Annotated in this window: 115 protein-coding genes, 2 tRNA genes, 4 pseudogenes and 2 riboswitches (1 of these 123 cut by a window edge); of the genes and pseudogenes, 76 read left to right on the top strand and 45 right to left on the bottom strand. The window is 62.9% G+C overall.

The features are described 5' to 3' along the window. On the top strand, positions 1-1,218 hold the 3' portion of the coding sequence (locus tag AC0L2P_RS21795) for a DegQ family serine endoprotease (protein WP_473503890.1). It extends 300 nt beyond the left edge of the window; the window shows 1,218 of its 1,518 coding nt (coding positions 301-1,518); the start codon falls outside the window, past its left edge; the stop codon is at positions 1,216-1,218. Positions 1,219-1,264: 46 nt separating this feature from the next. On the opposite strand, the gene AC0L2P_RS21790 is transcribed toward AC0L2P_RS21795, so the two are convergent. Together AC0L2P_RS21790 and serB are read right to left on the bottom strand one after the other, a co-directional pair. After that, the gene (locus AC0L2P_RS21790; protein WP_473503888.1) at positions 1,265-1,837 is read right to left on the bottom strand and encodes a GNAT family N-acetyltransferase; all 573 of its coding nucleotides are present in this window, start codon (positions 1,835-1,837) and stop codon (positions 1,265-1,267) included. After that, positions 1,834-2,721 (bottom strand): phosphoserine phosphatase SerB, encoded by an 888-nt coding sequence (serB, locus tag AC0L2P_RS21785; protein ID WP_473503886.1) that lies wholly within the window; start codon positions 2,719-2,721, stop codon positions 1,834-1,836. The genes AC0L2P_RS21790 and serB overlap by 4 nt, the downstream gene beginning before the upstream one ends. Between serB and miaA the strand changes: the two genes are divergently transcribed. The 3 genes from miaA (at position 2,711) to AC0L2P_RS21770 (ending at position 5,097) form a co-directional block, all read left to right on the top strand. Beyond that, positions 2,711-3,679, top strand: coding sequence for a tRNA (adenosine(37)-N6)-dimethylallyltransferase MiaA (gene miaA, locus AC0L2P_RS21780; RefSeq protein WP_473503939.1), 969 nt, complete (start codon positions 2,711-2,713; stop codon positions 3,677-3,679). The genes serB and miaA overlap by 11 nt on opposite strands. Before the next feature lie 104 nt (positions 3,680-3,783). Next, complete coding sequence (locus AC0L2P_RS21775) at positions 3,784-4,578, top strand: GGDEF domain-containing protein (RefSeq protein ID WP_473503884.1); 795 nt, start codon at positions 3,784-3,786, stop codon at positions 4,576-4,578. 132 nt (positions 4,579-4,710) lie between these two features. Continuing rightward, positions 4,711-5,097 carry an ester cyclase gene (locus AC0L2P_RS21770; protein WP_473503882.1) on the top strand — a complete coding sequence of 129 codons (387 nt, stop codon included), beginning with the start codon at positions 4,711-4,713 and terminating at the stop codon, positions 5,095-5,097. A gap of 36 nt (positions 5,098-5,133) precedes the next feature. Here the strand turns inward: AC0L2P_RS21770 and AC0L2P_RS21765 are convergent, their stop codons facing one another. After that, positions 5,134-6,960: an ATP-binding protein gene (locus tag AC0L2P_RS21765; RefSeq protein WP_473503880.1), complete on the bottom strand. Its 1,827-nt coding sequence runs from the start codon at positions 6,958-6,960 to the stop codon at positions 5,134-5,136. A gap of 150 nt (positions 6,961-7,110) precedes the next feature. On the opposite strand from AC0L2P_RS21765, the gene AC0L2P_RS21760 reads away from it, so the two are divergent. The 13 genes and pseudogenes from AC0L2P_RS21760 to AC0L2P_RS21700 all read left to right on the top strand — a co-directional run bounded on the left by AC0L2P_RS21760 (position 7,111) and on the right by AC0L2P_RS21700 (position 20,450). Beyond that, positions 7,111-7,677: a helix-turn-helix domain-containing protein gene (locus AC0L2P_RS21760; protein ID WP_473503878.1), complete on the top strand. Its 567-nt coding sequence runs from the start codon at positions 7,111-7,113 to the stop codon at positions 7,675-7,677. Between the two features lies 1 nt (position 7,678). Beyond that, positions 7,679-7,988: pseudogene (locus AC0L2P_RS21755) on the top strand (hypothetical protein). Between the two features lie 21 nt (positions 7,989-8,009). Further along, complete coding sequence (locus AC0L2P_RS21750) at positions 8,010-8,534, top strand: GNAT family N-acetyltransferase (RefSeq protein ID WP_473503876.1); 525 nt, start codon at positions 8,010-8,012, stop codon at positions 8,532-8,534. A gap of 231 nt (positions 8,535-8,765) precedes the next feature. Beyond that, the gene (locus AC0L2P_RS21745) at positions 8,766-10,562 is read left to right on the top strand and encodes an acetolactate synthase 3 large subunit (RefSeq protein WP_473503874.1); all 1,797 of its coding nucleotides are present in this window, start codon (positions 8,766-8,768) and stop codon (positions 10,560-10,562) included. Between the two features lie 29 nt (positions 10,563-10,591). Then, a complete protein-coding gene (locus tag AC0L2P_RS21740; protein ID WP_473503872.1) occupies positions 10,592-11,578 on the top strand; it encodes a hypothetical protein in 987 nt (328 codons plus the stop codon). A 123-nt stretch (positions 11,579-11,701) separates the two neighbouring features. Next, positions 11,702-12,274, top strand: coding sequence for an acetolactate synthase small subunit (gene ilvN / locus AC0L2P_RS21735; RefSeq protein WP_023676680.1), 573 nt, complete (start codon positions 11,702-11,704; stop codon positions 12,272-12,274). A gap of 63 nt (positions 12,275-12,337) precedes the next feature. Then, entirely contained in the window at positions 12,338-12,934 is a 597-nt protein-coding gene (locus AC0L2P_RS21730; protein ID WP_473503937.1) for a LysE family translocator, read from the top strand. Positions 12,935-13,102: 168 nt separating this feature from the next. Next, positions 13,103-14,350, top strand: a complete 1,248-nt coding sequence (locus AC0L2P_RS21725; protein ID WP_473503870.1) for an efflux RND transporter periplasmic adaptor subunit — start codon at positions 13,103-13,105, stop codon at positions 14,348-14,350. Beyond that, positions 14,347-17,505 (top strand): efflux RND transporter permease subunit, encoded by a 3,159-nt coding sequence (locus AC0L2P_RS21720; protein WP_473503868.1) that lies wholly within the window; start codon positions 14,347-14,349, stop codon positions 17,503-17,505. Before AC0L2P_RS21725 ends, AC0L2P_RS21720 begins: the two co-directional genes overlap by 4 nt. A 56-nt stretch (positions 17,506-17,561) precedes the next feature. Beyond that, positions 17,562-18,167 (top strand): nitrile hydratase subunit alpha, encoded by a 606-nt coding sequence (gene nthA / locus AC0L2P_RS21715; RefSeq protein WP_473503866.1) that lies wholly within the window; start codon positions 17,562-17,564, stop codon positions 18,165-18,167. Then, positions 18,164-18,823, top strand: coding sequence for a nitrile hydratase subunit beta (gene nthB / locus AC0L2P_RS21710; protein WP_473503864.1), 660 nt, complete (start codon positions 18,164-18,166; stop codon positions 18,821-18,823). Before nthA ends, nthB begins: the two co-directional genes overlap by 4 nt. Beyond that, complete coding sequence (locus AC0L2P_RS21705) at positions 18,792-19,175, top strand: nitrile hydratase accessory protein (RefSeq protein WP_473503862.1); 384 nt, start codon at positions 18,792-18,794, stop codon at positions 19,173-19,175. The genes nthB and AC0L2P_RS21705 overlap by 32 nt, the downstream gene beginning before the upstream one ends. A 147-nt stretch (positions 19,176-19,322) precedes the next feature. Beyond that, on the top strand, positions 19,323-20,450 hold the full coding sequence (locus tag AC0L2P_RS21700) for an ATP-dependent DNA helicase (protein ID WP_473503935.1): 1,128 nt from the start codon (positions 19,323-19,325) through the stop codon (positions 20,448-20,450). Positions 20,451-20,460: 10 nt separating this feature from the next. Here the strand turns inward: AC0L2P_RS21700 and AC0L2P_RS21695 are convergent, their stop codons facing one another. Next, positions 20,461-20,865: a SpoIIAA family protein gene (locus AC0L2P_RS21695; protein ID WP_473503860.1), complete on the bottom strand. Its 405-nt coding sequence runs from the start codon at positions 20,863-20,865 to the stop codon at positions 20,461-20,463. 114 nt (positions 20,866-20,979) lie between these two features. On the opposite strand from AC0L2P_RS21695, the gene AC0L2P_RS21690 reads away from it, so the two are divergent. The 3 genes from AC0L2P_RS21690 to AC0L2P_RS21680 all read left to right on the top strand — a co-directional run bounded on the left by AC0L2P_RS21690 (position 20,980) and on the right by AC0L2P_RS21680 (position 25,807). After that, on the top strand, positions 20,980-21,720 hold the full coding sequence (locus AC0L2P_RS21690) for a pyridoxine 5'-phosphate synthase (RefSeq protein ID WP_473503858.1): 741 nt from the start codon (positions 20,980-20,982) through the stop codon (positions 21,718-21,720). Between the two features lie 95 nt (positions 21,721-21,815). After that, on the top strand, positions 21,816-23,729 hold the full coding sequence (locus AC0L2P_RS21685) for a potassium transporter Kup (RefSeq protein ID WP_473503856.1): 1,914 nt from the start codon (positions 21,816-21,818) through the stop codon (positions 23,727-23,729). A gap of 158 nt (positions 23,730-23,887) precedes the next feature. Further along, the gene (locus AC0L2P_RS21680; protein ID WP_473503854.1) at positions 23,888-25,807 is read left to right on the top strand and encodes a potassium transporter Kup; all 1,920 of its coding nucleotides are present in this window, start codon (positions 23,888-23,890) and stop codon (positions 25,805-25,807) included. 41 nt (positions 25,808-25,848) lie between these two features. Here the strand turns inward: AC0L2P_RS21680 and AC0L2P_RS21675 are convergent, their stop codons facing one another. Then, on the bottom strand, positions 25,849-26,739 hold the full coding sequence (locus tag AC0L2P_RS21675; RefSeq protein WP_473503852.1) for an SDR family oxidoreductase: 891 nt from the start codon (positions 26,737-26,739) through the stop codon (positions 25,849-25,851). A gap of 136 nt (positions 26,740-26,875) precedes the next feature. Between AC0L2P_RS21675 and AC0L2P_RS21670 the strand changes: the two genes are divergently transcribed. Next, positions 26,876-27,286: a winged helix-turn-helix transcriptional regulator gene (locus AC0L2P_RS21670; RefSeq protein WP_352466906.1), complete on the top strand. Its 411-nt coding sequence runs from the start codon at positions 26,876-26,878 to the stop codon at positions 27,284-27,286. 111 nt (positions 27,287-27,397) lie between these two features. Here the strand turns inward: AC0L2P_RS21670 and AC0L2P_RS21665 are convergent, their stop codons facing one another. Together AC0L2P_RS21665 and AC0L2P_RS21660 are read right to left on the bottom strand one after the other, a co-directional pair. After that, a complete protein-coding gene (locus AC0L2P_RS21665) occupies positions 27,398-28,123 on the bottom strand; it encodes a glutathione S-transferase family protein (protein ID WP_473503850.1) in 726 nt (241 codons plus the stop codon). Between the two features lies 1 nt (position 28,124). Beyond that, entirely contained in the window at positions 28,125-28,430 is a 306-nt protein-coding gene (locus tag AC0L2P_RS21660; protein WP_473503848.1) for a Rieske (2Fe-2S) protein, read from the bottom strand. Positions 28,431-28,530: 100 nt separating this feature from the next. Here AC0L2P_RS21660 and AC0L2P_RS21655 point away from each other — a divergent pair, with 100 nt between their 5' ends. Next, the gene (locus tag AC0L2P_RS21655) at positions 28,531-28,983 is read left to right on the top strand and encodes a MarR family winged helix-turn-helix transcriptional regulator (protein ID WP_473503846.1); all 453 of its coding nucleotides are present in this window, start codon (positions 28,531-28,533) and stop codon (positions 28,981-28,983) included. 37 nt (positions 28,984-29,020) lie between these two features. Here AC0L2P_RS21655 and AC0L2P_RS21650 read toward each other — a convergent pair whose 3' ends face one another. Further along, positions 29,021-29,449 carry an anthrone oxygenase family protein gene (locus tag AC0L2P_RS21650; protein ID WP_473503845.1) on the bottom strand — a complete coding sequence of 143 codons (429 nt, stop codon included), beginning with the start codon at positions 29,447-29,449 and terminating at the stop codon, positions 29,021-29,023. A gap of 156 nt (positions 29,450-29,605) precedes the next feature. On the opposite strand from AC0L2P_RS21650, the gene AC0L2P_RS21645 reads away from it, so the two are divergent. The 3 genes from AC0L2P_RS21645 to AC0L2P_RS21635 all read left to right on the top strand — a co-directional run bounded on the left by AC0L2P_RS21645 (position 29,606) and on the right by AC0L2P_RS21635 (position 32,545). Next, complete coding sequence (locus tag AC0L2P_RS21645) at positions 29,606-30,280, top strand: TetR/AcrR family transcriptional regulator (protein ID WP_473503843.1); 675 nt, start codon at positions 29,606-29,608, stop codon at positions 30,278-30,280. Between the two features lie 16 nt (positions 30,281-30,296). Next, entirely contained in the window at positions 30,297-31,316 is a 1,020-nt protein-coding gene (gene ilvC / locus AC0L2P_RS21640; RefSeq protein WP_473503841.1) for a ketol-acid reductoisomerase, read from the top strand. Positions 31,317-31,567: 251 nt separating this feature from the next. Further along, positions 31,568-32,545, top strand: a complete 978-nt coding sequence (locus AC0L2P_RS21635; RefSeq protein ID WP_473503839.1) for a DUF3592 domain-containing protein — start codon at positions 31,568-31,570, stop codon at positions 32,543-32,545. Positions 32,546-32,597: 52 nt separating this feature from the next. Here the strand turns inward: AC0L2P_RS21635 and AC0L2P_RS21630 are convergent, their stop codons facing one another. After that, a complete protein-coding gene (locus AC0L2P_RS21630; RefSeq protein WP_473503837.1) occupies positions 32,598-32,993 on the bottom strand; it encodes a hypothetical protein in 396 nt (131 codons plus the stop codon). 52 nt (positions 32,994-33,045) lie between these two features. Between AC0L2P_RS21630 and AC0L2P_RS21625 the strand changes: the two genes are divergently transcribed. Continuing rightward, positions 33,046-33,567, top strand: a complete 522-nt coding sequence (locus AC0L2P_RS21625) for a hypothetical protein (protein WP_473503835.1) — start codon at positions 33,046-33,048, stop codon at positions 33,565-33,567. Then, entirely contained in the window at positions 33,560-34,183 is a 624-nt protein-coding gene (locus AC0L2P_RS21620; RefSeq protein WP_473503833.1) for a hypothetical protein, read from the top strand. The genes AC0L2P_RS21625 and AC0L2P_RS21620 overlap by 8 nt, the downstream gene beginning before the upstream one ends. Before the next feature lie 11 nt (positions 34,184-34,194). On the opposite strand, the gene AC0L2P_RS21615 is transcribed toward AC0L2P_RS21620, so the two are convergent. The 3 genes from AC0L2P_RS21615 to AC0L2P_RS21605 form a co-directional block, all read right to left on the bottom strand. After that, positions 34,195-34,479: a PilZ domain-containing protein gene (locus AC0L2P_RS21615; protein ID WP_473503831.1), complete on the bottom strand. Its 285-nt coding sequence runs from the start codon at positions 34,477-34,479 to the stop codon at positions 34,195-34,197. A 174-nt stretch (positions 34,480-34,653) separates the two neighbouring features. After that, a complete protein-coding gene (locus AC0L2P_RS21610) occupies positions 34,654-35,292 on the bottom strand; it encodes a BA14K family protein (RefSeq protein WP_473503829.1) in 639 nt (212 codons plus the stop codon). Between the two features lie 59 nt (positions 35,293-35,351). Continuing rightward, positions 35,352-35,474, bottom strand: coding sequence for a hypothetical protein (locus AC0L2P_RS21605; RefSeq protein ID WP_473503827.1), 123 nt, complete (start codon positions 35,472-35,474; stop codon positions 35,352-35,354). On the opposite strand from AC0L2P_RS21605, the gene AC0L2P_RS21600 reads away from it, so the two are divergent. Both AC0L2P_RS21600 and AC0L2P_RS21595 read left to right on the top strand, forming a co-directional pair. Then, positions 35,473-36,585, top strand: coding sequence for an endonuclease/exonuclease/phosphatase family protein (locus AC0L2P_RS21600; protein ID WP_473503825.1), 1,113 nt, complete (start codon positions 35,473-35,475; stop codon positions 36,583-36,585). The genes AC0L2P_RS21605 and AC0L2P_RS21600 overlap by 2 nt on opposite strands. 7 nt (positions 36,586-36,592) lie before the next feature. After that, positions 36,593-37,309, top strand: a complete 717-nt coding sequence (locus tag AC0L2P_RS21595; RefSeq protein WP_473503823.1) for a hypothetical protein — start codon at positions 36,593-36,595, stop codon at positions 37,307-37,309. Positions 37,310-37,319: 10 nt separating this feature from the next. On the opposite strand, the gene AC0L2P_RS21590 is transcribed toward AC0L2P_RS21595, so the two are convergent. From AC0L2P_RS21590 to AC0L2P_RS21575, 4 genes are all read right to left on the bottom strand, one after another. Then, positions 37,320-37,562 (bottom strand): hypothetical protein, encoded by a 243-nt coding sequence (locus tag AC0L2P_RS21590; RefSeq protein WP_473503821.1) that lies wholly within the window; start codon positions 37,560-37,562, stop codon positions 37,320-37,322. A gap of 116 nt (positions 37,563-37,678) precedes the next feature. Beyond that, entirely contained in the window at positions 37,679-38,896 is a 1,218-nt protein-coding gene (locus AC0L2P_RS21585; protein ID WP_473503819.1) for an ABC transporter permease, read from the bottom strand. Positions 38,897-38,899: 3 nt separating this feature from the next. Then, positions 38,900-39,610, bottom strand: a complete 711-nt coding sequence (locus AC0L2P_RS21580) for an ABC transporter ATP-binding protein (RefSeq protein ID WP_473503817.1) — start codon at positions 39,608-39,610, stop codon at positions 38,900-38,902. A gap of 2 nt (positions 39,611-39,612) precedes the next feature. Then, a complete protein-coding gene (locus AC0L2P_RS21575; RefSeq protein WP_473503815.1) occupies positions 39,613-40,902 on the bottom strand; it encodes an efflux RND transporter periplasmic adaptor subunit in 1,290 nt (429 codons plus the stop codon). A 111-nt stretch (positions 40,903-41,013) separates the two neighbouring features. Between AC0L2P_RS21575 and AC0L2P_RS21570 the strand changes: the two genes are divergently transcribed. Then, positions 41,014-41,919 (top strand): PhzF family phenazine biosynthesis protein, encoded by a 906-nt coding sequence (locus AC0L2P_RS21570; RefSeq protein WP_473503813.1) that lies wholly within the window; start codon positions 41,014-41,016, stop codon positions 41,917-41,919. 104 nt (positions 41,920-42,023) lie between these two features. Continuing rightward, a tRNA-Lys gene (locus AC0L2P_RS21565) sits at positions 42,024-42,099 on the top strand. A 636-nt stretch (positions 42,100-42,735) separates the two neighbouring features. Here the strand turns inward: AC0L2P_RS21565 and cobT are convergent. From cobT to cbiE, 7 genes are read right to left on the bottom strand one after another with little or no spacing between them, the layout of a single operon-like run. Further along, a complete protein-coding gene (gene cobT, locus AC0L2P_RS21560) occupies positions 42,736-43,746 on the bottom strand; it encodes a nicotinate-nucleotide--dimethylbenzimidazole phosphoribosyltransferase (RefSeq protein WP_473503811.1) in 1,011 nt (336 codons plus the stop codon). Positions 43,747-43,770: 24 nt separating this feature from the next. Then, positions 43,771-44,532 (bottom strand): adenosylcobinamide-GDP ribazoletransferase, encoded by a 762-nt coding sequence (locus tag AC0L2P_RS21555; RefSeq protein ID WP_473503809.1) that lies wholly within the window; start codon positions 44,530-44,532, stop codon positions 43,771-43,773. Next, positions 44,529-45,842, bottom strand: a complete 1,314-nt coding sequence (locus AC0L2P_RS21550; RefSeq protein ID WP_473503807.1) for a cobyrinate a,c-diamide synthase — start codon at positions 45,840-45,842, stop codon at positions 44,529-44,531. Before AC0L2P_RS21550 ends, AC0L2P_RS21555 begins: the two co-directional genes overlap by 4 nt. Further along, positions 45,839-46,645: a uroporphyrinogen-III C-methyltransferase gene (gene cobA / locus AC0L2P_RS21545; RefSeq protein WP_473503805.1), complete on the bottom strand. Its 807-nt coding sequence runs from the start codon at positions 46,643-46,645 to the stop codon at positions 45,839-45,841. Before cobA ends, AC0L2P_RS21550 begins: the two co-directional genes overlap by 4 nt. Then, positions 46,642-47,406 carry a precorrin-4 C(11)-methyltransferase gene (gene cobM / locus AC0L2P_RS21540; RefSeq protein ID WP_473503804.1) on the bottom strand — a complete coding sequence of 255 codons (765 nt, stop codon included), beginning with the start codon at positions 47,404-47,406 and terminating at the stop codon, positions 46,642-46,644. Before cobM ends, cobA begins: the two co-directional genes overlap by 4 nt. Continuing rightward, on the bottom strand, positions 47,403-47,783 hold the full coding sequence (locus AC0L2P_RS21535) for a cobalamin biosynthesis protein (RefSeq protein ID WP_473503802.1): 381 nt from the start codon (positions 47,781-47,783) through the stop codon (positions 47,403-47,405). Before AC0L2P_RS21535 ends, cobM begins: the two co-directional genes overlap by 4 nt. Beyond that, positions 47,780-49,021 (bottom strand): precorrin-6y C5,15-methyltransferase (decarboxylating) subunit CbiE, encoded by a 1,242-nt coding sequence (gene cbiE / locus AC0L2P_RS21530; protein ID WP_473503800.1) that lies wholly within the window; start codon positions 49,019-49,021, stop codon positions 47,780-47,782. Before cbiE ends, AC0L2P_RS21535 begins: the two co-directional genes overlap by 4 nt. 1 nt (position 49,022) lies before the next feature. Between cbiE and AC0L2P_RS21525 the strand changes: the two genes are divergently transcribed. Continuing rightward, positions 49,023-49,805 carry a cobalt-precorrin-6A reductase gene (locus AC0L2P_RS21525; protein WP_473503798.1) on the top strand — a complete coding sequence of 261 codons (783 nt, stop codon included), beginning with the start codon at positions 49,023-49,025 and terminating at the stop codon, positions 49,803-49,805. Here AC0L2P_RS21525 and AC0L2P_RS21520 read toward each other — a convergent pair. The 8 genes from AC0L2P_RS21520 to AC0L2P_RS21485 form a co-directional block, all read right to left on the bottom strand. Beyond that, positions 49,769-50,533 (bottom strand): precorrin-3B C(17)-methyltransferase, encoded by a 765-nt coding sequence (locus tag AC0L2P_RS21520; protein ID WP_473503797.1) that lies wholly within the window; start codon positions 50,531-50,533, stop codon positions 49,769-49,771. The genes AC0L2P_RS21525 and AC0L2P_RS21520 overlap by 37 nt on opposite strands. Next, positions 50,530-51,288 carry a precorrin-2 C(20)-methyltransferase gene (locus tag AC0L2P_RS21515; protein ID WP_473503795.1) on the bottom strand — a complete coding sequence of 253 codons (759 nt, stop codon included), beginning with the start codon at positions 51,286-51,288 and terminating at the stop codon, positions 50,530-50,532. Before AC0L2P_RS21515 ends, AC0L2P_RS21520 begins: the two co-directional genes overlap by 4 nt. Continuing rightward, positions 51,285-51,932, bottom strand: coding sequence for a precorrin-8X methylmutase (locus AC0L2P_RS21510; RefSeq protein WP_473503793.1), 648 nt, complete (start codon positions 51,930-51,932; stop codon positions 51,285-51,287). The genes AC0L2P_RS21515 and AC0L2P_RS21510 overlap by 4 nt, the downstream gene beginning before the upstream one ends. After that, entirely contained in the window at positions 51,929-53,398 is a 1,470-nt protein-coding gene (gene cobG / locus AC0L2P_RS21505) for a precorrin-3B synthase (RefSeq protein WP_473503791.1), read from the bottom strand. The genes AC0L2P_RS21510 and cobG overlap by 4 nt, the downstream gene beginning before the upstream one ends. Then, the gene (locus tag AC0L2P_RS21500; RefSeq protein ID WP_473503789.1) at positions 53,395-57,066 is read right to left on the bottom strand and encodes a cobaltochelatase subunit CobN; all 3,672 of its coding nucleotides are present in this window, start codon (positions 57,064-57,066) and stop codon (positions 53,395-53,397) included. The genes cobG and AC0L2P_RS21500 overlap by 4 nt, the downstream gene beginning before the upstream one ends. Before the next feature lie 17 nt (positions 57,067-57,083). Then, positions 57,084-58,124: a cobalamin biosynthesis protein CobW gene (gene cobW, locus AC0L2P_RS21495; protein ID WP_473503787.1), complete on the bottom strand. Its 1,041-nt coding sequence runs from the start codon at positions 58,122-58,124 to the stop codon at positions 57,084-57,086. Continuing rightward, a complete protein-coding gene (locus tag AC0L2P_RS21490) occupies positions 58,121-58,555 on the bottom strand; it encodes a DUF1636 family protein (RefSeq protein WP_473503785.1) in 435 nt (144 codons plus the stop codon). The genes cobW and AC0L2P_RS21490 overlap by 4 nt, the downstream gene beginning before the upstream one ends. A 38-nt stretch (positions 58,556-58,593) precedes the next feature. After that, positions 58,594-58,797, bottom strand: a riboswitch (cobalamin riboswitch). A gap of 28 nt (positions 58,798-58,825) precedes the next feature. After that, the gene (locus AC0L2P_RS21485) at positions 58,826-60,025 is read right to left on the bottom strand and encodes a winged helix-turn-helix domain-containing protein (protein WP_473503783.1); all 1,200 of its coding nucleotides are present in this window, start codon (positions 60,023-60,025) and stop codon (positions 58,826-58,828) included. A gap of 336 nt (positions 60,026-60,361) precedes the next feature. Between AC0L2P_RS21485 and AC0L2P_RS21480 the strand changes: the two genes are divergently transcribed. The 23 genes from AC0L2P_RS21480 to AC0L2P_RS21370 all read left to right on the top strand — a co-directional run bounded on the left by AC0L2P_RS21480 (position 60,362) and on the right by AC0L2P_RS21370 (position 84,834). Then, positions 60,362-60,727 (top strand): NADH-quinone oxidoreductase subunit A, encoded by a 366-nt coding sequence (locus AC0L2P_RS21480; RefSeq protein WP_023720750.1) that lies wholly within the window; start codon positions 60,362-60,364, stop codon positions 60,725-60,727. Continuing rightward, positions 60,718-61,299: a NuoB/complex I 20 kDa subunit family protein gene (locus AC0L2P_RS21475; RefSeq protein ID WP_473503781.1), complete on the top strand. Its 582-nt coding sequence runs from the start codon at positions 60,718-60,720 to the stop codon at positions 61,297-61,299. Before AC0L2P_RS21480 ends, AC0L2P_RS21475 begins: the two co-directional genes overlap by 10 nt. Positions 61,300-61,304: 5 nt before the next feature. Beyond that, a complete protein-coding gene (locus tag AC0L2P_RS21470) occupies positions 61,305-61,910 on the top strand; it encodes an NADH-quinone oxidoreductase subunit C (protein ID WP_473503779.1) in 606 nt (201 codons plus the stop codon). A gap of 9 nt (positions 61,911-61,919) precedes the next feature. Beyond that, positions 61,920-63,110, top strand: a complete 1,191-nt coding sequence (locus tag AC0L2P_RS21465) for an NADH-quinone oxidoreductase subunit D (RefSeq protein WP_473503777.1) — start codon at positions 61,920-61,922, stop codon at positions 63,108-63,110. Then, positions 63,111-64,157, top strand: coding sequence for an NADH-quinone oxidoreductase subunit NuoE (gene nuoE, locus AC0L2P_RS21460; RefSeq protein ID WP_473503775.1), 1,047 nt, complete (start codon positions 63,111-63,113; stop codon positions 64,155-64,157). Between the two features lie 10 nt (positions 64,158-64,167). Beyond that, entirely contained in the window at positions 64,168-65,472 is a 1,305-nt protein-coding gene (nuoF, locus tag AC0L2P_RS21455; RefSeq protein WP_473503773.1) for an NADH-quinone oxidoreductase subunit NuoF, read from the top strand. Between the two features lie 78 nt (positions 65,473-65,550). Then, positions 65,551-66,246, top strand: coding sequence for an NADH-ubiquinone dehydrogenase (locus tag AC0L2P_RS21450; protein WP_473503771.1), 696 nt, complete (start codon positions 65,551-65,553; stop codon positions 66,244-66,246). A gap of 73 nt (positions 66,247-66,319) precedes the next feature. Then, on the top strand, positions 66,320-68,401 hold the full coding sequence (nuoG, locus tag AC0L2P_RS21445) for an NADH-quinone oxidoreductase subunit NuoG (protein WP_473503769.1): 2,082 nt from the start codon (positions 66,320-66,322) through the stop codon (positions 68,399-68,401). A 2-nt stretch (positions 68,402-68,403) separates the two neighbouring features. Next, a complete protein-coding gene (gene nuoH / locus AC0L2P_RS21440; RefSeq protein WP_292663045.1) occupies positions 68,404-69,447 on the top strand; it encodes an NADH-quinone oxidoreductase subunit NuoH in 1,044 nt (347 codons plus the stop codon). Then, positions 69,447-69,938 carry an NADH-quinone oxidoreductase subunit NuoI gene (nuoI, locus tag AC0L2P_RS21435; protein WP_254818109.1) on the top strand — a complete coding sequence of 164 codons (492 nt, stop codon included), beginning with the start codon at positions 69,447-69,449 and terminating at the stop codon, positions 69,936-69,938. Before nuoH ends, nuoI begins: the two co-directional genes overlap by 1 nt. A 119-nt stretch (positions 69,939-70,057) precedes the next feature. Continuing rightward, the gene (locus tag AC0L2P_RS21430; RefSeq protein WP_473503767.1) at positions 70,058-70,678 is read left to right on the top strand and encodes an NADH-quinone oxidoreductase subunit J; all 621 of its coding nucleotides are present in this window, start codon (positions 70,058-70,060) and stop codon (positions 70,676-70,678) included. A 1-nt stretch (position 70,679) separates the two neighbouring features. Continuing rightward, on the top strand, positions 70,680-70,988 hold the full coding sequence (gene nuoK / locus AC0L2P_RS21425) for an NADH-quinone oxidoreductase subunit NuoK (RefSeq protein ID WP_473503765.1): 309 nt from the start codon (positions 70,680-70,682) through the stop codon (positions 70,986-70,988). Between the two features lie 11 nt (positions 70,989-70,999). Continuing rightward, on the top strand, positions 71,000-72,973 hold the full coding sequence (gene nuoL, locus AC0L2P_RS21420; RefSeq protein ID WP_473503763.1) for an NADH-quinone oxidoreductase subunit L: 1,974 nt from the start codon (positions 71,000-71,002) through the stop codon (positions 72,971-72,973). Further along, positions 72,973-74,478 (top strand): NADH-quinone oxidoreductase subunit M, encoded by a 1,506-nt coding sequence (locus AC0L2P_RS21415; RefSeq protein ID WP_473503761.1) that lies wholly within the window; start codon positions 72,973-72,975, stop codon positions 74,476-74,478. The genes nuoL and AC0L2P_RS21415 overlap by 1 nt, the downstream gene beginning before the upstream one ends. An 18-nt stretch (positions 74,479-74,496) precedes the next feature. Then, complete coding sequence (nuoN, locus tag AC0L2P_RS21410) at positions 74,497-75,933, top strand: NADH-quinone oxidoreductase subunit NuoN (protein ID WP_473503760.1); 1,437 nt, start codon at positions 74,497-74,499, stop codon at positions 75,931-75,933. 4 nt (positions 75,934-75,937) lie between these two features. Further along, complete coding sequence (locus AC0L2P_RS21405) at positions 75,938-76,759, top strand: biotin--[acetyl-CoA-carboxylase] ligase (protein ID WP_473503758.1); 822 nt, start codon at positions 75,938-75,940, stop codon at positions 76,757-76,759. An 85-nt stretch (positions 76,760-76,844) separates the two neighbouring features. Beyond that, the gene (locus tag AC0L2P_RS21400; protein ID WP_473503756.1) at positions 76,845-78,515 is read left to right on the top strand and encodes a ribonuclease J; all 1,671 of its coding nucleotides are present in this window, start codon (positions 76,845-76,847) and stop codon (positions 78,513-78,515) included. A gap of 97 nt (positions 78,516-78,612) precedes the next feature. Then, positions 78,613-79,017, top strand: a complete 405-nt coding sequence (gene mce / locus AC0L2P_RS21395) for a methylmalonyl-CoA epimerase (protein ID WP_473503754.1) — start codon at positions 78,613-78,615, stop codon at positions 79,015-79,017. Further along, positions 79,014-79,298, top strand: coding sequence for a DUF1467 family protein (locus AC0L2P_RS21390; protein WP_292663027.1), 285 nt, complete (start codon positions 79,014-79,016; stop codon positions 79,296-79,298). The genes mce and AC0L2P_RS21390 overlap by 4 nt, the downstream gene beginning before the upstream one ends. A gap of 567 nt (positions 79,299-79,865) precedes the next feature. Next, positions 79,866-81,194, top strand: coding sequence for a proline--tRNA ligase (gene proS, locus AC0L2P_RS21385; RefSeq protein WP_473503752.1), 1,329 nt, complete (start codon positions 79,866-79,868; stop codon positions 81,192-81,194). After that, entirely contained in the window at positions 81,191-82,477 is a 1,287-nt protein-coding gene (locus AC0L2P_RS21380; protein WP_473503750.1) for a lipoprotein-releasing ABC transporter permease subunit, read from the top strand. Before proS ends, AC0L2P_RS21380 begins: the two co-directional genes overlap by 4 nt. Further along, the gene (locus tag AC0L2P_RS21375; RefSeq protein ID WP_254818120.1) at positions 82,474-83,157 is read left to right on the top strand and encodes an ABC transporter ATP-binding protein; all 684 of its coding nucleotides are present in this window, start codon (positions 82,474-82,476) and stop codon (positions 83,155-83,157) included. The genes AC0L2P_RS21380 and AC0L2P_RS21375 overlap by 4 nt, the downstream gene beginning before the upstream one ends. A gap of 411 nt (positions 83,158-83,568) precedes the next feature. Beyond that, positions 83,569-84,834, top strand: a complete 1,266-nt coding sequence (locus AC0L2P_RS21370; protein ID WP_473503748.1) for a site-2 protease family protein — start codon at positions 83,569-83,571, stop codon at positions 84,832-84,834. A 19-nt stretch (positions 84,835-84,853) separates the two neighbouring features. On the opposite strand, the gene lipB is transcribed toward AC0L2P_RS21370, so the two are convergent. Beyond that, a complete protein-coding gene (lipB, locus tag AC0L2P_RS21365; protein WP_473503746.1) occupies positions 84,854-85,597 on the bottom strand; it encodes a lipoyl(octanoyl) transferase LipB in 744 nt (247 codons plus the stop codon). A 280-nt stretch (positions 85,598-85,877) separates the two neighbouring features. Between lipB and AC0L2P_RS21360 the strand changes: the two genes are divergently transcribed. Further along, positions 85,878-85,962 (top strand) — tRNA-Leu (locus tag AC0L2P_RS21360). Between the two features lie 157 nt (positions 85,963-86,119). Here AC0L2P_RS21360 and AC0L2P_RS21355 read toward each other — a convergent pair. From AC0L2P_RS21355 to AC0L2P_RS21345, 3 genes are all read right to left on the bottom strand, one after another. Beyond that, positions 86,120-86,326 (bottom strand): hypothetical protein, encoded by a 207-nt coding sequence (locus AC0L2P_RS21355; RefSeq protein ID WP_473503744.1) that lies wholly within the window; start codon positions 86,324-86,326, stop codon positions 86,120-86,122. A 156-nt stretch (positions 86,327-86,482) separates the two neighbouring features. After that, the gene (locus AC0L2P_RS21350) at positions 86,483-86,923 is read right to left on the bottom strand and encodes an alpha/beta hydrolase (protein ID WP_473503743.1); all 441 of its coding nucleotides are present in this window, start codon (positions 86,921-86,923) and stop codon (positions 86,483-86,485) included. Between the two features lie 154 nt (positions 86,924-87,077). Continuing rightward, positions 87,078-88,103, bottom strand: coding sequence for an alpha/beta fold hydrolase (locus tag AC0L2P_RS21345; RefSeq protein WP_473503741.1), 1,026 nt, complete (start codon positions 88,101-88,103; stop codon positions 87,078-87,080). Positions 88,104-88,705: 602 nt separating this feature from the next. On the opposite strand from AC0L2P_RS21345, the gene mgtE reads away from it, so the two are divergent. Together mgtE and AC0L2P_RS21335 are read left to right on the top strand one after the other, a co-directional pair. Continuing rightward, positions 88,706-90,124: a magnesium transporter gene (gene mgtE / locus AC0L2P_RS21340; protein WP_473503739.1), complete on the top strand. Its 1,419-nt coding sequence runs from the start codon at positions 88,706-88,708 to the stop codon at positions 90,122-90,124. Between the two features lie 139 nt (positions 90,125-90,263). Next, positions 90,264-90,650 carry a MerR family transcriptional regulator gene (locus AC0L2P_RS21335; protein WP_023676566.1) on the top strand — a complete coding sequence of 129 codons (387 nt, stop codon included), beginning with the start codon at positions 90,264-90,266 and terminating at the stop codon, positions 90,648-90,650. Between the two features lie 19 nt (positions 90,651-90,669). Here the strand turns inward: AC0L2P_RS21335 and AC0L2P_RS21330 are convergent, their stop codons facing one another. Next, positions 90,670-91,176 (bottom strand): methyltransferase family protein, encoded by a 507-nt coding sequence (locus tag AC0L2P_RS21330; protein ID WP_473503737.1) that lies wholly within the window; start codon positions 91,174-91,176, stop codon positions 90,670-90,672. 16 nt (positions 91,177-91,192) lie between these two features. After that, the gene (locus AC0L2P_RS21325; RefSeq protein ID WP_473503735.1) at positions 91,193-92,191 is read right to left on the bottom strand and encodes a heparan-alpha-glucosaminide N-acetyltransferase; all 999 of its coding nucleotides are present in this window, start codon (positions 92,189-92,191) and stop codon (positions 91,193-91,195) included. Between the two features lie 249 nt (positions 92,192-92,440). Next, positions 92,441-92,638, top strand: a riboswitch (cobalamin riboswitch). Positions 92,639-92,675: 37 nt separating this feature from the next. Here AC0L2P_RS21325 and AC0L2P_RS21320 point away from each other — a divergent pair. The 4 genes from AC0L2P_RS21320 to cobO are packed head-to-tail and all read left to right on the top strand — an operon-like array spanning position 92,676 to position 94,774. After that, entirely contained in the window at positions 92,676-92,855 is a 180-nt protein-coding gene (locus AC0L2P_RS21320) for a CbtB domain-containing protein (protein WP_473503733.1), read from the top strand. A 15-nt stretch (positions 92,856-92,870) separates the two neighbouring features. Further along, positions 92,871-93,641 carry a CbtA family protein gene (locus AC0L2P_RS21315; protein WP_473503731.1) on the top strand — a complete coding sequence of 257 codons (771 nt, stop codon included), beginning with the start codon at positions 92,871-92,873 and terminating at the stop codon, positions 93,639-93,641. Further along, entirely contained in the window at positions 93,634-94,155 is a 522-nt protein-coding gene (gene cobU, locus AC0L2P_RS21310; protein ID WP_473503729.1) for a bifunctional adenosylcobinamide kinase/adenosylcobinamide-phosphate guanylyltransferase, read from the top strand. Before AC0L2P_RS21315 ends, cobU begins: the two co-directional genes overlap by 8 nt. A 1-nt stretch (position 94,156) precedes the next feature. Further along, entirely contained in the window at positions 94,157-94,774 is a 618-nt protein-coding gene (gene cobO, locus AC0L2P_RS21305) for a cob(I)yrinic acid a,c-diamide adenosyltransferase (protein WP_473503727.1), read from the top strand. A gap of 51 nt (positions 94,775-94,825) precedes the next feature. Here the strand turns inward: cobO and AC0L2P_RS21300 are convergent, their stop codons facing one another. Together AC0L2P_RS21300 and AC0L2P_RS21295 are read right to left on the bottom strand one after the other, a co-directional pair. After that, complete coding sequence (locus AC0L2P_RS21300) at positions 94,826-95,584, bottom strand: SDR family NAD(P)-dependent oxidoreductase (RefSeq protein ID WP_473503725.1); 759 nt, start codon at positions 95,582-95,584, stop codon at positions 94,826-94,828. Between the two features lie 80 nt (positions 95,585-95,664). Then, on the bottom strand, positions 95,665-96,477 hold the full coding sequence (locus AC0L2P_RS21295) for an NIPSNAP family protein (protein WP_473503723.1): 813 nt from the start codon (positions 96,475-96,477) through the stop codon (positions 95,665-95,667). A 150-nt stretch (positions 96,478-96,627) separates the two neighbouring features. Here AC0L2P_RS21295 and AC0L2P_RS21290 point away from each other — a divergent pair, with 150 nt between their 5' ends. Beyond that, complete coding sequence (locus tag AC0L2P_RS21290) at positions 96,628-97,239, top strand: TetR/AcrR family transcriptional regulator (protein WP_473503721.1); 612 nt, start codon at positions 96,628-96,630, stop codon at positions 97,237-97,239. A 60-nt stretch (positions 97,240-97,299) separates the two neighbouring features. On the opposite strand, the gene AC0L2P_RS21285 is transcribed toward AC0L2P_RS21290, so the two are convergent. Continuing rightward, complete coding sequence (locus AC0L2P_RS21285) at positions 97,300-97,893, bottom strand: hypothetical protein (protein ID WP_473503719.1); 594 nt, start codon at positions 97,891-97,893, stop codon at positions 97,300-97,302. 119 nt (positions 97,894-98,012) lie between these two features. Between AC0L2P_RS21285 and AC0L2P_RS21280 the strand changes: the two genes are divergently transcribed. Continuing rightward, complete coding sequence (locus AC0L2P_RS21280; RefSeq protein ID WP_473503717.1) at positions 98,013-99,143, top strand: metallophosphoesterase; 1,131 nt, start codon at positions 98,013-98,015, stop codon at positions 99,141-99,143. Positions 99,144-99,208: 65 nt separating this feature from the next. Here the strand turns inward: AC0L2P_RS21280 and AC0L2P_RS21275 are convergent, their stop codons facing one another. Further along, positions 99,209-99,388, bottom strand: a complete 180-nt coding sequence (locus tag AC0L2P_RS21275; RefSeq protein WP_254820647.1) for a CsbD family protein — start codon at positions 99,386-99,388, stop codon at positions 99,209-99,211. A 147-nt stretch (positions 99,389-99,535) separates the two neighbouring features. On the opposite strand from AC0L2P_RS21275, the gene AC0L2P_RS21270 reads away from it, so the two are divergent. The 7 genes from AC0L2P_RS21270 to AC0L2P_RS21240 all read left to right on the top strand — a co-directional run bounded on the left by AC0L2P_RS21270 (position 99,536) and on the right by AC0L2P_RS21240 (position 103,640). Then, positions 99,536-100,204, top strand: coding sequence for a glutathione S-transferase family protein (locus AC0L2P_RS21270; RefSeq protein ID WP_473503715.1), 669 nt, complete (start codon positions 99,536-99,538; stop codon positions 100,202-100,204). 75 nt (positions 100,205-100,279) lie between these two features. After that, the gene (locus AC0L2P_RS21265) at positions 100,280-101,035 is read left to right on the top strand and encodes an SDR family NAD(P)-dependent oxidoreductase (RefSeq protein ID WP_473503713.1); all 756 of its coding nucleotides are present in this window, start codon (positions 100,280-100,282) and stop codon (positions 101,033-101,035) included. 864 nt (positions 101,036-101,899) lie between these two features. Further along, complete coding sequence (locus AC0L2P_RS21260) at positions 101,900-102,109, top strand: cold-shock protein (RefSeq protein WP_010915421.1); 210 nt, start codon at positions 101,900-101,902, stop codon at positions 102,107-102,109. Positions 102,110-102,450: 341 nt separating this feature from the next. Then, on the top strand, positions 102,451-102,678 hold the full coding sequence (locus tag AC0L2P_RS21255) for a hypothetical protein (RefSeq protein WP_473503933.1): 228 nt from the start codon (positions 102,451-102,453) through the stop codon (positions 102,676-102,678). Next, positions 102,678-103,085: a hypothetical protein gene (locus AC0L2P_RS21250; RefSeq protein WP_254820653.1), complete on the top strand. Its 408-nt coding sequence runs from the start codon at positions 102,678-102,680 to the stop codon at positions 103,083-103,085. Before AC0L2P_RS21255 ends, AC0L2P_RS21250 begins: the two co-directional genes overlap by 1 nt. A gap of 1 nt (position 103,086) precedes the next feature. Then, the gene (locus AC0L2P_RS21245; RefSeq protein WP_473503711.1) at positions 103,087-103,251 is read left to right on the top strand and encodes a hypothetical protein; all 165 of its coding nucleotides are present in this window, start codon (positions 103,087-103,089) and stop codon (positions 103,249-103,251) included. Between the two features lie 50 nt (positions 103,252-103,301). Beyond that, on the top strand, positions 103,302-103,640 hold the full coding sequence (locus tag AC0L2P_RS21240; RefSeq protein ID WP_473503709.1) for a YkgJ family cysteine cluster protein: 339 nt from the start codon (positions 103,302-103,304) through the stop codon (positions 103,638-103,640). 37 nt (positions 103,641-103,677) lie between these two features. Here the strand turns inward: AC0L2P_RS21240 and AC0L2P_RS21235 are convergent, their stop codons facing one another. Further along, a complete protein-coding gene (locus tag AC0L2P_RS21235; protein WP_473503707.1) occupies positions 103,678-104,607 on the bottom strand; it encodes an AraC family transcriptional regulator in 930 nt (309 codons plus the stop codon). 162 nt (positions 104,608-104,769) lie between these two features. Between AC0L2P_RS21235 and AC0L2P_RS21230 the strand changes: the two genes are divergently transcribed. Beyond that, positions 104,770-105,189, top strand: coding sequence for a nuclear transport factor 2 family protein (locus AC0L2P_RS21230; protein ID WP_473503705.1), 420 nt, complete (start codon positions 104,770-104,772; stop codon positions 105,187-105,189). A gap of 85 nt (positions 105,190-105,274) precedes the next feature. Continuing rightward, positions 105,275-105,886 (top strand): LysE family translocator, encoded by a 612-nt coding sequence (locus AC0L2P_RS21225; RefSeq protein WP_473503703.1) that lies wholly within the window; start codon positions 105,275-105,277, stop codon positions 105,884-105,886. 59 nt (positions 105,887-105,945) lie between these two features. Here the strand turns inward: AC0L2P_RS21225 and AC0L2P_RS21220 are convergent, their stop codons facing one another. Next, positions 105,946-106,980, bottom strand: a complete 1,035-nt coding sequence (locus AC0L2P_RS21220) for an AraC family transcriptional regulator (RefSeq protein ID WP_473503701.1) — start codon at positions 106,978-106,980, stop codon at positions 105,946-105,948. Between the two features lie 193 nt (positions 106,981-107,173). Between AC0L2P_RS21220 and AC0L2P_RS21215 the strand changes: the two are divergent. Next, a pseudogene (locus AC0L2P_RS21215) lies at positions 107,174-107,601 on the top strand (GFA family protein). Between the two features lie 54 nt (positions 107,602-107,655). After that, positions 107,656-108,116 (top strand): annotated as a pseudogene (locus AC0L2P_RS21210) (OsmC family protein). Positions 108,117-108,271: 155 nt separating this feature from the next. On the opposite strand, the gene AC0L2P_RS21205 reads toward AC0L2P_RS21210, so the two are convergent. After that, positions 108,272-108,658, bottom strand: coding sequence for a nuclear transport factor 2 family protein (locus AC0L2P_RS21205; protein WP_473503931.1), 387 nt, complete (start codon positions 108,656-108,658; stop codon positions 108,272-108,274). A gap of 63 nt (positions 108,659-108,721) precedes the next feature. Next, positions 108,722-109,117, bottom strand: a pseudogene (locus AC0L2P_RS21200) (OsmC family peroxiredoxin); the annotation flags it as partial. A 121-nt stretch (positions 109,118-109,238) separates the two neighbouring features. Here AC0L2P_RS21200 and AC0L2P_RS21195 point away from each other — a divergent pair. Next, positions 109,239-109,838, top strand: a complete 600-nt coding sequence (locus tag AC0L2P_RS21195; RefSeq protein ID WP_473503699.1) for a TetR/AcrR family transcriptional regulator — start codon at positions 109,239-109,241, stop codon at positions 109,836-109,838. Positions 109,839-110,140: the final 302 nt, after the last annotated feature.

The raw sequence follows: 110,140 nt of genomic DNA, 5'->3' as shown, positions 1-110,140 counted from the left end.
GGCGGCGGGCAAAAGGTGCAGTCGCTGGGCTCCGGCTTCGTGGTCGACGCCGAGCAGGGCATCGTAGTGACCAACAACCACGTCATTGCCGATGCCGATGACATCGAGGTGAATTTCTCCGACGGGGTGACGCTCAAGGCGACGCTGGTCGGCACCGATACCAAGACCGACGTCGCGGTGCTGAAGGTCGATCCGAAAGGGCACAAACTGACAGCCGTGAAGTTCGGCGATTCCAATAAGATGCGTGTCGGCGACTGGGTGATGGCGATCGGCAATCCATTCGGTCTCGGCGGCACGGTGACGGTCGGCATCGTCTCGGCGCGCAATCGCGACATCAATTCCGGCCCCTATGACGACTTCATCCAGACCGATGCCGCGATCAACCGCGGTAATTCCGGTGGACCGCTGTTCAACAGCAGCGGCGAGGTCATCGGCATCAACACGGCAATCATCTCGCCGTCCGGGGGCTCGATCGGCATCGGCTTCTCGATCCCATCGCAGCTTGCCTCGGGCGTAGTCGAGCAGCTTCGCCAGTTCGGCGAGACGCGGCGCGGCTGGCTCGGTGTGCGCATCCAGCCGGTGACCGACGACATTGCCGAAAGCCTGGGCATGGCGACCGCCAAGGGCGCGCTGGTTGCCGGCGTCATCAAGGGCGGGCCGGTCGACAACGGCACAATCCAGGCCGGCGACGTCATCATCAAGTTCGACGGCAAGGACATCCATGAAATGCGAGACCTGCCGCGCGTCGTGGCGGAAAGCCCGGTCGGCAAGGCCGTCGACGTGATCATCGTGCGCAAGGGCGTCGAGCAGACCGTCAAGGTGACGCTCGGCCGGCTCGAGGACGGGGAAAAGCTTGCCAGCGGTGGTGAAAACGGCAACACCGACCAGGACGACGCCGATAAGGCGCCTGCGGTCTCGACGGCTTCCGTGCTCGGCATGACGATCGGCGAGCTCAACGACGAGACGCGCACGAAGTTCGGCATCGCCGCGGATGTAGCCGGCGTCGTCGTGACCGACGTCTCCAAGGATTCGGCGGCGGCCGAACGTGGCATCCAGCCGGGGGAGGTGATCACCGAGATCGCGCAGGAATCGGTCGCAACGCCCAAGGACGTCATGGACCGGATCGGCGCGCTGAAGGAGCAAGGCCGCAAGAACGCGCTTTTGATGCTGGCGTCGAAGACCGGCGAGCTGCGTTTCGTGACGATCCGGATGGATTGAGTCCGGAAGAGCCTGCAACACTCGGATCTTGAAAGAAAAAGGGCGGCTAGCGGGCCGCCCTTTTTGTTGCCTGCCAGTCTGTCCGTGTCAGCCTGTAGAAGACATGCCGCCTGAGTGCGGTGTGCCTGTCCGGAACACCGGGATGATCGAAGTCGGAGGCTGGGTCGGCGATCATGCCCAGGCGCTCCATGACGGCGGTGGACCGGCTGTTATCCTTGACTGCGAAGGACACGATTTCGTCGAGGCCAAGTCTTTCAAAGCCATGGGCGAGCCAGGCTTCGGCTGCTTCGGTGACATAGAAGCGGCCCCAGAATTCGGGTGCCAGCCGCCAGCCGATCTCGATCGTGCCGGGCGGCAGGAAGGGCAAATGATCGGTTCGGGTTATGCCGACGAAGCCGATGCATTCACCTGTGGCTGCGATCTCAGCGGCCGCGAAGCCGAAGCCGTTGCGATCGATAGCCGCGCGCAACTCTTCCATCTTGGCGTCCGACTGGGCACGGTCGCGGCGAAACGGAAAGAATTCCATGACGCGCTCGTCGGAATTGATGCGATGGAAGAGCTCGCGGTCACGATCTTCCCAGTTGCGCAGGATCAGGCGCTCGGTGCGGATCGGCGTCATTCGACAAATTCCTCCCGACGATAACCCTGCAGATAAAGCAAGGCGGTGAGGTCGCCGTGGTCGATGCGGATCTTTGCCTCTGCTGCCACGGCCGGCTTGGCATGCAAGGCGACGCCGATGCCGGCAAGACGGATCATGTCGAGATCGTTGGCGCCATCGCCGACGGCAATGGCATCGGCAGGCGTCAGGCCGAGGCGGGCGGAAACCTCGATAAGGGCTTCGGCCTTGGCGGCGCGGCCTAGGATCGGCTCGGCGACCAAGCCGGTGAAGCGACGATCCTGCTCGATCAGCCGGTTGGCGCGATTTTCGTGGAAGCCGAGCAATGCTGCGATGCGGGTGGTGAAGATGTCGAAACCACCGGAGATCAGCGCCGTCCAGGCGCCGTTGGCCGCCATTGTCTGGACGAGCGTGCGGCCGCCGGAGGCAAGCGTCAGGCGATTGTCGACGATGCGGTCGATGATTGCGGCATCGAGACCCTTGAGCAGGGCCACGCGCTCGCGCAAGGCCGGCTCGAATGCGATCTCACCGTTCATCGATCGCGCCGTGATGGCGGCGACGCGATCCTTGACGCCGATCTCGTCGGCAAGCTCGTCGATGCATTCCTGGTCGATCATCGTCGAATCCATGTCGGCGATCAGGATCTTCTTGCGCCTGTTCCCAGCCGGCTGGACGGCTACGTCGATTGGTTCGGAAGCAAGCGCGGCATGCAGGCGGGCCGTTATTTCGGAAGCGTCGGCGGTCTCCGGCAAGTCGAGCTCGCAGGCGATGCCTTCGGCCAGCCAGCGAACAGCGCTTGCGCCGACCGACCGCGAGGCCATATTCGCTAGCGTCGGCGTCAATGCGCGGCCGGCGGGATGAGACAGAAGCGTGGCGATCAGCGGCATAGAAAATTCCAGCGGACAGGCGGGCGAAGGCCGCGTGAAGAACGCGATCCTGATAGCCGGGCCGACCGCCAGCGGCAAGTCGGCGCTCGCACTCGACCTCGCCGAGCGCAATGGCGGTGTCATCGTCAACACCGATTCAATGCAAGGCTATTCGGTGCTCGATGTGCTGACGGCGCGGCCTGGTCCTGCCGAACTCGCCCGCGTCCCCCACTTTCTTTATGGACATGTCGATCCGTCCACCGCCTATTCCACCGGCGCCTGGTTGCGTGATGTGACGACGCTGATCGACGACGGCACGTTTTCGGGGCGGCAAGTGATTTTCGTCGGCGGCACCGGGCTTTATTTCCGTGCGCTAACGGAAGGTATCTCGGAGATGCCCGACATTCCGAAGTCGATCCGCGATCGCTGGCGCTACGAGCTCCAGGAACAGGGCGCAGTGACATTGCACCGCATCCTGTTGCGCGAGGATTCTGCGGCCGGCATGATGCTGAAGCCGACGGATGGCCAGCGCATCGTGCGGGCGCTGGAGGTGCTCGACGCGTCGGGCCGTTCCATCCTGGACTGGCAGGCAGCGCGTGGCCGGCCGTTGATCGACAGGAGCAGCGCGCGGTTTTTCGTCATCGAGCCGGAGCGAGCGGCACTGGTGGAGCGGATCGATGCCCGCTTCGACCGCATGCTGGACAAGGGGGCGCTGGACGAGGTGCAACGGCTTTCAGCGCTCGGCCTCAATCCCGACCTGCCGGCGATGAAAGCAATAGGTGTTCGCGAGCTTCAGGCCGCGCTGGCCGGCGCCACCAGTTTTCCCGAGGCCATCGAGCGCGCGAAAATCGCGACGCGGCAATATGCCAAACGGCAGGCGACCTGGTTCCGGCACCAATTAGGCCCGGAATGGCAGAGATTGCGTCCTGGTGAGGGGATCGACTGGGTGATCTCACCCCCTCCTTCGAGCGCAACCTGAAAAGTCGACACCGAAGCGACATTTCGCGTTGAAGTTGTCCAGGTTAACTGTCCGTAAGCTCCCGCATGCCATAAGATTGATGGGAACTTTCCAACGGGGAGCAGATGCGTTTCCACAAGGCGGAATCAGCCTTTTTCGTCTTTATTTTTGTGATCCTGGCCGCCGGCCTGGTGATGCTTTACGCCTATGGGCTCCTGCAAACCCTGGCGGCCGACATTGGCAATACGCCTTCGGAACTCGATGAAATCGTCTATCTCAACAAGCTGCTGTTTGCGACCGGTGTGCTGCTTGCGACTGCGCTGTTCTTCGGCATTTTCTTCATCTATCCGCTGATCCGAAAGCAGGCGACGGAAGAAGGCAAGCTGCGCGCCATGACCGTTTCGCTCAGCGCGCGTTCGGAGACGCTTGAGCATGCGGCGCTCACCGATAGCCTCACCGGCATGCAGAACCGGCGTTATTTCGACGATGCGCTGAAGGAATATCTCGAAGAGTTCCGCCGCATCGAGAAACCAGTCGGGCTGATGATCCTCGACCTCGACCATTTCAAGCAGGTCAACGACAGCCACGGCCACGATGTCGGCGACGAGGTGTTGCGGGCCGTCGCCAACTGTCTCAAGGACATGACACGCTATCACGACGTGGTGGCGCGCCTGGGCGGCGAGGAGTTCGCGGTGGTCACGCCCAATATGGACGCCGAGTTGCTATCTAAATTCGCCGAGCGCATCCGCAAGGCGATCGCCAACATGTCGGTGCTGACAGGCAATGTCCGACTGAAAATCACCACCAGTGTCGGGCTTGCCGTCTGGGATCGCAAGGAAACCGCGGAGGAGTTCTATCGCCGCGCCGACCGCCAGCTCTATGAGGCAAAGAGGCAAGGACGCAACCGCGTCTGCGCCTGAAATTCCGTCATTGAATTCGTGATGCTGGCCGTCTGGTATCGTTTTCTGCGTTTCAGATGCACGCAGACCGACGTCACCCAGTCAAGCTGAGATGCTGCCTTTGCGGGGCTTGCCGGAAATAGAGGTGCTGCCGTGACTAAATCCGACCTCTCCGATCTTTATCGGGGCTATATTGCATGTCTAAATAAGCAGGATTGGCCAAATCTGGGGCGGTTTGTTCATAATGAAGTGAGCCACAACGGTCGCAAGCTCGGATTATCCGGCTATCTCGAAATGTTGGTGAGAGACTTCGACGAAATTCCCGACCTTTACTTCGACATTCAGCTATTGGTTGCCGATCCCCCTTATATAGCGAGCCGGCTAAGCTTCGACTGCGCGCCAAAGGGAACGTTCCTTGGGCTCGATGTAAGCGGGAAGAGAATCTCGTTTGCCGAGAACGTATTCTATGAGTTCCAGAGAGGGAAAATTCGCCAGGTGTGGTCAGTTATAGACAAGGCAGCCATCGAAGCTCAGCTGTGATATCTGCGAGCGCTGCCTGAAGGTTGCTCGGCTCAATCATTCTGGGGGACGCAGCCCGAAGGTCGCCGGCTTGAGGCCGTATCGCAAGTCGAAATCGTCGTTCCGCTGGGTGCGTGCGGCCGACGGCTTGCGATAGTCGGAATCGCCGGCCTGCCGGCCCGGATCGACGACTTCCGCGAAAGGCATTGCCTGCTGTGATTTAGGCACGTTGCGCAGTCGTTCGACGATCGCCACGAGGTCGACCTCGTCGCCGGTTTCGGACGGCAAGGCATTCTCGCGCTTGGCCGTGCGGGGGATCAAATCCTCGGAGAGCTTTTCGAACTTCACCCGCATCGTCGTCGCCACGCCTTCTCCGAAGGCGATGGCCTCGCGCTGGCCCATGGAAGACAGGAACGCCAGCGTCGAAGCCGACGAATCGGCAATCGCCGAGCGGATGATCGCCTGGTCCTGCTCGTTGGCGAGCCGCATGGCGAAGAACGTCGAGCATTGCGATAGGATGGTTGGGTCGAGTTCGCCCGGGCGCTGGGTGACGATGCCGAGATAGCAGCCATATTTACGGCCTTCCTTGGCGATGCGCGACAATGCGTGCCGCGTCGGCGCGAAACCGAGGCGCGGATCGGCCGGCATATAGCGATGTGCTTCCTCGCACAGGAAGAGCAGCCGCAAGCGGCCTTCGCTCCACAACGCCAGGTCGAAGGCCAGCCGCGCCAGCACCGAGCATACGGAATTGACGACCTCGGACGGCATGCCGGCCATTTCGAAGCAGGTCACCGGGCGGCCGTGATGCGGCACGCGGAAAATGTTGCCGATCGTCTCGTGGATGGTGTCCTCGATCAGGCGCGAGTTGAACATGAAACGGTACCGCGGATCGGACGCCGCCGATTCGATACGTGTCTTCAGTGACCTGAGGGTCGGGCGGTCGTTCTTGCTTTCCAGCAGTCCCATGCGCTCGTCGACCAGCTTGATAAGGTCGGCAATGCGATATGGCACCGGCGTATCGGCGGTCAGCGCGTCGGTGCTGCGCCGTAGGTAGTTGCCGGAGTTCGGATTGCGGTAGAGGTTCTTGGCCGCGGGAATGAGATCACGCAAGTGGTCGACCTCTTCCGCGACCGTCTCGCGGCCGCGAAACAGCACCTCGGCAAATTCCTCGAGCTTGAACATCCAGAAGGGCAGGTCGAGCGTCGTCGAATCGACCCTGACGCAATGTTCGGGCAACGACGCGGCGAACTCGTTGTGTGGGTCGAGGATGAGCACGCGCAGGTCGGGCCGGGCGGCGATCGACTTGCGCAAGAGCAGCGACACGGCAGTCGATTTACCGACCCCGGTGGTGCCGACGATGGCGAAATGTCGCGCCAGGGTGTCGTCGATGGCGATATTGGCGTCGATGGCCTCGTCCTGCGACAGCGTGCCGATGGTAATCGAATCACGACCGGCGAGATCGTAGACGGCCTGCAAGTCGCGGCTGCGGATACGATGGGCAATGGCGCCTATATGCGGATAGGTCATGATGCCACGGTCGAAGACCGGCTTCGCGCCGGGTTCGGCACCGTCGCGCACCTCGCCGATCAATTCGATGCTGACCTCGATCGGATTCTGGCCCTCGCTGCTCCAGGTACGGTCCGACTTGCCGATTTCGTAGACCAGGCCGACGGTTCGTGATGAACCGAGATTGATCGAGATCATCTTGCCGACGCTCCACAGGCCGGTGACCGTGCCTTCGATATCGTCGGCATAAGCGCTGATAGTGGCGCGCGCGCCATCGCATTGCACGACATTGCCCAGAATACGCTTGTCGTTCTGCTCCGCCCTGCGGCGCTCCAGCAAAGTCGATTCTCCAATGGAGGCTTCGCGTTCAACGAGCATGGACAGGCCGATCCCCTTTTCCCAAGCCATGAGCCTAGGCGAACGGGGTTAAGGTGGGATGAGGCCGGATGGTTTAACGGGCATTAAGGCGTTCGCTAAAACTGGACGAGACAGCCGTTGCGCCATGGGAAATTTCGATATATTGGATGAATGGATGGTATAATGAACGACATCTCATCGACCATCGGCAGAAGAATACATGCCGAAAGGGTGGCTCGCGGCTGGTCCCTGGCGGAATTGGCGGAGCGGTCCGATGTCTCGAAAGCCATGCTGAGCACGATAGAGCGCGGCATGACGAGCCCGACGGCGACACTCCTCGTGCGCATTGCGGCCGCCTTCGGCATGACGCTGTCCACTTTGATCGCAAGGGCGGAATTGCAAGGCGGTGGCCTGCTTCGCGCACGTGACCAGCCGGTCTGGCGCGATCCGGCTACGGGTTATGTGCGACGGCACCTTTCGCCGGTTTCGGACATGCCGTTCGAACTGATCCGGGTCCAGTTGCCGGCCGGCGCCAAGGTAAGTTTCCCGGCGGCGTCCTATGCCTTCATCAGGCAACAGATCTGGCTGATCTCCGGGCGGCTGGAATTCACCGAGGGCGAAATCGTTCACAGGCTCGAACCCGGCGACTGCCTGGCGCTCGGCGCGCCATCCGATTGCGTCTTTCACGCTCCGGGGCCGGACGCCGCCGACTATCTGGTCGCGTTGGCCAGGAGTTGAGGTGAAAGCGCGCCGTCCGAAACGCTCCGACAATGGCGGTCCGCCGCTCGACGACCATGACGGTCCGCCCTGGGGCAAGGGCGACCCCTATGTCTTTCTTGCCTGGCGGACCGCCCATGCCCAGGCATGGAAAGTGCCGAGCCGCGAGATCATGCTGATGCGGCTGGACAAGGCCGAGCGGCTGGGCCACCTACGAGGAATACACGCTCGAACTGCTGGAACGCGGGCGACATCTGCAAGAGAAAGACGCCGATCGCATCGCGGAAATCCGCCGTGCCAGGAAGCGGAAGCGGACCAGTCATTTCGACTGACGGACGGTGCAGGGGAACCACATGAGTTCGATCGAAATCAGGCCACTCACCAGCATTGGCGGAACGCAAAAAATGCTGGCGGATCTGCTGATCGGGACAGTCGCTGCCGGCGGCTCGGTCAGCTTCATGCATCCGCTGGCGCCGGAGATGGCCGCGGCCTTCTGGAACAAGTCGCTTCAGGCGGCTGCCAGAGGCGAAAGGGCGGTGCTTGGGGCCTGGAACGGCGAGTCTCTGGTCGGCACCGTCACCTTGCTGCTCGACTGCCCTCCCAACCAGCCGCACCGGGCCGAGATCGCCAAGCTGATGACCAGCCTCGAATATCGCGGCAGGGGCATCGCAACCCGCCTGATGGAGGCGGCGGAAGCCGTTGCCGTGGAGAAAGGCCGCACGCTGTTGGTCCTCGACACGGCAAAAGAGGACGGGGCTTCCGGCCTCTATGAAAAGCTCGGCTTCACGCTGGCCGGCGAAATACCGGATTATGCGCTGCAGCCGCATGGCGGGCTGACAGGCACCCTCATCTACTGGAAACGCATCGGTTCAGCCTGATCAGGCCCGTGCACATTCGCCGTTGACAGCGGCGTCAAACCAATTCTATTGTCCGCCACCATGAAAAAGGCACTCATTCTCGTAGGAAAGCGCGTGGGCAAGGCGGTGTAACCGCCGGGCGATGACCTCCCATGCGCAAGACACAGGCTCCCTCGGGGGCCTTTTTTATTGCCCGAAATACGACTAAACGACCAGCAATCGCCCGACGGCGAACAGTACGGGACCAGACCGATGAGCAGTGGACAGAATGAGCGGCGCGAAATGCCAAGAACTGAAATGACTGGCGCCGAAATGGTGGTGCAGGCGCTGAAGGACAATGGCGTCAAGCATGTTTTCGGCTATCCGGGCGGCGCGGTTCTGCCAATCTACGATGAAATCTTCCAGCAGGACGAGGTCGAGCACATCCTCGTCCGCCACGAGCAGGGCGCCGGCCACGCGGCGGAAGGCTATGCGCGCTCGACCGGCAAGGCCGGCGTCATGCTGGTGACCTCGGGGCCGGGCGCCACCAATGCGGTGACGCCGTTGCAGGACGCGCTGATGGACTCGATCCCGCTGGTCTGCCTGACCGGCCAGGTGCCGACTTCGCTGATCGGCTCGGATGCGTTCCAGGAGTGCGACACGGTCGGCATCACGCGGCCCTGCACCAAGCACAACTGGCTGGTGAAAGACGTCAACGAGCTCGCGGCAACGATCCACGAGGCCTTCCATGTGGCAACGACAGGCCGCCCCGGTCCGGTCGTCGTCGACATTCCGAAGGACGTTCAGTTTGCCAAGGGCATCTATGTCCCGCCGCAGACGGCGCCACGCACCAGCTACCAGCCGAAGGTTCAGGGCGATCTGGAAAAGATCAAGGCGGCGGTCGAGCTGATGGCCGGCGCCAGGAAGCCGATCATCTATTCGGGCGGCGGCGTCGTCAATTCCGGCCCGGAGGCGAGCCATTTGCTGCGCGAGCTGGTCGACCTCACCGGCTTTCCCATCACCTCGACGCTGATGGGCCTCGGTGCCTACCCCGCGTCGGGCAAGAACTGGATGGGCATGCTCGGCATGCACGGCACGTATGAAGCAAATATGGCGATGCACGATTGCGACGTCATGCTCTGCATCGGCGCGCGCTTCGACGACCGCATCACCGGGCGGCTGACGGCGTTTTCGCCGAATTCGAAGAAGATCCACATCGACATTGACCCGTCGTCGATCAACAAGAACGTCCACACCGACGTGCCGATCATCGGCGATGTCGGGCGTGTGCTGGAGGATCTGGTGCGGCTGTGGCGGGCAACCGCCAAGGCCGACAAGAAGGCGCTTCACCCGTGGTGGGAGCAGATCGCCAAATGGCGCGCCCGCGATTCGCTCGCCTACAAGATGAACCACGAGGTGATCATGCCGCAATATGCCGTCCAGCGGCTCTATGCGCTGACCAAGGACCTCGATACCTACATCACCACCGAGGTCGGCCAGCATCAGATGTGGGCGGCACAGCACTATCATTTCGAGAAGCCGAGCCGCTGGATGACCTCTGGCGGACTGGGCACGATGGGCTACGGCCTGCCGGCCGCGCTCGGTGTGCAGATCGCGCATCCGGATGCGCTGGTCATCGATATCGCGGGCGATGCTTCGGTGCAGATGACGATGCAGGAGATGAGCGCGGCGGTGCAGCACGAGGCGCCAATCAAGATCTTCATCCTCAACAACCAATATATGGGCATGGTGCGGCAGTGGCAGCAGCTGCTGCACGGCAACCGGTTGTCGCATTCCTACACCGAGGCGATGCCGGATTTCGTCAAGCTCGCCGAAGCCTACGGCGGCCACGGCATTCGCTGCGACAAGCCGGATGAACTCGACGACGCCATCACGGAGATGATCGCGGTCAAGAAGCCTGTCCTGTTCGACTGCCGCGTGGCGACGCTCGCCAACTGTTTCCCGATGATCCCGTCCGGAAAGGCGCATAACGAGATGCTGTTGCCTGACGAGGCGACCGACGAAGCCGTGGCCAACGCGATCGACGCCAAGGGCAGGGAACTGGTATAGCCCGCAACTGCTGAAAGCAGGTTAACAACATGACGAAGTCAGCAAGGGCATTTTGGTTGATGTTGCACAACATGGTTGGTGTGCTGTGCGCATTTTTAATCGTCCTTGCCGTCAATGACACGGCGATAGCCCAGGATGTCCTTAGGGTGCGAGGAACGACTGTATCGCTAGCTCCCCCGAAAGGTTTCGAGCCCGCGGGAGATTTTGCCGGTTTTGTGAACCATGACATAAAGGGAACGATCGCAGTTACCGAATTACCCAAAGAGGCGTTCGGTCAAATGTCATCGCTTTTTTCAGATATCGGCAAAATAAATGAAAAATTCTCCAGCGGGGGCATCAAAGCAAATACTCTCGAGTGGCTGAAGATAAATACAGGGGGATCTATCCCGCTTATACATGGCACGCAGAGCACTTTGGACGGCCGTTTTGACAAGTGGATGGCTCTGTATGGCGGAAACAAAACATCCTTAGTGACCCTGCAAGTCATGGAACCAAATTCCCTTGAACCTTCAATCGTCAAGGCTGTCTTTGCTTCGGTGAAGACCGGAATTGTGGCATCGGAAGAGGAGCAGCTTTCGCTCTTGCCATTTGAACTCAAGGTGGTCGAACCCTTTCGGTTCATAGGCACACCGGCAGGCGCGGGAGTGCTGCTCACTGTCGGTCCAAACGATTTGAACTCCGGCAATATGCAACCGATCTTGCTTGTGATTCATCAAGCAGGACCAGTGGCACCCGACAGCCTGGAGAAAATGGCTGAAACCCAGCTCAGGACTACGTCAAGCTTCAGGGCTGCGGAGATCCGGTCAATCAGGCCAATAAAGTTTGCCGGTGCAGAGGGTATTTTGCTTGAGGGCACAGTCACCTTGGATGGGAGCATCAAGCAGTTCTCCCAGCGCTTCAGCATTGGAAAAGCCGGCCTCTTTTTGCGTTTGGTTGTGATGGGCAATGAAGCGCAAATGCAAGAATTGCGGGATGTGGTCGAACATATTGCATCTTCAGTCGCCTTCAAAAGCTGACGGGAGCCTCTGCTAAGGAAGCTTGCTCTAGGAACAATTATGGAAAAGCCGCTATAGGCAAAGGCCGCAAAAGTATCTCGGCCGTGTTGGACAACCAAACATCGAGGATAGAAAAGTCACCCCATGAACGCACAGTTGCAACCGACCGGCTCCGCCTATTTCATAGCCAAGGAGACGGAAAAACCAGAGAACCACACGCTTTCGGTCCTCGTCGACAACGAGCCGGGCGTGCTTGCCCGGGTCATCGGCCTGTTCTCCGGACGTGGCTACAACATCGAGAGCCTGACGGTCTCGGAAACCGAGCACGAAAAGCACCTGTCGCGCATCACCATCGTGACGCGCGGCACGCCGCACGTGCTGGAGCAGATCAAGCACCAGCTCGAGCGCATCGTGCCGGTGCACCGTGTCGTCGATCTCACCGTGCGGTCGCAGGAATTCGGACAGGAGCGGCCACTGGAGCGGGAACTCGCGCTGGTCAAGGTCGCCGGCACCGGTGAAGCGCGCGTCGAGGCGCTTCGGCTCGCCGATGCATTCCGTGCCAGCGTCATCGATGCCAACACCGAGCATTTCATCTTCGAGATCACCGGCAAGGGCTCCAAGCTCGATCAGTTCATCGCCATCATGAAACCGCTCGGGCTGGTTGAAATCTGCCGTACCGGAGTGGCGGCGATGAACCGCGGCCCGCAAGGGATGTGATCGTCCGGCGCTGGGGCTCTATGTCGTCGCTTTGCCACCGATCGCATTGATTAGGGGAACAGCATAACATTCGACGCATTTTTCGCCTTGCTAGTCTATGCCTTCGTGACCTCGATCACGCCGGGCCCGAACAACTTCATGCTTTTGGCCTCGGGCGTGAATTTCGGCTTGGGCAAGACGGTGCCACACATGCTCGGCATCGGCTTCGGCTTCCTCGTGCTGTTGCTTGCCGTAGGCTTCGGGCTTGGCGCCGTGTTGACGGCCTTTCCGGTGCTGCATACCGGATTGAAGATCGCCGGCGGCCTCTACCTGCTTTATCTCGCCTGGAAGATCGCCACGTCGCGCTCGCTCGGCGGCGAAGGCGAGGCGAAGGGCCAGCCGATGCGCTTCATCGAGGCTGCGGCTTTCCAGTGGGTCAATCCCAAGGCTTGGGTGATGGCGATTACAGCCATGGCCTTCTATACCAATCCGGAACGTCCGTTTGTTTCGGTGGTGCTGATCGCGGCCGCTTTCGCCGTCGTCATGCTGCCGAGCATTTCGACCTGGGCCGGTTTTGGTATGGCGCTGCGCGGTTTTCTGGCAGATGCGGTGCGGCTCAAATGGTTCAACATCGCCATGGGCGTGATGCTGGCGGCGACGCTGTGGCCAATGCTGCGTTAGCTGCCGTTTTATTGTGCACTGCACATTAAATCTTCGTAATGACGGGTTTTGGCCCTTTTTCGCCTTCGGCATCCTCTATTATCTCGCAAAAGCGCGGCAAGAGGCTGCGAGTTGAGCTAGACTGCGGCCACCGGATAACGGCGTGTCGGATCGAGAGGCCTTCTGTCGATGCGCGGAAAGATCGTATTTGCGGTGATCGCTGCAGCCTGCGTTTCCGCGGCGTGGCTCTATCTTTCGCCCAGCGCGATGAGCGGTCTTCAGCAGATGCTGTCGGCGAAGCAGACGGCGGCGGCGGACAAGCCCGCTGCAGCGGCAAATGCCGCGCGTTCGACTTCGGTGGTTGCCGCCACCGCTTCGACGGCCGATTTCCCGGTCCGGCGTTATGCCATCGGTTTCGTGTCCTCTCCTGCCGTGGTCAGCATCAACGCGCGGATATCGAGTCAGATCGTCGCAATCGCGGTCAGGGACGGACAGATGGTGAAGGCTGGCGACCTTCTGTTCTCGCTGGATGACCGTTCGTTGAAGGCGCAACTGGCACGCGATCAGGCGACGCTCGCGAAAGACCAAGCGCTGCTTGCCAGCGCCACGGCCGATCTTCAGCGCGCCAAAAATCTCGTCGCCAGGCAGGCCGGGACACAGCAAACCTACGATCAGGCTGTCGCGGCGCAGAAATCCGCCGCGGCCACCGTCGACGCCGACAAGGCAATGATCGATGCGGACCAAATCCAGCTTGGCTTCGCCACAATCAGGGCACCGATCTCCGGCAGGCTTGGCGCGGTCAGCGTCGCCGTCGGCGATCTCGTCACCACCAGCAACGGCAGCAGCACGTCGACCCCGCTGGTGACGATCACGCAGGTCGACCCGCTGCAGGTGAATTTCAATCTCCCCGAAAGCGATCTTGCCTTGCTGCACAAGGCGCTGGCGGCGCCGCAGCAAGGTGCGGTGACGCTGACCAAGGATGGCGACCCCAAGCCGATCGGCAAGGGAACGCTGGACTTCGTCGATTCCAGCGTAGACACGGCGTCCGGCACGATCGCAACGCGGGCCAGCGTGCCCAACGCCGATCTTTCGCTGTGGCCGGGCCAATATGTCAACGTCGTGCTCGATGCCGGCATCATGCCACAAATGACGTCCGTTCCGACGGTCGCCGTTCAGCCCAGCCAGAAGGGCCCGTTTGTCTATGTGATCAAGCCGGACAACACCGTTGAAATGCGGCCGGTGCAGGTCGCGCTGACGGAAGGCACCAACACCGCGATCAGCCAAGGATTGAAAAGCGGCGAGCGTGTCGTCGTCGAAGGCCAGACCAAGCTGAAGAACGGCGCGGCGGTGCGCGAAGGCAAGGCTTCGACCGGCACCGGCGACCAGGCGGCTCCGAAGGTTGCCGAGGCTGACCGGACGGGCGGAACACAGCCATGATTTCCGAATTCTGCATCCGCAGGCCCGTCGCCACGCTGCTCATGTCGTTCGCCCTGGTTCTGGGCGGACTATTTGCTTACAAATTCCTACCGGTCGCGGCGCTGCCAAGCGCGGAATTTCCGGTGGTCAATGTCTCGGCCTCGCTGCCCGGGGCTTCGCCGGAAACCATGGCGACCTCGGTGGCAACGCCGCTGATCAAGCAGTTTGCCACTATCGCCGGCATCGATTCGATTTCGACGACCAACTCGCTCGGCTCGACCTCGATCGCCATTCAGTTCGTGCTCAACCGCGACATCGATGCGGCCGCCGCCGATGTGCAGGCGGCGATCGCACGCACGCAACGACAATTGCCGCCGGAGATGACCAGCCCGCCGAGCTATCGCAAGGTCAATCCAGCCGACGCGCCGATCCTGCTGATGTCGCTGGTCAGCGACACCATTCCGCTGACCGATCTCGACGCGTTTGCCGAGAATGTGATCTCGCCGTCGCTCTCGACGATCGACGGCGTTGCGCAGGTTTCGATCTACGGCCAGCAGAAATATGCCGTGCGCGTCCAGATCGATCCGACGGCGCTCGCCGCTCGCGGCATCTCGATCGACCAGCTGCAGACGGCCATTGCTTCGGCCAACAGCAACACGCCGCTCGGCGTGCTCAAGAACAACAAACAGCAGCTGACCATTGCCGCGAACACTCAACTGACCAATGCGGCGGGGTTCTCCAACATCATTATCGCCACCAAGAACGGCCATCCCGTACGGCTCGGCGAGGTGACACGCGTCATCGATTCGGTCGAGACCACGACTACGGCAAGCTGGTATGACGGCACCCGAGCCATCATCATGGCGGTGCAGCGCCAGCCGGATGCCAACACCGTCGATGTCGTCGACCGCGTTAAGGCGATGCTGCCTTCCTTCGAGGGTCAGATGCCGGCAGCGGCGAGCATCCAGTTGCTCAATGACCGCTCGACGTCGATCCGCGAGGCGGTCGATGACGTGCAGTTCACGCTGCTGCTCACCATCGCGCTGGTGGTGATGGTGATCTTCCTCTTCCTGCGCCGGGTGACGGCCACGGTCATCCCGGCAGTGGCGGTACCGATTTCGCTCATCGCCACGCTGGGCGTGATGTATGTGTTCGGGTTTTCCATCGACAACGTCTCATTGATGGGGCTGACGCTGGCGGTCGGCCTTGTCGTCGATGATGCCATCGTCATGCTGGAAAATATTTTCCGGCATATGGAGGAGGACGGGCTCTCGGCCCTCGAAGCGTCGCTCAAGGGCGCTCGCGAAATCGGCTTCACCATCATTTCGATCTCGATCTCGCTGGTCGCCGTGTTCATTCCGGTCCTGTTGATGGGCGGCGTGATCGGGCGCATCTTCAACGAATTCGCAGTGGTGGTGACGGTCGCCATCCTGGGGTCGATGTTCGTCTCGCTGACGTTGACGCCGATGCTGTGCTCGCGGCTGTTGTCATTGTCGAAAGCCGAGCGGGAAGCAGTGCACGGGGAAGGCCCTAGGCAAAACGTCTTCATACGGGGCTATGACTGGCTGCTGACATTCTGCCTGCGTCACAATTTCCTGGTTTTCCTTGTATTCCTCGTGACCGCCGGGCTGTCCGTGTGGCTGATCCAGATCTCGCCGAAGGGCTTCTTCCCGCAGGAGGATATCGGCCAGGTCTCGGTGACGACCATTGCGCGCCAGGACATTTCGTTTGACGCCATGGTGAAGCTTCAGGGGCAAGTGGCTGGTGTCTTCACCCATTCGCCCTATGTCGCGCATGTCGGCTGGTCGGCGGGCAGTGGAAACAATGCCCTCAACCAGGGCCGGCTGTTTGTGCAGCTGAAAGACAAGGATCAGCGCCCCAACATCGACAAGGTGCTTTCGGATCTGCGGCGCCAGCTTGCCAATGTGCCCGGCATCGAAACCTACATGCAGCCGGTGCAGAACCTGCGGCTCGGCGCGCGTTCTTCGGCGAGTGCCTACCAGCTTGCCGTGCAGGGCCTCGATACCGGCCTGACGAACGTCTGGGCGCAAAGGCTTACGGACGCGATGACCGCCGATCATGCCGCCTTCTCCGACGTCACCAATGACCTGCAGAACAACGCGCTGCAGGCGACGCTGGTGATCGACCGCGACAAGGCGGCGAACCTCGGTGTCGATACCGACACGTTGCGCTCCAGTCTCTATGGCGGTTTCGGCACCCAGCAGGTGTCGACCATGTTCGGTTCGGCCGACAGCTACGACGTGTTCATGGAACTCGATCCGAAGATCGAGTGGTCGCCCGAGCGGATGCTGGCGATCAAGGTGAGAACGGCGAGCGGCAACCTGGTGCCGCTCGGCGCGTTCGCCCGTGTCGATCGGACCGCCGGCGCTTTGACCGTCAATCAGCTCGGCCAGCTTCCGGCTGTGACCGTCTCCTACAATCTGCCGCAGGGCGTACCCCTCGGCGATAGCGTAAGCCACATCAATGCGCTGAAGGAAAAGATCGGCATGCCGCCGACGATCTCGACCACTTTCTCGGGCACGGCGAAGACCTTCCAGGATTCGCTTTCCAACCAGGGACTGCTGATCGGCGGCGCGATCCTGACCATCTATATCGTGCTCGGCATGCTCTATGAGAGCTTCATCCATCCGCTCACCATCCTGACCGGGCTTCCATCAGCGGTGCTGGGCGCGCTGGTGGCATTGCGGCTGGCGGGGATGGATCTGTCGGTGATTGCCGTGATCGGCATCCTGATGCTGATCGGCATCGTCAAGAAGAACGGCATCATGATGATCGACGTGGCGCTGGAACTCAGGCGCGAGGGAATGTCGCCCGTCGAATCCATCCACAAGGCCTGCCTGATGCGCTTCCGGCCGATAATGATGACCACGCTTGCCGCGCTGATGGGCACCATCCCGATCGCGCTCGGCACGGGCGCCAGCGCGGAATTGCGCCAGCCTCTCGGCGTGGCGGTGGTCGGCGGTCTTGTCGCCTCGCAGGCACTGACGCTGTTCGTCACACCCGTCATCTACGTCTACATGGAGCATTTTTCCGGCTGGCTGGTCAGGCTGTGGGCGCGGCGCCGGGGCGAGCCGAGCCCGCTCGAGATGGTTGACCAGCCGTCACTGTTCGACGATGAGGAAGAACCGGTGCCGCAGAAGGCGGCAGCTGAGTAGCGCTGTCCCAAGCCGTGGTGCTTGCGGCCGGGCGTCCGCGATCGTAATTTGACGCCATGCCGCACAATCACGACCACGACAACGAGCTTGATCCTTTTGCGGCGCGCGTGCGCGCGCTGGAGACGATTCTGACCCGCAAGGGGCTGATTGATCCGGCGGCGATCGACGTCATCGTCGATACCTATGGGACCAAGATCGGGCCGCGCAACGGCGCAAAAGTGGTGGCGAAGGCCTGGGTTGATCCCGGGTTTGCAGCATGGCTGAAGCGTGATGCAACTGCGGCCATCGAATCGCTCGGCTACACCGGCCGGCAAGGCGAGCACATGCAGGCGGTGTTCAACACGGCCGACACACACAACCTCGTCGTCTGCACCCTATGCTCCTGCTATCCGTGGTCGGTGCTCGGCCTGCCGCCGGTCTGGTACAAGGCGCCGCCCTACCGTTCGCGCGCAGTGATCGACCCGCGCGGCGTGCTCGAGGAATTCGGTCTGACCTTGCCGGCGACCACGACAATCCGGGTGTGGGACTCGACCGCCGAGGTGCGCTATCTCGTGGTGCCTATGCGCCCCAGGGGTACGGAGGACTGGGATGAGGTACGGCTCGCCGATCTGGTGACGCGCGATGCCATGATCGGCACCGCAATGGCGCGGGAGCCGGGATGAACGGGCCGCAGGATCTCGGCGGCCAGATGGGTTTCGGGCCGGTCGCGCCCGAGAAGGATGAACCATACTTTCATGCCGCCTGGGAAGCGCGGGCGCTTGGCGTGACGTTGTGCGCCGGCGCCATGGGCGCCTGGACTATCGACGAGAGTCGGCACGCGCGGGAATCGCTGCATCCAGGGGATTATTATGCCTCCAGCTACTACCAGATATGGATCAAGGCGCTGGAAGTGCTGCTCAAACGCCACGGTTTCGTCAGCGACCGCGATCTGGCTACGGGCCATGCGGTTGACCCGGCAGCGACACCCAAACGGGTGCTGAAGGCTAAAGATGTTCCGGCGGTGCTGGCCAAGGGCGGGCGCTGCGACCGGCCTGTCGCCGGCCCGCCGCGTTTCAAGGCGGGCGACCTCGTGCGAACCAGGAATTTTCATCCGACCGGCCACACCAGGCTGCCGCGCTATGCACGCGGCAAGCGAGGCGTCGTCGAGGCTGTGCGCGACGGCTTTGTCTTTCCCGACACCAATGCGCACGGCCAGGGCGAAAACCCGCAATGGGTCTATAGGGTGGCCTTCACCGGCGGCGAAATCTGGGGCGCGGGCGCCGACCCGACAGTTGTCGTGTCGATCGATGCCTGGGAGAGCTACCTTGAGCCGGCGTGAGACGGGCTCAATCGCCGCCGTGCTGCCCGCCGGTGTCGAGGCGCCGGTTTTCGCCGAGCCGTGGCAAGCAGAGGCCTTTGCTATGACGGTAGCACTGCACGACAACGGGCTGTTTTCGTGGAGCGAATGGGCGGATGCTTTGTCGGCAGAGGTGAAGCAGCCGGGCGCCGCGCGCAACGGCCGCGATTATTACGAGCACTGGCTGGCGGCGCTGGAAAAGCTGCTTGCCTCGAAAGGTCTTGCTGCGAAGACCGATGTCGATGCGATAGCCGCTGCCTGGGAACGCGCTGCGCATGCAACGCCGCATGGCATGCCGATCCTGCTGGAGAACGATCCACAACGGGCTGGGTAAGCCGCGGTCGGCCGGCGTTGTTCTCTTTACGTTCCGGTTCGTCGCTGATAGCCTGATCCTGTGGCAGGCGGCGTGATTGCAGGCGATGAAGTTGATGGTGACGGCAGTCACCTTGTCTTTCCCTCGCGAATCCGGTCTGTCGCGCTGATGGAATTCTCTCCTCAACAGGACGAGGCGCTCAAGGCGGTGGCCGGCTGGCTGAAAGCCGGCAAGCCGCAGCTATTCCGGCTGTTCGGCTATGCCGGCACCGGCAAGACGACGCTGGCGCGCTATTTCGCCGAGCATGTCGACGGCCAGGTGCAGTTTGCCGCCTTTACCGGCAAGGCGGCGCAGGTGCTGCGTTCCAAGGGCGCGGTCAATGCCCGCACCATCCATTCGCTGATCTACCGGCCGAAAGGCGAAGAATCGGTAGCGGACGAGGTGACCGGCAAGACCTCGATGTCGCCGACCTTTTCGCTCAACCGGCAAAGCCCGATCTCGCGGGCCAAGCTCGTCGTCATCGACGAATGCTCAATGGTCGACGAGCAGCTTGGCCGTGACCTGATGAGCTTCGGCACGCCGATTCTGGTGCTCGGCGATCCCGGCCAGTTGCCGCCGATCTCGGGCGGCGGCTTCTTCACAGACCATGAGCCGAACACTCTGCTCACCGAAATCCATCGCCAGGCGCGCGACAACCCGATCATCCGGCTTGCGCTCGATGTGCGCGAGGGCCGCGAGTTCATGCGCGGCGACTATGGCGCGGCGCAAGTGATCGGCAAGGAAGACGTCACCCAGGAATTGGTGCTGAAGGCGGACCAGGTACTGGTCGGCACCAACCGTACGCGCCGTCGCTATAACCAGCGGCTGCGCGAGCTGAAAGGGTTCAATGCCGACTATCCGCAAGCCGGCGACAAGCTGGTCTGCCTGCGCAACGATCCGGCCAAGGGACTGCTCAACGGTTCGCTGTGGAAGGTGATGACCTCTTCGCGCGAGACGGTCAAGCCCGGCATCAATCTGCTGGTTTCGCCGGAGGAAGATGACCCGGATCGCGGCGTCGCCAAGATCAAGCTGCTCAAGGCGGCATTCGAAGACCCGGACGCTGACATTCCCTGGCAGCAGAAGAAGCGTTTCGACGATTTCGACTATGGCTATGCGCTGACCGTGCACAAGGCGCAGGGCTCGCAATGGAACGAGATCGTGCTTTTCGACGAAAGCTGGGCATTCAAGGAAACCCGGCAGCGTTGGCTCTACACCGCGATCACGCGCGCGGCCGAACGGCTGACGATCGTCCGATAGGGCGGCCGTATCAGCGCTCGGCGATCGGTCTGGCGCCTAGCCATTCCCAGGCGGCCGCTTCGTCCTTGGCCTCGAAATGCCGGAGTTCGATAGGCAAGGAGGCGGGCAAAAACGCTCTTGCCTCCACTATCCAGTTCGGCTCACCGACCGCCGCGCAGCGGCTGATATGCTCTACCGCATGAGCTATGCCCTGTTCGATCGTCTCGTCCGATACGTCGGTCCAGTCGACACCCTCATGGTCGATCAGGCGCACCAGCGCGTCGATTCTCGGGTGCAGCGCGTAGGCCGCCTCCAGCAATCCGAACAGGTTTTCGGCGTCGGCCGCCGCGACATGGCCGACGACATCGATGGCGAAGAGATCTTCGCGATCGGTGTCGATGCGGCGCACCGCCGGAACGTCGTCGAGAAAATTCAACAGGGAACTCCTTGCGTTCGATTTCTTCGTTCCCCTTGGAACACCTGAAACCCTCTGTCTGTTCCCCCTAAAGACGGTATAGATGCGCGCCGAGATCAGCCTGGAGCCGTGCAAATGCCTGCAAAGCTTTCCGTCAACCTCAATGCCGTCGCCATGCTGCGCAACCGGCGCGATCTGCCGTGGCCAAGCGTGAAAGGGCTCGGACGCATCGCCCTTGCCGCTGGCGCGCATGGGCTGACGGTGCACCCGCGGCCCGACGAGCGGCACACCAGGCATTCCGATTTGCCTGAGATCAGGGCGCTGATCGACGACCAATTCCCGAATGCCGAATTCAACATCGAGGGCTATCCGACCGAGGAGTTCCTGGCGCTTGTCGAAAAGCATCAGCCGGAGCAGGTGACGCTGGTGCCCGACGACCCGGCGCAGGTGACTTCCGACCATGGCTGGAACTTCGCCGCCGAGGCTGCGTTCCTGACACCGGTCGTCAAGCGCCTGAAGAAGGGAGGCTTTCGCGTGTCGCTGTTTTCGGATCCGGATCCCGCTGGCGTGAACGCCGCTCGCGACACCGGCGCCGATCGGATCGAACTCTATACGGGTCCATACGGCAGCTATCATTCCGATTCGGCAAAAGCGGCGAAGGAATTGGAGAAATTGGGAAAGACGGCGGATGCCGCACTGGCAGCGGGGCTCCAGGTCAATGCCGGGCACGACCTTGTGGTGAGCAATTTGCCGGCACTGGCCAGGCGCATCCCGGCATTGGCCGAAGTGTCGATCGGACATGGGTTGACAGCCGATGCGTTGGAGTATGGCATGGCCGCAACGGTCAGGCGGTTTCTGAAGGCTTGTGGCTGGTAGAGAGAGGCGAGCCGATAGGCCATGCGTTCCGGCACGGCAGCGCGTCCTTTCCATCCCGCAGCATAGAGCACCGCACGTCTATGGGAGTGTCGTCCATGGCCCTTGCCCACGCTGGTAGCGAGGCAGAACCCATCGAACAATCCAGCCACTCCAAGGCCGAGCAGCACAGCACTAGAGTTTTGATGCTGGGCGCGCTGGGCGTGGTTTACGGCGATATCGGCACGAGCCCAATCTATGCGTTTCGGGAAGCGCTGCACGCATCGTCGGGACCGGTTGCGCGCAACGACGTCCTTGGCGTGCTGTCGCTTATCGTTTGGGCGCTGACGATCATCGTCACGATAAAATACGTCGCTTTCGTGCTCAGAGCCGACAACAAGGGCGAGGGCGGCACGTTGTCGCTGATGTCGCTTGCGCGCAGCGCTTATCCCAATGGAGCCAAGCTCATCCTGGGAATCGGGCTCTGCGGCGCGGCGCTGTTTTTCGGCGACGCCATCATAACGCCGGCCATCTCCGTGCTTTCGGCGGTCGAAGGCCTTGAAGTGGTGACCCCGACGCTTGAAACCTATGTGGTTCCGATTACGCTGATCATCCTTGCAATGCTTTTTGCCGTGCAACGCTTTGGCACCAGCAGGGTGGCGGCCGTGTTCGGGCCGGTGACGGCAACGTGGTTCCTGGCCATCGGCGTCGCCGGAGTCTACCACCTGCTGGACGACCCCTCGGTCCTGCTGGCGATCAATCCGTATTACGCGGTCGCTTATCTGGCCAATACGCCCACCGGCGCTTTCGTCACCGTCGGGGCCGTGTTCCTGGCGGTCACCGGAGCCGAGGCCCTCTATGTCGACCTCGGCCATTTCGGGCGCAGGCCGATCGTGCTGGCATGGTTTTCCGTGGTGTTCCCTTGTTTGCTCCTCAACTATTTCGGACAAGGCGCGTTCGTTCTGGCCAACGGCGGCAAACCCACCAATCCATTCTTCCAGATGCTGCCCGATTGGGCCTTGATGCCCATGGTTGGGTTGGCCACCGCAGCGACGGTGATTGCCAGCCAGGCGGTGATCTCCGGCGCTTTCTCGCTGACCCGCCAGGCGGTCCAGCTCAATCTGCTGCCGCGCATCGAGGTGCAGCATACTTCCGAGATGCAGTCTGGCCAGATTTACATGCCGCGGGTCAATCTGGTGGTCGCGCTGGGCGTGATGCTGTTGGTGGTCGGCTTTGGCAGTTCGAGTTCGCTGGCTTCCGCCTATGGCATTTCGGTGACTGGCGAAATGCTGATGACAACCATCCTGCTGTTCGTGGTGATGCGGTTCCGGTGGAAATGGCAGCTTGCACTGGCGGCGGCGCTCACACTGCTGTTCGGCACGATCGATACCGGATTTTTCCTCGCAAACGTCGCGAAGGTCCTCGAAGGCGGGTGGGTGTCGATCACAGTCGCTTGCGGCATGGGGCTGATCATGTCCACCTGGATCCGCGGCACCCGCTATTTGTTCGACAAGACGCGCCGGAACGAGATCCCGCTCGATTTCCTTGCCGGCAATCTGCTGAAGAAGAAACCGCATTTGGTATCAGGCACCGCGGTGTTCCTGACCAGCGACCCGCTGAGCGCGCCGACGGCGCTGATGCACAGCCTGAAGCACTACAAGGTGCTGCACGAGCAGAACGTCATCCTTTCCGTGGTGACAGCACCGCAGCCGGTGGTGCCGGACAGCGACCGGGTCAAGATGGAGCCGATCAACGAGCTGTTCATGCGGGTGACGCTGACCTTCGGCTATATGGAGCAGCCCAACATCCCGCGCGCGCTGGCAATCTGCCGCAAGCAGGGCTGGAAGTTCGACATCATGACGACGTCCTTCTTCCTGTCGCGGCGCTCGCTCAGGGCCTCACCGAATTCCGGCATGCCCGTCTGGCAGGACAAGCTGTTCATCGGCTTGGCGCGCACGGCGGCCGATGCGACGGAGTATTTCCAAATCCCGACCGGACGTGTCGTTGAGATCGGGACGCAGGTGGCTATTTAAAAGCGTGTCCGTTGCGACATTCCAGGTGGTCTGCCGATCGGACTGAGTCTGCCAAGTCGCGGAGGACTCGCAATATCGGGACGGAGCCATTACGTGACGGCACTTGATATTGCAGCGCAGCAAGCGTAGAGCACCGCCCGCTTATCGGAGTGTCGTCCATGGCCCTTACCAATGCTGGTAACGAGGCAGAACCTGTCGAACAATCGAGCCATTCCGAGGTCGAGCAGCACAGCACCAAGGTGCTGATGCTGGGCGCGCTCGGCGTGGTTTACGGCGATATCGGGACCAGCCCGATCTATGCATTTCGCGAGGCGTTGCATGCATCAGCCGGTGGCAACGTCGCCAACCGTGGCGACATCCTCGGCGTACTCTCGCTGATCATCTGGTCGCTGACGATCACCGTCACCATCAAATACATCATGTTCGTCCTTCGTGCCGACAATCGCGGCGAGGGCGGCGTGCTGTCGCTGATGGCGCTGGCGCGCAACAGTTTCCCGACGCGCTCGGCGGTGATCCTCGGCATCGGCATCGTCGGCGCGGCGCTTTTTTTTGGCGACGCCGTCATTACGCCGGCGATCTCGGTGCTATCGGCAGTCGAAGGTATGAATGTCGTCACGCCGACCTTCCAGCCCTATGTGGTGCCGCTGACACTGGCCATCCTGGCGATCCTGTTTGCGGTACAGCGATTCGGCACCGGCGGCGTAGGTTTGGTGTTCGGGCCAGTCACCGCGCTGTGGTTCCTGGCCATCGGCCTTTCCGGCATTAATCACATCATCGCCGATCCGGAAATCCTGCTGGCGATCAGCCCGCATTATATCGTGTCGTTCCTAGTCAACTCGCCCGATGTCGCCTTCGTCACGGTTGGTGCAGTCTTCCTCGCCGTCACCGGGGCCGAGGCGCTTTATGCCGACCTCGGCCATTTCGGCCGTAAGCCGATCGTGCTCGCCTGGCTGGCAATCGTGTTCCCTTGTCTGCTGCTCAACTATGTCGGGCAAGGCGCCTTCGTGCTGGCAAATGGCGGCGTTGTCGGCCATCCATTCTTCGAGATGAACCAGGGCTGGACGCTTATTCCGATGGTCGTGCTGGCGACGGCGGCGACCGTTATCGCCAGCCAGGCGGTGATCTCCGGCGCTTTTTCGCTGACCAGGCAGGCGGTGCAGCTCAATATGCTGCCGCGCTTCGTTATCCAGCACACGTCGGAAAAACAGTCGGGCCAGATCTATCTGCCACGCATCAACCTGATGCTGGCGCTCGTCGTGATGTTGCTGGTGGTCGGCTTCGGCGAATCCAGCCGCCTGGCCTCGGCCTACGGTATTTCGGTGACCGGCAACATGCTGGTGACTAACGTACTGCTTTTTGTTGTGATGACGCGCATTTGGAAGTGGCCGCTCGGCGTCGCGGTCGTCTTGATGGCGGTGTTCGCCTTCGTCGATACCGGCTTCTTTGCCGCCAACATAGTCAAAGTATTTGAAGGGGGCTGGTCCTCGCTGGCCATCGCCGCAATTATCGTTATGACCATGTGGACCTGGATCCGCGGCAGCCGCTATTTGTTCGACAAGACGCGCCGGAACGAGATTCCGCTGGATTTCCTTGCCGGCAATCTGCTGAAGAAGAAGCCGCATCTGGTGTCGGGCACCGCGGTGTTCCTGACCAGCGATCCGCTGAGCGCGCCGACGGCGCTGATGCACAGCCTCAAGCACTACAAGGTGCTGCACGAGCAGAACGTCATCCTTTCCGTGGTGACAGCACCGCAGCCGGTCGTGCCCGACAGCGAGCGCGTCAAGATGGAGACGGTCAACGAGCTGTTCATGCGGGTGACGCTGACCTTCGGCTATATGGAGCAGCCCAACATCCCGCGCGCGCTGGCGATCTGCCGCAAGCAGGGCTGGAAGTTCGACATCATGACGACGTCCTTCTTCCTGTCGCGGCGCTCGCTCAAGGCCTCGCCCAATTCCGGCATGCCGGTCTGGCAGGACAAGCTGTTCATCGGTCTGGCGCGCTCGGCGGCCGATGCGACGGAGTATTTTCAGATCCCGACCGGACGTGTCGTTGAGATCGGGACGCAGGTGGCTATCTGAACAAATGGCCGTGCCCTTTGAGGGCACGGCCGTTGTGAGGCTCAGCTCGTCAGAGCCGCCTTGTTTGCTTCAAGGAATTGCTTCAGCGGCTGCGGCTTCCTGCCGGATAGCGTCTCGACAGCGTCGGTTACCATGCTGATGCGGCCGGAGCGGGTGTTGGTGTCGAAGGAAACGACGACGGGCGCGAAAGACTCGGGAACGCCGGCTGCCTTCAATCCCTCAGCCAGCGCTTCATCCGAAAGCTGGACAACTTCGATCGGCTTGCCGGTGACCTCGGTGACGAGGGCTGCAATCTCGGCCATCGTGTGGGCCTTGGGGCCAGTCAGCGTGTAGGTCGTGCTTTCGGTTGCGCTCGAAGCGAGGCCGGCGGCGATCGCGGCAGCCATATCGTCGCGCGCGCCATGGGCAATGCGGCCGTCTCCAGCGGATGTGTACCATTGCCCCGAGGCGATGGCGTGCGGGAGAGCCATGAACAGGTTCTCCTGGTACCAGCCGTTACGGAAGATGGTGTAGGCAATACCGCTCGCCTTGATCGCCTGCTCGGTGCCGTGGTGATCGGGCGCAAACAGCACCGGCGATCCAGGCTCCGGGTTGGGCATCGACGTGTAGAGCAGATGCGAAACACCCGCGCTTTTTGCGGCGGCGACCGCGGCCTCATGTTGCTTCAGGCGCTTGCCCGGAAGGGCGAGCTCGTTCGTCGAAATGATCAGAACTCTGTCGGCGCCGGTAAATGCACCGGCCAACGATGCGGTGTCGTCGAAGTCGGCCGCCCTGATTGTGACGCCTCGGGCTGCCAGATCGGCCAGGTTTTCCGGATTGCGGGTGGCGGCTATGATGCGCTGAGGCGAGACCTTGAGCGTATCAAGCAGATGATTGATGACGCCGCGGCCAAGCTGGCCGGAGGCGCCGGTGACGAGAAGGGTGTCGGTCATGAAAGGTCCTGACGTTGCGCCGGAGCGGCGGGTGCATATGTTAGTCTCAAAAAGAGACCAGCACTAAAATAGGAATTGACCCATCCTCGTAAAGAAGGCAGTTTTGCGGGAGGTAGGCACAGCCAGGGAACCAGCCATGGACGGCAAGATCGTCAATCTGAGATCGAAGCTCGAGATCTACAAAGCAGGCAGCGGTGGCGGAAACCTTGCGGATTGCCCGGTTCGCGACGTGATCCAGGGCATAAGCAACAAATGGAGTTCGCTGCTGATGGAGGCCTTGGCCGAGAAGCCGTACCGCTTCGGCGAGTTGCGGCGCCTCGTGCCCGATATTTCACAACGCATGCTCACCCAGACGCTGCACGATCTGCAGCGCGACGGCTATGTGCATCGCCAGGTGTTTCCGACCAAACCGCCGAGCGTCGAGTACAGCCTCACCGATCTCGGGCGCTCGATGTTTGGACCCTTGCATCAGCTGATCCAATGGGCCGAGCTCAATCACGGCGCTGTACGCGAGGCGCGGAAGGTTTTCGATGCTGCCGAGGGCTGAAGCCGAAAAGCCGAAGACAACGACTTGACCAGAAACAGTGCCGGGTGGCGAGGGTGACACAGATTCCACCGCAGCTTGTTGCCGCTACGGTGGTCGGCGTGATCAATCAATTCAAGCCGATCGTGCTTGCGGAAGCGCTATGGTCGAATCACCTTGGCGGATGATTTCCGAAAGGTGCGAACCCTTCGCTTGCAAGAATGCATGGAGGCGCTGCGCATAGTCGGAAGCGACCGCGTCCTTCACGGACGGGCGTTCGTGTAATGCCCTGCGCCAGGCCTCGACATGCGGCTTTCGGTCCAGGATGCCGAAATCGCCAATTCGGTCAAAGACGTCGAAATAGCGGAAAATCGGCCCGTAGACCGCGTCGACCAGTGAAAAGCGCTCGCCGGCGAACCATGGCCCAGCCGCGCCGTTCGCCAGTTCCATTTCCAGGTGATCGAACATTGCCGATAGAGCCCCGCTTTCGGCGAGGAAGGCGCTTTCGGTCGGCGCTGAATAGAAGCGGCCGACGGCGTTGAGGATTGCCGAGCCGAACTCGATCAAGGCCCGATGCCGGGCGCGGGTATAGGGACCGGTGGGATGCAGCGGATTGGGTTGGGTTTCCTCGAGGAATTCGAGGATGACCGCCGATTCGAAGATCAGCGTTTCCTGGCCGTCATGCTCAACGCGAAGCAGTGGCACCTTGCCGAGCGGCGATATCGCCTTGAACCAGGCAGGCTTGTTGGCGAGATCGACGGCGATGCGCTCGAACGGCACGTCCTTTTCGCGAAGTGAAATCGCCGCGCGCTGCACATAGGGACAAAGATGATGGCTGACGAGGATGAGCTTGGCGGTCATCTCACTCTCCCCAGACATAGTTCAATGCGCCGTCCTCGACGCGGGCGGAGAGGAACATCAGGCGGGAGCCCTTCGGCGCCGGGCCTTCGAGGCGATCACCGTTCGCCATGTCGAACGAGGCGCCGCGCCATTGGCAGACGAGCTTGCCGTCCTTGCAGTCGAGCGGGCCGCCGAAATGCCGGCAGATGTTGGCGGCGGCGCGGATACGCTCGCCGCTGCGGTAGACATGGACCTCGCGGCCGAAAAACGCAGCGATAAGGCTGCCTGTTTCCGGAATGTCGGCGATCCTGCAGATTTCATGCTTCATCGGAATTACCTCTCATGATTGATGCGGTTGCATCTATCTAGATGCATTTGCATCGATCGTCAAGCTTGATGCAATTGCATCTATCGCTTACGATGCAACCATGACCGGGATTCCTTCACCTCCAGCCATCAAAGCCTGGGCCCGCCTGATGCGGGTTTCGCGCCAGTTGTTGGAACGAGCCGAGGACGCGCTGAAGGACAGTGGTCTGCCGCCGCTTGCCTGGTACGACGTCCTGCATGAGCTTGCCGAGGCGGGCGAAGGCGGATTGCGGCCGTTCCAGCTCACCGAGCGCACCTTGTTTGCGCAGTATAACATCTCCCGGCTGCTGGCGCGGCTCGAAGCCGGCGGGCAGGTCGAGAAGCTTCCAGTTGCCGATGACGGCCGCGGGCAAACAGTCCGCGTCACCGACAAGGGACGCGAGACGCGCCGCCGCATGTGGGCCGTCTACGGCCGCTCGATCGCGGAGTTGGTCGGCGGCAGGCTTTCCAACGACGAGCTCGACACGCTATCAGCTCTGCTTGGGCGCCTGCGAGATCTGCCTGCCCTGGAGTGACACGCCTTCGGCGCGAAGACAACGCGGATCTGCGAGGTCAGGCACTGGCCCAGAGGAATGCCAGCGTCGCCAGAACGCCAAGCCCGACGCGGACCCTATGCAGATTGCCCCATTTGACGATCAATGTCCGAGCTTCAGGATTGACGGTGCTAGCGTCCATCGCCTCCAGCAACCTATTTGCCGGCATCATCACCAGCAGCGTCCATGGCCAAGGCAGGATGATCAGCACGGCGCCGACCAGATAAGCGAGATTGCCGGTCAGCCACCACGCGACGAGGCCCAGAATACAGGCGATAACGGCGATCGAGCCCTGCATGGCGGCGCCACGTTTGTAGGAAGGCTGCCATTCCTGCAGCAATGCCTTTTCGTCGAGGCGAAGCCGCGCCGGCTGCTCGGCGACGCTGACGTAGATAGCCGCGCCCGCGAACACTGCGGCAACGGTCAAGGCAAGCAATCCGGCGAGCATGATTCATGTCTCCCGCGATGCCCCGCATGGAGCAAACAACAGAAAATAAGGGCTTGCGCCGGGTCGGGCAATACGCCATAAAGCCGAACCGTAACGTACGGTACGCGTAGAGTTCGTATCTGAACTGCGGGTGAGTTCGCCTCCCGAGGAAAGACTGTGTTGCACGCTGTGACCGACATCGAGACCAGCGAGGCGCTGACGGAGCGGCAGAAGGACGTGCTCGACGCCGCCCTTCGCCTGCTGGTCGAAGAAGGCGATCGGTTGACCATGACCGCCGTGGCGCGGCGGGCGAGCTGTTCGAAGGAGACGCTCTACAAATGGTTCGGCGGTCGCGACGGGCTGTTGACGGCAACGGTACAATGGCAGGCGTCCAAGGTGCGGGTGGTGCCGGTCGACCGCAAGGGGCTCGATCTTGCCTCGCTGACGGCGAGCCTCGAACGCTTCGCTTCGGACTGGCTCAAGGTGATTTCCAGCGATACGTCGATCGCGCTGAACCGGGTGGCGGTCGGCCATGCTGGCCCAGCCAAGCGCAAGGATGGAAAGGACGATCTCGGCGCCATCGTGCTGGAGAACGGCCGATTTGCACTGGCCAGACGCCTCAAGCCGGTGCTGGAGGCTGGCAGACAGGCCGGGTTTCTCGAGTTTTCCGACGCGGAGACGGCGTTCCGCACCTTTTTCGGGCTGGTCGCCCGCGACGTGCAGATCCGCTTGCTGCTCGGCGACCGGCTGGAATTGACTGAGGCGGCGATCGGCGGTGATGCCGCGCGGGCGACGCAGCAGTTTCTCGCTCTTTTCGGAGCAAAAAACGGCCATAAGGCCTCTGAATCATAAACGGGAAGGAAGAAAAATGCGTGTCTATTACGATCGCGACGCCGATCTCAACCTGATCAAGGGCAAGAAGGTCGCCATCATCGGCTATGGCAGCCAGGGCAGGGCGCATGCGCTCAACCTCAAGGATTCCGGCGTCAAGAATATCGCCATCGGCCTCAAGCCCGGCTCGGCGACGGCCAAGAAGGTCGAGGCCGATGGGCTCAAGGTGATGAGCGTGGCCGATGCCGCCAAGTGGGCCGACCTGATGATGATGGCCACGCCCGACGAGCTGCAGGCCGACATCTACAAATCCGAGATCGCGCCAAACATCCGCGATGGCGCGGCGATCGCCTTCGCCCATGGCCTCAACGTGCATTTTGGCCTGATCGAGCCTAAAGCCTCGGTCGATGTCGTCATGATCGCGCCGAAGGGTCCCGGCCATACGGTGCGCGGCGAATACCAGAAGGGGGGCGGCGTGCCGTGCCTGGTCGCGGTCAACCAGGACGCTTCGGGCAATGCGCTCGACCTGGCGCTCTCCTACGCCTGTGGCGTCGGCGGCGGCCGCTCAGGCATTATCGAGACCAATTTCCGCGAGGAGTGCGAGACCGACCTGTTCGGCGAGCAGGTTGTGCTGTGCGGCGGCCTGGTCGAATTGATCCGCGCCGGCTTCGAGACGCTGGTGGAAGCCGGCTACGCGCCGGAAATGGCCTATTTCGAGTGCCTGCATGAGGTCAAATTGATCGTCGACCTGATCTACGAAGGCGGCATCGCCAACATGAACTACTCGATCTCGAACACCGCCGAATGGGGCGAATATGTTTCCGGCCCGCGCATCATCACCGCCGAGACCAAGGCCGAGATGAAGCGCGTTCTGAAGGATATCCAGACCGGCAAGTTCACCTCGGAATGGATGCAGGAATACCGCGCCGGCATGTCACGCTTCAAGGGCATCCGCCGCAACAACGACAGCCATCAAATCGAGGAAGTCGGCGCCAAGCTGCGCGCGATGATGCCATGGATTTCCAAGAACAAGCTGGTCGACAAGGCCAAGAACTGAAGGAAATCCACGTTCGTTTCGTTACGCGTCCTCGGCCTTCGCCCCGCGGGCGCGTGGCAATTTCCAAGAACAAGCTGGTCGACAAGGCCAAGAACTGATCACGAATCTCACCGTCGTGAAAAAGGGCCAGCGGAGCGATCCGCCGGCCCTTTTGCGTTATGGGTCATTTACGGATTTCTCGGCAGGCGCGCTATTCTCGCTGTCGTGGTATGCGTGTGCGGGGCATGGCACAAATTGCCAAGGGGGTGAGAGTGGAACTCAAATTTCTGTTGATCGGGTTTGTCTGCGCGGTTGCCGGCATGCTCTCCCTCGTCACCTTCCTGAAGTGGTGGGAGGTGAGGACGGTCAGCCGCTGGTCCCCGACGCCGGGAAAGATCATCTCGTCGCGGATCGAGGCTCGCGAGGTGACCAGTTCGGGATCTGGTTCGGACAGCAGAGGGTCGACTGAAATCCGCAACTTCCCGGCGATCACCTTCGAATACAAGGTGAACGGCAAAAAGTTTCGCAGTTCGCACTACAGCGTGCAGGAGAACCTTGGAAACTTTGCCGTGGCGGAAACCCTTGCGAAATTTCCAAACGGGGCCGGCGTAACCGTCTTCTACAATCCGGCCGATCCAGCCAAGGCCGTGATCGAACGCACCATGCCAGAGGGTTCCTTCAAATTCATGGTCCAACTCTCGGCCGGGCTGGTGGTCGGCGCGCTGGTATTGGTTTTCTCCGTCGGCGGCGTCCTGGAAGCGATCCGGCCGTATTTGCCCAAGCCACAGAACCTCGGCGCCGCGGCCCTGCTGTTTTTCATGGGATTATTTGTCCTGCGCATGGGCTTTGCCCAGAAGTCGCTGGCGGAGCAGGCCGCGAAATGGCCCATCACCGCAGGACGCATCGACGCCTCGGGCCTGCAGAAATTCGAGACCCGCGACAGGTCCGGAGGCGGCTATCGGCCCTGGCGAACAGTCTTCAAATCCCGCATCGTCTACAGCTATAGCGTCGACGGCCAGCGTTACGCCGCCGATCGCATCGCTTTCGGCGCAAACGTGACGGCTTCGCTGCCGAGCCTCGTCAGCGGTCAATCGCAGCGCTACCTCGAGGGCAACAAGGTCGAGGTCCACTACGATCCCGCCAATCCGGCTGCCGCGGTTCTCGAATGCAGGGTGAGCGGGCTTTGGCTCCTGTGGGTCTGCGCCGTTGGCTTCCTTGGTGGAGCCGCGCTGCTCGTCGGGGTGATCTAGTGCTGAAGCTTCTTTCCTAGACGCTGTAGATCCAGAGGAAGGGCGCTTGTCTTCAGCATCTGACAAGAACTCCGCTGTCGAAGCCAGGCCAAGTCAATCTCACCGTCGCACCGTCGACAACAATATGGATGACACGGGAGAACGGCTCTTCGATCGCGGCATCAGAACCGTAGCATTGGCTGGCCCGCGCCACCCAGCCTGTGGGTGTCTTGCGAAACGTTGCGTGTTCGCAGCCGAAAGCAGGAACCGACAGTGCCTCGGGGTCCAATGCGTAGACAGTCTGGCGTTGAACATCCGCAACGGCGGTACAGTTCGATCTGTCTCCGGACCACGTGCCCACATACTGTTCCGCGGCGAAGGCGTGGCCGCACGAAAATGCTAGGATCGAAATGAGCATCAAGAGATTTCGCATGATCGATTCTTTCTTTTCGACGTGGCCTTGGGCCATGCTAAAGCATCGATGCTCAAACTTCACAATGATGCTGCTCCAAGGGACTTAAATGATCAGCCGCACAGCAGCAGCTATTTTTCTGAGCATGCTGAGCCTGTTGCAAGCAGCGAACGCAACAGAATGTTCACTCAGCCATGCGACCTATCGCGAGCCCCGTTCGGGAGCGACGATACAGTTCCGGCCCATAGACCGCGAGCCGGCTGCGCTGACGACGGAGGTCTTTTCGTTGATCGTGCCCAACACCGACATTCGTCTGCCGTCGGACATTACCTGGACCAATGGCAAGTACTCGTTTCCTGTGGGTACGATCCGGCACACCTGCACTGACGACGATCGCGAGGCGGGTCTCGAGGACGGCACCGGGCTGTGCAGAGTGTGGGACGGGCAGGTCTATGCGTTCAATGCAGGCGGTGCCGAGCAGTTGAGCTCCCGCGAAGCCTCGCCGGCACCGACAGGGTTGCTGTTGCCTGACTTTGGGGCGATTTTTACCGAATGGCCCGATTTCGCCAAAGCAAATCCCGACGGTTCAGCCTGGGACGCCTTTACCTTGTCGGGTTGCGGCGATGAATAGCAAGAGACTGTCGGCCTGCATCTGCGCCCTGCCAGTCCTTCTGGCCATGGCCACCGGGGCGCGTGCCGATCAAAGCAAGCCGTCGCGTCCGCCTGTCGACAAATGCACCTGGGAACGGTTGGCGGACAAGGATGTCGGACTGGCTGCCTGGGTGCAGCGCTGCGATTTCGGTTTTCGCCGGATCCATTTCGAGCTTGGCGGCAATGCTCTTGCCATCAAATACAGCGATGGCGGACCGGCCGATCCCGTCGTCGAAGTCTTCGATATCCTGCCCGGCGAAGCCGCCGACGCTGCGTTGCAGCGCATATACTCGCAGAAGACCGAGAAGGCTGTCAGCACACGTTGCGCGCTCATGCCTTACACCGAAGGGGCCACGCCCGCGGGCATTATGCGCTATGTCGTCAGTCCCGATGCTACCTATCGCGAGGAATTGGAAGCGGTGGCCAACCCTGACGAGGTCAGCGAAGCGCCGTGCGGCGAATGGGGCGAAGCCCCGGACGGCATTCAGTATTTCGAGGTGCAATCACCCGAACTGCGAAAGCTTCTATTCGTTCGCGTCGGCCAGGATGAGCCTTTGTTTGACGAGCAGACACTGCAAGTCCTGCCACCCGGATAGCGCCGCAGAGCTCAGCCGTAGTGCCAACTGGGCTTTGGTTCGGTGCCGATGAACATCACGCCGACGCGATCCTCGCGGCGCCAGCGGACCACCGCCTTGTAGGCAATGCCGTCGGTCGGAACATAGAGCAGGAACTCATCTGGCACGCGCGCGTCGATCGAGACCTTCAATTCGGCGCCGCCGGAATGCATGTTGCGTATTGTGCAGGTGACCTCGGAATTGGTCATGCCGTTCAGGATCGTCGCGCCCTTGAGGACGCGCTGCCGGTATTTGCCTCTCTGTTCGTCTTCAGCCATCGCACGCAATCCAGCGATCTTCGCGTTTCGGGCGTTCTGATCGGGAGGATTATTAGACCTGCCTGATAAAAATAGCGTTATCACCAGTGGAGGCTGGACGATTTTCGCGGTTCCTGGCTGGAAGAAAAAGGCGCCGCGAAGCACGGCGCCGAATTATGCTTGTTGTCAGCCTGCTCAGCTATAGGGCGAGTAGCATTGCCGGCGCGGCCCGTCATAGGGCTGGAACGTGTTGTCCCAGGCGCGGTACGACCGGTAGCGATTGTAGCACCATTGGACATGCGCGCTGGAAAGCCGCCCTGCGCGATAATAGCGGCGCGGCGCATAGTAACCGTTGTTGTAATAGCCCTGGTTGTAGTAGCCTTGGTACAGGCTGCCAAGGCCGAACCCAAGGCCCAAACCGAGAAGCGCGGCGGCGCCGTTGTCGTCGTGGTAACCGCCATAATAACCGCCACCGTAGTGCCGGCCATGATAATGGCGCCAGTGCCGCCCACCGTTCCAATTGCCACGGTCCCAGTTGCCTTGGTTCCAGTTGCCACCGTTCCAGTTGCGGGAAAAATGGCGCTCGCCGAAATTGCCGGAACGCCGTCCCCAGTTATCGCCGCCGCGGTTGCGCCAGCGCCATTCATAGTTCTGCCGGTCGTTGCCGCCAGCCCATTCGTCGCGGACCGGAACGAAGTTCGGCCAGGCGGCCTTGGCCGTCACCAACACGTCCGGTTGCAGGATCGGGCCGGCAACGGTCGGAACCGTCAGGCCCGCCACGAGACCCAAGGCCATCACCCCGGATCTGACAGAGGAAAACAAGAGCGAGTTCATTTCACTCTCCATGAGATTACGCGCCCCACGCCCGAGGGACTACCTCGACAGTGGAACTTTCACTCTGAACGGAAGATGAACAAAAAGGTTCCGTCGACCATGGCGAGCGCGAGATCGATCTGAGCCGCCTGGTTTCTGCGCCCTTGTTTTCGGGCGCGCTTAAGGGCAAAGGTCAAAGCCATGTCGCTGCGCCTTGCCACCTTCAACGTCGAAAACCTGATGAACAGGTTCGATTTTTCCGGATACCGTAATCAGCTCAACGAAGATCGCACGCTGGCGCTTTTCGACATCCAGAGCGAGGCCGAATACAAGATGCTCGAGCAGGCGCGGGCCATCGCCCAATCCGACGACACGCGGCAGTTGACGGCACTGGCGATCGCGGCCACCCGCGCCGACATCATCTGCATGCAGGAGGTCGACAATATCGAGGCATTGAGGGCCTTCGAACATGGCTATCTGTTCAAAATGGTGGGGCAAGGCTACCGGCAGAAATACACCACCGCCGGCAATGATTCGCGCGGCATCGACGTCGCCGTGATGATGCGCAACGAGACCGCGCAGGGCCAGCCGATCGAATTCGTGCGCATGACCAGCTACGCCTATGTCACGTTCGAGCAGTTCGGGCTGCATACGGCGGAATTGGCAGCACTTGGTCACCAGGCCAATGAACGCATCTTCCGGCGAGACTGCTTGGAAATCGATCTGACCGTGGCTGGCGCGCCGTTGACGCTCTATCTCGTGCATTTCAAGTCGATGGGCTCGCCTCGCAACGGCTTCGACGGCCGTGAAGCAACAATGCCGCTGCGCATCGCCGAGGCGCAAGCGGTGCGCCGGATCATCGAGGAGCGCTTCGGCAAGGACCATGCCGCCGACAAGCGCTGGGCAATCTGCGGCGACATGAACGACTATCGGCAGCGCGTGAAGATTACCGGCGATGCCGTCGACGGCTATCGCTTCGAGGTCATCGACGAGACCCGGTCCTGCATCGACGTGCTCACTGCCGGCGGTTTTTGCGAAAACACGGTCGAGCGGCGGCCGGAAATGGACCGCTGGACTTTCTACCACACGCGCGGACCGGAAGAGCGGCATCTCTGCCAGCTCGACTACATCCTTCTGTCGAGGGCGCTGGCCAGGCAGAACGCCACCGCTGTTCCCGATATCATCCGCAACGGCCAGCCTTGGCGGACTATTTTTCCGGCGGGTCAGGAGGTCGAGCGCTTTCCACGCGCCGGATGGGACCGGCCGAAAGCATCCGACCATTGCCCGGTAGCAATTGCCCTCGACATGGCGTGAGACAGGCGTGAGTTTCGACCTGCCGCGCAACGTCATCCTGCCGGTCGATGCCATCGACGTCAGGCTCGATCCTGGCCCGCATCCGTTCGAGCGCGATAATGCCGAGGCGATCGCCGCGAACTGGCGGCGTGAGACCGCAGCCAGGCCGGCGCTTTTCGACGGGACCGTGGTGCTGCTTTCCGTTCTCAGCTACCGCGACAATCGCCTCGTCGGCCGCTGCCATGCGGTGCGTTATTCGACCTTCATGCTTTGGCGCGGCAATCGACAGGTGGCCGGGGCCGAGCACGCCTATGCCCATGCCATGTTGGTCGCCGGCGACAATGCGCTGGTGGCGATCCGCATGGCGCCGCATACCGTCAATGCCGGGCGCGTCTACTTCGCCGCCGGCTCGTTCGAGCCGACCGATTTCCGCGACGGCCTTGTCGACGTCGACTTCAACATGATCCGCGAGGTGCGCGAAGAGACCGGTCTCGACCTGTCAGCCGCGACACGCGGCAGGCGCCACTACGCCCTGTCGACGGCAAGCGGCACGGTGATCTTTCGCCGCTACCGCGAGACCGCTTCCGCCGACGACTTGGCGCAACGGATCGACGCTTTCGTCGCCGCCGAAGCAGAGCCCGAAATCGAAGGCCCTGTCATCATTCGCAATGCCGCCGACCTGCCGGACGGGCTGATGCCGCATATGAGACCGCTGATCGAATGGCACTTTGCGGGCAAGGATTAGAAAGAATGCACTAACGATGCGTCCTATGCCCGACCGGCTTGCGGTCGTTGCGGGCGGCGATAAAATATAAGAGCACGCCAATGCCAAGGAGCGCCCCCATCGCCGTTCCCATCTTTTGCCCAATTACCTGCTGGAAGTCAGCGGTGACGCGATCGGGATTGTCCATTCCATAACGGATCAAATTCCACCAAAGTCCTGCCAAGGCAGCTTCGACGATCACTATCGCCAAAGCCAGTCGCGCTTTCTTGCTCATCCATTTATTCCCCCCTTAATCCCCAACAGCATTGTTATCATTGTGGATTGTGCTGCGACAAGGGCAGGTTGCATAAAAAATCGGCAGCGTCGCGAGGCGACATTTGCTGCAACGCTCTATTCATGCCTCAGTGCGTCGATGGGGTTGAGCCGTGCGCCGCGCAGCGCCGGGAAGAAGCCGAACACCATGCCGATCAGCGCGGAGAAGCCGACCGCAAGCAGGATGACCGCCGGGCTTGGCGCAAACGGGATCGTCAGCGTTACCGACGCGAGGCCGGCCAGCGCCAGGCCGATCAGGATGCCGATGATTCCGCCAAGCAGCGACAGCACCGTCGCCTCGACCAGGAACTGGATGAGGATGTGCTTTTCGTGGGCGCCGATGGCGAGCCTGACGCCGATCTCGCGGGTGCGCTCGGTTACCGAGACCAGCATGATGTTCATGATGCCAATGCCGCCGACGAGCAGGCTGACGCCGGCGACAGCGCCGAGCATGCCGGTCATCGTGGTGGTCGCGCTGGCCATGGCGTCGGCGATTTGGGTCATGTCGCGGATCGAGAAATCATCGTCACGGTCGGGCGTGATGCGGCGTGTGTCGCGCAAGATGTCCTCGACGCGCTGCTGCAGCACCGTGGTTGGCGTATTGTCGTCGGCGGCGACATAGATCGAATCGATGTCGCGATTGCCGGCAATGCGACGCTGATAGGCTGCGAGCGGCATCAGCACGACATTGTCCTGGTCCTGGCCGAAGCCGGTATAGCCCTTTGGCTCCAGCAGGCCGATGATCTTGCAAGAAGTGCGGTTGACGCGGATGATCTCGCCTTCGGGATCGCCGGCACCGAAGAACTGCTGGCGCACCGTCTCGCCGATGAGGCAGACGCCGGTCCCTGAGCGGCTTTCCGAATCGCTGAACGGGCGGCCCGAAACTAGCTTCCAGTCCCGGGCATCGAGATAGGCGCTGTCGGTGCCGGTAACGCCCGAGGTCAGGCTTTCGGTGCCGAAAATGGCGCGCACCTGCTTTTGCGACGCGGGCGCGATGGCGCGAGCGCCGTCCAGATGCGCGACAAGCGCTGCAACGTCCTTATAGGCAAGAGGCCGGACGACCTGATCGAGCCCTCCAGGTCCGCCAGGCCCGGCGGGACGGCCGGAACGGATAACGAGCAGGTTGCTGCCGAGCTTGGAAATATCGGACTTGACCTTCTCGGTGGTGCCCGAGCCGATGGTCAGCATGGCGATGACGGCGGCGACGCCGATGACGATGCCGAGCAGCGTCAGGAACGAGCGCAACACGTTGCGGCGGATGGAGCGGAGCGAGAGGCGGACGGTTTCCCAGATCATGATTCAGCCCATTTCGAGACTGGCCGTGTCCGAAGCGACATGGCCATCGAGGAAATGGATCGTGCGCTCGGCATAGCCGGCAACATCGGCTTCGTGCGTGACCATGGCGATGGTCAGGCCGAGATCGCTGTTCAGTTGCGTCAGGAGTTCCATGATTTCGTGCGTGCGTGCGGTGTCGAGATTGCCGGTCGGCTCGTCGGCGACGAGCAGCGTTGGCCTGGTGATGATGGCGCGGGCGATTGCCACGCGCTGCTGCTGGCCGCCGGACAGCTCGGCCGGCGTATGATGCTCGCGGCCGACAAGGCCGACCTCGGCAAGTGCCTGCATGGCAAGGCCGCGGCGCTCGCGGGCACCAACGCCGCGGTAGATCAGCGGCAGTTCGACATTCTCGGCGGCCGTGGTGCGCGGCAAGAGATTATAGCCCTGGAAGACGAAGCCGACATAGAGATTGCGCAGCACAGCACGGCGATTGCGGTCGAGACGGCCGGCGTCGATCCCTTCGAAGCTGTAGGTCCCGGCGGTCGGCGTGTCGAGGCAGCCAATGATGTTCATGGCCGTCGATTTGCCCGAACCGGACGGCCCCATGATGGCGACGAATTCGCCACGCCTGATGGTGAGGTCGACGCCGGCCAGCGCATGCACCCGGGCTTCGCCCTGGCCATAGCTTTTCCAGACCTTGTCGAAGCCTATGAGGGTGGTCGCGCCCGATGCCACGATCAGCTCCGCTGCTGCGAGGCGGTAATGACTTGCGCGCCTTCCTCCAGGCCGGAGACGATCTCGGTCAGTTCGCCATCTGTCGAGCCGACCCTGACGTTGACCGGGTGCGGCCGGCCATTCTCCAGCACGTAGAGCGTGCGCGAGCCGTCGGTGGGCTTCGTCACCGCCTGGCGCTGGCGGTTGCCGCCGGGGCGTCCCATGCGGCCGGTGAACAGGTCGGTGAGGCTCCAGCCGCGCTCCGCCGTCTGTGCCGGCCGGTAGCGGAAGGCGATCGATGGCACGGTGAGCACGTTCTTGGCCTGCTTGGTGACGACCGAGACGGTGGCGGTCATACCGGGCCGCAACAGAAGCTCGCTGTTGTCGACATCCAGCCTTGCATCGTAAGTGACGACGCCGTCGGTGGTGACCGAGGCATAGGAAATGTCCCGGATCTCGGCGTCGAACGGCCGTTCCGGAAAGGCGTCGACGGTGAAGCGCGCATGCTGGCCGGGTTTCACGGCGCCGATATCAGCCTCGTCGATCGCAGCTTTCAGCTCCATGTTTCTCAGATCGGCGGCGATGACGAACAATACCGGCGCCTGCAGCGAGGAGGCGACCGTCTGGCCGGGATCGACCGAGCGCGTCAATATGATGCCGTCGATCGGCGCGTAGATGGTACTCTTGGCAAGATCCGTCTGCTGCGCCTTGAGATCGGCATTGGCCATGGCTAAGTTGGCTTTGGCGACATCGAGCGCCGCCTTCGAACGATCGCGCGTGGCGGCTGCCGCTTCAAGCGACTGGTCCGTCGCCATGCCGCGTTTGGTCAGTTGTGCCGCGCGCACCAGCGCCTTTTCGTTTTCGGCCAGAGTCACGGTGGCGTCCTCGACGCTCGCCGCCGCTGCCTTGGCCGAGGCCTGGGCGCGCTCGATCTGCACCTCCAGCTTGGCGGTGTCGAGCGCGGCCAGCACATCGCCCTTCTTCACCAGCTGATTCTCATTGACCGAGACCGAGCGGACGACGCCGGAGAGTTCGCTGGAAATATCGACCTGGGTGAGGGGCTGCAGCGTGCCGGTAGCCGAAACTGTGACGGTAAGATCGGCCATGGCGGCCAGTGTCGTGGTATACTCGATCTTGGCGGGCGAGCCGGCATACCACTGGTAGCCGATGGCACTGGCGGCGACGGCAAGCGCGAAAAATGCGTAAAGCCAACCGCGACGGCGTTTTGTCTTCAGGCCCTGGTGGTCAAGCCCGAGCGCCGTCTCGATGGCGGAAGCGGATTCGGTCTTTGGCAGATTGACAATCTGGTCCACGCCGGACCCCTATGTTCAGTGATATCCCATCAGTGCACAAATCAGGCCTTATGGTTCAAAATTCAAATTAAATTTCGCTCATGTTGGGAATAAGGCAGAGGACTTACTGAAATGCAGGCGCGGAATTACTTGCTTTACGACGTATTCACCACCGACCGGCTGGCCGGCAATCCGCTGGCCGTGGTGCTCGACTGCGACGGGCTGGACGTCGCGGCGATGCAGGCGGTGGCGCGCGAGTTCAACCTGTCCGAAACCGTCTTCGTACTGCCGCCGGATAACCCGAAGCACCGCGCCCGCATCCGTATCTTCACGCCCGACTACGAAATGCCGTTCGCCGGCCATCCAACCGTCGGCTCGGCGATAGCGCTCGCCGAAATGGCGGGTGAGGCCGCCGGCATCTTCGTGCTCGAGGAGAATATCGGCCCGGTGCGCTGCGCTGTGAGCAAGCACGATGGTTCGACCTTTGCCGAGTTCGACCTGGCGAAACTGCCGGCGCAGCTGGAATTGTCGGCCGATCCCGAAGCGATCGGCGCAGCCCTTGGCCTCGGGCCGCACGAGATCGGCTTCGAAAACCACCGCGTTTCGTTCTGGTCGGCGGGCGTGCCTTACGTGACCATCCCCGTCGCCAATCTGGAGGCGGCCGCCCGGATCAGACTGGACAACCAGGCGTGGTCGGAACTCGCACCACGCAAAAGCGAATGGGCCCTCGCCAGCCCCTACGTCTATTGCCGCGAGACGGTGCACCACGACAGTGCCTTCCATGTCCGCATGATGGTGCCCGGCAATCCGTCCTACGAAGACCCTGCGACCGGCTCGGCGGCGGCCGCCTTCGCCGGTGCGATCATGCATTTCGACGGCCCGACGGACGGCGTTTCACAACTGTGGATCGAGCAGGGGCTGGAGATGGGCCGGCCTTCGCGCATCCGCCTCGAACTGAATGTCGAAGGCGGCAAACTGGCAGCCGCCCGCATCGGCGGCCATGCGATCAAGGTGGCGGAAGGCAGGCTTTTTGTTTGATCGCTACGGCTTCAAGCGATTTGTCGGGAAATGAATCCGGCAGGGCTGGACATGGCGGATCTCGGCGGCTATATGCCCGCCAACGCCGGTTTTTCCGGCCGAGTGGGTGCGTAGCTCAGTTGGTAGAGCAGCTGACTCTTAATCAGCGGGTCCACAGTTCAATCCTGTGCGCACCCACCAAATTCTTCAAAGACTTGGTGGAAAAGACCCTGAAAGCGGGATGTTTCGCTGCCACCCGGTGGCTGCATTCATTCGGCCTTTATTGGATAGTTGGCCGCAGATAGCTGAGGATCGCCCGCACTATGGCCACGACGCCGTCGACGGCATCGAAGTTTGTCCTGCTTTTACCGACGGTCGGGTGCTTCGGGCAAACGGAGGTCCTGACAGACAAACCAGCCTGAAAGCATAAAGAGGTCTAAATGTCTCGGGTCGCCTTCCGAATAGTAAGGAAATTGGACGAACAACCTTATGGGACCACCATATGCCAGCTTGAAGGTCATAGGTTCGCCAATCTTCCGCGGTGCTGCGAAGATCTTCGAAAATCTGAACGATTCTCGGGTCTGTCTGCTCGCCAGAAAAGATTGAAATCCGCCATTGAGAAATCATCTCGCACAGCTCTTCCACCGTATGGCCCGATCGCTCTGCCCAATCCTCCGTGGCCAGTATCCACGGCGAATTGTATTTCAGCCCGGCAAATGCTCCGCTCTTGCTGTCGAAATCTCTGATGATCCGAGCAAGAATATCGCGAAGCCCTGTTTGGGGTCTCCGAAAATCTGTGAGGGTGCGTTCATCAATGAATCCGCACTTAGGCCCGCATTACTTCTCCGAAACACCAGCCTCGGCAAAACTTGCCATGCGGACATGGCATTCCAATGCCGAGCGGACGATGTTGACCGCCAGGCAGGCGCCGGAGCCTTCGCCGAGCCGCATGCCGAGATCGAGCAGCGGCGGCAGGCCGAGCGCCTCCAACAGGCGGCGGTGGCCGGACTCGGCCGATACGTGAGCGGCCATGGTGTGGGCAAGGCCGGCAGGATGCAGCCCGGCCAGGGGTGCCGCGGCGGCGGTGCAGACGAAGCCGTCGAGCAGCACCGGCACGCCGAGATGGCGCGCCGCCAGCGTCGCCCCAAGTATTGCGGCGAGCTCGCGCCCGCCGAGGGCTGCCGCTAGCTTCAGCGGATCGGTAAGCGCCGTGGCGTGGCGCTTCAGGCCGGCCTCGATGGCGACGATCTTGCGCACGAGGCCGGCATCGTCGACGCCGGTGCCCCGCCCTGTCCATCGTTCCGCGCCGCCACCGAACAGTGCGGTCGAGATGGCCGCGGCCGGCGTGGTATTGCCGATACCCATTTCGCCGAAGCAGACAAGGTCCAGATCCTTGCTGATCGCGTCGTAGCCTGCCGAGACGGCGGCGAGGAAGGCCTCGTCGTCCATCGCCACTTCTTGCGTGAAGTCGCCGGTCGGATGGTCGAGGTCGAGCGGGATGACGTCCAGCTCCGCGCTGGCGATACGGGCAAGCTGGTTGATGGCGGCGCCGCCGCCGGCGAAATTCGCCACCATCTGCACAGTGACCTCCGAAGGGAAGGCCGATACGCCCTGCGCAGTGACGCCGTGGTTACCGGCGAAGACGAAGACCTTGACGCGGTCGAGCTTTGGTATGTCGCGGCCCTGCCAGCGCGCCAGCCAGGCGGCTATTGTTTCCAGCCGGCCGAGGCTGCCTTGCGGCTTGGTCAGCGTGTCCTGGCGGCGGGCGACGGCATTGGCCGCGGCGTCGCTGCCACTGGGCAGGTCAAGGCAGGCGGCGCGCAGTTCATCGAACGATTTGAAAGGCATAGGGGCAAAATCTCCGAAACAAAGTCAGGAAAGGGAAACGGAAGCCACGAGCAGGATTGCGACCTCGCCCAGTTGCTGCAGGGCGCCGACGGTATCGCCGGTCTGGCCGCCGACCTGGTTCAGGCAAAGCGCCCGGAAGGCGGCAAACAGAAACGCAAGCAGGATGAGCACCAAGATGGCAGCGCCAACCCCAAGCGTCAGCAGTGCGATGGCACCGAGCGCGGCACCGATACCGGCAGTTTCGGCCGTGACTGTGCCTGCATCAACCGAGAGGCCGTCGCTGCGGGCCGGCGGCAGCAGGTGCATGAAGGCGCCGAGCAGGCCACGCGAGGCCGCATGCGCGGCAATGAGAGCCCAAACGACATGAGCCGGGCCAGCGAATCCAGAGAGCACGCTCCAACGGATCAGCAGCGAGATGCCGAGCGCGCAGGCGCCGTAGGCACCGATGCGGCTGTCGCGCATGATCTCGAGTTTCCTGTCGCGTGTCTTGCCGCCGCCAAAGCCGTCGGCGACATCCGAAAGCCCGTCTTCATGCAGGCAACCGGTGGCGAGCAAGATTGCGGCAAGGGTCAACGCCGCGGCAGGACCTTCGGCAAGGCCGAGCCTCGTCCCGACGGCGTAGACCAGCGCACCGGCCAGAGCGACGGCGAGACCGGCAACGGGTGCAGCCCAGATCGCGGCGGCAAGGCTGCGGCCACGAAAGTCGGCTCTCGGCAGCGGCAGCCGGGTGAAGAAGACGAGGCAAAGCGCGATATCGTCGAACAGCTGCCGTCGCAAGGCCGTCATGCGCCCCTCGCAATGGCATGGAAGAAGGTGCCGCTGACATTGCCGCGCCGGTACCCCGAGGCGCCGAGCGGATTGCCTTGTCCGTCGGCGAGGTCGGCCAGCGGCTTGTCATCGCCGGTCGCGATCATTTGCGCGTAGTGGAATTCATGGCCACGGATCAGCGTGCCTTGGCTGCCGAGCGGACACCCGGAACGCAGCCGCGCCGCGCGGTAGCCGAGATTCATCTTGCGCTTGGCGAAGCTGGTCGAATGGCCGAGCAGGCCGAGCATCCGGTGCGTCTCGCCCGATGCGTCCTCGAGCCCCTCGCCGAGCACCATGAAGCCGCCGCACTCACCATGCACCGGCCGCGTGGCGGCAAACCGTGCCATGCCGGCCCTGAAATTCGCCGCGGCCGCGAGGCGGCCGGCGTGCAGCTCGGGATAGCCGCCGGGCAGCCAGCAGACATCGCAATTGTCGCCAGGCGCGTCATCGGCGAGCGGCGAGAACGGAACGATCTCGGCGCCGGCCTTGCGCCAATGCATGGCGACATGCGGATAGAGGAAGGTGAAGGCGGCGTCCTCGGCGAGTGCAATGCGCTGGCCGGGCGGCGACAGCGCGTCGCAGAAATTGCCTGGCGCGGGCGTGAATGGCGCCGCCAGCGCCATGATGGCGTCGAGGTCGAGCGAGCGCTCGACCATGTCGGCCAGCCGGCCGAGATGCGTCATCAGATTCTCATATTCGCCGGCCTGGACGAGGCCGAGATGACGCTCGGGCAGGTTGAGCGAGGGATCGCGCAGGATGGCGCCGACGACAGGCAGGCCGAGTGCTTCGATGGCATCGCCACAAAGCCGGCGGTGGCGGTCGCTGCCCAGCCGATTGAGCACGACGCCGGCCATGCGTACATCCGGGTCATAGGTGGCAAATCCCTTGGCGACGGCCGCCGCCGTGGTCGACTGGCCGGAGACATCGAGCACCAGCAGCACCGGCAGGCCGTAGAGCCGGGCAAGGTCGGCAGCCGAGCCAGACCGTCCTGGAGCAGCCGGAATCCCGTCGAACAGGCCCATGGCGCTTTCGAGAAAGATAAAATCGGCATCTTCGGTCGCTTCGCCGGCCAGTGCGTTAAGCAGGGCGGGCGGCATTGCCCAGCTGTCGAGATTGACACCGGACAGGCCCGTGGCTGCGGTGTGGAAGCCGGGATCGATATAATCCGGGCCGGATTTGGCGCCGCGCACCTTCAGGCCACGCCGGGCAAGCGCGCGCAAAATGCCGATGGTGACGCTGGTCTTGCCCGAGCCCGAGCGCGGCGCGCCGATGATGATGGCGCGGGTCATGGCTCACCCGCCAGTGCCGCGCGCATCCCGACGATGCCGCCGACGACGATCAGCGCCGGCGAGGTCAGACCGGCTGCGGCCGTTTCCTCGGCAATTGTGGCGAGCGTGGCGACGACGATACGCTCCTGCGGCGTCGTTGCGGCAACGATGACCGCGGCGGGCGTCGAAGATGGCAGGCCGCCCTCGAGCAGCGAAGCGGCGATCAGCGGCAGGTTGGCCATACCCATATAGGTGACCACCGGCTGGCCGGTGCGGGCGATTGCCGCCCAGTCGAGATCGTCATCCGTGCCGGCGGCATGGCCGGTCGCCAGGATCAGCGCCTTGTTGATGCCGCGCATGGTGCCGGGAATGCCGGTCGCGGCCAGCGCGCTGAGACCGGACGTTAGGCCGGGCAAGGTGCGGAACGGGATGTTTTCCCTGGTTAACGCCAGCGCCTCTTCGCCGCCACGCCCGAAAATATAGGGATCGCCGCCCTTCAGTCTGACGACACGCCGGCCCGCGCGCGCCAGCCGGACCAGCAAAGCGGTGATGTCGTCCTGCTTCATCGAGGGCTTGCCGCCGCGCTTGCCGGCATAGAACAGTTGCGCGCCCTCGGCGACAGCGACGACTTCCGGCGAGACCAGCGCGTCGTAAACCAGCGCATCGCATTGTCCGAGGGCTGCCAGCACTTCCAGCGTCAGGCAGCCGGGATCGCCAGGGCCGGCGCCGGCCAGCCAGACATGCCCTGGTTCAAGCTGGCGCGGCTTGAATTTCAGCCGGGTGAGCGCCTGCTCGACCGTAGTGTTTCTATTGCTGCCGCTCACAATCCGTCCCGCCCGCGAAAGCGCCGCTGGTAGTGCGCGTGGTACAGTGAACTTTCGCCAAAGCCCTCCGCTGCCAGTGAGCGGCCGACGAAGATGATTGCCGTGCGTTCCATCGGATCGGCGGCCAGTTGCGCCTCCATGGTAGCCAGCGTGCCAGTCAGCACGCGCTCGTCCGGCCAGGAGGCGCGGAAGACGACGGCGACCGGGCAGTCGGCGCCATAGAAAGGCGTCAGCTCGGCGACGACCCGGCCGATGGCATGGATGGCGAGGTGGATGGCGAGCGTGGCGCCGGTGCGGCCGAACCCGGCAAGGGTTTCGCCGGGCGGCATTTTCGAGGCGCGGCCGGAGATGCGGGTCAGCACCAGGCTTTGCGCGACTTCGGGAATGGTCAGCTCGCGGCGTAGTGCGGCGGCCGCGGCGGCAAAAGACGGCACGCCCGGCGTCAGCGTGTAAGGGATGCCGTGCTTTTCCAGCCGGCGGATCTGTTCGGCAACGGCGCTCCACACCGAGAGATCGCCTGAGTGCAGGCGGGCGACATCGTGCCCGGCTTGGTGGGCGACCAGATACTCGGCCTCGATCTCGTCGAGCGACATCGGCGCGGTGTCGATCAATTTGGTGCCGGGCGCGCAGTGCTGCAACAGATCGGGCGCGACGATCGATCCCGCATAGAGGCAGACGGGACTAGTGCCGAGCAGGCGGCTGCCGCGCAAGGTGATCAGGTCGGCAGCACCCGGGCCGGCGCCGATGAAATGGACGGTCATGCCGCATCTCCGCTGATGGCGATGGCGCAGGTGACAGGACCGAGCACGGTGCGCGGCCCGAGCAGTTTTGCGCCTTTGCCGGCGGCGGCAAGCGCCGAGGCTTCGGAAACCGACGGCGTGCCGGCATGCTCCTGCGATAGGCCGGAACGGCTGGTCGTAGATGCGGCTTTGAGTTCGTCCTGCCCGACGACAATTACCGGAAGGCGGAGTTCGCGTCCGGCGGCGAAGATTGCCGCTTCATCCTGCTTGAGAGACGCGGTTGCGAGGGCTGAAAGCGCGGGCAGGGCAAGCCCGTGTGCCTCCAGTGCGGTTTCTACCGCGGCAAGCACGTCGCGTAGGCTGACGCCTTTGCGGCTGCCGATGCCCGCGACCATCATGGCTTCACCCAGCTCCATTGGGTGACCGGCATGGCCGGCCGCCACGCCTGCATCGAACCGACCGGCGAAGCACGGCATACAGCGATGCGGGTGATCTCGCCGCCAAGCGCAGTCTGACGGGAAAGCAGCAGCGCCTCCATCTCCAGCGTCACGGCGTTGGCGACGAGGCGGCCGCCGGCAGACAAGGCCTCGAGGGCTCCTTCCAGCACGCCGGCATCGCTGCCGCCGCCGCCGATGAAGATAGCCGCGGGCGTCTCCAGCCTGGCAAGCGCTTGCGGTGCCGAACCTTCGACGACGGTGAGACCGGGAACGCCGCAGGCCGCGGCGTTGCGCCGGATGCGGGCGGCGCGGGCCGGATCGGCCTCAACGGCAATGGCGCGCATGGAGGGATGCGCCAGCATCCATTCGATGCCGATGGAGCCCGATCCGGCGCCGATATCCCACAGCAGTTCGCCGCGCCTTGGCGCGAGAGCGGACAGGGTGACGGCGCGCACTTCGCGCTTGGTGATCTGGCCGTCATGCTCGAACAAATGTTCGGCAAGTCCCGCTATCAGCGGCAGGATGCGCGCTTGCGGAATCGATTCAACTTCGACCGCCAGCACGTTGAGCGGATTGATGTTTGCGAGGCCGAAGGTGCCGGCGCTCGCCGAGCGCAGCCTTTCGTTCGGGCCCCCGAGCGCCTCCAGGACCGTCAGCCGCGACGCCCCGAAGCCGAGCTCCGTCAGCAGACCGGCAATCGCCGCCGGTGCATCGCTGTCCGAGGTCAGCGCGAGAATGCGGGTGCAAGGATGCAGCAACGGCCGGATCAGGTCGAGCGAGCGGCCATGCAGCGAAATGGTCTCGATATCCTGCAGCGGCCAGCCCAGGCGTGAGGCGGCCAGCGAGATAGCCGAGGGCGCCGGGATCACCCGCATATCCTCCGCCGCGACCTTGCGGGCGAGGGTGACACCGACACCGTGGTAGAACGGGTCACCCGAGGCCAGCACGCAGACGCGTCTGCCGGAGAGCGCCAACACGTCGCGCATCTCGGCATCGAAAGGCGTCGGCCAGGCGCGCGCTTCACCTTTGGCGAGCGACGCGGCGAGGGCAAGGTGCCGCTTGCCGCCGAAGACGAATTCGGCCTCCGCGATCAACCGCTTGGCCTCGTCGCCGAGACCCGCTACACCGTCCTCGCCGATGCCGATGATCGTGAGCCACTTTGAGGTGAGCTTGGCGCCGCGCGGACCTTCAGCAGGCATGATGACCTACCGCATTCTGATCCTCGGCGGAACCACCGAAGCCCGGCAACTGGCCGGAAAGCTGGCCGCGCGCGCGGACATTTCGGTCATGCTGTCGCTGGCCGGCCGCACTGAGAGCCCGGTTGCGCAGGGGGTGCCGGTGCGGGTCGGCGGCTTCGGCGGTGCCGGCGGGCTGGCGGCGTATCTCCGCCAAAGCCAGATCGACCTGCTGATCGACGCCACACACCCCTACGCGGCGCAAATCTCCGCCAATGCGGCGGAAGCGGCGCGCATGACCGGCGTGTCTATCGTTGCGCTCAGGCGTCCCGAATGGGAGGCGGTCGACGGTGATCGCTGGATGTTGGTCGACGCCGTTGCCGGCGCGGTCAAGGCGTTGGGATCGGTGCCGCGCCGCGTGTTCCTGGCGCTCGGACGGCAGGAGGTCGCTGCCTTCGAGGCCGCTCCCCAGCATCATTATCTCATCCGTAGCGTCGACCCGGTCGAGCCCAGGCTCGCTGTGCCCGACGCGACCTATCTCTTGGCGCGCGGGCCGTTTCATGAGGCCGATGAGCGCACGCTGCTCAAAAGCCGTGGCATCGATGTCGTTGTTTCCAAAAACAGCGGCGGCGAGGCGACCTACGGCAAGATTGCGGCGGCGCGAGCGCTGGGAATCGAGGTTGTGATGATCCGCAGGCCGGCGCTGCCGGACGTGACGTCGGTCGAGACCGTCGAAGCACTTGCCGCTGTGCTCGATCATTTTCTGGTCGGTCATGCTCTTGGACCCGCTGCCGACCGCGGCGTGTAGACCAGCGCTGGTTTTTCGCCGCGTTTGATGATCCTGGTTTCCGGCGAGCCGATGATGATGCAGGTCGCCATGTCGGCCTTGGCGGCATCGGCGTCGGCCAGCAGACAAACCTCGATGCGCTCGTCTGGACGGCCGGCGGCGCGGCCAAAGATCACCGGCGTGGTGCCGGGCAGGATCGCCGTCAGGCATTCGAAGGCGCGGCCAAGCTGCCAGGGGCGTGCCTTGCTGATCGGATTGTAGAGCGCGATGACGAAGCCGGCGCCCGCCGCGGCAAGCAGGCGCAGCTCGATCAGGTCCCACGGCTTCAGATTGTCGGACAGCGAGATGGCGCAGAAATCATGGCCGAGCGGCGCGCCCATGCGGGCGGCGACGGCGAGCATAGCGGTGATGCCAGGCACGATAGCGATGTCGACCGCGCGCCATTCGGGCGGGCCAGCCTCGATCGCCTCGCAGACGGCCGCCGCCATGGCGAAGACGCCGGGATCGCCGCCGGATACGACGGCGACATCGTGGCCTTCCGCAGCCTTCAGCAGCGCGTCCCTGGAGCGCGCGAGTTCCTCGCGATTGTCGGAAGCGACGCGAATCTGGTCGGGGCGCAGGTCGAGCCGGTCAAGATAAGGCTTGTAGCCGTAGAAGAATTTTGCCTCGGCAAGGGCGCGGCTTGCTTCCGGCGTCACCTGGTCGGCGTTGCCGGGCCCGAGGCCGATGACGGTCAAGCGGCCACTCATGCTTCGGCTTTCAATGCGCCTGGCCGGCCCGACCAGCCGGCCACCAGCACGATGGCGAAATAAGGCGCCTGGTCGTCCCTTTTGTCGGCCAGCCGCATCGAGACGCCGCCCGGCATGGTGCCGCGCTCGACATAGATGGCCCGCGCCAGCTTGTCGGTTGCCCCCAGCGCACGCCTGATCTTGGGCAGGTTGCGGCCGACCTTCATGATCACCGCAGCGTCGGTGTCGGCGAGGCGACGCGTCAGCTCGAATTCGCTCATCGTGCCCGGCAATACGGTCAGCACGTCGTCGCCCTGGACGATCGACAGGCCGGTCGCCGACCAGCAGCCGGACATCGCAGTGACGCCGGGAATGACTTCGGTCGGAAAGCGGTGCGCCAGCCGGACATGAAGATGCATGTAGGAGCCGTAGAACAGCGGATCGCCTTCCGAAAGCACCGCCACCATCCTGCCGGCGCTTAGGTGCGCGGCGACCTTTTCGGCCGACTCTTCGTAGAAATCCGACATCTGTGACCGGTAATCGCTGTGATCCTTGTCGATTTCGGTCGTCACCGGATAGAGCAGCGGCAGTTCAATCAAATCGGGGCGAAAATGCGCGCCGACGATGGCCCGCGCATTGCTGTTGTTGCCGCGCTTGGCGAAATGCGCAACGACATCGGCCTCGGCGAGCGCGCGCACCGCCTTCAGGGTCAAAAGTTCCGGGTCGCCGGGACCGGTGCCGACGCCGACCAGCCGACCTTTTGCGATCGCATTCATAGGCCCGGCCTCGCCAATGCATTGAGGACGGCGGCGGTCATGGCGCTGCCGCCCAATCTGCCGCGCACGATGGCGTAAGGCACGCCATAGGAATTTTCGGCCAGCGCATCCTTCGATTCGGCGGCACCGACAAACCCGACCGGCATGCCGATGATCGCCGCCGGCTTCGGCGCGCCGTCGCGCAGCTTTTCCAGCAGATAAAACAGGGCGGTCGGCGCATTGCCGATGGCGACGACCGAACCGGCCATGCGCTCGCCCCACAGGTCGATGGCGGCGGCCGAGCGGGTGTTGCCGATCTTTTTCGCGATATCGGCAGTCCGCGGATCGCGCAGCGTGCAGATCACCTCGTTGCCGGCCGGAAGCCGGGCGCGCGTAACGCCATGCGAGACCATCTGCGCGTCGCAGAAGATCGGCGCGCCGGCGCCCAGCGCCGTGCGCGCAGCGGCAATGAAATCGCGCGAGAAAACGAAATGCCGCGCAGCCTCGACCTGGCCGCATGCATGGATCATACGGACAGCGACGTCGGCCTCGGCTTCGGAAAAGCGCGACAGGTCGGCCTCGGCGCGGATAATGGCGAAGGAGCGCTCGTAGATCGCCGTGCCATCACGGATATAGTCGTAGGCGTTCTGGGCGGGCATGCTCATTCCTGTCGATAGATTTCGGTAATGCCGGCCGCGCCGAGTCTCGCCAAGCAGGCGGCAGCGGTTTCGCCGGGATGTCGTGCGCTGCGGATCGCCGCTGCAACGCGGCAGATGCCGTGCGCAGCGTCGTAGCCCGGCCTGTATCCGGCGGGCAATGCCTTTGCCGTCCCGTCCACGACAAGTCCGGCTCCGTTTTCGCCACCGACGAGGGTCAGCGCCGCCGGACCGGGATAGGCGCAGCCCTTGGCACAGCCGGAGATGTGCAGCGTCAAGGAAGAATCGAAGATGTCGCGGTTTTCCACGGCGATGGTCTCGGCGATTTCGCGCGTCGCTATGCGACCGGAGGCACAGGCGGGAGCACCCGGGCAAGCGGCGATCCTGGTGCGCGCGTCGGCTGCGTCGGTGACAAAGCCGAAGGCTGCGGCGGCTTGGTGGAGGGATCTGCACGCCGTTGGTGGTAGGCCAAGGAGAAGCAGCGCGCGACCCGGCGCCAGGCGGATTTCGGTGACGCCGAGGGTGAGGGCGTGTTGCGTGAGCTCGATGAGTTTTTGCGATGGCATGCTGCCGAAGGGGAGGCCGATGCCGAGGGCGGTGCCGGCCGCGGCCAAGTCGAAAGCTCCGATAGGCTGGCATTCCTTCGCGCCCCCCTCTGTCCTGCCGGACATCTCCCCCACTTGGGGGGAGATCGGCAGTTTCGCCGCCGGCTCTCCCTTTTCAACGTCGGAGATTGGCGAAGGCGGTGACGAGAGCGCAATCTCCCCCCTTGTGGGGGAGATGTCCGGCAGGACAGAGGGGGGCGCCACAGAATGCCAGCTTGCGAGAGATGCTAATTGTCTCTCCGTCAAATCCCTTGCATGCGTTTCGCGGCCTCTTTCGGCAACCATCCTTAGTACCGCAACGGCGATATCACTGACCGCATCTTCCTCGGCCACCGCCAGCGGCGTCGCAGTCTGCGCATCTCGGGCGACGGACACTGCCCATCGAGTTCCCTCGTGCGTCCGCATAGCGATCAGCCTGACATCGGCCGTCACCGTTCCCATGCCCAACTGTCCGCCGCCATCAACGATCACCGAAACCTTCGGCCCGAGCCGTTGTGCCAGCCCGGCGTCCTCAATTGCCGCCCGAATCCGCTCGGCTACCGGGCGGGGGTCGGCTATCTCCTCCGGGTCGAGCCCGGCCAGTGGGCCGGTCTCGACCGGCACGCCGGTGCGAACGGCAATACCCAGCACATCGACCTCCATCGCCAGCAGCCGGGCGCTTGCCGGCGTCAGGCCGCGGATCTGCAGGCTGCCGCGGGCGGTCACTTCCATGATGCCGTTGCCGTGGCGCGAGGCGGATTCGCAGAGCCCAATCAACGACTTCAGCAACAGTCCTCCGGCGACCGGATTGAGCCGCACCAGCAGCCCATCGCCGGTTTGCATCGGCGCCGACAAAGCGGGGCAGGCGCCACGGCGCGAAGAGGCGTTCATGCCGTCACCCCCAGCGCCTGGGCTTCGGCAATCAGTGCGACGAGATCGTCGTCGATGGAATTGCGCAGCGGGTGCCAGAGACCGCGCCGCCGTGCCGACAGCAAACGCTCGGCAATAACTTTCGCGGCCGACGGGTTCTCGCGCAGGATGAAGGCGCGGACAACGGGGTCGCCGAGATAGGCGTCGTGCACGGCCTCGATCAGCGTGCCAGATATGGCATGGGTAGTCTCGGCGAAGCCGACCAGCCGATCAACTGTCTCGGCGAATTCCGATGCACCGCGCGGCCCGTGGCGCATCTGGCCGGCGATGAAGCGCGGGTTGACCGCGCGGGCGCGAACTACCCGGGATACGGCCTCACCAACCGAGCGTGCCTTCGGCTTTTGCGGGTCCGTGGTGTCGAGCACGATGACATCGGCGTTCTTGCCGAGCGCCGCAAGCGCTGCCGAAAAGCCGCCGATAAAGGCGACGTCGGCCGAGCCTTCGAGGACGTCGCGACCGGGATCGTCTCCGGTATGGACGAAAAGGTCGGCGTCGGCGATACGATCCTCGAACGCGCCGGGCACTGAGACACCTTCGGCCGCGGCGCCGCCATAGGCGTGCGAGGTGGCGGCGATATAGGCGCGGCCGATTTCTTCGCGCACGGCCCAGTCGCCGCTCGACAACAGGTCCTCGATGCCAGCACCGTAAGTGCCGGGCGAGGTACCGAATATGCGCGGACTGATCTTTCCGTCTGCACGCGTGCTGGCCGCGAGCGGGTTTTCCGAAGCGTCCTCGTCGCGGGTCGACACCGCGATGGCGGCGGCATCGATCAGCGCGATCTGGGTCGGGAACATGTCGCGGAACAGGCCCGATATGCGCCAGGTGACGTCGACGCGCGGGCGGCCGAGCGTTGCCGGCGGCAGCACCTCGATGCCGGTGATGCGGCCGGTGGCGGAATCCCATTGCGGCCGGCAGCCCATCAGCGCCAGGCCTTGCGCGATCTCCTCGCCGCCGGTACGCAGCGAGGCCGAGCCCCATAGGTCGATGACCAGCGAGCACGGCCAGTCGCCATGCGATTGCATGTAGCTGCGCAAGACCTCGTCGGCGGCCGCCCTGCCGAGATCGAAGGATGTCGGCGTCGGCATGGCGCGCGGGTCGGCAGTGAACAAATTGCGGCCGGTCGGCAGCACATCGCGCCGGCCACGTGCCGGCGCACCGGCCGGACCGGCAGCGACGTGGCGGCCGTCGAGGGCGGCAAGCAGTGCTGCTTTCTCGGCCGCGGCACTTTGCTGGCGCAGCGGATCGGCCTCGCCCTCGGGCGAGCGACCGTAGATATGCAGGCCGTCCTTGATGGCGAAATCCTTGAGATCGCAGAGCCAGGCGTCGATGCGGCGCAAAGCCTCGTCGGCTGCGTCGGTCCTGGCGACGCCCGCCTCTGAGGCAAGGCCGGTCTTTTCCGCCGTCTCGACGATCAGCTTCGCCAGGCGGTCGCGGCGGCGGCGGTCGAGCCCGTCCGCCTGGGCATATTCGTCGACCAGCCGCTCAAGCCTGTGCTGGTTTTCGTCCAGCCCGGCGCCGGTCAGCGGCGGCGGCAAATGGCCGAGCGTGACGGCGGCAATGCGCCGCTTGGCCTGCGCTGCCTCGCCGGGGTTGGAGACGATGAACGGATAAATGACGGGCAGGGGGCCGGTGACGATTTCGGGAAAGCAGTTTTCGCTGAGCGCAACGGTTTTGCCGGGCAGCCATTCCAGCGTGCCGTGGGCGCCGACATGGACAATTGCATGGATGCCGAGCGACTTGCGCAGCCAGAGGCCAAAGGCGACCAGCGCATGGCGCGGCGGCAATGTCGGGTCGTGATAATCGGCGCGGCGGTCGGCTGAGCGCCCGCGATCGGGGGCCAGCGCCACGGTGACGTTGCCGAAGGTGGCTGCGCGGAAGGGGAATTGCCTGTTGTGTACTGGATTTGAAGGTTGGCGTTCTGTCGCGCCCCCCTCTGTCCTGCCGGACATCTCCCCCATTTGGGGGGAGATTGCGCCCTCATCTCTGCTTTCGCCAATCTCCAACGCTGTAGGAAGAGAGCCGGCAACGGAGCCGCCAATCTCCCCCCAAATGGGGGAGATGTCCGGCAGGACAGAGGGGGGCGCCTCGCATAAACCTGTTTCGTCTTCCGCCTTTCCCCAGGCCGCCGTCACGGCAGCTATCGCTTCAGCAGGCAATTGCGTCGAAAGGTCGAGATAATCCTCCAATCTCAACCCTTCAGCTCCACGCTCCAGCACCTCCAGCAATTCGCGCGGCGTTTGCGGAATCCGTTCAACGGCGTAGCCCTGTTCGCTCAGGTCGTGCAGCATCGCCAGCACGCTGGACGGTACGTCAAGGCCGACGGCGTAGCCGGTGCGACCGGGGGCACTCGGATAGTCGGGGATCAGGATGGCGAGCTTGCGCTCCGCGCGCGGCGTTCGCTGCAGGCGCACGAAGGCCTCGATACGGTTCGCCACTTGCACCACGCGGTCCGGCTCTGGGCGGTTGACGAAGGCGCGGAAGGCCAATGCGGGATCGGTCTCGCTTTCGTCCTTGAAGGAAATGGCGCCGGCCAGGATCCGGCCGTCGAGCTCGGGCAGGACGACATGCATGGCAAGGTCGGCGGGCGCCAGGCCGCGCTGGTTGCTTTGCCAGATGTCGCGGCGGGTGGTTGCGACGATGACCTGGAACACCGGTACGCCGGCGCGGTCGAACAGGGTTTCGACGCCGGGCTCGGCACCCGAGGCGAAAGCCGTCGCAGTGATGATGGCGGCGGGATTTAGCGCGGCAAGCGCGGTCTCGACAAAGGCGAGCGAGGCCAGGTCCTTGAGGCTGGAAACGAAGATGGGCACGGGAGCCATGCCGCGTGCGCTCAGCGCTTCGAAAAGCGCGTCGATTGGCGCGACATCGGCGGCGAGCAGCATCGAGCGGTAGAAGAGAATTGGCACGACGTCCCCCTCGCCCTCGAGGCGAGGGTGGCCCGAAGGGCCGGGTGGGGTCGTTGCGGCAGTGCTCGACGTTTTATGTTGGCGCGCTTCAAAGTGTTGGCGCGCTTCGGAGAGGACCCCACCCCCGGCTTGCGGCCGGACCCTCCCCTCGAGGGGGAGGGGGACGACACCGCGTCCCGGCTCATAAAATCCCGCCTTTGGCACGCTGACAGGTTCAGCGACCGCCGCACCCGATCCAGCGAGACTTGCCAGTCTCCGCACCAGCGCCGTCATATTTGCTGGCCCGCCCTCGCGGAAATAGCCAAGCAGGCCGTCCAACTCCTCGCGCGACAGCGTCGAGGCTTCGATCAGCCGCAAATCCTCGTCGTGGCTCTCGCCCGGCAGCAGCGCCAGCTTGATGCCGCGATTTCGCGCGATAACGGCGAGCTGGTCGCAGCCATAGCGCCACCACTCATAGCCGCCGAGGATGCGGACAAGAATGAGCTTGGCGTGGCGGGCGACGCTGTCGATCCAGAGGTCGACAGACATCGGATGGCGCAGGTCGCGCAAGGCGGCGAGCCGCATCGACGGCAGGCGGTCCGCATCCATCCTCCACGCCGCCGCCAGCCCGGCCAGGTCGCTGTCGGTGAAGGACAGCGCCACGACATCCGCAGGCGTTTGCCCGAGATCCACAGGCTCGGCGAGATCGTCGAGCGAGGCGGACGTCGTGGTGAGGATGTGCATCGCGGCTCTGCCTGGAGTCAACCAGCGAGGATTCGCTCGATCGCCGGGCGGTTCAGCCCTTTCAAGCCGATGACGACGAGGCGCGAGCGGCGGTCGTCTTCAGCGGTCCAGGCGCGGTCGTAGTAGTGATTGACGCGCGGACCGACGGCCTGCAGCAGGAGCCGCATCGGCTTGCCGCCGACTTCGACGAAACCCTTGACGCGCAACACGTTTTCTTCCTCCGCCGCCGTGGCGACGCGTTGTGCCAGCTCGTCCGGATTGGAGACAGACGCGATGTCGATGACGAAACTATCGAAGTCGTCATGCTCGTGGTCTAGCTCGTCGTCGTGGTGGGTCTTGCGGTTCTCGATGTCGTCCTCGACAGCAAGGCCGAGACCGAGCAGCACCGACAGGTCGACCTTGCCTTGCGAGGTCGGCACGATCTTCACCGCGCGCGCAACATGCTTGCCGATGACGGCATTGGCGCGGGCCGAGCCGGCGGCGTCCAGCAGGTCGCTCTTCGACAGGATGATCAGGTCGGCGCAAGCGAGCTGGTCTTCGAACACTTCCTCGACCGGATCGTCGTGGTCGAGCGTCTCGTCCTGCGCGCGCTGCGTCTGCAGGGCATCCATGTCGTTGGCGACGCGGCCATCAGCCAGCGCCGGTCCGTCAACCACGGCGATGACGCCGTCGACCGTGACGCGGCTTTTCACCGACGGCCACTGGAAGGCCTGGACCAGCGGCTTGGGCAGGGCCAGCCCGGACGTCTCGATCAGGATGTGGTCGACCCTCGGCGTCAGCGACAGGATCTGGTCGAGCGCCGGAACGAAATCGTCGGCGACGGTGCAGCAGATGCAGCCATTGGCCAGCTCGACGATGTTTTCCTTGGGGCAGGTGTCGATGCCGCAGCCCTTCAGTATCTCGCCGTCGATGCCGATGTCGCCGAACTCGTTGACGATGATGGCCAGCCGCTTGCCTTTGGCGTTTTCGAGCAAATGGCGGATCAGCGTCGTCTTGCCGGCGCCGAGAAAGCCGGTGACGACGGTGCAAGGAACGCGCGACAGGGAGGCAGCGATCATATCAGGTCCTTAAAAAGGTCGAGGGGAGGGATACGGGCAACGAGGCCGCGCTTCAGGCAATCGGGACGGCCGCGCCATGGAATGAGCCCGTCCGTCGAGGTGGCGAACAGCTTTGCGCCGGTCACGAGATCAGCGCCGCTGGTCGCGGTCAGGTCGCCGAAGACATAACTCCAGCAGCCGTCGCGCAGCATGGCGGCGCTGAGCCGGCGCTTGCAATTGCCGAGGCATTCGACGGTGCGGATGTTGATGTTTTCGCCGGCAGCGGCGCGGCGCGTGTCCTGGGCGAGCAGTTCGCCGGCGCGCGGACGAGCGTCAGAACCGGTCTCGTCACGGCAGGACGAGCAGACGATGACGGTGACCCCGGCCGGGGAATCACCATGGCCGGGCAATAAATCCGCTGTCTCAGCCGAAAAACTGCTGTCGCGTTCCAATTCAGGCTCCTTGCCCGGAAAACCCGCCAGGCGATCGGATTCTTATGTCCTAGACGGCAGGTCTCCTGGCTCGCGGGTCATCGCCTGGGTGCCGCCTTCCCGGGAATATCCCAGTGGTTTTCGGCCTTGGCTCGTCGCTTACAGTTGCGGGGACAGCCGCGGATTTGAAATCGAGATTTCGCACCGCATTCCCTCTTGGCCCTTGCCGTTGCGGGCAGGGGACCGTCTGGAAGGATTTAGGCTTGTGGAGGCAGTCGTGTCAACGCACGTCTATGACGCGACTATATCTGCGAGCGGCTGGCCGAGATCGCCGGCGGCGGTCACCTCGATGCGCTCGAGCCCGAGCCAGCCCTGCATCTGCTTCAATTCCTCGAAGAGTTCGGCTGCGGTTTGTGGCGGGGCGCCGGGCTCCGCATAGGCGGCATGGACGCGCAATACGCCGGCCGGACGGTCGGCCCTGAGGTCGACGCGCCCGACGATGCTGTCGCCGAGCAAGAACGGCAGCACATAATAGCCGTACCGGCGCTTTTCTGCCGGCGTGTAGATCTCGATGCGGTAGTGGAAGTCGAACAGCCGTTCGGTGCGCGACCGCTCGAAGACGACGGGATCGAACGGCGCGAGCAAGGCGCGCGCCTCGATCTTTCGCGGGAAACGGGCGTCCTTGTGGAGATAGGCTGTTTTGCTCCAGCCTTCGACGCTCACCGGCAACAGCTCGCCAGCCTCGACCAACTCCTCTATGCGGCCCTTGATGTCGGCGGGCGAGAGGCGGAAATAATCGCGCAGGTCGCCTGCCGTGGCGACGCCATGGGCGCGGGCGGAGATGCGCAGCAATTCGCGGTGAGCGGCCTCGGGAGCGGGCGTTGGCAGATTTAGTATTGTTGGCGGCAGCACGCGCTCAGGCAGATCGTAGAACCGCTCGAAGCCGCGGCGATGCGCGGTGGTGATGCGGCCGGCCCAGAACAGCCATTCGAAAGCATGTTTGGCATGGCTCCAGCCCCACCAGCCGCCCGAACCCTTCTGGCCTTCGAAAGCCGACGCCGCGATCGGGCCTCGTTCGGCGACCTCGCGATAGATGTCTTCGATATAGGCGGCGTGCTCGCGGCCCCATTTGGCCAGTCCGCTGTACATTTCGTCGCCGCGCTCGGCCCGCTGCATGCGCCAGCGCATCAGCGGATAGGTTTCGACCGGCAGGAACGAGGCTTCGTGGGCCCAATATTCGAAGACCATACGCTTGCGCGTTACCGCGGCGTCGTCGAGCAGCGCCAGCTTGTAGGGGCCAAGCCGCGAATAGAGCGGCATATAGTGGGCGCGCACCACGGCGCTGACGGAATCGATCTGCAGCAGGCCGGTACGGCCAAGCACCCGAGCCAGATGCCGGCGGTCGGGCGTACCGGTGGGGCGAGGGTCATTGAATCCCTGTGCCGCGAGCGCAACGCGACGGGCCATGGCAAGCGAGATTTTTTCCTTCATGAGGGCGGCATCCGGACGATGTTAGACAGAGAAAATGACCTGCGATTCCGCGCCATGCTAACAGGGTTTTGGCGGCATCCATGTCAGGAGAGAAAAGTGGAGTAAAAGATGAAGGAAATCAAACAGGAGCGGATCAGACCAGTTTTCCCGGATATGCCGCCCAGCACCGCGATTTGAACAAGGTTTGACTTGCTTCGCCGAAAGCGCTGCGCTAACCCTCGCCGCGTTGCAGCATAGAGCCCCCTTCAAACGGTTCAGTGGTTAAACTGTCACGCTTCCGCAAGTGGGTCCGGTGCTGTAATCAGAGTGGATTGGCCGCCAACGGAAAGCCGCAGCATGAACGCACTTTTAGGTTCGTACCTGCCCATCGTCCTGTTCATCGGCGTGGCGCTGGTCGTCGGCCTGGCGCTACTTGCCGCACCCTTCCTGGTCGCCTACCGCAACCCCGATCCGGAAAAGCTTTCGGCCTATGAGTGCGGCTTCAACTCGTTCGACGACGCCCGCATGAAGTTCGACATCCGCTTCTACCTGGTGTCGATCCTGTTCATCATATTCGACCTGGAGGTGGCCTTCCTGTTTCCATGGGCAGTGTCGTTCAGCCAGATCGGCATGCTCGGTTTCTGGTCGATGATGGTGTTTTTGGCGGTGCTGACCATCGGCTTTGCCTATGAATGGAAAAAAGGAGCGCTGGAATGGGATTGAACGACAGTTCCGGCACGCTCGTCGCGCCGAAGCCCAAGGGCCTCATCGACCCCAACACCGGCAGGCCGATGGGGGATGATGATCCGTTCTTCCTGGAGATCAACAACGAACTCGCCGACAAGGGTTTCCTCGTCACCTCGACGGAGGCGCTGATCACCTGGGCACGCAGCGGCTCGCTGATGTTTATGACCTTCGGTCTCGCCTGCTGCGCCGTCGAGATGATCCACACCTCGATGCCGCGCTACGACAGCGAGCGTTTCGGTGTCGCGCCCCGCGCGTCTCCGCGCCAGTCTGACATCATGATCGTCGCCGGCACGCTGACCAACAAGATGGCGCCGGCGCTGCGCAAGGTCTACGACCAGATGCCGGAGCCGCGCTACGTCATCTCGATGGGCTCCTGCGCCAATGGCGGCGGCTATTATCATTATTCCTATTCGGTGGTGCGCGGCTGCGACCGTATCGTGCCGGTCGACATCTACGTGCCCGGCTGTCCGCCGAGCGCCGAAGCGCTGCTCTACGGCATCCTTCTGCTGCAGAAGAAGATCCGCCGCACCGGCACGATCGAACGGTGAGCGGCATGACCCAGGCGTTGAATGACCTCTCGGCCTATCTCGGCGAGAAGCTGACCGGCCGGATCGGCGAGGCGGTGCTCGCTTATGGCGAACTCACTATCTCGGTCGAGCCGCGCGACCTGATCGAGGTGGTGACCTTCCTGCGCGACGACCCGAAATGCCAGTTCATTTCGATCATCGACGTTTGCGGCGCCGATTATCCGTCGCGCGCAAAGCGCTTCGACGTCATCTATCATTTACTGTCGCCGAGGCAGAATATCCGCGTCCGCATCAAGGTCCAGGCCGACGAAGAGACGCTGGTGCCGTCGATCACGGGCATTTATCCCGGCGCCGACTGGTTCGAGCGCGAGACCTACGACCTCTATGGCGTGCTGTTTTCGGGCCATCCCGATCTGCGGCGGATCCTGACCGACTACGGCTTCGAGGGCCATCCGCTGCGCAAGGATTTTCCGCTGACCGGCTTCGTCGAGGTGCGCTACGACGACGAAGCCAAGCGCGTCATCTACGAGCCGGTCGAGCTCAAGCAGGAATTCCGCAATTTCGATTTTCTCAGCCCTTGGGAGGGGACGGATTACGTTCTTCCAGGCGACGAAAAAGCCAAGACGAATTGAGACGCCAAAATGGCTGAGACTTCCGTTCGCAACTTCAATATCAACTTTGGGCCTCAGCACCCTGCTGCCCATGGTGTTTTGCGGTTGGTTCTCGAACTCGACGGCGAAGTCGTCGATCGCGTCGATCCGCATATCGGGCTGTTGCATCGCGGCACGGAAAAGCTGATCGAGCACAAGACTTATCTGCAGGCTGTGCCCTATCTCGACCGGCTCGACTATTGCGCGCCGATGAACCAGGAGCATGCCTTTGCGCTCGCAGCCGAGCGGCTGCTCGGTATCGAGGTGCCGAAGCGCGGCCAGCTGATCCGCGTGCTTTATGCCGAGCTCGGCCGCATCATGTCGCATATCCTCAACGTGACGACGCAGGCACTGGACATCGGTGCGCTGACGCCGCCACTGTGGGGTTTCGTCGAACGTGAAAAGCTGATGGTGTTCTATGAGCGGGCCAGCGGCTCGCGCATGCACGCGGCCTATTTCCGGCCGGGCGGCGTTCATCAGGATCTGCCGCAGAAGCTGATCGAGGACATCGGCAACTGGATCGACCCGTTCTTGAAGTCGGTCGACGATCTCGACGCGCTTTTGACCGGCAACCGTATCTTCAAGCAGCGCAATGTCGATATCGGCGCCGTCTCGTTGGCGGACGCCTGGGCCTGGGGTTTTTCCGGCGTCATGGTGCGCGGGTCGGGTGCTCCCTGGGACCTGCGCAAATCGCAGCCCTACGAATGCTATGCCGAGCTGGATTTCGACGTTCCGATCGGCAAGAACGGCGACTGTTTCGACCGCTATCTGGTGCGCATGGAAGAGATGCGGCAGTCGGCGAAAATCATGCGCCAGTGCGTCGACCTGTTGCTCGGCAAGGAGGGCAGCGGGCCGGTGTCCAACCTCGACGGCAAGGTGGTGCCGCCGAAGCGCGCGGCGATGAAGCGCTCGATGGAAGCGCTGATCCATCATTTCAAGCTCTACACCGAAGGCTACCGCGTTCCGGCCGGCGAGGTCTATGCCGCGGTCGAGGCGCCGAAGGGCGAGTTCGGCGTCTATCTCGTCTCCGACGGCACCAACAAGCCCTACCGCTGCAAGCTGCGCGCGCCCGGCTTTGCGCATCTGCAAGCCATGGACTTTTTGTGCCGCGGCCACATGTTGGCCGACGTCACCGCCGTTCTCGGCTCCCTCGACATCGTGTTTGGTGAGGTCGATCGCTAAATGTCAGTCCGCCGTCTCGCAGAAGCCAGCCGCCAGCCAGCCTCCTTCGCCTTCAACCGGGCGAATGCGGCGGCGGCGAAGCAGTGGATCAAGAAATATCCGAAGGGGCGCGAGCAATCCGCGATCATCCCCCTGCTCATGCTGGCGCAGGTGCAGGAAGGCTGGGTGACCAAGGCGGCGATCGAGACCATCTCCGATATGCTCGGCATGCCCTATATTCGCGGGCTGGAAGTCGCCACCTTCTATACGCAATACCAGCTCAATCCGGTCGGCACCCGCGCGCACATCCAGGTCTGCGGCACCACGCCCTGCATGCTGCGCGGCTCGGAAGCGCTGATGGATGTGTGCCGCTCGAAGATCCATCACGACCAGTTCCACACCAACGACAAGGGCACGCTGTCGTGGGAGGAGGTCGAGTGCCTCGGCGCTTGCGTCAACGCACCGATGGTGATGATATTCAAGGACACCTATGAGGATTTGACGCCGGAGCGGCTTGCCGAGATCATCGACCTCTATGACGCCGGCAAGGGCGCCACGGTGAAACCCGGACCGCAAAACGGCCGCGTCACCTCAGAGCCGGCCAGCGGCCTGACGACCCTCAAGAGCGAAAAGGCGATCCTGAAGGCGACCCGCGACCGGGAAACCAGGGCGGCGGCCAAGGCCGCGAAGGAAGCTGAGCCGGCGGCTGTCGCGGCGCCGGCCCCGCCAGCCGCGCCTGCACCGGCGCCGGTTGCGCCCTCGAATGCCAGCAAGCCGAAGACCGACGCGGTCGAGACCAGCCCGGCGATGAAATCGCCGTCGGCGACAAAAGTCGCGCCCGCGACGGAAAAGGCAGCGAGTGTGGCAGCGCCTCTGCATTCGGCCGCCAATGCCAACAAGGCCGAGCCCCAGGTCGAGGACGTCTCGAAACAGCGCAAAGGGCCCAAGAACAAGGCCGAGCCGGCGTCTGCTTTCAAAGCGCCGGAGGCCAAGGTCAAAACGGCGAAGACTGCCGCCAAGCCGTCGCCCGGAAACAGGAGCCGGCCGACCGGCAAGAAGCCGGTCTGAGGAACGAGCAATGCTTCAGGACAGAGACCGCATCTTCAACAACATCTACGGCCGCTTCGACAAGTCGCTGGCCGGCGCCTTGGCGCGCGGCGCCTGGGACAACACGCCCGGCATCATTGCCAAGGGGCGCGAGTGGATCGTCAACGAGATGAAGGCCAGCGGCCTGCGCGGCCGCGGCGGCGCCGGCTTTCCGACCGGGCTGAAATGGTCGTTCATGCCCAAGCAAAGCGACGGCCGGCCGAGCTATCTCGTCGTCAATGCCGACGAATCCGAGCCCGGCACCTGCAAGGACCGCGACATACTGCGCCATGACCCGCACACGCTGGTCGAAGGCTGCCTGCTTGCCGGCTTCGCCATGGGCGCGGTCGCCGCCTACATCTATGTGCGCGGCGAGTTCATCCGCGAGCGCGAGGCGCTGCAGCGTGCCATCGACGAGGCCTATGCGGCCAAGCTGATCGGCAAGAACAACACGTCCGGCCATGATTTCGACATCTACATGCATCATGGCGCCGGCGCCTACATCTGCGGCGAGGAAACGGCACTGCTCGAAAGCCTGGAGGGCAAGAAGGGCCAGCCGAGGCTAAAGCCGCCATTTCCGGCCAATGTCGGTCTCTATGGCTGCCCGACGACGGTCAACAATGTCGAGTCCATCGCGGTCGCGCCGACCATCCTGCGCCGCGGTGCCGCCTGGTTCTCGTCCTTCGGCCGGCCCAACAATGTCGGCACCAAGCTGTTCTGCATCTCCGGCCACGTCAACAATCCGTGCACTGTCGAAGAGGCGATGTCGATTCCGTTCCGCGAACTGATCGAGACGCATTGCGGCGGCATTCGCGGCGGCTGGGACAATCTGCTGGCGGTCATTCCGGGCGGCGCCTCAGTGCCGCTGGTGCCGGCCGAGCAGATTATCGACGCGCCGATGGATTTCGACGCGCTGCGCGACCTGAAATCGGGCCTCGGCACGGCGGCTGTCATCGTCATGGACAAATCGACCGATATCGTGAAAGCGATCGCGCGGCTTTCCTACTTCTACAAGCACGAAAGCTGCGGCCAGTGCACGCCCTGCCGTGAGGGTACCGGCTGGATGTGGCGGGTGATGGAACGGCTGGTGCGCGGCGAGGCGCAGAAGCGCGAGATCGACATGCTGCTCGACGTGACCAAGCAGGTCGAGGGCCACACGATCTGCGCGCTGGGCGATGCGGCGGCATGGCCGATCCAGGGCCTGATGCGGCATTTCCGCGGCGAGGTGGAGCGGCGCATCGACGAGTTTTCGCGCAACGCACACCGCGCCGAACCGGTGCTGGCTGCGGCGGAATAGAAGAATTCAAAAAATGCGGGCGAATGCCCGAAATGAGGAAACGAGCGCGGGCAGACGGAAACGACCAGGAGACCACCTATGTCGCTGTTTTCGATACCCGATCATTTGACGCCCGATATGGACCCGTTGTTGAAGATGAAGCAGGACCTGACCACGATGATGCCGAAGGAGATGGCCAATGCCGTCAACCTCCTGGCGCATCCTGTCGCGGGCGCGGCGGCGATGACGGCACTCGGCATCGGCCTTGCTAATCACGCCTTTGGCATCTGGATGGGTGTGCTTTCAGGTGCGGCCGAGACCTCGCAGCGGCTTTGGCAGCCGGTCGCCGACGATTTCGGGGCCCGGACCGAACGCGTTTCCGCGACCGGCAAAAGCTCCTCGACCAAGGCGCGCGCAGCCACCAGAACCCTGATTGCCAAGGCGCAGTCCTTCGCCAACGATGTGACCGACATTGCGATGAGCACCGCAGCACGGAGCTTGGCGGATGCCAACACCGTTGCAGCGGACCCGTCGGCCGGGCTGATGCCGGAGGATTTCAAACAGCCCAAGCCGATGGACCGGCCAGCCGAGCCCGCCGACCTCAAGGCGATATCGGGCATCGGACCGAAACTGGAAAAGGTGCTGAACGGCCTTGGCATCTGGACATACGCCCAGATCGCCGCGTGGACGCCGGAAGAGATCGCCTGGGTCGAGGATTACCTGTCGTTGAAGGGCCGTATCGGCCGTGACGGCTGGATCGGTCAGGCAGCGAGGTTGGCCGAGGCCAAACACTGAATTGAATATCGTGCGCGGTTCCGGCCGCGTCGAAAAGAAAGATTGCGGAACGTCCGCAGGGGTTTGAGGCGAAATGGCAAAGCTCAAGGTCGACGGGAAAGAGATCACTGTACCCGACCATTACACGCTGCTGCAGGCGGCCGAGGACGCCGGCGCGGAAGTGCCGCGCTTTTGCTTCCACGAGCGGCTGTCGATCGCCGGCAATTGCCGCATGTGCCTGATCGAGGTGAAGGGCGGGCCGCCCAAGCCGCAAGCGTCCTGCGCCATGGGCGTACGCGACCTGCGCCCGGGCCCGAACGGCGAGGCGCCGGAAATCTTCACCAACACGCCGATGGTCAAGAAGGCGCGCGAAGGTGTGATGGAATTCCTGCTGATCAACCATCCGCTGGACTGCCCGATCTGCGACCAGGGCGGCGAGTGCGACCTGCAGGACCAGGCGATGGCGTTCGGCGTCGATTCCTCGCGCTACCACGAGAACAAGCGGGCGGTCGAAGACAAGTATATCGGGCCGCTGGTCAAGACGATCATGAACCGCTGCATCCATTGCACGCGCTGCGTCCGCTTTACCACCGAGATTGCGGGCATATCCGAGCTCGGCCTGATCGGCCGCGGCGAGGATGCCGAGATCACCACCTATCTCGAAAGCGCCATGACTTCGGAACTGCAGGGTAATGTCATCGACCTTTGCCCGGTCGGTGCGCTGACCTCCAAACCCTACGCCTTCCAGGCGCGGCCTTGGGAACTGACCAAGACGGAATCCATCGACGTGATGGACGCCGTCGGCTCGGCGATCCGCGTCGACAGCCGGGGCCGCGAAGTGATGCGCATCCTGCCGCGCACCAACGAGGCGGTGAACGAGGAATGGATTTCCGACAAGACCCGCTTCATCTGGGACGGCTTGCGCACGCAGCGCCTCGACCGGCCCTATGTGCGCAAGGACGGCAGACTGGCACCGGCAAGCTGGGCCGAGGCTTTTGCCGCGATCAAGGAAGCGGTATCGAGTGCCGCACCCGAAAAGATCGGTGCCATTGCCGGCGATCTCGCTGCCGTCGAGGAGATCTACGCGCTGAAGCTTCTGATGGCTTCGCTCGGCTCCAAGAACACCGACTGTCGTCAGGACGGTGCCGCACTCGATCCGTCGCTCGGCCGGGCGAGTTATGTCTTCAACCCGACCATCGAAGGCATCGAACACGCCGATGCGGTGCTGATCATCGGCGCCAATCCACGCTATGAGGCGTCCCTGCTCAACGCCCGCATCCGCAAGCGCTGGCGGGCCGGCAATCTGCCGGTCGGCGTCATCGGCGATGTCGGCGATACGCGCTATGATTACGAGCAGCTCGGTGCCGGGCCGGAATCGCTGAAAGATCTCGCCGACGGCAACGGCAAATTCTTCCAGCTGCTGAAGAAGGCGACGCATCCGCTGATCATCGTCGGCCAGGGTGCGCTGGCGCGTCCGGACGGCGCGGCCGTGCTCGGCCAGGCGGCGAAGCTCGCCGTCGCCGTCAATGCCGCAAGAGCCGACTGGAACGGTTTTGCCGTGCTGCACACCGCGGCGGCGCGGGTCGGCGGCCTTGATGTCGGCTTCGTGCCGGGCGAGGGCGGCAGGAATGTCGCCGCCATGCTCGGCGAGACCGACGTGCTGTTCCTGCTCGGCGCCGACGAGATCGACATGGCCAAGACCGGCGGCGCTTTCGTCGTCTATATCGGCACGCATGGCGACAAGGGCGCGCATCGCGCCAACGTCATCCTGCCGGGTGCCGCCTATACCGAAAAATCGGGCACCTTCGTCAACACCGAGGGCCGCGTGCAGCAGACCAACCGGGCCGGCTTCGCGCCCGGCGAGGCGCGCGAGGATTGGGCGATTCTCAGGGCTCTGTCGGATGTGCTCGGCAAGAAGCTGCCGTTCGATTCGCTGCCGCAGCTGCGCGCAAAACTCTATGGCGAATACCCGCATCTCGCCCGCATCGATCATGTCGCTGCCGGCGATCCGGCCGACATCGCCAGGGTGGCGAAGCTCGGCGGGCGGCTGAACAAGGGCACCTTCACCTCGCCGATCAAGGATTTCTACCTGACCAACCCGATCGCGCGGGCTTCCGCGGTGATGGCCGAGTGCTCGGCTTTGGCGAAGAACGGCTTCAGGCAGGCGGCGGAGTAGACATGGACACCTTCTTCTCCTTCTACGTGCTGCCAGCGCTGCTGATCCTTTTGAAGTCGGTCGTGCTGATCGTCGTTCTGTTGATCTTCGTCGCCTATGTGCTTTACGCCGATCGCAAGATCTGGGCGGCCGTGCAATTGCGCCGTGGACCGAACGTCGTCGGTCCGTGGGGCACGCTGCAGGCCTTCGCCGATCTGCTGAAATTCGTCTTCAAGGAGCCGGTCATCCCGTCCGGCGCCAACAAGGGCGTTTTCCTGCTGGCGCCGCTGGTGTCGGCGGTGCTTGCGATCTCCGCCTGGGCGGTGATACCGGTTAATGAAGGCTGGGCGATAGCCAACGTCAATGTCGGCATCCTCTATGTCTTCGCCATCTCCTCGCTCGAAGTCTATGGCGTCATCATGGGCGGCTGGGCGTCCAATTCGAAGTATCCGTTCCTGGGCGCCCTGCGCTCGGCGGCGCAGATGGTGTCCTACGAAGTATCGATCGGCTTCGTCATCGTCACCGTGCTGCTTTGCGTCGGCTCGCTCAACCTGTCCGACATCGTCTTGTCGCAGCAGGACGGGCTGGGCACGCGGCTCGGCCTGCCCAACACCTTCCTCGACTGGCATTGGCTGTCGCTGTTCCCGATGTTCATCGTCTTCTTCATCTCGGCGCTGGCCGAAACCAACCGTCCGCCCTTCGACCTCGTGGAGGCCGAATCGGAACTTGTCGCCGGCCATATGGTCGAATATTCCTCGACGCCGTTCCTGTTGTTCTTCCTCGGCGAATATGTCGCCGTCGTCCTGATGTGCGCGCTGGCCACGATCCTGTTCCTTGGCGGCTGGCTGCCGCCCTTCAACTTCGCGCCGTTCACCTGGGTGCCGGGGCTGATCTGGTTCGTGCTCAAGGTCTGCCTGGTATTCTTCATGTTCTCGATGGTGAAGGCATTCGTGCCGCGTTATCGCTACGACCAGCTGATGCGGCTCGGCTGGAAGGTCTTCCTGCCGATCTCGCTGTTCATGGTGGTCGCCACCGCCGCCTTCCTCAAGATCACGGGGTTTGCGTGATGTCTGCATTATCCCAGGCCGCCAAGTCACTGCTTTTGCAGGATTTCGTCGGCGCTTTCTTCCTGTCGATGCGCCAGTTCTTCGCGCCGAAGGAGACGATCAACTATCCGCATGAGAAGGGGCCGGTCAGCCCTCGCTTCCGCGGCGAACATGCGCTGCGCCGTTATCCGAACGGCGAGGAACGCTGCATCGCCTGCAAATTGTGCGAGGCGATCTGCCCGGCGCAGGCCATTACCATCGAAGCCGGCCCGCGCCGCAATGACGGCACGCGGCGCACCGTGCGCTACGACATCGACATGGTGAAATGCATCTATTGCGGCTTCTGCCAGGAAGCCTGCCCGGTCGACGCCATCGTCGAGGGGCCGAATTTCGAGTTCGCGACGGAAACGCGCGAGGAGCTTTATTACGACAAGGACAGGCTTCTGGCCAATGGCGACCGCTGGGAGCGCGAACTGGCGCGCAACATCTCGCTGGATGCGCCTTACCGCTGATATTTGACGCATGGACGGGGCGAGGGGCCTCGTTTAAGGAACACGCAACTTGCCGACCGGAGGCGGTGGCAAAAAACAGGACGAACGTCCTGTTCGGACAGGAAACCCGGGGGAACCCCATGCTGAGTGGACTAGAGGCGGCCTTTTTCTACCTCTTCGCCTTTGTCGCGGTGGCATCGGCGTTCATGGTCATTTCGGCGCGCAATCCCGTGCATTCGGTGCTGTTCCTGATCCTGACCTTCTTCAACGCCGCCGGCCTGTTCATGCTGACCGGCGCCGAGTTCCTGGCGATGATCCTGCTCGTCGTCTATGTCGGCGCCGTTTTGGTGCTGTTCCTGTTCGTCGTCATGATGCTCGACGTCGACTTCGCCGAAATGAAGGAAGGCGCCCTGCAATATGCACCGATCGGCGCGCTGGTCGGGCTGATCCTAGCGGCGGAGCTGATCGTCGTGCTCGGCGGCTATACATTCGCGCCGAAACTGGCTGTGACGGTCGCCAAGCCCATCCCGGACCTCGCCACGCGCTCCAACACGGCAGCGCTCGGCGACATTCTCTATACGGATTACCTCTATTACTTCCAGGTGGCGGGGCTGGTGCTGCTGGTCGCCATGATCGGCGCCATCGTGCTGACGCTGCGCCACAAGCCGGGCGTCAAGCGGCAGTCGATTGCCGCCCAGGTCGGCCGCACGGCCGCAACCGGAGTGGAAATCCGCAAGGTCAAGACGGGCGAAGGAGTCTGAGATGGTCGTCGGCATCGCGCACTACCTGACCGTATCGGCTATCCTGTTCACGCTCGGCGTGTTCGGCATCTTCCTGAACCGCAGGAACGTCATCGTCATCCTGATGTCGATCGAGCTGATCCTGCTTGCGGTCAACATCAATTTCATCGCCTTCTCGGCGGCGCTCGGCGATCTGGTTGGCCAGGTGTTCGCGCTGTTCGTGCTGACGGTCGCGGCGGCCGAAGCGGCGATCGGCCTTGCCATTCTCGTCGTCTTCTTCCGCAACCGCGGCTCGATCGCGGTCGAAGACGTGAACATGATGAAGGGTTGACGGAACCAAAAATGTATCAGGCCATCGTCTTCCTTCCGCTGCTCGGCTTCCTGATCGTCGGCCTGTTCGGCACGTCGCTCGGCGCCAAGGCTTCCGAATACATCACCTCCGGCTTCCTGGTGATCGCGGCGGTGCTGTCGTGGGTTGCCTTCTTCTCCGTCGGCTTCGGCGGCGGCGAGGTGTTCACCGTGCCGGTGATGCGCTGGATCCAGTCCGGCGGCCTCGAAGCGTCGTGGGCGCTGCGGATCGATACGCTGACCGTGGTGATGCTGGTCGTCGTCAATACGGTGTCGGCGCTGGTCCATATCTATTCGATCGGCTATATGCATCACGACCCGAACCGGCCGCGCTTCTTCGCCTATCTGTCGCTGTTCACCTTCGCCATGCTGATGCTGGTGACCGCAGACAACCTCGTGCAGATGTTCTTCGGCTGGGAAGGCGTCGGCCTTGCCTCCTATCTGCTGATCGGCTTCTGGTACAAGAAGCCGTCGGCCAATGCGGCTGCGATCAAGGCCTTCGTCGTCAACCGCGTCGGCGATTTCGGCTTTGCGCTCGGCATATTCGGCGTGTTCGTGCTGTTCGGCTCCGTCAATCTCGGCACCATCTTCGCCAATGCGGCGACGTTCATTCCGGCCGAAGGCGCGCCGCAAGGTGCGGCCGTGCTGACCTTCCTCGGCTATGCACTCGACAAGCAGGCTGCGATGACGGTCGTCTGCCTGCTCCTGTTCATGGGCGCCATGGGCAAGTCGGCGCAGGTGCCGCTGCACACCTGGCTGCCCGATGCCATGGAAGGCCCGACGCCGGTCTCGGCACTGATCCATGCCGCCACCATGGTGACGGCAGGCGTGTTCATGCTGGCGCGGCTGTCGCCGCTGTTCGAGCTGTCGCATTCGGCACTGACCGTAGTCACCTTCATCGGCGCCTTCACCGCCTTCTTCGCGGCGACGGTCGGCCTCGTCCAGAATGACATCAAGCGCGTCATCGCCTATTCGACCTGTTCGCAGCTCGGCTACATGTTCGTGGCGCTGGGCGTCGGCGCCTATGGCGCGGCGATTTTCCATCTGTTTACCCACGCCTTCTTCAAGGCGCTGCTGTTCCTCGGCTCGGGCTCCGTCATCCACGCCGTTTCCGACGAGCAGGACATGCGCAAGATGGGCGGCCTGAGGACGCTCATCCCGACGACCTACTGGATGATGGTGATCGGCACGCTGGCGCTGACCGGTGTGGGCGTCCCGGTAACGATCATCGGCACGGCCGGCTTCTTTTCCAAGGACGCCATCATCGAAGCGGCGTTCGCTGGCCACAATGCGGTCACCGCGTTTGCCTTCATATTGCTGGTCATTGCAGCCTGCTTCACCTCCTTCTATTCTTGGCGGCTGATCTTTATGACCTTCCACGGCGAGCCGCGGGCCAGCCACGAGGTCATGCACCATGTCCATGAATCGCCGCCGGTCATGCTGGTGCCGCTGTTCATCCTGGCGGCGGGTGCGCTGTTTGCCGGCGTGATCTTCCACGGCGCCTTCATCGGCGAGGGCTATGCCGAATTCTGGAAGGCGTCGCTGTTCACGCTGCCGGACAACCACATCCTGCACGAAATCCACGAAGTGCCGTTGTGGGTCGAGTTGTCGCCCTTCATCGCCATGCTGATCGGCTTTGCGATAGCCTGGCAGTTCTATATTCGCGCGCCGGACCTGCCTCGGAGCGTCGCCGCCAACCATCGCCTGCTCTACGCCTTCCTGCTCAACAAATGGTATTTCGACGAGCTCTACGATTTCCTGTTCGTGCGGCCGGCAAAGCGCCTGGGCCACTTCCTGTGGAAAACCGGCGACGGCACGGTCATCGACGGGCTCGGGCCGGACGGCATTTCGGCGCGCGTCGTCGACGTCACCAACCGGGTCGTCAAGCTGCAGACCGGCTATCTCTACCACTATGCCTTCGCCATGCTGATCGGCGTTGCCGCACTCGTCACCTGGATGATGCTCTGATGACCGCCTGGCCGATCCTATCGCTGGTCACCTTCCTGCCGCTGGTTGGTGTGCTGCTCATCCTGTTCGTGCGCGACGACAGCGAGAACGCGCGCCGCAACATCCGCGCCATCGCGCTGTTCACGACCGCGTTCACCTTTGTGATTTCGCTGTTCATCTGGACCGGCTTCGACAATTCGCAGCCCGGCTTCCAGTTCGTCGAGAAGTTTGCCTGGCTGGATTCCGGCATCTCCTACCATATGGGCGTCGACGGCATCTCCATGCTGTTCGTCATCCTGACTACCTTCCTGATGCCGCTCTGCATCCTCGCTTCGTGGGAATCGATCGAGAAGCGCGTCAAGGCCTATATGATCGCCTTCCTGCTGCTCGAAACGCTGATGCTCGGCGTGTTCTGCGCGCTCGACATCGTCTTGTTCTATGTCTTCTTCGAAGCCGGGCTGATCCCGATGTTCATCATCATCGGCGTGTGGGGCGGCAACCGGCGCGTCTATGCCTCGTTCAAGTTCTTCCTCTACACGCTGGCCGGCTCGGTGCTGATGCTGCTCGCCATCATGACGATGTTCTTCCAGTCCGGCACCACCGACATCCCGACGCTTCTGACGCATAATTTCCCGGCCAATATGCAGACCTGGCTATGGCTTGCCTTCTTCGCGTCCTTCGCGGTGAAGATGCCGATGTGGCCGGTGCACACCTGGTTGCCGGACGCCCATGTCGAGGCGCCGACGGCCGGCTCGGTGATCCTGGCCGCCATCCTGCTCAAAATGGGCGGGTACGGCTTCCTGCGTTTTTCGCTGCCGATGTTTCCGATCGCATCCGAAATGTTCGCGCCGCTGATCTTCACGCTCTCCGTCGTCGCCATCATCTACACCTCGCTGGTGGCGCTGATGCAGGAGGACATGAAAAAGCTGATCGCCTATTCGTCGGTCGCTCACATGGGCTTCGTTACCATGGGCATCTTCGCGATGAACCAGGAAGGCGTCCAGGGTTCGATCTTCCAGATGCTGTCGCACGGCCTGGTCTCCGGCGCGCTGTTCCTCTGCGTCGGCGTTGTCTACGACCGCATGCACACGCGTGACATCGATGCCTATGGCGGGTTGGTCAACAACATGCCGAAATATGCAACCGTGTTCATGATCTTCACCATGGCCAATGTCGGCCTGCCCGGCACCAGCGGCTTCGTCGGCGAGTTCCTGACCATGCTCGGCGTGTTCCGGGTCAACACCTGGGTGGCGTTCTTCGCCGCCACCGGTGTCATCCTGTCGGCGGCCTACGCGCTCTGGCTCTACCGCAAGGTGATTTTCGGCGCCCTCACCAAGGAAAGCCTGAAAGGCTTGCTCGACCTGTCGACGCGCGAGAAGGTGATCATCTATCCGCTGGTCGCGCTGGTCATCTTCTTCGGCGTCTATCCGGCGCCGATCTTCGACGCGACGGCCGAATCGGTCAAGGCGCTCGTTACCAATGTCACCGCATCCATCGGCGCCGCGCAGACCGCGGCGGCGAACTGACTGGGGGTTTTGCGAACCATGACGCCGGACCTTCTCTCCAGCCTGTCGCTCTCGACGCCAGAACTGATCCTCGCCATCGGCGCCTTGGCGCTGTTGATGCTCGGCGCCTATTCGCGCGCCAACACCACCGTCACGGTGAGCGGCCTTGCCGTCGCCGTGCTGGTGGTCGCCTGCGCCTGGCTGATCTTTTCGCCGGGGCAGGGCAACGCCTATGGCGAAGCCTTCATCCAGGATCCATTCGCCCGCTTCATGAAGGTGTTGGCGCTGATCGGCTCGGCGGTGACGCTGGTCATGTCGGTCCGCTTTGCCCAGGCGGAACGTTTCGACAAGTTCGAATATCCGGTGCTGATCCTGCTCTGCACGCTCGGCATGCTGCTGATGATCTCGGCCAACGGCATGATCGGGCTCTATCTCGGCCTCGAGCTGCAGTCGCTGGCGATCTACGTGCTGGCGGCGATCAACCGCGACAATCTGCGCTCGACCGAGGCCGGGCTGAAGTATTTTGTCCTCGGCGCACTGTCGTCGGGCATGCTGCTCTACGGCATCAGCCTCGTCTACGGCTACACCGGTAATACAGGTTTCCAGGAGATAGCCACCGCACTCGGTAGCGGCGAACGGCAGCTTGGCCTCGTCTTCGGCCTGGTTTTCGTGCTGGCCGGCCTTGCCTTCAAGATCTCGGCGGTGCCGTTCCATATGTGGACGCCCGACGTGTATGAAGGTGCGCCGACGCCGGTGACGGCCTTTCTGGCGGCGGCGCCGAAGATGGCGGCGATGGCGCTGATGGTGCGCGTCACCATGGGCGCCTTCAAGCCGATCGCCGCCGACTGGCAGCAGATCATCGTCTTCATCTCGATCGCCTCGATGGCGCTTGGCGCCTTCGCGGCCATCGGCCAGACCAACATCAAGCGGCTGATGGCCTATTCCTCCATCGGCCATATGGGTTATGCGCTGGTCGGCCTTGCCGCCAACAGCCAGGACGGCGTGCGCGGCGTCGCCATCTACATGCTGATCTATCTGGTGATGACGCTCGGCACCTTCGCCTTCATCCTCGCCATGCGGCGCAAGGAGGGCAATGTCGAACAGATCAGCGATCTCGCCGGCCTGTCGGCGACCAATCCTATCATGGCCACGATCCTCACCATCCTGATGTTCTCACTGGCCGGCATTCCACCGCTGGCCGGCTTCTGGGGGAAATGGTACGTGTTCCTCGCCGCCATCAACGCCAATCTCTACGCGCTGGCGATCATCGGCGTACTGGCCTCTGTGGTGGGCGCCTATTATTATCTGCGCATCATCAAGATCATGTGGTTCGACGAACCGGTCGGCGGCTTCGTGCCGATGGCGAGCGAACTGCGCGTCGTGCTCGGTGTCTGCGGCGCCTTCGTGCTGTTCTACGTGCTGATCGGCGGCCCGATCGGAACCTACGCGGCAGCCGCGGCCAAGACCTTCTTTTGACGGAATGACGTTCAGGCTGGCTCCAAGCGCGGCTTCGGAAGGGTTCCGGCTCGAGGCGCACGATACGGTCGGCTCCACCAATGCGCTGGCGCTGGAGCACGCGCGGGGCGGCGATCCGGGCAAACTCTGGGTCGTCTCAAAAAAGCAGGAAGCCGGGCGTGGCCGCCGTGGCCGCGCCTGGGCGACGCCCGAGGGCAATCTGGCAGCGACGCTGCTGGTGATCACCCACACCGAGCTTCGACTTGCCGCGACGCTCGGCTTCGTTGCCGGACTGGCGCTGGCCGACGCGCTCGACGCCGTCGTGCCGAAGGGCAGGATCGCGATCGGCCTCGATGGTGCGAGCCAAGGCAAGAACCGTTTCGAGCTGAAATGGCCGAACGATGTGCTTGCCTCGGGCGCCAAGCTTGCCGGCATCCTGCTGGAATCGGCGATGCTGGATGGCGACCGTTCGGCGGTGGCTGTCGGCATCGGCGTCAACGTGGTGGCATACCCTGAGGATTTGCCCTATCCAGCGACGTCGCTCAATGCGCTGGGGTCTGCTTGCGACGCCGAGACGCTGTTTCTGGCGCTGTCGGATGCATGGAGCGAGAATGCCCGGCTGTGGAACGAAGGGCGCGGGCTTGCCGCCGTCAGGCGGCGCTGGCTGGCGCGTGCGGCGGGGCTTGGCGGGCAGGTTGCTGTCAGAATTGACGGTAATGTGGTGCGCGGCACCTTCGAGACCATTGACGAGGACTGCCGTTTCGTGATCCGCGACGATCAAGGTTCGGTTCTGACGATCGCTGCCGGCGACGTGCATTTCGGCGCGGTTGCCTCGGCCGGCGTTTGACTGGCCAAGACGTTTGACTGGCCAGGTATTTGACCGGCTTGAATTTGACCGGCGCACAATTTTGACCGGCAAGGAAGGAAAGACCATGGCGACAGCGGAAAAGGCCGAACTTGTGTTCGTGCCGCTCGGCGGTGTCGGCGAGATTGGCATGAACTTCGCCCTCTACGGCTATGGGCCGGCCAATGCGCGCGAATGGATCGTCGTCGACGTCGGCGTTACTTTTCCCGATGCAACCCTGCCCGGCGTTGACCTGGTACTGCCCGACGTCCGCTTCGTCGAGGAGAATGTCGCCAATCTGCGCGGCATTATCATCACTCATGCGCATGAGGACCATTACGGCGCGTTGCACGATATCTGGCCGAAGCTCAAGGCGCCGGTCTGGATGACCCCTTTCAGCGCCGGCCTGCTGGAAGCCAAGCGGCAGGGCGAGCAAGGGGCGCCGAAGATCCCGGTGACGATCTACCGGGCCGGCGAGAAATTCACCGTCGGCCCGTTCGAGATCGAGGCTATCCCCGTCGCGCACTCCATTCCCGAACCGATGTCGCTGGCGATCACCACGCCGGCTGGCGTCGTCATCCATACCGGCGACTGGAAGATCGATCCGGCGCCGACGGTCGGGCCGATGACCGACGAGGCGCGCTTCCGCGCCTATGGCGACAAGGGCGTGCTGGCGCTGATCTGCGATTCCACCAATGCGATGCGGGAAGGGGATTCACCGTCCGAAGTGGCGGTGGGCGAGGGCCTCAAGAGCGTCATCCAGAACGCCAAGGGCCGTGTCGCCGTCAGCAGCTTCTCGTCCAATGTCGGGCGCATCGTCTCCATCGCCAAGGCAGCGCGGGATGCCGGCCGCCAGTGCCTGGTGCTTGGCCGCTCGATGAAGCGCGTCATCGATGTGGCTGATGAACTCGGTTATATGGACGGCTTGCCGGAATTCATCGCCGAGGAGGATTACGGCTTCATCCCGCGCGAGAACCTCGTCATCATCTGTACCGGCAGCCAGGGCGAGCCGCTTGCCGCACTCGCCAAGCTGTCGCGCGACGAGATGAAGTCGGTGGCGCTGACGGCGGGCGACACGGTGGTGTTTTCCTCGCGCACCATTCCCGGCAACGAGAAGGCGATCCTCGAAATCAAGAACCGCCTGATCGATCTCGGCATCAAGATCATCGAGGACGGCGATGCGCTGGTACATGTCTCCGGCCATCCGCGCCGCAGCGAACTGCGCAAGATGTATGAATGGGTGCGGCCGCAGATCGGCGTTCCCGTGCATGGCGAAGCGGCGCATCTGGTGGCGCAGGGCTCGCTTATGTCGACGTCCGGCATTGGCCAGGTGGCGCAGGTGCGCGACGGGGACATGCTCAGGCTGTATCCGGGTGCCGCTGTCATCATCGACCAGGTGCCATTCGGCCGCATCTACAAGGACGGAAGGCTGATCGGCAGCGACCAGGCGATGGGCATTCGCGACCGTCGCAAGCTGTCCTTTGCCGGCCATGTCGCCGTCAACGTCGTACTCGACGACAAGTACGAGCTCGCCGGCGATCCCGATCTCGTCGCCATCGGCGTCGCCGTGGCCGACGGCAGCGGCGAGAGCCTGGAAGATATGATGATCGATGCGGCAATCGGCGCTGTGGACTCCATCCCCCGCCAGCGCCGAAAAGACCTCGACCTGGTCCAGGAGGCGGTGCGGCGCGCGGTGCGCGGCGCGGCCAACGAAGCCTGGGGCAAGAAGCCGCTGGTGACGGTGTTCGTCACGAGATAAGGGAGTAGGGCAGTAAGGGAGTAGGGAAAGTAGATGGCTGCACCGCCTTTCTCCCTACTCCCCTACTCCCTTACTCCCCTAACTTTCGGAGCACTCTATGCTCGGACGCCTCAACCATGTCGCGCTTGCCGTGCCGGATCTGGCTGCGGCTGCGGCGGTCTATCGCGATACGCTTGGCGCCCGCGTGAGCGCGCCGCAGGCGCTGCCGGAGCATGGCGTTACGGTGGTGTTTGTCGACGTCGGCAACACCAAGATAGAGTTGCTCGAGCCACTCGGCGAAGCCTCGCCGATCGCGGGATTCCTCGAGAAGAATCCATCCGGCGGCATGCACCATGTCTGCTATGAGGTGGACGACATCGTTGTGGCGCGCGACCGTCTCAAGGCCAGCGGCGCTCGCGTGCTGGGCGACGGCAATCCGAAGACCGGCGCGCATGGCAGACCGGTATTGTTTCTGCACCCCAAGGATTTCTTCGGCACGCTGGTCGAACTGGAGCAAGCATGAGCTGGGTTTCGTTTGTCGCCCTGTTCTTCGCCACATGGTGGGTAGTGTTGTTCGCCGTCCTGCCGTTCAGCATGCGGACGCAGGACGAGGACCAGGACGTGACGCTTGGCACGGTTCCCAGCGCACCGCGTGGGCCGCATATGTTGCGCGCGGCGCTGCGCACGACAATTGCCACGCTGGTCCTCATGGGCATCTTCTACGGCATCACGAGAGGGCTTGGCCTCGGTATCGACGACATCCCGCACATCGTGCCGGATTTCAACCAGAGCCCCGCGCATTAGCCGGCTACCCAATGTCCGGCTATCCAAGCTACGCCGACCTTGACATCAAGCTGAGCCGTCAAGGTCAACCCAAGTAAAAGCCGGGGCGGGTTCGGGCTGACGTAACGTCATGTAGTTTGGCAATCTGTCGTGCTAACCAGATGATTGCACAAAAAAAATGCAAGGCGCGAGGCCTTGCAATTTAAACGCGTCCGATCTGTTTCCGGTGTCCGGCGGCAGCGAGTTACCGCGCCTAGATCGCATCCTCCCAAGACTTTGACCGCGTAGGAGGGCAGATTTTTCTCCACCCTCTCGGTTATCGGGGCACACTAGCCTAAGGCAGGTGAAAATGTCACGAAGAATTTTGCCCGGAAACAAGCAATCTCGTGCTGCACTGCACAATACTACGGCAGGCGTTGCTTGCGAAACGACCAGCCGGCCGCATGCGGCAATCGCAACGCCGTGCAGCGCCATTTCGACGCCCCGAGGCCGGGTTTCCATTCCGCCATGAAATGGCTATGAAGCCGGGGCAAGCAAGCCAGCGCTGCGCCGATTCCGGTGCCGCCATTCTCTCTCACGGACCAGTCCATGCGTTTGTCGCGCTATTTCCTGCCCATCCTCAAAGAAAATCCGCGCGAGGCCGAGATCGTCTCACATCGGCTGATGCTGCGCGCCGGCATGATCCGCCAGCAGGGGCAGGGCAGCTTTTCCTGGCTGCCGCTCGGCAAGCGGGTGCTGGACAAGGTCTGCCGGATCATTCGCGAGGAGCAGAATCGCGCCGGCGCGCTCGAAATCCTGATGCCGACCATCCAATCGGCCGAGCTGTGGCGCGAAAGCGGCCGCTATGAAGACTACGGCAAGGAGATGCTGCGCATCAAGGACCGGCAAGACCGCGATATGCTCTACGGGCCGACCAACGAAGAGATGGTCACCGAGATCTTCCGCTCGTATGTCAAGTCCTACAAGGACCTGCCGCTCAACCTCTATCATATCCAGTGGAAGTTTCGCGACGAGGTGCGCCCGCGCTTCGGCGTCATGCGTTCGCGCGAGTTCCTGATGAAGGACGCCTATTCCTTCGACCTCGATTATGAAGGCGCCAAGGCCGCCTATAACCGCATGTTCGTGTCCTATCTCAGGACGTTTACACGCATGGGGCTGCAGGCGATTCCGATGCGCGCCGACACCGGGCCGATCGGCGGCGACCTCAGCCACGAATTCATCATCCTGGCCGACACCGGCGAGAGCCAGGTGTTTTGCCATCGCGATTATCTCTCGCTTGATGTGCCGGGCGCGGATACCGACTTTTCGAACGACGCCGAGATCGCCGAGATCGTCAAGACGTGGACGACGCCCTATGCCGCCACCGACGAGATGCATGACGAGGCGGCATGGGAGAAGCTCTCCGAAGCCGACAAGGTCTCGGCGCGCGGCATCGAGGTGGGGCATATTTTCCATTTCGGCGACAAATACTCCAAGCCGATGGGCGCCAAAGTGACCGGGCCGGACGGCAAGGATCATTTCGTGTCTGGCGGTTCCTACGGCATCGGCCCGTCGCGGCTGGTCGCGGCGATCATCGAGGCCAGCCATGACGACAACGGCATCATCTGGCCGGAAGCGGTGGCGCCGTTCGACATCGGCCTGATCAACATGAAGGCTGGCGATACCGAATGCGACCACGTCTGCGGCGAGCTGAATGCCGCCTTTGCCGCCGCCGGCAAGGAGGTGCTCTACGATGACACCGACCAGCGGCCGGGCGGCAAGTTCGCCACCGCCGACCTGATAGGACTTCCCTGGCAGGTGATCGTCGGGCCGCGCGGCGTCGCCGCCGGCGAAGTCGAGATCAAGAACCGCAGGACGGGCGAGCGCGAGACGCTGCCGATCGGCGACATGAAAAAGCGTTTCGGTGCCGCCGCATGAACGAAGCGGCAGCAACCAAACCTTCGGCGGCAGGACCCTTTTCCGGCTTCGAGCGCATGGTGGCGTGGCGCTATCTGCGTTCGCGCCGCAAGGAGACGGTGATCTCGGTGATCGCCTCGATCTCCTTTCTCGGCATCATGCTGGGCGTCGCCACGCTGATCGTCGTCATGGCGGTGATGAACGGCTTTCGCGCCGAACTGCTGACGCGCATCCTTGGCGTCAACGGCCACCTGATCGTGCAGCCGCTCGACATGCCGCTGGAGGACTATGCGCAGGTCGCCGGCCGCATCAACGGCGTGCCCGGCGTCAAATACGCCATTCCGCTGATCGACGGGCAGGTGCTGGCGCAAGGCAATGTCGGTGGCGGCACCGGCGCGCTGGTGCGCGGCATACGCGGCGAAGATCTCGGCAAGATCACCATCGTCGCCAACAACATCAAGGCGGGCTCGATCGTCGGCTTCGACACCGGCGAGGGCGTCGCCATCGGCAGCCGCATGGCCGAAAATCTCGGCCTTGTGCTTGGCGATACGATCACGCTGATCTCGCCCGAGGGCGACGTCACGCCGCTGGGCACGACGCCGCGCATGAAAGGCTATCCGATAACCGCGATCTTCGAGGTCGGCATGTCGGAATATGACAGCTCCATCGTCTACATGCCGTTTTCGGAAGCGCAGCTTTATTTCAACATGGACGGCAGGGCGCAGACGATCGAGATCTACGCCGACAATCCCGACAATATCGACGCGCTGAAGCCGAAGGTCGAAGAGGCGGCGCAGCGGCCGATCAGCCTTGTCGATTGGCGGCAACGCAACAAGACGTTCTTCGACGCGCTGCAGGTCGAGCGCAACGTCATGTTCATGATCCTGACGCTGATCGTGCTGGTGGCGGCGCTCAACATCATTTCGGGGTTGATCATGCTGGTCAAGGACAAGGGCCACGACATTGCCATCCTGCGCACCATGGGCGCGACGCGCAGTGCGATCCTGCGCATCTTCCTAATGACGGGCGCTGCGATCGGCGTTGTCGGCACCATCGCCGGCGTGCTGCTCGGCGTTCTGATCTGCCTCAACGTCGAGCGCATCCGCCAGTTCTTCTCCTGGCTGGCCAACGAACGGCTGTTCAATCCCGAGCTTTATTTCCTCAGCCAGTTGCCGGCCCGCATGGATGCCAGCGAGACGATTTCGGTCGTTCTCATGGCTTTGGCGCTGTCGTTCCTGGCGACCCTGGTTCCGGCGTGGCGCGCGGCCAGGCTCGATCCGGTCGAAGCGCTGAGGTACGAATGATGGCCGAGGCCATTATCGAGCTGAAGAGCGTCGAGCGGCACTATGTGCAGGGGCCGCGCAAGCTGACCATCCTGAACGGCGCCGATTTTTCGCTGAAGCGTGGCGAGATGGTGGCGCTGGTGGCGCCGTCGGGCACCGGCAAGTCGACGCTGCTCCACACCGCCGGGCTGCTGGAGCGGCCGGACGCCGGCGACGTGATCCTGGCGGGGCGCGCCTGCGGCCGGCTTTCCGATGATGAGCGCACGGCGATCCGCCGCAACGACGTCGGCTTCGTCTATCAGTTCCATCATTTGCTGCCTGAATTCTCGGCGTTGGAAAACATCATGATGCCGCAGCTGATAAAAGGGCTGCCGCGCAAGGAGGCGGCCGAGCGGGCGGCGCAATTGCTCGACTATATGCAGATCGGCAAACGGGCGCAGCATCGCCCTTCCGAACTCTCCGGCGGCGAGCAACAGCGCGTCGCCATAGCGCGTGCCGTCGCCAATGCGCCGCTGGTGCTTTTGGCCGACGAGCCGACCGGCAATCTCGACCCGGTGACCGCTTCCTATGTGTTTGAGGCGCTGGCAGCGCTGGTCCGGCAATCGGGCCTGGCGGCGCTCATCGCCACCCACAACCATGAGCTCGCCTCGCGCATGGACCGTCGCGTGACGCTGGCCGACGGCAAGGTCGTGCCGCTTTAGGGTACGTCCATATTCAGCAGTGACGGCCTGCGAACTGGCAGAAGCTGTCCCGCCGCTTTCCATGGGCGCTGTCGGCGCGAAGCGGTCGGCAATCTCCCTCTCAACCTTTTCTTAACCCTGCCAAAATGACCGCGCGCAATTCTGGTCATCCCGGGATTCCGGTCGTTGACATTCGAACAAAATTAGAACAAAATACGAACATACTAACAACAGGAGAGAGTTATGACCGATCTTGTTCAGGATGTCGTGTCGCTCGTTTGCATGAGCACCTTCCTCATTTCCATGGCGATCTGGATCGGCGCGATGTAGGCTTGGGCGCGTTTGCGCCGGCAGGCAGAAGGCGTCGCGCCCGTTAAGCGTTTCTTGCCGCCATGACGCTAGGGTGCCCTGAAGTTCAGGGAGTGTTGCCCAGTGTCCCCCATCGTGACGGCCATCCTCGCGGCCTGCAATCTCGGTCTGATCTTTCTGCTGCTGACCGCGCCGCTCGGTGTCCGCACGGTCAGGCTCAGCCGGGTGATCGCGGCCGACCGGCGCCTGCTCTGGCAGGCGCTGTGGCCGTTCGGAGACAATGCCGGCTGGTCGGGCGAGATATTGTCCGCCGAGGCGCTTGAAGAGCAAGGTGCGACACGGATCAGGCTTTCCTGGGAAGGGCGCGACGGCCAGCCGATCGAGCGCAAGATCGCGCTGGAGGGTATCGTGTTCGAAGATGTCAGGGGTGGCAGCCGGTTTTCGATGCGTGTCCTCGACGACACCTCGCTCGACGCCTCGTTCTGGGCGCACTATCGCGAAACCACCGAGCTCGTGCCGGTGGGCGAGGGCACGCGGGTGACGCTGACGCGGACCGATCGCTATCGCGGCGTCGCCTTTCTCGTCTTTCGCTATTTCGCCATGCGTCGCGAACTCGGCAAGCTGGATATCTGGGCCAGGACCGGACGCTACCGCAAAGGCGGCTGGTTCGAGCACCCGCTCGGCCAAGTCGGGTTTGCCGTCCTTTCGGCATTCATCCTGTGGCCGTTTTTCGGCCTCAATTTCGGCGGGCTGGCGCTGGCCGCGATCCTGACATCGGTGGTCGCCCTGCACGAGCTTGGCCACGTGGCGGCGTTCCGGCTGACAGGGCACCGCACGGCGCGGATGATCTTCGTCCCGCTGCTCGGCGGCGTCGCCATGGGCGGCAGGCCTTATGACAGCCGCTTCGAAGTGGCATTCGTGGCGCTGATGGGCGCCGGCTTTTCCGCCTTCCTGGTGCCGGTCCTGATTGCCGCCAGCGCGCTTGCCGGCGGCGAGGGGCATCGACTTGCCGCCATGTTGCTGGCGACGCTGGCCGGCTGTGCCGCGCTTTTCAACATCGCCAACCTGGTGCCGGTGTGGAAATTCGACGGCGGCCAGGTGCTGCGCCAGATCTGCCCCGGGCCGATCGCGTTGGCGCTGGCTTCGTTCTTCCTGCTCTTTGCCTTGCTGGCGCTCGGGCGGCAGGCCGGCTTTTCCTCCAGCTTCCTACTTGTCGCGGGCGCCGTCTTCTCGATCCTCAGCCTGCTGACCATGGGCAGCGGGGTAAAACCGCGCCACGAGCTTAAGCCGATCCGCACCTTCGATCGCTTTGCCATGGCCGGTGCGCTGCTGGCGGTGTTCGCCATCCACGGCTACGGGGTCTTGTGGGCGTCCGCGCAACTGCTTTGAGCCGGCGCCGCTGATGGGCTCAGCCGGCCCTGCGGCCGGTTTCGACAGGCGACACTGCGGCGGGCCCGAACACGTCCTCGAAAGCGGATTTCAGGGCCAGGTCGAGGTCGGCCATGGTTACGGGAAGGCCGAGATCGACAAGGCTGGTGACGCCGTGATCCTGGACGCCGCACGGCACGATGCCGCTGAAATGGCTGAGGTCCGGCTCGACATTGATGGCGATGCCATGAAAGCTCACCCAGCGCCTCAGCCTGATGCCGATGGCTGCGATCTTGTCCTCGGCCGCCGAGCCGTCGGGCAAAGCGGGGCGGTCCGGCCGCACCACCCAGACGCCGACGCGGTCCTCGCGGCGTTCGCCGCTTACGTTGAAGGCGGCCAGCGTGCCGATGATCCATTGTTCGAGTGCCGCGACGAAGGCGCGGACATCCTCGCGCCGCCGCTTCAGGTCGAGCATCACATAGGCGACGCGCTGGCCCGGCCCATGATAGGTGTATTCGCCGCCGCGCCCGGCGGCAAAGACCGGGAAACGGTCCGGCTCGATCAGGTCCTCGATGCGGGCGCTGGTGCCGGCTGAGTAGAGCGGCGGGTGCTCGACCAGCCAGACCATCTCGCCGGCGGCGCCGCTGCGGATTTCCTCGGCGCGCGCCTCCATGACTGCGAGCGCATCGGGGTAGGCGATGAGCCCGGGCTCGATGCGCCATTCGACCGGCGCCGAGCCGGGCAAGGGCAGGAACGACGTGGCGATCTGGCTGCGTTCTGTCATGATATCTCGTCTCGCCACTCATATGGCGGCAATCGGTACAAACGTCCAGTTCCGCCACGCTCGGCGCTTTACAGACTTAAAGCGCGTCGCGCTCGACCGGCCTCATGCGACGCGCTTTAAGTTCCTGTTTTGATGCATGTCGTTATCGCAAAACCGCTGCACACTTTTGCGCGACATGCATTGCGCCGATGTCCGGCCGATTATTGCTGGCCGCGCACTTGTTTCACCGGAAACGATTTGCTACACGCCGCGGGCCGGTTGGTTCCGGCTCCTACCACGTGCGGTCGTGGCGGAATTGGTAGACGCGCAGCGTTGAGGTCGCTGTGGGGCAACCCGTGGAAGTTCGAGTCTTCTCGACCGCACCATTCAAATTCGAAAGCGGAATCTCTTACCCGTTGAATTCGAGCACGGCAGGGAGCGTCCTTGTCGGGCACGTGATTTTTTGCGTGATTGCGATCGCGAGGTTGGCCCATGCGAAGGGGCCATCGGTCGGCATGGCCATCTGTCGATAGGTGCACATGATTATTCGCGCACCAGGGGTCCGGTCGCCCACCAGATCACCGACACAATAATGATCGATGCGTGCCCGTCCACGGCGCAGTGCCAGCCAGTGAACACCGATCCGTACAGGATCAGGGCTGCAAAGGTCCCACCCAGAACGCCCAGCGCCTCGACGAGCGATCCCTCGTCGCTGACGAGAGAGCTGCTAACTCTCTCCCAGCCGTTCATTCTCGCCTCTTCGCAATGAATGTCATAAGACAAGCGCGTCGCGTTCGACCGGCCTGATGCGACGCGCTTAGGTTCTTGTTTTTGCACACGTCGTTGTCCCAAACCGCTGCACACCCCTCGGGTCAAGCCCGAGGGCATGCTTTTGCCCGACATGCATTAATGTTGTTTGGGCGAACGGTGTCCGAAGCGGGAGGGCAATCTCGTCTGCTTTGGCGACCTCATAACTGCCGCCGCCCGTGGCGTCGCCGGCCCTTGCCACTGCTGCTGCGCGGCGACCGTAGACTGTGGGGCCTCCATCTGCCCAATGCACTCGGTCCTCAGCTTGCGTCTGGGGTTTGCCAGGAAATCGGCCACGATTTCCGATCCGCAAGGATCGGAGTCGATCACATCGTGCCCAATTCCCCGAGGAACGACCACTTGCCCAAGAGGAAGGCTTTTGGCCGCACGATATGCCCAGTCGGTGGGTGTTGCCGGATCATATTCTCCCGACAGCAACAGGGTGGGAACGTTCGATCGGCGTGGATGCGTTTGCACGACTGTCGCTCGTTCAGGAAACCAAGCGGGCACACCCAAGCATAATCGGCTTCTCCAATCCATTTCGCCCAGTATTCCTGTCGCCGGTCGGACGGCTCGGATCCGTTGGTTTCGGAGCAAGTGACCGAAAAATCCATACCTTGGGAAATCTCAATATCGTCGCCCTCGAAGACCATGTCCGCGAGCGGCCTAAAATCGTGTTTGTAAGTTCTCTCGATTATCTCCGGCAGATTTTCGATAGCGTCGCAATCATAGAATGATCCGAATATGAGTTCGAGAAAATCGGCGCCAGAGACATATCTGTAGTGCAAAGGAGTGTTTTCTTTATCTGCGCTCCGCAAAAGCACCGGCTGTTTGTCCAATTGCTTGCGATGACTTGCACAGCATTTGCTAGCCCACGCATGCAGTCTCGTGATTTTTGGCAATCTCGTTCCAGAAGCTTCAAGGAACGATCCAGATTTCGCCCGTCTTCCTTCAGGTAGTCGATGTCGAGGGGAAGAACGGAATCCAGAATGCTCGCGGAGACGCCCTCTGGGTGCTCGTTCATCACTTGCAGCGCGAGCCTCGTGCCGTATGAGACGCCATAAAGGACCCATTTCTTTATTCCAAGGGCGTTCCGGATGTCGTCGACGTCCGCTGCGTTTTCGACCGTATTGTAGGCGGAAAGATCAATGCCCTTTGCTAACAGTGCACTTCGGCACGCAAGGACCTCATCTTTCATGAGCTTGTCGAAGCTGATCTCCGCATCGACGCTTAACGAAACGGCGTTCCAGTGATCGGCTTTGAAATATTGCGAACAGTCGAGCGCCGGGATCGACTTTCCTATTCCACGCTGGTCGACCACGACCACTCGGCGCCCGATCATCCAACTTTGAGCACTGATGAAGTGCCACCATTCCTCGATTTGGTTTCGGTTGCCGATGTCGGTGGGCTGGCCAGGGCCGCCCGTGAGAAACACAATGGGCCCATGCCGCTCGCGGTCCGGTTCGAAGACCACCACCGACAGGGTGATTTCGGTATCAGAAGTCTTTTTGCGGTTCTCAGGCACGTTGACGGTGCCACAGGTCATAGTACGGTCCTGCGGAATTTCGAACCAACAATTCGTTTTCTTGAACTCTCCTGCGTAGAGATCGCCACTCCATGCGGAAACGAGAAATACAGCTGACGCGACCTTAAAGAAAAGAAGTCGATCCAGCTTGATGAACATATGTCGGAAAAACGTCTGCACGTTACCCTCCGCCATGAAGCAAAGCCTGAGGTGTTCGTAGGTCGCTCAGCTACTGAGCTTGAGCCTCAGCGCGGTCACACCTAGCTGCCGCGGACCAACCGGCGGTTGGTCAGCGGCGGTACCATGGCTGTATTATCGGTGCTTCTCGACGAAAGCCTTGCAGGCGGGTGACAGCTGCTCGATCATGCTTTGAAGGTCGCATTTGCCGATCGGTGTCATTGAGCAAAGCCGTTTGTAGTCACGGTTGCATTCCTTGCCCTGGAGATTTTTGAAAGATTTTGCCTCGGCGGCAATCGGGCTCAACAGTATCCCCGAGCAAATCAACGCGAGGCTGACAAACAGATGCCCCCTCATAAACCCCTCCAATTATTGATAGTTATTATTAGCAGTAATAAAATTAGAATACTCTAATTCTAAACCTGCGGCAACGGCAGTTCGCGAGTCGTCTGGGATTCCGTGCGTTGCGGATGGAGCGGCCGATTCTCAGGTCATCGTGCCGTCGCTCGATCTTTTATGATTTGACCACGATCTCTCCGGAAAACCGGTTTCCCCTTTTCAGGATCATGGTCTAGACGTGACAGCCACCTTATCCGGAAATCCGATGGCGGGAGGCGCTGGTGGAAGGCCAGGACGAACACATGACCGGCGCCAGGGCGGCCGAGGAGCGCCGCGCCGACATCTATGACGAGGACGGCGTCATCCTGTCGTCGTTTCTCGCCCAGATCGGTGCCGCGATCGCCGATCGCGATACGCTGACGCTGAAGCGTGAAGTCGACGATCTGCACCAGTCGGAACTCGGCCACCTGCTCGAGGCCCTGCACCCGGAACAGCGGCGCGCGCTGGTCGAATTGCTGGGCAAGGATTTCGATTTTTCCGCGCTGACCGAGGTCGACGAGGCGATCCGCCGCGACATCGTCGACAGTCTGCCCAATGCGCAGATCGCTCAAGGTGTGCAGGATCTCGATTCCGACGATGCCGTCTACATTCTGGAAGACCTCGACCAGGAGGACCAGGACGAGATCCTGTCGCAATTGCCGTTCACCGAGCGGATAAGGCTGCGGCGCTCGCTTGACTATCCCGAAGAGACCGCCGGCCGCCGCATGCAGACGGAGTTCGTCGCGGTGCCGCCATTCTGGACGATCGGCCAGACCATCGACTACATGCGCGAGGACAACAATCTTCCCGACCGTTTCAGCCAGATCTTCGTCATCGATCCGAGCTTCAAGCTGCTCGGCGCCATCGACCTCGATCAGATCCTGCGGACCAAGCGCTCGGTCAAGGTCGAAGAAGTCATGCATGAGACCAGGCATGCCATCCCGGCCACCATGGACCAGGAGGAGGCGGCGCGCGAATTCGAACAATACGATCTTCTGTCCGCCGCCGTCGTCGACGAGAACGAGCGGCTGGTCGGCGTGCTGACCATCGACGACGTCGTCGACGTCATCCAGCAGGAAGCCGAGGAAGATCTGCTGCGCATGGGCGGCGTCGGCGACGAAGAACTCTCGGACAGCATCTTTTCAACCTCGCGTTCGCGCGTGCCCTGGCTGCTGGTCAATCTTTTGACGGCTTTCCTGGCGGCCTCGGTGATCGGCCTGTTCGACCGCACCATCGAGCATATCGTGGCGCTGGCGGTGCTGATGCCGATCGTCGCCGGTATGGGCGGCAATGCCGGCTCGCAGACCATGACGGTCACCGTGCGGGCGCTGGCGACCAGGGACCTCGACATCTACAATGCCGGGCGCATCATCCGCCGCGAAATCGGGGTGGGCTTCATCAACGGCATCATCTTCGCTATCCTGATCGGCATCGTTGCGGCTGCCTGGTTCCACGATCGCAATCTGGGCGGCATCATCGCGGCTGCGATGATCATCAACATGTTCGTGGCGGCTCTGGCGGGCATTCTGATCCCGCTGCTGCTCGACCGCTTCAAGATCGACCCGGCTGTGGCTTCGGCGGTTTTCGTCACCACGGTCACCGATGTCGTCGGTTTCTTTGCCTTTCTCGGGCTTGCCACATGGTGGTTCGGCGTGCGCTGAACGGCACCTTAATTGACTTTTACGTAAATGCCGTGCGAGGCTTTGGAAGGTGCCTTGTCCGCCGATTCTGGTACGTGCCTGGGCGCCGCCGGCGCCGGCCAGTTGGAACTCGCGGTGTGGCCGGGGCATTGGAGTGACGATGCGCGAATACTATTCGATCACGGAGCTGACCCGCGAATTCGACGTGTCGACGCGGACGTTGCGCTTCTACGAGGACGAAGGGCTGGTGCAGCCGGTAAGACGCGGCCGCACCCGGCTGTTCCGTCCGTCGGACCGTCATCTCATCCGCCAGATCATGCGCGGCAAGAGGCTCGGCTTCTCAATCAACGAGATCCGCGAAATCATCCAGATGTACCGAGAGCCGCCCGGCGAGGTCGGCCAGCTCAAGCTGATGATCAAGCGCATCGAGGAAAAGCGCGAGGATTTGCGCCAGAAACGCCGCGACCTCGAAGAGACCCTGGCCGAGCTCGACCAGGCCGAGGAATCCTGCGTCGAGCGGCTGGTGGAACTCGGCGTCACCACATAGGCTCGGTGTCAGCCTCGGCTCAAATCCAGCGCCGCACCCTTTTGGCGTAATCCCGGTATTTCTTGCCGAATTTGGCCGTCAACACCTTCTCCTCGCTCTCGATCGTCAGCTTCTGCGTCAGGAACGCGGCGATGACCGCCAGCGGCAGGAACCAGGCGATTCCAGTGACAAAGGCGAGGCTGACCAGCAGCAATGTGTTGGCAAGGTAGATCGGGTTGCGGCTGACGGCGAAGGGTCCGGTGGTCACCAGATGGTCCGGCACGCCGCTCGGGTTGAGCGTCGTCTTGGCGCGGATCATGGTGCGGATTGCCGTGAACCAGAGCGCGGCGACCGCCACCAATCCCACAAGGCCGGCGGCGAACAGGACGTCGCCGAGAAGATCGCCGATCCACGGCAGCGGATAGAACAGCCCTAGCGCGACGCTGACGATAATGACGGCGATATAGATCAGCGGCGGCCATGGAATATGCCCCGGCTTCGGCTGCCCAGGATTTTGCTGCACGGGTTTCGGGTGACTGTCGCTCATTGTTGTCCTCCCTCGATTAGCGCGTTCCCGGTTGCACCGCCTCGGTTTGGGCGGTGCAGGTGCTGGCGAGCTCGCCTATATGCGCCTTCCACTCCGGGGACTGGTCGTTGCTGTAGAGCCGGTCAAGCGAGGCTTCGCCCTGAAGAGTGTCCAGCATGCAGACACAATAGCTGGAGCAGAACTCGGTGTCGCGCGCCTGCTCGCAGGATATCTGGCAGGATTTCAGAAAATTCACCTCCCTGCTTTCGACCTGCGCCGGCATGAACTGCGAAAACAGCCAGACCGAGCCGATAAGCACCGGCTGATGGATCAGATAGAAGGCAAGGCTGTGCCGGCCGATGAAGACCAGCGGGTTTGCCCAGACGCCGGGCGCCAAGGCCGACAGCCGCGTCAGTGCGCCGGAGGTGGCGGCGAGCTTGGTAACCGCGATGCCGGCAAGCACGGCGCCGAACCACGGCAGCAGCGGAACGTAGTCATTGGAGCGCGGGTTGGTCGCCGACAGGCCGACCCACCACAAAGCCGGATGATCGAAAAGCTCGGATCGCAAGTAGAAAGGCGCGGCGATAACGAGGGCCGCCACGGCAAGCGTCAGCAGCGCCGGCAGCCGCAGGAACGCCAGCCCGAGCAGGCTGGCGAGCGCGATCTCGTGCAATATGCCGAAGAAGATGAAGCCGTCGGGCGTGGCGATGCGGGTGACCAGCGATATCGCCAGCGCTGCCCCGGCAACCATGGCGAAGCGCTTCCAGAAGCCGGTCCAGCGGATTTTTTTGCCATGGGCGAGATAGAGGCTGACGCCGACCAGGAACAGGAAGCTCGAGGCGATGCAGCGCGCGTAGATTTTCCACCAGCCGAAGGCGGTGAGGCCTGGGTCGGTGTAGCCGAAGAATTCGAGGTCCCAGGTGAAATGATAGCTCGCCATGGCAAGCAAAGCGATGCCGCGTGCAATGTCGATGGCGGCGATGCGCTTCGACTTCGGTTGATCCTGAACGGCTGCGCTCGGCGTGTCGATGCTCATGGTCTCGCTGTCTTGGTTCAGCCCCGGCAAGACGACTACCACGGTTGCCACCGTCAAAAGAAGCAGAGCCTTGCGTCGCGTTGGCGCCGGTCGGCATCACTATACGGGGACAGGATGCCGGCAGGCAGGTCAGGGGCAGTGCAAATGCCCGAAGTAAAGGCCGAAGTTGAAACCGAAAGCCGTACCTTGGCGGCGCATTCGCCACACGATCCGGCGGAATTTGGTTTGCCGGGCGCGGCGATTCTGCCTATAGTCGCCGATGTCGTCGGTTCCATTAGGGACCAAGAGGGAATGCGGTGAGGGCAGGTTGTTTGCCCAATGCCGTGGCTGCCCCCGCAACTGTGTGCGGTAGTCCTCTCCATATGCCACTGAAGGTTCGCCCTTCGGGAAGGTGGGGAAGGGCGCTGATCCGCGAGCCAGGAGACCTGCCGGCGACAGGAAACTGACTTCTATGCCCTCGGGGTGGAGGGCGAAAGGACAAGACATGAATACCGCTTCCGTCTCGCTCGGCGCTTCCGTCTCCTCGCAGTCGCGTCTGATGCAGCTGGCGCTTGCTGCGTTCCTCGGCATGTTCGTCATGGGCTTTGTCGGCTTCTCGCATATCGATGCGGTCCACAATGCCGCGCACGACTATCGCCACTCGATGGGCTTTCCCTGCCACTGACAAGGGGCTGACATCATGACACTGTTTCGCAACGTCGTGTTCATCGCGGCGATCGCAGGGCTTGTGGCCGGCGTCGCTCTCGCCTGCATGCAGGCCTATGCCACGGTGCCGCTTATCCTGAAAGCGGAGGTCTACGAACAGGCCGGCGGCGGCCATGATCATGCCGTGGCATCTGCGGCACCGGCCGCCACAGGCACGACGGCTATGAGCAGCGCCGCGCCGGCTGAAGCAGTGGCTCCGGCGGAAGAGGAAAGCTGGGCACCGGCCGACGGTTTCGAGCGCTTCGGCTTCAGCGTCGTTGCCAATATCGTGACCGGTATCGGCTTTGCGCTGGTCCTGGTTGCGGTTTCGGAGTTCGCCGGCGGCATCGGCAATTGGCGCCAGGGCCTGTTCTGGGGGCTTGCCGCTTTTGCCGTGTTCACGCTGGCCCCGGGCCTCGGCCTGCCGCCGGAACTGCCGGCGATGCCGGCGGCCGACCTTGTCCAACGCCAGGTCTGGTGGTGGGCGACGGTGGTGGCGACAGCGGCCGGTCTCGGCTTGCTCGCCTTCCGCAGGTCGCTGCCGCTGGCGGTTCTTGCGGTGGCGTTGATCGTCGCGCCGCATATCGTCGGCGCGCCGCAGCCCGATAGCTTCGAAACGGCGATCCCGGAAGGTCTGCACCACCAGTTCGTGGTGGCGGTGACGCTGACCAATCTGGTGTTCTGGCTGGTGGTCGGCGCGGTCGTCGGCGTGGTGCGCGGACGCTTCACGGGCACGGCGACCAGCCTGCGCGGCAGCTTTGCCTGACCGCGCTGCCGGGGCGCTGACCCTGGTCATCGGCGGTGCGCGCTCCGGCAAGAGCGCGCATGCCGAGAGCCTGGTGCGCGCCTGTCCGGCGCCTTGGAGCTATGTCGCCACGGCGCAAGCCTATGACGAGGAGATGCGCCAGCGCATCGCGCTGCACCGCTCGCGGCGCGGCGCCGGCTGGACGACCATCGATGCGCCGCTCGACCTTGCCGGCGCGATCGGAGCGCTGCCTGACGGCCAGCCTGCGCTGATCGACTGCCTGACGCTGTGGCTGACCAACCATATGGTGGCCGAACATGATGTCGAGGCCGAGTGCCGAAAGCTGGCCGATGTGCTGTCGCGGCCGCGTGGACCCTGGTTCGTGGTGTCCAACGAGGTCGGCCAAGGCATCGTGCCGGACAATGCGCTGGCAAGGCGGTTTCGTGACGCCGCCGGCCGGCTGAACCAGGATGTCGCTTCTGTCGCGGACGTCGTGCTTTTGATGGTGGCGGGGCTGCCGCTCAAGGTGAAATGACATGGCTGATAGTATCGATCTCATGGACGAGGAACGCCACCGCGCCAAGATGGCCAAGCGCAAGGCGGTGCAGGACGCCGAGGTCGCGGCCAAGACGGTCGAGAAGGGACTGCTGATCGTCAACACCGGACCGGGCAAGGGCAAGACCACGGCCGCCTTCGGGCTGGCGCTTAGAATGCTCGGCTACGGCAAGCGCGTCGGCGTCGTCCAGTTCATCAAGGGCAAGTGGCACACCGGCGAGAAGGAGGCTTTTGCCTGCTTCGGCGATCGCGTCGTGTGGCAGGCCATGGGCGAGGGCTTTACCTGGGAGACGCAGGACCTGAAACGCGACATCGCGGCGGCGGAGGCCGCCTGGGCGAAGGCGCTCGAGCTGATGGCCGAGCCGTCGATCAGCCTGGTGGTGCTCGACGAGCTGAACATCGCGCTGCGTTACGACTACCTCGACCTCGAAAAGGTGGTCGCCGCGCTCAAGGCGCGTCGCGAGGGCCTGCATGTCGTCGTTACCGGCCGCAACGCGAAGCCGGCACTGATCGAGGCGGCCGATCTTGTCACCGAGATGGGTGTGACCAAGCACCACTTTTCCGCCGGTGTGAAGGCGCAGCAGGGGATTGAGTTCTGAGGGATTTGGCGATCGGGGAAGGGCGTTTCGGAGCAGGCGGCCGAGCGCTCCTCACCCCGCCGTGTACCCTCCATCCACTGCAAAGATACCGCCGCTGGTCCATGCCGCTTCGTCACTGGCGAGATAGACAGCGATGCCGGCAAGGTCGCTGGACCGGCCGATGCGGCCGAGCGGGTAGCTGCGCTCGACATAGGTCTTGAGCTCGGCTTGCGCGGCTTGCGGCAGGTTTTCGATCGACCTGCGCCGCATCGCCGTGTCGACCGTGCCCGGCGCGATGGCGTTGACCCTTATGCCGCGCGGCCCGAGCTCGAAGGCGAGCGATTTGGTCAGCGAATTGAGCGCGCCCTTCGACAGCGAATAGAGGCTGGACGGCCGCTTCGGGATCATCTTGTGCGCGAAATAGGACGAGATGTTGATCACCGAAGCCGCGCCCGGCGCGAGATGCGGCAACAGCCGTTGGGTGAGGAAAAATACGGCCGTGACGTTGAGCGCGAACGACTGCTGGAACTGGTCCTCGCTGACGGTTTCGAACGGCACCAGGAACGCCACGCCGGCATTGTTGACGAGGATATCGAGAGGTGGGCCGCGCTTGACATGCTCGACCACGGCGTCGATGCCGGCGCCGGCAGACAGGTCGGCCGACAGCGTTTCGACGTTATCCCCGAGTTGCTTGCGGGCGGCGTCGAGTTTTTTGCCGTCGCGGCCGACGATCAGCACGCCAGCGCCTTCGCGCAAGAAAGCCTCGGCGATTGCCAGCCCGATCCCGTCCGAGCCGCCGGTGACCAGCGCCCGTTTGCCGCCTAGTCTCATCCAACACTCCCGCGCCCCTCTGCCGTCAGCTTGCGTCATCCAGAGGAGCGCTGCCTGCACTTCGGGTCAAGCCGGGTTGCCTATCCTGGCGTATGAAACTTCGCGTCGCGCCACCGCCCAAGCAGCGACTGTGAGGTTGGCGACAACCGCAAAGTCTCAGTCGCCTTGGCCATACGTGACTGGACGCTCTGCTCGAATGCCTGCCACTCCGGGGAGGCAGCCAAGGCTGCCTCGTGGCGGGCATGCGCTTCGGCGCTGTCGAAACCGGTGATGCTGATCAAGACGTTTTCGCCCGCCCGCACCGGCAGCCGCGGAAAGCTGTTTTCGGCATGCTCGGTGACGAAGGTGGCCTGCGGCCGTGCGCCAAATGCGGCAAGCACCGGAAGAGCCGCGGTCTGGAAATCCCTGGCGAAGCCGGCTTCGAGGCCCGGTTGCAAATGATGAATCCTGATGACGACAATTGCCTGCAAAGCACTACTTGTGCTTGGTTTTTCGAGATCCGTCTGGATTACTCGTTGCGATCCCGAGAGGTCTAGGCCGGCGCCCGGCCAAGCCGGCTTCAGCAGCAGCACGTCATCAGAATCGATCATCGTGGCGTTGGCGGCGTCGCGCCAGGCAGCCCAGACCGGCCCGTCATAGAAGGCGGTCAGAGCATCCTTCCTCGCGACCATCCCATCGAAGCCGCGCAGCCAGACGAACATGTCCGGCCGGTCGAGATCGCGGAACTGGCCGATGATGGTCATCCCCGCGGTCTCCTGGCCCTCGATCAGCTGATTGTCGAAGACGCCGATCAGCGTCTCGCGCCGGCCGGGTTTCAGCGTGTATTGCCTGAGTTCGACGACGGGCGAGGCGAGCAGATCGGATTTAGGCGCGGCGTTCAAAGGCAGGTTCATTGCGCGATCTCCAAAACAGGACAGTCATCCTGTTTTATAAAACAGACCGGTTGTCCTGTTTTGTCAATCTGCTATCGTGTGAACATGTCAGCAGAGACGACAGCCCGCCCAAAGTCGCGGCCTCAAAAACGCACCAACGACCCCGAAGGCATGCGCAAGAAAGTGCTCGATGTCGCCGAGGAGGCATTTCAGGCACGCGGCTATCATGCGTCCAGCATGGGCGACCTGATGGCGACGGCGCGCGTTACCGGCGGCGCGCTGCACCACCATTTCGCGACCAAGAAGGCGCTGGCGCTCGCAGTGATCGAGGAGCGTGTCGCCGCCGCGGTCGAGGAGACATGGATCGCGCCGATGCGGATGGCCGGCTCGGCGCGCGAGGGCGTGCGCTCCGTGTTCGCGGCCGTCGCGGCGGAGCTGGAGCAGCAGGGATTCGTGCGCGGCTGCCCGCTCAACAATCTGGCGCATGAACTGTCGCTTGCTGATCCGGATTTCCGCATTGCCCTTGCCGGCATCTTTTCGGCCTGGCGTCAGGCGATCGCCGACAAGATCGGCGCCGACCAGCAGGCGGGCCGGGAGCTGGGCACCGATCCGCAGCGCTTCGCAGCGCTCGCCGTCGCCAGCTATTCGGGCGCCATGTCGATGGCCAAGACCGCACAGGACGCAAGCGTGCTGCGCGACTGCCTGATGGCGTTGGAGCAAGGAGCTATATCGTCCAAAACAGGAACGAGGCGACGTAACAGGATTCTGCACAGAGCCCTCTGACGCCGGCAGGACAGAGGCGCCGCTGTCGCTGGCTATGACCAAGACGGGAAGGCCGAGCTCCTAATTCGGCAACGGCTTGATCAGCTCGTAGCCGACCACGCTTTCGGCGCTGGTGTCCTCGTCATAGCGCCTGGCCACAACTGCCTGCAGGTCGGGTGCGTAAAGCGCGGTAAACTCGTCCCGCGTCTCGCCGGCCTCGCTCCTGATGGTCTGCTTGACCGCGAGCACGGAGTATTTGCAATTACCCAGGCTGAACGTCTCCTTGCCCTTGACGTTGATCTCCAGCGTCTCGGTGCCCTTCGGCGGCTTGTTCGGTGCGAGACGGGCAAACACGATCTTGCTCTTGGCACCCGCCTTCAGCGGGAACACCTTCCTGAGATCGGAAAACGGGATCATCGCCAGCTGCCCCGTGCTGCTGTCGCGAAACACCTCGATCAGCCCGCCGAACAGATACTGCGACTGCGGCGATTGCGACTGGTATTTGTTGGCCACGGCCACCATTCCGCCCGCCGCCGGACGAAATTCGCTGTGGATGCCGGGCCTTTCGAGAATGAAGCCGGCCTTGGCCGATTTGGCGTCGATGCACTCGGCGCCATGCGCTGCGCTCGTCACCGCCAGAATGGCCACCGTCATGCCGATGGATGCAGTGTTCATGGCGTCCTCCTCTTCCCGCGCAAGTTGAATGCCGAAAGCAATGCCAGACCTAGGAGAACGTGTCGACATGCTTTGCGAGCAACTGGACTGCCGGTCCGCGTCGTGCTGAATTTTAGCGCATGATGCACCGCATTCCCGCCGCACCGGTTTCCCGGCGCAGCTTTCTGATGAAGGCAGCGGCCGTTGCCGTGGCTGGCGGCGTTTCGCGCCCGGCCTTCGGCCAGACCGGGCAGCGCATCCCGCCGATCAACGCCATCTTCCTGTTTATCGCTGATGTCCATGCCTGCCGCATGGCAAACGGATTGAACCCGCACTGCGAGCAGGAAGGCAAGACCGACGCTGCCTTGCTGCGCAATGTCGCGGCGCTCAACGGCGTCGGTGACAGGCAATGGCCGGCCGAAATCGATGGCGTTGCCACCGGCCTGCGCTCGACGGGCAAAATCGGCACGCCGCTCGGCCTCGTCGTTGGTGGCGACATCACCGATGATGGCGGCGGCCAGATCACCCAGCCCAGCGAGGGCACGCAGCTGCTTCAGTTCAGCCAGCGCTACCAGCAAGGCGTCGGCCCCGACCGCGTGCACGTGCCGGTCTATGTCGGCCTCGGCAACCACGACCTCGACCAGAACGGTCCGCGCTCGCATGTCGACTGGTACCGCCGCGAAATGCGCGACTACGTCGAGGTCAACCACCGCCCCGGCGTGTTCTTCAAGCCGCCCGTGCCGGCGACCGACTACGATGTCGAGACCGATTGCTATTCATGGGATTGGGGCGGTCTGCATCTTGTCCAGACGCACCGTTTTGCCGGCGATACCGGCCACGGCGCCGCCAGCAGCCTGCCCTGGCTGAAGCAAGACCTGGCGACCTATGCCGGCGACGGCCGACCGGTCATCCTGTTCCAGCATTACGGCTGGGATACTTTTTCGATCGAAAGATGGGACGCCGCCGAGAAAACCTTCGACGACGGCGGCACGGGTCCGCCGCACTGGTGGAGCGAAGCCGACAGGCAGGCGCTGCTGGCCGTGCTGAAGGGTTACAACGTCGTGGGCATCTTCCATGGCCACCAGCACGCGACGCCGATGATCTACCACCGTGACGGGTTCGATTTGTTCAAGCCGAAGGCCGCCTTCATGGGCGGCTTTGCGTTGGCGCAGGTGACCGGAAACAGCATGGAGGTGGTGCTGGGCGAAGCCGCCGGAGATCATGGCGAGGTCACCTTCACCAATGCATACAGCAAAAGCCTGACTTTCTGACGGGTAAGAGAGGACGCAAAAAAGGCGGCCGAACCGCCTTTTTCCTGGTTTGCAAAGGGCCGGCGTCAAAGCGCCTTCTTCACCTTGTCCTTCACGTCGCCGTAAGCCTTCTGCATCTTGCCGGTCGCCTTGTCGACGTCGCCTTCGGCCTCGGTGCGCCTGTTGCCGGTGGCTTTGCCGGCGGTCTGCTTGACCGAACCCTTGGCTTGCTTGGCAACGCCGGCAACCTGATCCTTGTTCACCATCTCGCATCTCCTGAACCGTTCGCCTGGAGAAACGGTCGCGGATCGCTTAGGTTCCGGGTTCTGCTCGTCGATTGGGATAGCTTCCGGCCGCGAAGCCGACAGGATAGGGTGCGCCAGAAGGCCCGAACAAACAGGGCCGGAGGGACAATGGCTGAATTCGCGCTCTTCATCGGCAACAAGTGTTTTTCGTCGTGGTCACTGAGGCCATGGCTGGCGATGAGGCATCTGGAGATCCCGTTCGAGGAAGGTCTTGTGCGCCTGCGCACGCCCGAGACCGCGGCCAATCTGGCCAGGATATCGCCGACCGGCCAGGTGCCGGTGCTGAACCATCGGCTGCCGAATGGCGAGGTCCGGATCGTCTGGGAGACCCTTGCCATCCTTGAATATCTCGCCGAGCTGTTTCCGGAGAAAAAGCTCTGGCCGGCCGATATCGGCGTCCGCGCGCTGGCCCGCTCGGCGGCAACGGAGATGCATTCCGGCTTTCGCGAGGTCCGTTATGGCTGGCCGATGAATTTGCGCCGGCCGAAAGGCCACAAGCCGCTCGACGCCGAAGGTGAGGCGCAACGGGCGCGCATCGAGGATTTGTGGCGGCAATGCCGCGAAAAATACGGCAAAGGCGGGCCGTTCCTGTTCGGCCATTTCACCGCGGCCGACGCTATGTACGCGCCGGTCGTCACCCGCTTCGACACTTATGGTGGCACGCTGGCAACCGATACCCGCGCCTATGTCGACGCCGTGCTTTCGATGCCGGCGATGCGCGACTGGTATGCCGAGGCGGCGAAAGAGCCTTGGCCCGAGCCCGGCCCAGACGAGTAACCAAGCAAAGCCGGTCTTCCACTTCGCAGCCCGCGGCCTATCTGAAGATCGGGCAGGGGTTTTGGAGACTTCACAATGACATCTGTTTCTTCCGCACTGGCCGGCAAGGTCGCTCTCGTCTCCGGCGCTTCATCGGGCATCGGCGAGGCAACCGCTGTGGCGCTCGCAGCCGCCGGGGCCAAGGTGGCGATAGCCGCACGCCGCGCCGATCGTCTCGAAGCGCTGGCCGCGCGCATCGAAAAGGCCGGCGGCACGGCGCTCCGCATCGAGGCCGACGTCACCAGCAACGAGGATCTCACCGCCATGGTCGACAAGGTTGTCGCCGAATGGAGCCGCCTCGACATCCTCGTCAACAATGCCGGAGTGATGCTTCTGTCGCCCGCCGCCGAGGCGGTGCTCGACGACTGGCGCCGCATGGTCGAGCTCAACCTGCTGGCGCTTATGGGCGTCACCAAGGCGGCGCTGCCGCATCTGAGGGCCGCCAAGGGTCATATCGTCAATGTCTCGTCGGTCGCCGGCCGTGTCGCCAATCCGGGCGCCAGCGGCTACGCAGCAACCAAGTTCGGTGTCGTCGGCTTTTCCGAATCGCTGCGCCGAGAAGTCTACGCCGACAAGGTTCGTGTCACCGTCATTGAGCCCGGCCTGGTGCGGACCGAGCTCGGCGACCACATCACCAATCCGGCGTTTAAGGCTGATCTGGACAAGCGGCTCGCGAGCATGGAAGCGCTGACCGCGGGGGACATCGCCGCGGCCATTCTCTATGCCGTGAGCCAGCCGGCACACGTCAACGTCAACGAGATCGTCATTCGCCCGACCGACCAGGAACGGTGAACGGCGCAGATATTTTCGCTAGGCTTCGAATCCGGCCCGCAGGAAATCGCCACATTCCTCGACCAGCCGCGACGGGTCCCTCGCGAGATAGACACCGAAATCCGCCGTCGGCGCCGGCGGCAGATTGAAGCGTCCGTTGAGGCTTTGGCAGTCGGGGGCAGTCCTTTCTGCAGCAGAAGCGCGACGCGAAGCCCGGCCCGGCAAAGCGCTATGGCACTCGCGCCGAATTCGGCGCGGTGGCGCATTCCGGGCCAGCGACGCCGCCGCCTATATTAACGGCGTGGCGCTGCCCGTGGATGGGGGCTCAGCCGCGGCATGCTGCGAGGGGACGGGTGTAGTGGCGCGAATGGTCGCATCACACAGGAACGCCCCTCGTGCCTTTTATCTGCGCGGGGGGCGTCCTAGTTGTCGTCCACCTTTTCTCAAGATCGCTCTTTCGAGAACGGCTTCGACACCGAAAAAATGCCCCGGCGCCAAAATGGTTCCCGGCTGGAGCAATTCCAGGAAAAGTGTGAACGGTCTTCCGTCCGGAATTGCGCAAAAGCAAAGAGGCAGAGCGGTTTATCGTTTCCGTGAAATGAGAACCGGTCCAAGTGATTCTTTCGGCGGCCAATAGCCCGGCTTTTGCTGTCGGATTTGCCGGCGTGCGGACCGCCGCCACGCGTCTCTGCGAGTGTGGCAAATCAAAAAAATTGACACAGCGAGCAAAGAAGTCTACAAGAATTTGTCGATGTTTGTTTGACCGACTTTTGTTATCCGCGCGCCGAGGCGCGCCTTTGACGAACTTCCCCATCAAAATCGAGACAAACGTTGTCGTGCATCCGCATGACGGCGAATGAATATTTGCCATGGAAAGGGTTCGTTATGAGCACAGGCACAGTTAAATGGTTCAACGCCACCAAGGGTTTTGGTTTTATTCAGCCTGACGACGGTTCTGCCGACGTTTTTGTCCACATCTCAGCCGTCGAGCGCGCCGGAATGCGCGACATCGTCGAGGGCCAGAAGCTTGGCTACGAGATGGTCCGCGACAACAAATCGGGCAAGATGTCCGCCGACCAGTTGAAGGCGGCCTAAACGGAATCAGCCTCGCCGGTGACCACGGATGTACTGGCACCGGTGAATGGCAAATTCCAGCGCATGGTCGCGGGGAGGTTAAGTCCCGCTCATGCGCATGAGAAGAACGTTTCTTTGCGCGTCTCTCGGGATGCGCGGGCGCTCTCATGGAAGGTCAGGCGGTGCCTGGCCTTTTTCATTTTTGCGCTTCTACCGCCGAAAGGCGCTGCTCGACGGCCTAGACGTGCTAAGGACGTTTCAGCAATTTGAAACCGGCTGCCGTATTGCTTTGTGCGGGTTCCTGGCCGAAAGACCAGTCTCGCCACCTTTTCGGCGGCGCGCTCCGAACCGGGAGAAAGACCTTGACCGAAACTTCAAAAAAACCCCGCGACCAGGCCGAATCCATTTTTGGCAAGAGGCGGACCCAGTCGATGTCGCTCGACCGCATCAATTCCGAACGGGATGCCGTCAGCCAGGCCCGCGAAGCCAAGACCGCGCGGCTGCGCGAACTGCGCCTGGAAAAGGAAGCCGACGACCTGGCGGCAGCGGTTGCGCTCGCGGCCTCGCCAAAACGCGCGGGCAAACGCTGATGGCGACCAAACGCGTGCCTCAAAAGGCGATCGCCGCCGATTCGACCATCGCCGATGTCGTGGGTGAACTCGACAAGCCGGTCGAATATGTCCGGCGCGTGCTCGAAAAACTCGAGCGCTGCCGGCGTGTCCACGGCGATGCCCAGGTGCGGCTCGGCGTGCGCGGTCGTGCCGAATGCCCCAATTACCTGATCGAATACGTCCGGGAAAACGCCAAGACCCACGAGCGCGTGACCTTTCAGGATGCCGCCTACAGCGGCAGCACGCATCGCGAGCTGGCGCCCCGGCACATCGAGGAAGCCAGGAACTGGTCGCCCGAAGAAATGAACATCACGGCCGTATCGGCGCTCATCGGCCGCCTTCGCAATCCGAATGCGCCATCATCGCGTTTCTCCGACGAGGATTGATATGGCAATCAAGTTTTCTGCCAAGAACCAGCCGGCAGTGCCTGCTGCCGCCGTGAAGCCGGCCAAGCCGGCCGCCGCGCCGAAAACCGGTGAAGCCGCCGAAGCGGGCACCGATCTGTTCAGGTCGCCGGCCGAAGCACCGCCGCGCAAGCCGAAGAAGAAATAGCGCCCTTGCAGCAAAATGCCGGCCGGAAATCTGTGCCAAGGCTGCTTGCCTTGGCGGTCGCAGAGGATTTTTCATCGCCACAAGAGGGCGCCGATCCGGTCGCCTTCGATTGCCAGACCTGTGGCGCCTGCTGCGCCTACTCCTCCAGATGGCCGCGCTTCTCCACCGAGGATGACGCGCAGCTCGAGCTTATCCCGCAGAAATACGTGGCTGCCGACGAAGCCGGCATGCGCTGCGACGGCGCGCGCTGTTCGGCACTGTGCGGCGACGTCGGCAAGTCGACCGCCTGCGGCATCTACGAGATCCGTCCCGACGTCTGCCGCGCCTGCATGCCGGGCGACGACGACTGCCTGATAGCGCGCCGGGCTCACGGACTGCCGACGCCGTAATGACGGCCCTCGGGCTGGCGTCCCAGTTTGAAATTCGTCAGTCAGATGATCTAAAGTCGTTGCGGTAGAGGCCGGGCGATCGTCCGGTCAACCGTTTGAATGCCTGCGAAAACGACGGCACGGATTCATATCCGACGGCGCGCCCGATCTCGCCAATATTCTGCTCCGTTTCCCGCAGAGCCTTGGCGGCAAGGTTCATCCGCCATCTGGTCACATAGGACAGCGGCGGCTGTCCTAAGAGTTGAGCGAAGCGACGCGCGAAGGTGGCCCGGGACTGTGCCGCGCCGCTGGCAAGGGAAGCGATAGTCCAGGGATTGCCCGGCCGCTCGTGGATCAGGCGCAAGGCCTGCGCAATGCCTTTGTCGCGCAAGGCGCCAAACCACCCCCCTGTTCCGAGTGGCTGATGTTCGATCCAGGCACGCAACAAGAAGATCAACGTGCTGTCGAGAAGGCGTGGAGCGACAATGTCGTGACCGCCGAGATTGCCTTTCGCTTCGACCTGCAGAAGTTCCAGGGCAAGCCGCAGCGGCTCGCTGGTGTCGATCTGTTTCCGGGTCAAATGGATCAGCGGAGGAAGCAGCGAAACCATCGGGTATGGCCCGACGCCGTCGAGTGAATATCTCGCACAAAGAAGAGTTGTCGCGCCGCTCTCGTTTTTCGGCTCTGGTCCGCTCCGATTTGCGGAAAGGACGGCGGATATAGATGCCGTCGGCGCATCCAACGGATTACAAAGAGCATGTCCCACTCCGCTCGCGACAAGGATGACGTCTCCCTGGCCTAAGCAAACCGGCTCCTTTTCACCGGCTAACCGCAGCCAGCATTCGCCGTTCTGTATGACGTGGATGGCGGCATTCCTTGTCGGATCGACTGAAATACCCCATGGCCGATGCAGGGTCGCGCTGCCGATCATGGCGCTGCCAAATGTCAGCGAAGCAAGAATTTCGGACAAGGCGTCCATGAGAACCATACTCCAAGGATGAATAGGAACGACGCTATTAGACGATTGGATAAGAATCTAGCGGAATAGCGTATCGACCATCTCACAATCGCGACAGATCATGTTGGCAATGTCGGCGTGCGGACGCTCCTGTCCTCGCCGGGCAGAAGCAGCCACCTGACGGAGCAAAACATGCGTGACGAACCATCAAATCTACTTCCAGCCAATGCCAATAGTTCGCTCGAGACCAACAAGATGATCGTCCTGGACTTCATCGACAAAGCAGTAAACCAAAGCAACATCGAAGCTGCTTCGATGCATTTTGGCGAACGCTACATCCAGCACAATCCGAACATTGCGGATGGTGCGGAGGGCTTCAAGGCCTATCTGCAGCAGCTCAAACAGTCATTTCCCCTCGTGAGCGGAGAGGTGAAGCGGATTTTTGCCGAAGGGGATTTCGTCATCGTGCACATGCACGCAAAACGCGAACCGGAGGAGGAAGGCTTGGCCATTGTCGACATTTTCAGGCTGAAGGACAGCAAGCTCGTCGAACACTGGGAAGTCCGGCAGCCTGTTGCCGATAGCAAGCTGCACGCCAACAGCATGATCTGAATGCGGATAGCTCTCAGGCTGGCTTGTGCCCGCACGTTTCGCTGATTACGTTGCCGGCGGCAGGGACAGCACCGGGAGACCATCCGTGAGCATCGAATTCTTGTTGACGTCGCTGATTGTCGTGGCTTCGCCGGGCACCGGCGTTCTCTATACGCTGAGCGCCGGGCTTTCGCGTGGTGCGCGCGCCAGCATCATTGCCGCTTTCGGCTGCACGCTCGGCATCATTCCGCACATGGCGGCCGCCATCACCGGCCTCGCGGCTCTGCTGCACACCAGTGCCGTCGCCTTCGAAACGCTGAAATATCTTGGTGTTGCCTACCTGCTCTACATGGCCTGGAACACGCTGAAGGAGAAGGGCGGCCTGAGCGTCGATGAAAATGTCGCGCCGCGTTCGGCCGGAAAGGTGATCGCCTCGGGCATTCTCATCAACATCCTCAATCCGAAGCTGTCGATCTTCTTCTTTGCCTTCCTGCCCCAATTCGTCAGCACCAGTGAATCGCATGCGCTGTCGAAGATGCTGGAACTCAGCAGCGTCTTCATGCTGCTCACCTTCGTGGTCTTTGTCGGCTACGGCATCTTCGCGGCGTCGATCCGCAGCCATCTCGTGTCGCGGCCAAAGGTGCTGACCTGGATGCGCCGTACCTTCGCCGGAGCCTTTGTCATGCTCGGCGCCAAACTGGCGTTGGCGGACCGGTAGATCTCCCTGTTTTGACGCGATTCCGGACGGAAAACCGCTCGCACCATTCTTGGAATTGCTTACCGCTGCGGATCGGCCGGCCCGCTTTCGGTTTCGGAAGCGTCGCCGCCTCCGAAACCGGGCGCAGCGCGAACACCCAGCCGCCAGGCCGACGGGGAGACGCCGATCATCTTCTTGAAGGCACGGCTGAACGCCGCCTCGGACTCGTAGCCGATTTCCGCCGCGATGTTCGCGACGTTGCTGTTGCCGGCGCTGAGCAATTCCGAGGCAATCTGCATCCGCCACTTGGCGAGATAGTGCATCGGCGGCATGCCGACGAGTTTCGTGAAGCACTCGGCCAGCACGGTGCGCGACAGCGCGGCCTCCTTGGCCAGCGCCTCCACCGTCCAATTGTGCGCCGGCCGGTCGTGGATCAGCGCCAGCGCCTTGCTCAGATGCGGATCGCGCAGGCCCGCCAGCCAGCCGGTTTGTTGTGGCGGCAGCGACTCCACATAACGGCGCAACACGTCGACGAACATCAATTCGCTGAGCTTGGTGAGCACCGTCTCGCTGCCAGCCCGCTTTTCCGCGACCTCCGACACCGCCAGCTTGATGAACTGGCCGAGCCAGCCGCCGTCGCCTTTCACGTCTCGGGCCTTGATGACCGGCGGCAGCGCTTCGAGCAGCGGATTGAAGGGCAGCGCATCGCAAGCGAGATAGCCGCATACCAGCCGGGCCGACAGCGATCCGTCTTTGACGTAGTTGATGGGAAACGGCCTCTGGCTGGCGGCGGCGATCTCCAGCACATCCGCGGTCGGCGGATCCGCGCGCAGGGCCGGATTGCTCGACATGATATGCGGATCGCTCCTGGTGAAGACCACGACTTCGCCGGCCTCCACCGAGATCGCCTCCTTGCCTACGATGCGGGCGAAGCAGCGGCCGGCCGTGAGCACGTGGTAGGAAATCAGATGATCCGCGCCCGGCAGTATCCTCGGCAGTATCGATGACTGGGCAGGCGAGCAGACGGCCCATGGATCCTGGGCCCTGATGTCGAAAAACGTCGCGCCGGTGAGACGCACCTTTTTCAAGAGGTCAGACAGAGCGTCCCCGGCCATTCCATCCATGTCCCGTAAGTTGCGCGGCAACCCGGCGCGACATCCCTTTCGAGTTCCGGACGCGCTGTCAAGTGAGGCGGACGCCCCGTCATTCCGTTCATTGCCGGAAGCTTTAAAATCCCGTCGGCGCTGAGCTCTGTCTCAAATCAGGTGCTGAGCGCAGTCGAACTCGGAAAAGATGAGGATCTAAGTCATGACGGTACATAAGGGCGGATGTTTTTGCGGCGCCGTGGAAATCGAAGTGCACGGAGCGGCCGAGGCGATGGGCTACTGCCATTGCAGTTCCTGTCGTTCGTGGTCGGCGTCTCCGCCGTGAACGCCTTCACGCTGTGGAAGCCGGAGAACGTCAAGGTCACCAAGGGCGAGGAGTTCCTGTCCGGTTTCGAGAAGTCAAACATGAGCAACCGTCAGTTCTGCACGAAGTGCGGCGGCCATCTGATGACAGATCATCCGCCGCTCGGACTGGTCGACGTCTATGCGGCCACGATACCGACGGTGAAGTTCACGCCGGCGGTTCATGTCAACTACGCCGAGACGGTCCTGCCGATGAAGGACGGATTGCCGAAGCTGAAGGACTTCCCCACCGAACTCGGGGGCTCGGGCGTGAGCGTGCCTGAGTAACCCGGCAATGACACACGATTTCGAACACCCACATCTCACGACAGGAGAATACGCATGGACATCACGACTTTTCGCGCCACGCAGGAGCCGATCAAGGATCTATATCGCAGGAATGCGCGCGCGGCACTTCTTACGCTGAAGGCCAAGGGCAGTGCCGACGACTCCAAGGTCACCTGCAAGGTCGAGACAGGACGTGGGCTCGCGCTGGCGGGCATCCATCCGAAGGCCGGGGCAGCGGACAGGAGCTTTGTTTCGGCGACATGCTGCTGGAAGCCCTTATCGCATGCGCCGGCGTCTCGATGAGGGCGGCGGCCGCCGTCCTCGAAATACCGATCAAGTCGGCCGAAATCTCCGCCGAGGGCGACGTCGATCTTCGCGGCACGCTCGGCGTCACCAAAGGTGTGCAGGTCGGCTTCAAGGAGATCCGCCTGCGGTTCGACAACGAGACCGACGTTGCGCAAGACCGGCTGACTGACCTCCTCGAGCTCACCGATCGCTACTGCGTGATCTTCTAGACGATCCAGCGCAGTCCCAAGACGTTCGTGAAGCTTCACAAGGTCGTGCGGTAGCCACGACCGGCCCGGACTCCTAAACTTTGGGATTCCGGGCTGGACCTGAGCGCGGCCTCACTGAATGCAGCTTGGCTGAATGCAGCTTGTCGCGCCAAGCGCTATCCCTTCACGTAGCCCATTGCCTCGACGATCTTCCCGTCCGCCACGCGCATCAGGTTGACGCCGCGGATGGAATTACCGTCGGCCATCCAGTAGCGCCAGCGGATCGTCGCCCGGTTACCGGCGACGAAGGTTTCTTCGATGTCGAAGCGCGTGCCGGGTCCGGTCGCGATCGCCGACCACAGTTCGACGCAGGCGCCCTTGCCGATGCGGCGGGCGCCGTCCGGGGCCGGCGTGGTGTTCTCGATCACGCAATCTCCCGCCACCAGATCGTCGAGCGCCGATGGGTCGTGGCGCTGGAACACGTCGTTGTAGCGCCGCATGATTTCGGCCGTCTCAGCGGAGCGTTCGGCTGCGGCGATGTCGATGATGAGTTCCTGTGTCATTGGATATTCCTTCCCTTCAGTGATCGGTAGCGGTTTCGATGAGGCGGGCCTTGTGATCGCGGCGACGCCGGCCAGCGCCCGCGATACGAGGCAGCTCTCCTTGGCCGTCTGCGCCAGCCGCTCGAAATCTCCCACCGCCAGCCCGGCGGCGCTTGCCTCCGTCTCAAGCTCGATGCGGGTCAGCGTCGGTCCGGCCGCGGTGGCGCCGAGATGCGCTTTCGCGATCGTGTGGATGCGTGCGGGACTGTAACCTTCGCGGCCGAGGACGGCGCTCAGCGCCATCGAGAAGCAGCCGGCATGCGCCGCCGCAATCAATTCCTCAGGGTTGGTGCCGGGACCGGTCTCGAAACGCGACGGGAAGGAGTAGGCGCCTTCGAAGACGCCGCTGCCGAGCTTCAGCCGGCCCGAACCTTCCTTCAACGATCCCTGCCATCGGGCCTCTGCTTCACGAATGGTCATTTCTCGTTCTCCTCCTTTGATGAACAGACCGTCAGAATATATAAACTGATCTACATATTAGGTAGACCGATTGCTATATTCGGCGCAAGCCCTATAATGCTCGCTCCTGACAGAGGCTGACATGGCGAACGACACCCGCACCCGCATGCTCGAAGCGACGGCGCTGCTGCTGAGGCAGCGCGGCTATCACGGCACGTCGCTCAACGACATATTGAGCGCCTCAGGCGCACCGAGAGGCTCGCTCTACTTCCACTTTCCGGGCGGCAAGGACCAACTGGTGCTCGAGGTGACGCGCAATAGCGTCGCCGATGTGACGCAGCGGCTGGACGCCGCGCTCGCCGCCGAAAAGGATCCGGCGGTGGCTGTCCACCACATCTACCAGTCGGTCGCGCGCATGCTGGAAGACAACCGGTTCACGCTCGGTTGCCCGATCGCGCCCGTAGTGTTGGACTCGCCGACGGACATGCCGGAGTTGGTTGAGTTGTGCCGGTCGGCCTTTGATCAATGGATAGGCTTGCTCAGGGCGGCGTTCCTAAGGGCAGGGGTGCCCGAGCGCCGCGCGCATGCGCTGGCGCTGCTGGTCGAATCATCGCTGGAAGGGCTGATGGTGATCGCGCGCGCCACCCACGACCGCGCCCCGGTGCTGGCGGTAGCCGACGAGGTCGCGGCGCTGATTGAGGGGGCATTGCTGGCTAAGGGCGCCGCTGCCGTGGTGCATTGACGCCGCTGTTTGAGCTTAGCGGCTTGCTCTCAAAGCAAAAAGGGCGACCTCTCGGCCGCCCTTTCCGCATCTGAAGGCTGATGGGTTGGATTAGAAATCCATACCGCCACTCAAGCCCGCTTGCGGGCTTGAGCAACTTGAATTCATGGGCGTGCTTTACGGACGCCTTAGAAATCCATGCCGCCCATGCCGCCCATGCCGCCGCCGCCCATGCCGCCAGGCATACCGCCGCCAGCCGACTCCTTCTTCGGAGCCTCCGCGATCATGGCTTCGGTGGTGACCAGCAGGCCGGCGACCGAGGC

Source organism: Mesorhizobium sp. WSM4836, assembly GCF_055811815.1.
Note: the sequence above shows the minus strand (reverse complement) of the source record. Positions and strands in the feature narration are given on the sequence as shown.

Coding starts and splice junctions, on each gene's coding strand:
- AC0L2P_RS21415 (WP_473503761.1), top strand. CDS start 72,973: ATGACCGCCTGGCCGATCCTATCGCTGGTCACCTTCCTGCCGCTGGTT.
- AC0L2P_RS21205 (WP_473503931.1), bottom strand. CDS start 108,658: ATGACACAGGAACTCATCATCGACATCGCCGCAGCCGAACGCTCCGCT.
- AC0L2P_RS21265 (WP_473503713.1), top strand. CDS start 100,280: ATGACATCTGTTTCTTCCGCACTGGCCGGCAAGGTCGCTCTCGTCTCC.
- AC0L2P_RS21585 (WP_473503819.1), bottom strand. CDS start 38,896: ATGATCTGGGAAACCGTCCGCCTCTCGCTCCGCTCCATCCGCCGCAAC.
- AC0L2P_RS21280 (WP_473503717.1), top strand. CDS start 98,013: ATGATGCACCGCATTCCCGCCGCACCGGTTTCCCGGCGCAGCTTTCTG.
- AC0L2P_RS21750 (WP_473503876.1), top strand. CDS start 8,010: ATGAGTTCGATCGAAATCAGGCCACTCACCAGCATTGGCGGAACGCAA.
- AC0L2P_RS21390 (WP_292663027.1), top strand. CDS start 79,014: ATGAGCTGGGTTTCGTTTGTCGCCCTGTTCTTCGCCACATGGTGGGTA.
- AC0L2P_RS21330 (WP_473503737.1), bottom strand. CDS start 91,176: ATGAGCGACAGTCACCCGAAACCCGTGCAGCAAAATCCTGGGCAGCCG.
- AC0L2P_RS21465 (WP_473503777.1), top strand. CDS start 61,920: ATGGCTGAGACTTCCGTTCGCAACTTCAATATCAACTTTGGGCCTCAG.
- nuoL (WP_473503763.1), top strand. CDS start 71,000: ATGTATCAGGCCATCGTCTTCCTTCCGCTGCTCGGCTTCCTGATCGTC.
- AC0L2P_RS21230 (WP_473503705.1), top strand. CDS start 104,770: ATGCGTGACGAACCATCAAATCTACTTCCAGCCAATGCCAATAGTTCG.
- AC0L2P_RS21765 (WP_473503880.1), bottom strand. CDS start 6,960: ATGCTCGTTGAACGCGAAGCCTCCATTGGAGAATCGACTTTGCTGGAG.
- AC0L2P_RS21250 (WP_254820653.1), top strand. CDS start 102,678: ATGGCGACCAAACGCGTGCCTCAAAAGGCGATCGCCGCCGATTCGACC.
- AC0L2P_RS21275 (WP_254820647.1), bottom strand. CDS start 99,388: ATGGTGAACAAGGATCAGGTTGCCGGCGTTGCCAAGCAAGCCAAGGGT.
- AC0L2P_RS21520 (WP_473503797.1), bottom strand. CDS start 50,533: ATGAGTGGCCGCTTGACCGTCATCGGCCTCGGGCCCGGCAACGCCGAC.
- AC0L2P_RS21400 (WP_473503756.1), top strand. CDS start 76,845: ATGGCGACAGCGGAAAAGGCCGAACTTGTGTTCGTGCCGCTCGGCGGT.
- AC0L2P_RS21295 (WP_473503723.1), bottom strand. CDS start 96,477: ATGAACCTGCCTTTGAACGCCGCGCCTAAATCCGATCTGCTCGCCTCG.
- nuoH (WP_292663045.1), top strand. CDS start 68,404: ATGGACACCTTCTTCTCCTTCTACGTGCTGCCAGCGCTGCTGATCCTT.
- AC0L2P_RS21515 (WP_473503795.1), bottom strand. CDS start 51,288: ATGAATGCGATCGCAAAAGGTCGGCTGGTCGGCGTCGGCACCGGTCCC.
- AC0L2P_RS21485 (WP_473503783.1), bottom strand. CDS start 60,025: ATGAAGGAAAAAATCTCGCTTGCCATGGCCCGTCGCGTTGCGCTCGCG.
- nuoG (WP_473503769.1), top strand. CDS start 66,320: ATGGCAAAGCTCAAGGTCGACGGGAAAGAGATCACTGTACCCGACCAT.
- AC0L2P_RS21300 (WP_473503725.1), bottom strand. CDS start 95,584: ATGAGACTAGGCGGCAAACGGGCGCTGGTCACCGGCGGCTCGGACGGG.
- AC0L2P_RS21315 (WP_473503731.1), top strand. CDS start 92,871: ATGACACTGTTTCGCAACGTCGTGTTCATCGCGGCGATCGCAGGGCTT.
- cobO (WP_473503727.1), top strand. CDS start 94,157: ATGGCTGATAGTATCGATCTCATGGACGAGGAACGCCACCGCGCCAAG.
- AC0L2P_RS21405 (WP_473503758.1), top strand. CDS start 75,938: ATGACGTTCAGGCTGGCTCCAAGCGCGGCTTCGGAAGGGTTCCGGCTC.
- nthA (WP_473503866.1), top strand. CDS start 17,562: ATGCCGCACAATCACGACCACGACAACGAGCTTGATCCTTTTGCGGCG.
- cbiE (WP_473503800.1), bottom strand. CDS start 49,021: ATGCCTGCTGAAGGTCCGCGCGGCGCCAAGCTCACCTCAAAGTGGCTC.
- AC0L2P_RS21775 (WP_473503884.1), top strand. CDS start 3,784: ATGCGTTTCCACAAGGCGGAATCAGCCTTTTTCGTCTTTATTTTTGTG.
- nuoE (WP_473503775.1), top strand. CDS start 63,111: ATGTCAGTCCGCCGTCTCGCAGAAGCCAGCCGCCAGCCAGCCTCCTTC.
- AC0L2P_RS21235 (WP_473503707.1), bottom strand. CDS start 104,607: ATGGTTCTCATGGACGCCTTGTCCGAAATTCTTGCTTCGCTGACATTT.
- AC0L2P_RS21790 (WP_473503888.1), bottom strand. CDS start 1,837: ATGACGCCGATCCGCACCGAGCGCCTGATCCTGCGCAACTGGGAAGAT.
- AC0L2P_RS21690 (WP_473503858.1), top strand. CDS start 20,980: ATGCCTGCAAAGCTTTCCGTCAACCTCAATGCCGTCGCCATGCTGCGC.
- AC0L2P_RS21620 (WP_473503833.1), top strand. CDS start 33,560: ATGAATAGCAAGAGACTGTCGGCCTGCATCTGCGCCCTGCCAGTCCTT.
- AC0L2P_RS21705 (WP_473503862.1), top strand. CDS start 18,792: ATGCCTGGGAGAGCTACCTTGAGCCGGCGTGAGACGGGCTCAATCGCC.
- AC0L2P_RS21670 (WP_352466906.1), top strand. CDS start 26,876: ATGGACGGCAAGATCGTCAATCTGAGATCGAAGCTCGAGATCTACAAA.
- AC0L2P_RS21610 (WP_473503829.1), bottom strand. CDS start 35,292: ATGAACTCGCTCTTGTTTTCCTCTGTCAGATCCGGGGTGATGGCCTTG.
- AC0L2P_RS21725 (WP_473503870.1), top strand. CDS start 13,103: ATGCGCGGAAAGATCGTATTTGCGGTGATCGCTGCAGCCTGCGTTTCC.
- AC0L2P_RS21680 (WP_473503854.1), top strand. CDS start 23,888: ATGGCCCTTACCAATGCTGGTAACGAGGCAGAACCTGTCGAACAATCG.
- AC0L2P_RS21450 (WP_473503771.1), top strand. CDS start 65,551: ATGTCGCTGTTTTCGATACCCGATCATTTGACGCCCGATATGGACCCG.
- AC0L2P_RS21720 (WP_473503868.1), top strand. CDS start 14,347: ATGATTTCCGAATTCTGCATCCGCAGGCCCGTCGCCACGCTGCTCATG.
- AC0L2P_RS21625 (WP_473503835.1), top strand. CDS start 33,046: ATGATCAGCCGCACAGCAGCAGCTATTTTTCTGAGCATGCTGAGCCTG.
- AC0L2P_RS21345 (WP_473503741.1), bottom strand. CDS start 88,103: ATGGCGGAGGGTAACGTGCAGACGTTTTTCCGACATATGTTCATCAAG.
- nuoN (WP_473503760.1), top strand. CDS start 74,497: ATGACGCCGGACCTTCTCTCCAGCCTGTCGCTCTCGACGCCAGAACTG.
- AC0L2P_RS21500 (WP_473503789.1), bottom strand. CDS start 57,066: ATGCACATCCTCACCACGACGTCCGCCTCGCTCGACGATCTCGCCGAG.
- AC0L2P_RS21355 (WP_473503744.1), bottom strand. CDS start 86,326: ATGAACGGCTGGGAGAGAGTTAGCAGCTCTCTCGTCAGCGACGAGGGA.
- AC0L2P_RS21535 (WP_473503802.1), bottom strand. CDS start 47,783: ATGATGGTCGCGGGCATCGGCAGCCGCAAAGGCGTCAGCCTACGCGAC.
- AC0L2P_RS21590 (WP_473503821.1), bottom strand. CDS start 37,562: ATGAGCAAGAAAGCGCGACTGGCTTTGGCGATAGTGATCGTCGAAGCT.
- mce (WP_473503754.1), top strand. CDS start 78,613: ATGCTCGGACGCCTCAACCATGTCGCGCTTGCCGTGCCGGATCTGGCT.
- AC0L2P_RS21270 (WP_473503715.1), top strand. CDS start 99,536: ATGGCTGAATTCGCGCTCTTCATCGGCAACAAGTGTTTTTCGTCGTGG.
- AC0L2P_RS21745 (WP_473503874.1), top strand. CDS start 8,766: ATGAGCAGTGGACAGAATGAGCGGCGCGAAATGCCAAGAACTGAAATG.
- AC0L2P_RS21615 (WP_473503831.1), bottom strand. CDS start 34,479: ATGGCTGAAGACGAACAGAGAGGCAAATACCGGCAGCGCGTCCTCAAG.
- AC0L2P_RS21285 (WP_473503719.1), bottom strand. CDS start 97,893: ATGAACACTGCATCCATCGGCATGACGGTGGCCATTCTGGCGGTGACG.
- AC0L2P_RS21245 (WP_473503711.1), top strand. CDS start 103,087: ATGGCAATCAAGTTTTCTGCCAAGAACCAGCCGGCAGTGCCTGCTGCC.
- AC0L2P_RS21260 (WP_010915421.1), top strand. CDS start 101,900: ATGAGCACAGGCACAGTTAAATGGTTCAACGCCACCAAGGGTTTTGGT.
- AC0L2P_RS21605 (WP_473503827.1), bottom strand. CDS start 35,474: ATGGCTTTGACCTTTGCCCTTAAGCGCGCCCGAAAACAAGGGCGCAGA.
- AC0L2P_RS21470 (WP_473503779.1), top strand. CDS start 61,305: ATGACCCAGGCGTTGAATGACCTCTCGGCCTATCTCGGCGAGAAGCTG.
- AC0L2P_RS21685 (WP_473503856.1), top strand. CDS start 21,816: ATGGCCCTTGCCCACGCTGGTAGCGAGGCAGAACCCATCGAACAATCC.
- AC0L2P_RS21195 (WP_473503699.1), top strand. CDS start 109,239: ATGGCGAACGACACCCGCACCCGCATGCTCGAAGCGACGGCGCTGCTG.
- AC0L2P_RS21740 (WP_473503872.1), top strand. CDS start 10,592: ATGACGAAGTCAGCAAGGGCATTTTGGTTGATGTTGCACAACATGGTT.
- nthB (WP_473503864.1), top strand. CDS start 18,164: ATGAACGGGCCGCAGGATCTCGGCGGCCAGATGGGTTTCGGGCCGGTC.
- nuoF (WP_473503773.1), top strand. CDS start 64,168: ATGCTTCAGGACAGAGACCGCATCTTCAACAACATCTACGGCCGCTTC.
- AC0L2P_RS21350 (WP_473503743.1), bottom strand. CDS start 86,923: ATGGATTGGAGAAGCCGATTATGCTTGGGTGTGCCCGCTTGGTTTCCT.
- AC0L2P_RS21525 (WP_473503798.1), top strand. CDS start 49,023: ATGACCTACCGCATTCTGATCCTCGGCGGAACCACCGAAGCCCGGCAA.
- proS (WP_473503752.1), top strand. CDS start 79,866: ATGCGTTTGTCGCGCTATTTCCTGCCCATCCTCAAAGAAAATCCGCGC.
- AC0L2P_RS21555 (WP_473503809.1), bottom strand. CDS start 44,532: ATGACGGCCTTGCGACGGCAGCTGTTCGACGATATCGCGCTTTGCCTC.
- AC0L2P_RS21760 (WP_473503878.1), top strand. CDS start 7,111: ATGGATGGTATAATGAACGACATCTCATCGACCATCGGCAGAAGAATA.
- AC0L2P_RS21430 (WP_473503767.1), top strand. CDS start 70,058: ATGCTGAGTGGACTAGAGGCGGCCTTTTTCTACCTCTTCGCCTTTGTC.
- ilvN (WP_023676680.1), top strand. CDS start 11,702: ATGAACGCACAGTTGCAACCGACCGGCTCCGCCTATTTCATAGCCAAG.
- AC0L2P_RS21375 (WP_254818120.1), top strand. CDS start 82,474: ATGATGGCCGAGGCCATTATCGAGCTGAAGAGCGTCGAGCGGCACTAT.
- cobM (WP_473503804.1), bottom strand. CDS start 47,406: ATGACCGTCCATTTCATCGGCGCCGGCCCGGGTGCTGCCGACCTGATC.
- AC0L2P_RS21600 (WP_473503825.1), top strand. CDS start 35,473: ATGTCGCTGCGCCTTGCCACCTTCAACGTCGAAAACCTGATGAACAGG.
- AC0L2P_RS21630 (WP_473503837.1), bottom strand. CDS start 32,993: ATGGCCCAAGGCCACGTCGAAAAGAAAGAATCGATCATGCGAAATCTC.
- AC0L2P_RS21550 (WP_473503807.1), bottom strand. CDS start 45,842: ATGACCCGCGCCATCATCATCGGCGCGCCGCGCTCGGGCTCGGGCAAG.
- lipB (WP_473503746.1), bottom strand. CDS start 85,597: ATGACAGAACGCAGCCAGATCGCCACGTCGTTCCTGCCCTTGCCCGGC.
- cobW (WP_473503787.1), bottom strand. CDS start 58,124: ATGATCGCTGCCTCCCTGTCGCGCGTTCCTTGCACCGTCGTCACCGGC.
- AC0L2P_RS21660 (WP_473503848.1), bottom strand. CDS start 28,430: ATGAAGCATGAAATCTGCAGGATCGCCGACATTCCGGAAACAGGCAGC.
- AC0L2P_RS21480 (WP_023720750.1), top strand. CDS start 60,362: ATGAACGCACTTTTAGGTTCGTACCTGCCCATCGTCCTGTTCATCGGC.
- AC0L2P_RS21655 (WP_473503846.1), top strand. CDS start 28,531: ATGACCGGGATTCCTTCACCTCCAGCCATCAAAGCCTGGGCCCGCCTG.
- cobT (WP_473503811.1), bottom strand. CDS start 43,746: ATGCCTTTCAAATCGTTCGATGAACTGCGCGCCGCCTGCCTTGACCTG.
- nuoI (WP_254818109.1), top strand. CDS start 69,447: ATGTCTGCATTATCCCAGGCCGCCAAGTCACTGCTTTTGCAGGATTTC.
- AC0L2P_RS21700 (WP_473503935.1), top strand. CDS start 19,323: ATGGAATTCTCTCCTCAACAGGACGAGGCGCTCAAGGCGGTGGCCGGC.
- nuoK (WP_473503765.1), top strand. CDS start 70,680: ATGGTCGTCGGCATCGCGCACTACCTGACCGTATCGGCTATCCTGTTC.
- AC0L2P_RS21325 (WP_473503735.1), bottom strand. CDS start 92,191: ATGAGCATCGACACGCCGAGCGCAGCCGTTCAGGATCAACCGAAGTCG.
- AC0L2P_RS21380 (WP_473503750.1), top strand. CDS start 81,191: ATGAACGAAGCGGCAGCAACCAAACCTTCGGCGGCAGGACCCTTTTCC.
- serB (WP_473503886.1), bottom strand. CDS start 2,721: ATGCCGCTGATCGCCACGCTTCTGTCTCATCCCGCCGGCCGCGCATTG.
- AC0L2P_RS21510 (WP_473503793.1), bottom strand. CDS start 51,932: ATGAGCATGCCCGCCCAGAACGCCTACGACTATATCCGTGATGGCACG.
- AC0L2P_RS21475 (WP_473503781.1), top strand. CDS start 60,718: ATGGGATTGAACGACAGTTCCGGCACGCTCGTCGCGCCGAAGCCCAAG.
- AC0L2P_RS21650 (WP_473503845.1), bottom strand. CDS start 29,449: ATGCTCGCCGGATTGCTTGCCTTGACCGTTGCCGCAGTGTTCGCGGGC.
- AC0L2P_RS21220 (WP_473503701.1), bottom strand. CDS start 106,980: ATGGCCGGGGACGCTCTGTCTGACCTCTTGAAAAAGGTGCGTCTCACC.
- AC0L2P_RS21665 (WP_473503850.1), bottom strand. CDS start 28,123: ATGACCGCCAAGCTCATCCTCGTCAGCCATCATCTTTGTCCCTATGTG.
- AC0L2P_RS21675 (WP_473503852.1), bottom strand. CDS start 26,739: ATGACCGACACCCTTCTCGTCACCGGCGCCTCCGGCCAGCTTGGCCGC.
- AC0L2P_RS21335 (WP_023676566.1), top strand. CDS start 90,264: ATGCGCGAATACTATTCGATCACGGAGCTGACCCGCGAATTCGACGTG.
- AC0L2P_RS21290 (WP_473503721.1), top strand. CDS start 96,628: ATGCGCAAGAAAGTGCTCGATGTCGCCGAGGAGGCATTTCAGGCACGC.
- AC0L2P_RS21320 (WP_473503733.1), top strand. CDS start 92,676: ATGAATACCGCTTCCGTCTCGCTCGGCGCTTCCGTCTCCTCGCAGTCG.
- ilvC (WP_473503841.1), top strand. CDS start 30,297: ATGCGTGTCTATTACGATCGCGACGCCGATCTCAACCTGATCAAGGGC.
- AC0L2P_RS21570 (WP_473503813.1), top strand. CDS start 41,014: ATGCAGGCGCGGAATTACTTGCTTTACGACGTATTCACCACCGACCGG.
- cobG (WP_473503791.1), bottom strand. CDS start 53,398: ATGAACGCCTCTTCGCGCCGTGGCGCCTGCCCCGCTTTGTCGGCGCCG.